Origin of the sequence: Enterococcus sp. AZ140 (genome assembly GCF_051714405.1) — a bacterium.
Taxonomy (GTDB): Bacteria; Bacillota; Bacilli; order Lactobacillales; family Enterococcaceae; genus Enterococcus_B; species Enterococcus_B pernyi.
Window position 1 is genome coordinate 2,887,985 of sequence record NZ_JBIORU010000001.1, and the last position, 115,343, is coordinate 3,003,327.

96 protein-coding genes and 1 other annotated feature (2 of these 97 running past the window's edge) are annotated in these 115,343 nt (G+C 38.8%); of the genes, 18 read left to right on the forward strand and 78 right to left on the reverse strand.

Annotated features, from left to right (window positions below):
• The 6 genes from cysS to IGJ39_RS13210 all read right to left on the reverse strand — a co-directional run.
• Nucleotides 1-1,340: the 5' portion of a cysteine--tRNA ligase gene (gene cysS, locus IGJ39_RS13185; protein WP_195339457.1), read on the reverse strand. The gene continues 73 nt to the left of window position 1, outside the view; only the first 1,340 of its 1,413 coding nucleotides appear in the window; the start codon lies at nucleotides 1,338-1,340; the stop codon falls past the left edge of the window.
• Nucleotides 1,324-1,872 carry a serine O-acetyltransferase EpsC gene (epsC, locus tag IGJ39_RS13190; RefSeq protein WP_010734062.1) on the reverse strand — a complete coding sequence of 183 codons (549 nt, stop codon included), beginning with the start codon at nucleotides 1,870-1,872 and terminating at the stop codon, nucleotides 1,324-1,326. Before epsC ends, cysS begins: the two co-directional genes overlap by 17 nt.
• An 83-nt stretch (nucleotides 1,873-1,955) precedes the next feature.
• Nucleotides 1,956-2,188: a binding site (T-box leader), on the reverse strand.
• The gene (gene gltX / locus IGJ39_RS13195) at nucleotides 2,185-3,645 is read right to left on the reverse strand and encodes a glutamate--tRNA ligase (RefSeq protein WP_019723036.1); all 1,461 of its coding nucleotides are present in this window, start codon (nucleotides 3,643-3,645) and stop codon (nucleotides 2,185-2,187) included. It overlaps the preceding feature by 4 nt.
• A 325-nt stretch (nucleotides 3,646-3,970) precedes the next feature.
• Complete coding sequence (locus IGJ39_RS13200; protein WP_019723035.1) at nucleotides 3,971-5,119, reverse strand: PIN/TRAM domain-containing protein; 1,149 nt, start codon at nucleotides 5,117-5,119, stop codon at nucleotides 3,971-3,973.
• Between the two features lie 26 nt (nucleotides 5,120-5,145).
• A complete protein-coding gene (gene radA / locus IGJ39_RS13205; RefSeq protein WP_019723034.1) occupies nucleotides 5,146-6,516 on the reverse strand; it encodes a DNA repair protein RadA in 1,371 nt (456 codons plus the stop codon).
• Nucleotides 6,517-6,581: 65 nt separating this feature from the next.
• The gene (locus IGJ39_RS13210) at nucleotides 6,582-7,109 is read right to left on the reverse strand and encodes a dUTP diphosphatase (RefSeq protein WP_010734058.1); all 528 of its coding nucleotides are present in this window, start codon (nucleotides 7,107-7,109) and stop codon (nucleotides 6,582-6,584) included.
• 214 nt (nucleotides 7,110-7,323) lie between these two features.
• On the opposite strand from IGJ39_RS13210, the gene proB reads away from it, so the two are divergent.
• Together proB and IGJ39_RS13220 are read left to right on the forward strand one after the other, a co-directional pair.
• On the forward strand, nucleotides 7,324-8,127 hold the full coding sequence (proB, locus tag IGJ39_RS13215) for a glutamate 5-kinase (RefSeq protein WP_019723033.1): 804 nt from the start codon (nucleotides 7,324-7,326) through the stop codon (nucleotides 8,125-8,127).
• The gene (locus tag IGJ39_RS13220; RefSeq protein WP_019723032.1) at nucleotides 8,127-9,374 is read left to right on the forward strand and encodes a glutamate-5-semialdehyde dehydrogenase; all 1,248 of its coding nucleotides are present in this window, start codon (nucleotides 8,127-8,129) and stop codon (nucleotides 9,372-9,374) included. The genes proB and IGJ39_RS13220 overlap by 1 nt, the downstream gene beginning before the upstream one ends.
• A gap of 181 nt (nucleotides 9,375-9,555) precedes the next feature.
• On the opposite strand, the gene IGJ39_RS13225 is transcribed toward IGJ39_RS13220, so the two are convergent.
• From IGJ39_RS13225 to IGJ39_RS13240, 4 genes are all read right to left on the reverse strand, one after another.
• Nucleotides 9,556-9,864 carry a hypothetical protein gene (locus IGJ39_RS13225; RefSeq protein ID WP_029594010.1) on the reverse strand — a complete coding sequence of 103 codons (309 nt, stop codon included), beginning with the start codon at nucleotides 9,862-9,864 and terminating at the stop codon, nucleotides 9,556-9,558.
• Between the two features lie 84 nt (nucleotides 9,865-9,948).
• Nucleotides 9,949-10,389, reverse strand: coding sequence for a DUF2798 domain-containing protein (locus tag IGJ39_RS13230; RefSeq protein WP_019723030.1), 441 nt, complete (start codon nucleotides 10,387-10,389; stop codon nucleotides 9,949-9,951).
• A gap of 195 nt (nucleotides 10,390-10,584) precedes the next feature.
• On the reverse strand, nucleotides 10,585-11,769 hold the full coding sequence (locus IGJ39_RS13235) for a glycoside hydrolase family 73 protein (protein WP_019723029.1): 1,185 nt from the start codon (nucleotides 11,767-11,769) through the stop codon (nucleotides 10,585-10,587).
• Nucleotides 11,770-12,217: 448 nt separating this feature from the next.
• Nucleotides 12,218-13,063 (reverse strand): SDR family oxidoreductase, encoded by an 846-nt coding sequence (locus IGJ39_RS13240; protein ID WP_019723028.1) that lies wholly within the window; start codon nucleotides 13,061-13,063, stop codon nucleotides 12,218-12,220.
• A 121-nt stretch (nucleotides 13,064-13,184) separates the two neighbouring features.
• Between IGJ39_RS13240 and IGJ39_RS13245 the strand changes: the two genes are divergently transcribed.
• Entirely contained in the window at nucleotides 13,185-13,652 is a 468-nt protein-coding gene (locus IGJ39_RS13245; protein WP_019723027.1) for an Rrf2 family transcriptional regulator, read from the forward strand.
• 171 nt (nucleotides 13,653-13,823) lie between these two features.
• On the forward strand, nucleotides 13,824-15,431 hold the full coding sequence (locus IGJ39_RS13250) for an SWIM zinc finger family protein (protein ID WP_438764963.1): 1,608 nt from the start codon (nucleotides 13,824-13,826) through the stop codon (nucleotides 15,429-15,431).
• Nucleotides 15,432-15,602: 171 nt separating this feature from the next.
• Here the strand turns inward: IGJ39_RS13250 and IGJ39_RS13255 are convergent, their stop codons facing one another.
• From IGJ39_RS13255 to xylA, 27 genes are all read right to left on the reverse strand, one after another.
• Nucleotides 15,603-15,935 (reverse strand): DUF4176 domain-containing protein, encoded by a 333-nt coding sequence (locus IGJ39_RS13255; RefSeq protein WP_019723025.1) that lies wholly within the window; start codon nucleotides 15,933-15,935, stop codon nucleotides 15,603-15,605.
• The gene (locus IGJ39_RS13260; RefSeq protein WP_039730073.1) at nucleotides 15,928-16,812 is read right to left on the reverse strand and encodes a hypothetical protein; all 885 of its coding nucleotides are present in this window, start codon (nucleotides 16,810-16,812) and stop codon (nucleotides 15,928-15,930) included. The genes IGJ39_RS13255 and IGJ39_RS13260 overlap by 8 nt, the downstream gene beginning before the upstream one ends.
• A 35-nt stretch (nucleotides 16,813-16,847) precedes the next feature.
• Nucleotides 16,848-17,759, reverse strand: a complete 912-nt coding sequence (locus IGJ39_RS13265) for a hypothetical protein (RefSeq protein ID WP_195339455.1) — start codon at nucleotides 17,757-17,759, stop codon at nucleotides 16,848-16,850.
• A gap of 5 nt (nucleotides 17,760-17,764) precedes the next feature.
• Entirely contained in the window at nucleotides 17,765-19,357 is a 1,593-nt protein-coding gene (locus IGJ39_RS13270) for a hypothetical protein (protein WP_019723820.1), read from the reverse strand.
• Nucleotides 19,348-19,698, reverse strand: a complete 351-nt coding sequence (locus tag IGJ39_RS13275; protein ID WP_019723819.1) for a hypothetical protein — start codon at nucleotides 19,696-19,698, stop codon at nucleotides 19,348-19,350. Before IGJ39_RS13275 ends, IGJ39_RS13270 begins: the two co-directional genes overlap by 10 nt.
• Before the next feature lie 9 nt (nucleotides 19,699-19,707).
• On the reverse strand, nucleotides 19,708-19,962 hold the full coding sequence (locus tag IGJ39_RS13280; RefSeq protein WP_010734044.1) for a hypothetical protein: 255 nt from the start codon (nucleotides 19,960-19,962) through the stop codon (nucleotides 19,708-19,710).
• Between the two features lie 11 nt (nucleotides 19,963-19,973).
• Nucleotides 19,974-20,375: a DUF4176 domain-containing protein gene (locus tag IGJ39_RS13285; RefSeq protein ID WP_019723818.1), complete on the reverse strand. Its 402-nt coding sequence runs from the start codon at nucleotides 20,373-20,375 to the stop codon at nucleotides 19,974-19,976.
• Nucleotides 20,372-24,784 (reverse strand): type VII secretion protein EssC, encoded by a 4,413-nt coding sequence (gene essC, locus IGJ39_RS13290; protein WP_195339454.1) that lies wholly within the window; start codon nucleotides 24,782-24,784, stop codon nucleotides 20,372-20,374. Before essC ends, IGJ39_RS13285 begins: the two co-directional genes overlap by 4 nt.
• Entirely contained in the window at nucleotides 24,771-25,943 is a 1,173-nt protein-coding gene (essB, locus tag IGJ39_RS13295) for a type VII secretion protein EssB (RefSeq protein ID WP_195339453.1), read from the reverse strand. The genes essC and essB overlap by 14 nt, the downstream gene beginning before the upstream one ends.
• Nucleotides 25,940-26,215 (reverse strand): hypothetical protein, encoded by a 276-nt coding sequence (locus IGJ39_RS13300; protein ID WP_010734040.1) that lies wholly within the window; start codon nucleotides 26,213-26,215, stop codon nucleotides 25,940-25,942. The genes essB and IGJ39_RS13300 overlap by 4 nt, the downstream gene beginning before the upstream one ends.
• Before the next feature lie 13 nt (nucleotides 26,216-26,228).
• Nucleotides 26,229-26,681 carry a hypothetical protein gene (locus IGJ39_RS13305; RefSeq protein WP_229048970.1) on the reverse strand — a complete coding sequence of 151 codons (453 nt, stop codon included), beginning with the start codon at nucleotides 26,679-26,681 and terminating at the stop codon, nucleotides 26,229-26,231.
• A 46-nt stretch (nucleotides 26,682-26,727) separates the two neighbouring features.
• Nucleotides 26,728-30,114 (reverse strand): type VII secretion protein EsaA, encoded by a 3,387-nt coding sequence (esaA, locus tag IGJ39_RS13310; RefSeq protein WP_438764968.1) that lies wholly within the window; start codon nucleotides 30,112-30,114, stop codon nucleotides 26,728-26,730.
• Between the two features lie 252 nt (nucleotides 30,115-30,366).
• Nucleotides 30,367-30,660 (reverse strand): WXG100 family type VII secretion target, encoded by a 294-nt coding sequence (locus tag IGJ39_RS13315; protein ID WP_019722716.1) that lies wholly within the window; start codon nucleotides 30,658-30,660, stop codon nucleotides 30,367-30,369.
• A 141-nt stretch (nucleotides 30,661-30,801) separates the two neighbouring features.
• A complete protein-coding gene (locus IGJ39_RS13320) occupies nucleotides 30,802-31,692 on the reverse strand; it encodes an Rgg/GadR/MutR family transcriptional regulator (protein WP_019722717.1) in 891 nt (296 codons plus the stop codon).
• A 364-nt stretch (nucleotides 31,693-32,056) separates the two neighbouring features.
• A complete protein-coding gene (locus tag IGJ39_RS13325) occupies nucleotides 32,057-32,953 on the reverse strand; it encodes a phytoene/squalene synthase family protein (RefSeq protein WP_195339450.1) in 897 nt (298 codons plus the stop codon).
• The gene (locus IGJ39_RS13330) at nucleotides 32,940-34,430 is read right to left on the reverse strand and encodes a phytoene desaturase family protein (RefSeq protein WP_019722718.1); all 1,491 of its coding nucleotides are present in this window, start codon (nucleotides 34,428-34,430) and stop codon (nucleotides 32,940-32,942) included. The genes IGJ39_RS13325 and IGJ39_RS13330 overlap by 14 nt, the downstream gene beginning before the upstream one ends.
• Before the next feature lie 341 nt (nucleotides 34,431-34,771).
• Nucleotides 34,772-35,737: a tRNA dihydrouridine synthase gene (locus IGJ39_RS13335; RefSeq protein WP_019722719.1), complete on the reverse strand. Its 966-nt coding sequence runs from the start codon at nucleotides 35,735-35,737 to the stop codon at nucleotides 34,772-34,774.
• Nucleotides 35,738-36,172: 435 nt separating this feature from the next.
• The gene (locus IGJ39_RS13340) at nucleotides 36,173-36,943 is read right to left on the reverse strand and encodes an ABC transporter permease (protein ID WP_010734031.1); all 771 of its coding nucleotides are present in this window, start codon (nucleotides 36,941-36,943) and stop codon (nucleotides 36,173-36,175) included.
• Nucleotides 36,936-37,877 (reverse strand): ABC transporter ATP-binding protein, encoded by a 942-nt coding sequence (locus IGJ39_RS13345; protein WP_010734030.1) that lies wholly within the window; start codon nucleotides 37,875-37,877, stop codon nucleotides 36,936-36,938. Before IGJ39_RS13345 ends, IGJ39_RS13340 begins: the two co-directional genes overlap by 8 nt.
• 434 nt (nucleotides 37,878-38,311) lie before the next feature.
• Complete coding sequence (locus tag IGJ39_RS13350; RefSeq protein WP_019722720.1) at nucleotides 38,312-39,961, reverse strand: MutS-related protein; 1,650 nt, start codon at nucleotides 39,959-39,961, stop codon at nucleotides 38,312-38,314.
• A 93-nt stretch (nucleotides 39,962-40,054) separates the two neighbouring features.
• Entirely contained in the window at nucleotides 40,055-40,669 is a 615-nt protein-coding gene (locus IGJ39_RS13355) for a ThuA domain-containing protein (protein WP_229048972.1), read from the reverse strand.
• A 44-nt stretch (nucleotides 40,670-40,713) separates the two neighbouring features.
• Entirely contained in the window at nucleotides 40,714-42,198 is a 1,485-nt protein-coding gene (gene xylB / locus IGJ39_RS13360) for a xylulokinase (protein ID WP_019722722.1), read from the reverse strand.
• 92 nt (nucleotides 42,199-42,290) lie between these two features.
• Nucleotides 42,291-43,340, reverse strand: a complete 1,050-nt coding sequence (locus IGJ39_RS13365) for a sugar ABC transporter substrate-binding protein (RefSeq protein WP_010734026.1) — start codon at nucleotides 43,338-43,340, stop codon at nucleotides 42,291-42,293.
• Between the two features lie 25 nt (nucleotides 43,341-43,365).
• Nucleotides 43,366-44,331, reverse strand: coding sequence for an ABC transporter permease (locus tag IGJ39_RS13370; protein ID WP_019722723.1), 966 nt, complete (start codon nucleotides 44,329-44,331; stop codon nucleotides 43,366-43,368).
• A 41-nt stretch (nucleotides 44,332-44,372) separates the two neighbouring features.
• Nucleotides 44,373-45,884: a sugar ABC transporter ATP-binding protein gene (locus tag IGJ39_RS13375; protein WP_019722724.1), complete on the reverse strand. Its 1,512-nt coding sequence runs from the start codon at nucleotides 45,882-45,884 to the stop codon at nucleotides 44,373-44,375.
• 40 nt (nucleotides 45,885-45,924) lie between these two features.
• Entirely contained in the window at nucleotides 45,925-47,541 is a 1,617-nt protein-coding gene (locus IGJ39_RS13380; protein WP_019722725.1) for a glycoside hydrolase family 43 protein, read from the reverse strand.
• A 103-nt stretch (nucleotides 47,542-47,644) separates the two neighbouring features.
• Entirely contained in the window at nucleotides 47,645-48,952 is a 1,308-nt protein-coding gene (gene xylA, locus IGJ39_RS13385; RefSeq protein ID WP_019722726.1) for a xylose isomerase, read from the reverse strand.
• Between the two features lie 257 nt (nucleotides 48,953-49,209).
• Here xylA and IGJ39_RS13390 point away from each other — a divergent pair, with 257 nt between their 5' ends.
• Nucleotides 49,210-50,361: an ROK family transcriptional regulator gene (locus IGJ39_RS13390; protein WP_019722727.1), complete on the forward strand. Its 1,152-nt coding sequence runs from the start codon at nucleotides 49,210-49,212 to the stop codon at nucleotides 50,359-50,361.
• Nucleotides 50,362-50,487: 126 nt separating this feature from the next.
• Here the strand turns inward: IGJ39_RS13390 and tkt are convergent, their stop codons facing one another.
• The 10 genes from tkt to IGJ39_RS13440 form a co-directional block, all read right to left on the reverse strand.
• Nucleotides 50,488-52,482 carry a transketolase gene (gene tkt, locus IGJ39_RS13395; protein ID WP_430608080.1) on the reverse strand — a complete coding sequence of 665 codons (1,995 nt, stop codon included), beginning with the start codon at nucleotides 52,480-52,482 and terminating at the stop codon, nucleotides 50,488-50,490.
• Between the two features lie 508 nt (nucleotides 52,483-52,990).
• Nucleotides 52,991-53,680, reverse strand: a complete 690-nt coding sequence (alsE, locus tag IGJ39_RS13400; protein ID WP_019722931.1) for a D-allulose 6-phosphate 3-epimerase — start codon at nucleotides 53,678-53,680, stop codon at nucleotides 52,991-52,993.
• Entirely contained in the window at nucleotides 53,681-54,334 is a 654-nt protein-coding gene (gene fsa, locus IGJ39_RS13405) for a fructose-6-phosphate aldolase (protein WP_019722932.1), read from the reverse strand.
• A 31-nt stretch (nucleotides 54,335-54,365) separates the two neighbouring features.
• Nucleotides 54,366-55,466 carry a PTS fructose transporter subunit IIC gene (locus IGJ39_RS13410; RefSeq protein WP_010734015.1) on the reverse strand — a complete coding sequence of 367 codons (1,101 nt, stop codon included), beginning with the start codon at nucleotides 55,464-55,466 and terminating at the stop codon, nucleotides 54,366-54,368.
• 25 nt (nucleotides 55,467-55,491) lie between these two features.
• Nucleotides 55,492-55,806: a PTS fructose transporter subunit IIB gene (locus tag IGJ39_RS13415; protein ID WP_010734014.1), complete on the reverse strand. Its 315-nt coding sequence runs from the start codon at nucleotides 55,804-55,806 to the stop codon at nucleotides 55,492-55,494.
• A gap of 20 nt (nucleotides 55,807-55,826) precedes the next feature.
• A complete protein-coding gene (locus IGJ39_RS13420; protein WP_010734013.1) occupies nucleotides 55,827-56,276 on the reverse strand; it encodes a fructose PTS transporter subunit IIA in 450 nt (149 codons plus the stop codon).
• Nucleotides 56,277-56,291: 15 nt separating this feature from the next.
• The gene (locus tag IGJ39_RS13425) at nucleotides 56,292-56,603 is read right to left on the reverse strand and encodes a PTS fructose transporter subunit IIB (protein WP_019722933.1); all 312 of its coding nucleotides are present in this window, start codon (nucleotides 56,601-56,603) and stop codon (nucleotides 56,292-56,294) included.
• Nucleotides 56,604-56,633: 30 nt separating this feature from the next.
• Nucleotides 56,634-57,044, reverse strand: a complete 411-nt coding sequence (locus IGJ39_RS13430) for a PTS sugar transporter subunit IIA (protein ID WP_019722934.1) — start codon at nucleotides 57,042-57,044, stop codon at nucleotides 56,634-56,636.
• Nucleotides 57,034-58,518 (reverse strand): BglG family transcription antiterminator, encoded by a 1,485-nt coding sequence (locus tag IGJ39_RS13435; RefSeq protein WP_195339569.1) that lies wholly within the window; start codon nucleotides 58,516-58,518, stop codon nucleotides 57,034-57,036. Before IGJ39_RS13435 ends, IGJ39_RS13430 begins: the two co-directional genes overlap by 11 nt.
• Nucleotides 58,519-59,681: 1,163 nt before the next feature.
• Complete coding sequence (locus tag IGJ39_RS13440; RefSeq protein WP_019722936.1) at nucleotides 59,682-62,003, reverse strand: WxL domain-containing protein; 2,322 nt, start codon at nucleotides 62,001-62,003, stop codon at nucleotides 59,682-59,684.
• Nucleotides 62,004-62,357: 354 nt separating this feature from the next.
• Between IGJ39_RS13440 and IGJ39_RS13445 the strand changes: the two genes are divergently transcribed.
• A complete protein-coding gene (locus tag IGJ39_RS13445; RefSeq protein WP_019722937.1) occupies nucleotides 62,358-63,854 on the forward strand; it encodes a helix-turn-helix domain-containing protein in 1,497 nt (498 codons plus the stop codon).
• A 179-nt stretch (nucleotides 63,855-64,033) separates the two neighbouring features.
• Here the strand turns inward: IGJ39_RS13445 and IGJ39_RS13450 are convergent, their stop codons facing one another.
• The 9 genes from IGJ39_RS13450 to IGJ39_RS13490 form a co-directional block, all read right to left on the reverse strand.
• On the reverse strand, nucleotides 64,034-64,771 hold the full coding sequence (locus tag IGJ39_RS13450) for a class A sortase (RefSeq protein ID WP_019722938.1): 738 nt from the start codon (nucleotides 64,769-64,771) through the stop codon (nucleotides 64,034-64,036).
• Between the two features lie 40 nt (nucleotides 64,772-64,811).
• Nucleotides 64,812-64,973, reverse strand: a complete 162-nt coding sequence (locus IGJ39_RS13455; RefSeq protein WP_019722939.1) for a hypothetical protein — start codon at nucleotides 64,971-64,973, stop codon at nucleotides 64,812-64,814.
• Between the two features lie 35 nt (nucleotides 64,974-65,008).
• Nucleotides 65,009-65,494, reverse strand: coding sequence for a hypothetical protein (locus tag IGJ39_RS13460; RefSeq protein ID WP_019722940.1), 486 nt, complete (start codon nucleotides 65,492-65,494; stop codon nucleotides 65,009-65,011).
• The gene (locus tag IGJ39_RS13465) at nucleotides 65,463-66,827 is read right to left on the reverse strand and encodes a helix-turn-helix domain-containing protein (protein ID WP_157999839.1); all 1,365 of its coding nucleotides are present in this window, start codon (nucleotides 66,825-66,827) and stop codon (nucleotides 65,463-65,465) included. The genes IGJ39_RS13460 and IGJ39_RS13465 overlap by 32 nt, the downstream gene beginning before the upstream one ends.
• 148 nt (nucleotides 66,828-66,975) lie before the next feature.
• Nucleotides 66,976-68,097 carry a DUF916 and DUF3324 domain-containing protein gene (locus tag IGJ39_RS13470; RefSeq protein WP_438764977.1) on the reverse strand — a complete coding sequence of 374 codons (1,122 nt, stop codon included), beginning with the start codon at nucleotides 68,095-68,097 and terminating at the stop codon, nucleotides 66,976-66,978.
• Nucleotides 68,098-68,351: 254 nt separating this feature from the next.
• The gene (locus tag IGJ39_RS13475; RefSeq protein WP_019722943.1) at nucleotides 68,352-69,104 is read right to left on the reverse strand and encodes a WxL domain-containing protein; all 753 of its coding nucleotides are present in this window, start codon (nucleotides 69,102-69,104) and stop codon (nucleotides 68,352-68,354) included.
• A 31-nt stretch (nucleotides 69,105-69,135) separates the two neighbouring features.
• Nucleotides 69,136-69,912, reverse strand: a complete 777-nt coding sequence (locus IGJ39_RS13480) for a WxL domain-containing protein (protein ID WP_019722944.1) — start codon at nucleotides 69,910-69,912, stop codon at nucleotides 69,136-69,138.
• 35 nt (nucleotides 69,913-69,947) lie between these two features.
• On the reverse strand, nucleotides 69,948-70,769 hold the full coding sequence (locus IGJ39_RS13485; protein ID WP_019722945.1) for a WxL domain-containing protein: 822 nt from the start codon (nucleotides 70,767-70,769) through the stop codon (nucleotides 69,948-69,950).
• Nucleotides 70,770-70,799: 30 nt separating this feature from the next.
• On the reverse strand, nucleotides 70,800-71,126 hold the full coding sequence (locus IGJ39_RS13490; RefSeq protein WP_019723637.1) for a hypothetical protein: 327 nt from the start codon (nucleotides 71,124-71,126) through the stop codon (nucleotides 70,800-70,802).
• Between the two features lie 740 nt (nucleotides 71,127-71,866).
• Between IGJ39_RS13490 and IGJ39_RS13495 the strand changes: the two genes are divergently transcribed.
• Nucleotides 71,867-72,334: a hypothetical protein gene (locus IGJ39_RS13495; RefSeq protein ID WP_019723638.1), complete on the forward strand. Its 468-nt coding sequence runs from the start codon at nucleotides 71,867-71,869 to the stop codon at nucleotides 72,332-72,334.
• Nucleotides 72,335-72,451: 117 nt separating this feature from the next.
• On the opposite strand, the gene IGJ39_RS13500 is transcribed toward IGJ39_RS13495, so the two are convergent.
• The 3 genes from IGJ39_RS13500 to rplM form a co-directional block, all read right to left on the reverse strand.
• Complete coding sequence (locus IGJ39_RS13500) at nucleotides 72,452-73,516, reverse strand: Fic family protein (protein ID WP_019723639.1); 1,065 nt, start codon at nucleotides 73,514-73,516, stop codon at nucleotides 72,452-72,454.
• 253 nt (nucleotides 73,517-73,769) lie between these two features.
• Complete coding sequence (gene rpsI, locus IGJ39_RS13505) at nucleotides 73,770-74,162, reverse strand: 30S ribosomal protein S9 (RefSeq protein ID WP_010733940.1); 393 nt, start codon at nucleotides 74,160-74,162, stop codon at nucleotides 73,770-73,772.
• Between the two features lie 15 nt (nucleotides 74,163-74,177).
• Entirely contained in the window at nucleotides 74,178-74,606 is a 429-nt protein-coding gene (gene rplM, locus IGJ39_RS13510) for a 50S ribosomal protein L13 (RefSeq protein WP_153830627.1), read from the reverse strand.
• A gap of 377 nt (nucleotides 74,607-74,983) precedes the next feature.
• Between rplM and IGJ39_RS13515 the strand changes: the two genes are divergently transcribed.
• The 3 genes from IGJ39_RS13515 to IGJ39_RS13525 all read left to right on the forward strand — a co-directional run bounded on the left by IGJ39_RS13515 (nucleotide 74,984) and on the right by IGJ39_RS13525 (nucleotide 78,822).
• Complete coding sequence (locus IGJ39_RS13515) at nucleotides 74,984-76,195, forward strand: argininosuccinate synthase (RefSeq protein WP_019722514.1); 1,212 nt, start codon at nucleotides 74,984-74,986, stop codon at nucleotides 76,193-76,195.
• A 101-nt stretch (nucleotides 76,196-76,296) separates the two neighbouring features.
• Nucleotides 76,297-77,682, forward strand: a complete 1,386-nt coding sequence (gene argH, locus IGJ39_RS13520; protein ID WP_019722515.1) for an argininosuccinate lyase — start codon at nucleotides 76,297-76,299, stop codon at nucleotides 77,680-77,682.
• 156 nt (nucleotides 77,683-77,838) lie between these two features.
• A complete protein-coding gene (locus tag IGJ39_RS13525; protein ID WP_019722516.1) occupies nucleotides 77,839-78,822 on the forward strand; it encodes a hypothetical protein in 984 nt (327 codons plus the stop codon).
• Nucleotides 78,823-78,851: 29 nt separating this feature from the next.
• Here IGJ39_RS13525 and IGJ39_RS13530 read toward each other — a convergent pair whose 3' ends face one another.
• The 3 genes from IGJ39_RS13530 to IGJ39_RS13540 all read right to left on the reverse strand — a co-directional run bounded on the left by IGJ39_RS13530 (nucleotide 78,852) and on the right by IGJ39_RS13540 (nucleotide 81,492).
• Nucleotides 78,852-79,094, reverse strand: a complete 243-nt coding sequence (locus tag IGJ39_RS13530; RefSeq protein ID WP_019722517.1) for a hypothetical protein — start codon at nucleotides 79,092-79,094, stop codon at nucleotides 78,852-78,854.
• A gap of 210 nt (nucleotides 79,095-79,304) precedes the next feature.
• Entirely contained in the window at nucleotides 79,305-79,772 is a 468-nt protein-coding gene (locus IGJ39_RS13535) for a Dps family protein (protein ID WP_019722518.1), read from the reverse strand.
• A gap of 166 nt (nucleotides 79,773-79,938) precedes the next feature.
• The gene (locus IGJ39_RS13540; RefSeq protein ID WP_029593945.1) at nucleotides 79,939-81,492 is read right to left on the reverse strand and encodes a gluconokinase; all 1,554 of its coding nucleotides are present in this window, start codon (nucleotides 81,490-81,492) and stop codon (nucleotides 79,939-79,941) included.
• Between the two features lie 56 nt (nucleotides 81,493-81,548).
• Here IGJ39_RS13540 and IGJ39_RS13545 point away from each other — a divergent pair, with 56 nt between their 5' ends.
• Nucleotides 81,549-82,223 (forward strand): prepilin peptidase, encoded by a 675-nt coding sequence (locus tag IGJ39_RS13545; RefSeq protein ID WP_438764983.1) that lies wholly within the window; start codon nucleotides 81,549-81,551, stop codon nucleotides 82,221-82,223.
• 89 nt (nucleotides 82,224-82,312) lie between these two features.
• Here the strand turns inward: IGJ39_RS13545 and msrA are convergent, their stop codons facing one another.
• The 3 genes from msrA to rpoB all read right to left on the reverse strand — a co-directional run bounded on the left by msrA (nucleotide 82,313) and on the right by rpoB (nucleotide 90,475).
• The gene (msrA, locus tag IGJ39_RS13550) at nucleotides 82,313-82,837 is read right to left on the reverse strand and encodes a peptide-methionine (S)-S-oxide reductase MsrA (protein ID WP_010733927.1); all 525 of its coding nucleotides are present in this window, start codon (nucleotides 82,835-82,837) and stop codon (nucleotides 82,313-82,315) included.
• Nucleotides 82,838-83,123: 286 nt separating this feature from the next.
• On the reverse strand, nucleotides 83,124-86,777 hold the full coding sequence (rpoC, locus tag IGJ39_RS13555; RefSeq protein WP_019722521.1) for a DNA-directed RNA polymerase subunit beta': 3,654 nt from the start codon (nucleotides 86,775-86,777) through the stop codon (nucleotides 83,124-83,126).
• Nucleotides 86,778-86,857: 80 nt separating this feature from the next.
• The gene (rpoB, locus tag IGJ39_RS13560; protein WP_019722522.1) at nucleotides 86,858-90,475 is read right to left on the reverse strand and encodes a DNA-directed RNA polymerase subunit beta; all 3,618 of its coding nucleotides are present in this window, start codon (nucleotides 90,473-90,475) and stop codon (nucleotides 86,858-86,860) included.
• Between the two features lie 478 nt (nucleotides 90,476-90,953).
• On the opposite strand from rpoB, the gene IGJ39_RS13565 reads away from it, so the two are divergent.
• Entirely contained in the window at nucleotides 90,954-91,937 is a 984-nt protein-coding gene (locus IGJ39_RS13565; protein WP_019722523.1) for a biotin--[acetyl-CoA-carboxylase] ligase, read from the forward strand.
• Nucleotides 91,938-92,694: 757 nt separating this feature from the next.
• On the opposite strand, the gene IGJ39_RS13570 is transcribed toward IGJ39_RS13565, so the two are convergent.
• On the reverse strand, nucleotides 92,695-92,928 hold the full coding sequence (locus IGJ39_RS13570) for a hypothetical protein (protein ID WP_019722524.1): 234 nt from the start codon (nucleotides 92,926-92,928) through the stop codon (nucleotides 92,695-92,697).
• Between the two features lie 302 nt (nucleotides 92,929-93,230).
• On the opposite strand from IGJ39_RS13570, the gene IGJ39_RS13575 reads away from it, so the two are divergent.
• The 3 genes from IGJ39_RS13575 to IGJ39_RS13585 all read left to right on the forward strand — a co-directional run bounded on the left by IGJ39_RS13575 (nucleotide 93,231) and on the right by IGJ39_RS13585 (nucleotide 96,760).
• Nucleotides 93,231-94,604, forward strand: coding sequence for a hypothetical protein (locus tag IGJ39_RS13575; RefSeq protein ID WP_019722525.1), 1,374 nt, complete (start codon nucleotides 93,231-93,233; stop codon nucleotides 94,602-94,604).
• A 286-nt stretch (nucleotides 94,605-94,890) separates the two neighbouring features.
• Nucleotides 94,891-95,757: a hypothetical protein gene (locus tag IGJ39_RS13580; protein WP_019722526.1), complete on the forward strand. Its 867-nt coding sequence runs from the start codon at nucleotides 94,891-94,893 to the stop codon at nucleotides 95,755-95,757.
• Nucleotides 95,758-95,992: 235 nt separating this feature from the next.
• Nucleotides 95,993-96,760, forward strand: coding sequence for a hypothetical protein (locus IGJ39_RS13585; protein ID WP_019722527.1), 768 nt, complete (start codon nucleotides 95,993-95,995; stop codon nucleotides 96,758-96,760).
• A 627-nt stretch (nucleotides 96,761-97,387) separates the two neighbouring features.
• Here the strand turns inward: IGJ39_RS13585 and IGJ39_RS13590 are convergent.
• The 4 genes from IGJ39_RS13590 to IGJ39_RS13605 all read right to left on the reverse strand — a co-directional run bounded on the left by IGJ39_RS13590 (nucleotide 97,388) and on the right by IGJ39_RS13605 (nucleotide 101,563).
• Complete coding sequence (locus tag IGJ39_RS13590; RefSeq protein WP_019722799.1) at nucleotides 97,388-98,377, reverse strand: polyprenyl synthetase family protein; 990 nt, start codon at nucleotides 98,375-98,377, stop codon at nucleotides 97,388-97,390.
• A gap of 22 nt (nucleotides 98,378-98,399) precedes the next feature.
• Nucleotides 98,400-98,966: a Gx transporter family protein gene (locus IGJ39_RS13595; RefSeq protein ID WP_010733918.1), complete on the reverse strand. Its 567-nt coding sequence runs from the start codon at nucleotides 98,964-98,966 to the stop codon at nucleotides 98,400-98,402.
• Between the two features lie 12 nt (nucleotides 98,967-98,978).
• Nucleotides 98,979-99,389 carry a NusG domain II-containing protein gene (locus IGJ39_RS13600; protein ID WP_010733917.1) on the reverse strand — a complete coding sequence of 137 codons (411 nt, stop codon included), beginning with the start codon at nucleotides 99,387-99,389 and terminating at the stop codon, nucleotides 98,979-98,981.
• A gap of 242 nt (nucleotides 99,390-99,631) precedes the next feature.
• On the reverse strand, nucleotides 99,632-101,563 hold the full coding sequence (locus IGJ39_RS13605; protein WP_019722800.1) for an NAD(P)/FAD-dependent oxidoreductase: 1,932 nt from the start codon (nucleotides 101,561-101,563) through the stop codon (nucleotides 99,632-99,634).
• A 305-nt stretch (nucleotides 101,564-101,868) separates the two neighbouring features.
• Between IGJ39_RS13605 and pplA the strand changes: the two genes are divergently transcribed.
• The 3 genes from pplA (at nucleotide 101,869) to menA (ending at nucleotide 105,100) form a co-directional block, all read left to right on the forward strand.
• Nucleotides 101,869-102,807 (forward strand): extracellular electron transfer flavoprotein PplA, encoded by a 939-nt coding sequence (gene pplA, locus IGJ39_RS13610; RefSeq protein WP_010733915.1) that lies wholly within the window; start codon nucleotides 101,869-101,871, stop codon nucleotides 102,805-102,807.
• Between the two features lie 229 nt (nucleotides 102,808-103,036).
• Nucleotides 103,037-104,134: an FAD:protein FMN transferase gene (locus IGJ39_RS13615; protein ID WP_019722801.1), complete on the forward strand. Its 1,098-nt coding sequence runs from the start codon at nucleotides 103,037-103,039 to the stop codon at nucleotides 104,132-104,134.
• Between the two features lie 12 nt (nucleotides 104,135-104,146).
• A complete protein-coding gene (menA, locus tag IGJ39_RS13620) occupies nucleotides 104,147-105,100 on the forward strand; it encodes a 1,4-dihydroxy-2-naphthoate polyprenyltransferase (protein WP_019722802.1) in 954 nt (317 codons plus the stop codon).
• A gap of 186 nt (nucleotides 105,101-105,286) precedes the next feature.
• Here menA and IGJ39_RS13625 read toward each other — a convergent pair whose 3' ends face one another.
• From IGJ39_RS13625 to IGJ39_RS13660, 8 genes are all read right to left on the reverse strand, one after another.
• Nucleotides 105,287-105,895, reverse strand: a complete 609-nt coding sequence (locus IGJ39_RS13625; RefSeq protein WP_019722803.1) for a hypothetical protein — start codon at nucleotides 105,893-105,895, stop codon at nucleotides 105,287-105,289.
• Nucleotides 105,896-106,831, reverse strand: a complete 936-nt coding sequence (locus tag IGJ39_RS13630; RefSeq protein ID WP_019722804.1) for a hypothetical protein — start codon at nucleotides 106,829-106,831, stop codon at nucleotides 105,896-105,898. It abuts the gene before it with no gap.
• A 59-nt stretch (nucleotides 106,832-106,890) separates the two neighbouring features.
• Nucleotides 106,891-109,833 (reverse strand): lysozyme family protein, encoded by a 2,943-nt coding sequence (locus tag IGJ39_RS13635; protein WP_229049033.1) that lies wholly within the window; start codon nucleotides 109,831-109,833, stop codon nucleotides 106,891-106,893.
• Between the two features lie 174 nt (nucleotides 109,834-110,007).
• On the reverse strand, nucleotides 110,008-112,350 hold the full coding sequence (locus tag IGJ39_RS13640) for a VirB4-like conjugal transfer ATPase, CD1110 family (protein ID WP_019722806.1): 2,343 nt from the start codon (nucleotides 112,348-112,350) through the stop codon (nucleotides 110,008-110,010).
• Nucleotides 112,347-112,697: a PrgI family protein gene (locus tag IGJ39_RS13645; RefSeq protein ID WP_019722807.1), complete on the reverse strand. Its 351-nt coding sequence runs from the start codon at nucleotides 112,695-112,697 to the stop codon at nucleotides 112,347-112,349. The genes IGJ39_RS13640 and IGJ39_RS13645 overlap by 4 nt, the downstream gene beginning before the upstream one ends.
• A gap of 9 nt (nucleotides 112,698-112,706) precedes the next feature.
• Nucleotides 112,707-113,531: a hypothetical protein gene (locus IGJ39_RS13650; RefSeq protein ID WP_438764990.1), complete on the reverse strand. Its 825-nt coding sequence runs from the start codon at nucleotides 113,529-113,531 to the stop codon at nucleotides 112,707-112,709.
• A 34-nt stretch (nucleotides 113,532-113,565) separates the two neighbouring features.
• Nucleotides 113,566-113,793 (reverse strand): hypothetical protein, encoded by a 228-nt coding sequence (locus IGJ39_RS13655; protein ID WP_019722809.1) that lies wholly within the window; start codon nucleotides 113,791-113,793, stop codon nucleotides 113,566-113,568.
• A 414-nt stretch (nucleotides 113,794-114,207) separates the two neighbouring features.
• Nucleotides 114,208-115,343, reverse strand: partial view of a VirD4-like conjugal transfer protein, CD1115 family gene (locus tag IGJ39_RS13660; RefSeq protein WP_019722810.1) — the 3' portion only. 562 nt of this gene lie beyond the right edge of the window; 1,136 of the gene's 1,698 nt are visible here — the last part of the coding sequence; its start codon lies off the right edge, out of view — the gene reads right to left on this strand; the stop codon is at nucleotides 114,208-114,210.

Consider the following 115,343-nt stretch of genomic DNA (forward strand, 5'->3'; position numbering starts at 1 on the left):
CGAATTTCATCACTACGAGCGAAATCTCGGTTTTTTCTGGCTTGTGTTCGTTCTTCGATCAGTTGCTCGATTTCTTCATCCAACATTTCTGCTGTCGTAAATAAGATACCAAAGATCGACAACCATTGGGTAAATAGTGCCTCACTTTTGGATAGGATCGTTTTGGAGACAGTCGGTTGTTCCAAATACGTATTGATCCATTTTGCTAATTCATAGACAACTGTGATGCCGTTAGCCGCATTGAAATCATCGTCCATCTCTTTGATGAATCGTGTTTCTAATTGTTCCAGTTCTGTTACCTGTCTCTCATCTTCCGACTGGGCTTCTACCGCATTTTCAAAACGGAAGTGTAGATTATCAAACGTATTTTTCAATCGTTGTAAGTTTGTCGCTGCTTCTTTCATCGTTGCTTCACTATAGCGGATCGGTCGACGATATTGTGTGGTTGCCATAAAGAAGCGTAACACTTGTGGGTCTACCTCTTGGATCATTTCGTGGACAGTGATAAAGTTCCCTAAAGACTTACTCATTTTTTGATCGTCTTCACCAATCGTCACATAGCCATTGTGCATCCAATAGTTCGCAAATTTTTTACCTGTTTTCGCTTCACTTTGGGCAATTTCGTTCTCATGATGAGGGAACTCCAAGTCTTGTCCACCACCATGGATATCGATTGTCTCACCTAAATGTTTCGTTGCCATCACGGAACATTCGATATGCCACCCTGGACGTCCTTCGCCCCATGGCGATTCCCATGAAATTTCGCCTGGTTTTGCTTTTTTCCACAAGGCAAAGTCTAAAGGATCTTCTTTTTGTTGCTGTTCTGCGCCAGTACGTTGACTTGCACCAATCTCTAACTCGTCTATCGATTGATCACTCAATTGACCATAATCAGTAAATTTACGTGTACGATAATAAACATCGCCATTCGATTCATAAGCAAAACCTTTGGCGATCAATGTTTGGATGAACACACGAATATCTTCCATGTGATCCATTACTCTTGGATGGCTCGTTGCTGGCTGCACATTCAATGCTTTCGTATCTTCTTCAAAAGCTTTGATAAAACGATCAGCAACTTCAGGTGCCGTAATCCCAAGCTCATTGGCAGCCTTGATGATTTTATCATCCACATCTGTAAAATTCGATACGTAGTTCACTTGATATCCACGGTATTCCAAATAACGTCGAATCGTGTCAAACGCAATCGTACTTCGGGCATTTCCAATGTGGATATAATTATAAACAGTTGGTCCGCAAACATACATTGAAACTTGTCCTTCTTTTAAAGGAACAAAAGTCTCTTTTTCTCTTGATAGTGTATTATAGATTTTTATCATTCTCATCCCCTACTTTCTCTCCATTGATTCGGACAACTTTTGCTGGTATCCCTACTGCTGTTGCCCCATCAGGTATATCTTTTAAGACGACTGCGCCTGCACCGATTTTCGCATCTTTTCCTATGGTGATCGGACCTAAGATTTGGGCATTGGCTGACAACATTGCGCCTTTTTTGACGGTTGGATGTCTTTTCCCCGTTTCTTTTCCAGTCCCCCCTAAAGTGACACCATGAAACAAGACGACATCATCTTCGATTTCTGCTGTTTCTCCAATAACGATTCCCATACCGTGATCGATAAATACACCCGTTCCGATCGTCGCTCCTGGATGTATCTCTATTCCCGTAATGAATCGCCAAAATTGGGCATTCATTTTGGCAATCAAATAGAGACGATGGCGATATAAATAATGGGAGAAACGATGCCAAAATAATGCATGTAGCCCAGGATAGGTCAAAATGACCTCTGCTGTGGTACGCGCTGCTGGATCATTTTTCTTTACGGCAATGACAGCTCGTTTGAACCATTCCATCGACTTCCTCTCCTTTCCTTTTTTGACTGTATGTAAGAACAACGAAAGACAACTAAAAAAACGTCTTTTAATAAGTTTCCTTATTAAAAGACGCTATGAGGCGTGGTTCCACTTTTTTTCATAATCAAATGATTATCTCTAACAGGTAACGTCTGCTATTCGTTCTTCGCTACTTTCAAGGATTGAGATTGATCAACCCCTCTTCGCAAAGACCACTCCCAGAGGCATTTCAAAAAAGAACAATTGACAACTTACACCACCCGTTGACTCTCTTGAAACCATTCTTTTTTTACTTCTTTCTGTTCATCGTGTTTAGTTCAATACTTGGTTTAAATGTGCTAAAGATTTTTCTTTTCCTAACAATTCGATTGTTTCTGGTAATTCAGGTCCATGCATTTGTCCTGAAACAGCGACACGAATCGGCATAAACAGGTTCTTTCCTTTTACCCCTGTTTCTTTTTGTACTGCTTTGATTGCTGCTTTGACTGTTGGTGCATCTACCGCTTCCATTTGAGTAAGTTGTTCTTTGAAAGCTTTCAACACAGTCGGAACCGTTTCACCCGCTAATACTTCTTTGGCTGCTTCATCTAATACAGGATGTTCGTTAAAGAATAATGTTGATACTTCAACGATTTCGGCTGCATAACTCATTTGTGGTTGGTACAGACGAACAATTTTTTTCACCCATTCGATTGTTTGTGCATCTGGATTTTCTTGCACACGACCATCAGCGATCAAATAAGGTAAACACATTTCTGTCAATGCATCTAGATCCATTTCTTTGATGTAATGGTTGTTCACCCATTGTAATTTTTTCGCGTCAAATGCTGCTGGTGATTTGCTCAAGCGCTGTGGATCAAACATTTTGATCAATTCTTCTTGACTGAACAATTCATCTTCACCGACAGGAGACCAGCCTAGTAAAGCAATAAAATTGAACATCGCTTCTGGTAAGTAGCCTAATTCACGGTATTGTTCGATAAATTGTAAAATCGATTCATCACGTTTACTTAATTTTTTGCCCGTTTCAGAATTGATGATCAAGGTCATATGCCCAAATGTTGGCGCAGTCCAACCAAATGCTTCATAGATCATTAATTGTTTTGGTGTATTCGCAATATGATCATCCCCACGTAATACGTGAGTGATCTTCATTAAGTGATCGTCAACAGCTACCGCAAAGTTATAGGTTGGCATACCATCGCGTTTTTGGATGACATAATCCCCACCGATATTGTCTGATTCAAAGGTGATATCTCCTTTGACCATGTCGGTAAACGCATATTCTGTATTGCGTGGCACACGGAAACGAATCACTGGTACAATGCCTTCTGCTTCTTTTTTCGCTTGTTCTTCAGGTGACAAGTTCGCACAAGTCCCAGCGTAGTGAGGCATTTCGCCACGCGCACGTTGCGCTTCACGTTCTGCTTCTAATTCTTCTTCTGAACAATAGCATTTGTAAGCACGATTGCTTGCTAATAACTGATCGATCCATGGTTGGTAGATTTCTTTTCTTTCAGATTGACGGTAAGGACCGTATTCACCTGGATTTTCAGGTGATTCATCCCATTCCATCCCTAACCATGCAAGATTCTCTAATTGGCTTTTTTCGCCATCTTCAATATTTCGTTTTTGGTCAGTGTCCTCAATGCGGATAATGAAATCTCCATCATTGTGACGGGCAAATAAATAATTGAATAATGCAGTTCGTGCATTCCCAATATGCAAATGCCCTGTTGGACTTGGTGCATAACGTACGCGTACTTTCGTCATTTTCTTCCTCTTCTTTCAAACTAGACTTTGAGACGCCAAAAACAACTGACAATACAATATCTTATCAGATTGTTTTGGGTTGGATCTCCTTTAGCGATAAATGTTGAAATTTAAAGCTACTCAGCACAAATTTTACCTTTTATACGTTAAATAGTAAAGAGATTATGAAAAAGTCATTCAAATCTACGTAAGAAGGCGGGAATCGAAAAAATAGTTTGGCCTACTTTTCAATCCTCGCCTACTCCACCTAAACTGAGGAAGCAAAAACCATCTCTCTAAAAAATCTGACGATGTCTAACTGCCTCATATTTACCATATTGCGTTTTTATTTCGCTTTTTTCTCATTTTCACGCTTATTGTCGATTCCTCGACCCGCATGAGCAGGTTTTGCAAAGATCATGCGTCCGGCAGCTGTTTGTAGTGCACTCGTTACCACGACTTCGATCCGTTCATTCATGTAGTGTTGTCCGTCTTCTACAACCACCATTGTACCGTCATCTAGATAAGCCACTCCTTGTTGACGTTCTGTACCTGCTTTGACCACTAGTACATTCATATTCTCACCAGGGATAACGACTGGCTTCACTGCGTTAGCAAGTGCATTGATGTTGAGAACAGGTACATTTTGAAATTCAGAGACTTTGTTAAGATTATAATCATTGGTCACGATGACACCATCTAATAGTTTTGCCAATTTGATCAGCTTACTATCTACTTCACTGATGTCTTCAAAATCACCATCATACATCTCAACTGAAATACCTTCTTCTTTTTGTAACGCGTTCAAAATATCTAGTCCGCGACGTCCACGTACCCGCTTCAGGCTATCGCCAGAATCAGCGATATATTGTAATTCATACAGGACGAAATTTGGGATCATCAAGGTTCCTTCTAGAAATCCTGTTTTTGTAATATCGTAAATACGTCCATCAATAATGACGCTTGTGTCTAAAATTTTATATTTATGAAAATGATCATCTAATTTGCGTTCTAATAACTGACTTTCCACCTGACTAGGTGTTTCTTGCTCCACCTTTTTGCTTCTAGGTCCAAATATTTTCTTCCATTCTTCGATGCGGGTCGTTCCCATTCGCAAGCCCAAATAGCCAAGGATCACCATCAATAAGATGGGTAAAACACTGTTCACAAAAGGTATTTCAATATTGTAAAGCGGCGTTGAGATCACAACCCCCAACGTTAGGCCAATAATTGCACCGATTGCGCCAAATAAGAGATACGTCAAGCTGACCTCACTTAATTTTTCTTCAATTTGCTTGATGACTGCTGTTATATGTTTTGCCAATAGCAAAGATAATAGAAAGAAAATAAGTGCACCTAACAAGCTATTGGTAAAGGTGTTATTCAGCCATCCATTCGTCTGTTGACCGATCGCCTGCCAAGCTGTAGGTAAAAAAGAAATCCCTAAGCTGGCACCAACGATGATCATCAGTAAGGTGATGACACGTTTTTGCATCCTGTTTCCTCCATTTCATTTTAATTTTAGCGAAATACTCGTCTAAGAGTTTCATCAAGTGTAGCAACACCTACGACTTCGATACCCTCTGGAATATTCCAACCACCTAAATTATTTTTAGGTAAATATACTTTTGTAAAACCTAATTTTTGTACTTCTTTGACTCGTTGTTCAATTTGGTTGACTCTTCTGATTTCACCAGTCAGACCGATTTCTCCAATAAAACACTCCGTTGGTTGCGTTCCTTTTTCTTTGTAACTAGACGCAATACTGACTGCAATCGCTAAGTCGATTGCAGGTTCATTTAATTTTACCCCACCAGCTGCTTTTAAGTAAGCATCTTGATTTTGCAACAATAATCCTGCCCGTTTTTCTAAGACTGCCATGATCAATGACACCCGATTAAAGTCTAAACCAGTCGTTGTTCGTTTAGCATTTCCGAACATCGTGGGTGTGACTAAAGCTTGGATCTCAACCAAGATCGGGCGTGTACCTTCCATGGCGACAACGATTGCTGAACCTGTTGCCCCGTCCAATCGTTCTTCTAAGAAAATCTGTGAAGGGTTGGCTACTTCTTCTAACCCATGAGCGTGCATCTCAAAAATGCCGATCTCATTGGTGGAACCAAAACGATTTTTGACGGCACGCAAAATACGAAAACTATGATGTTGCTCACCTTCAAAATACAAGACCGTATCAACCATGTGCTCTAACATACGTGGACCTGCAATCGAGCCTTCTTTCGTGACATGACCTACTATAAAGATAGCAATACCGTTTGTTTTTGCGATTTTCAATAGTTCAGCTGTGGTTTCTCGCACTTGACTAACACTACCAGCGACACTCGTAATATCAGGTTGAGTCATTGTTTGGATCGAATCGATGATGACATAATCAGGTGAAATTTGTTCGATGGCTCGACTGATTTCATTCATATCTGTCTCTGCATACAAGTAAAACTCTGTGTCGATCGAACCTAATCGTTCTGCACGCAACTTGATTTGGTCCGCACTCTCTTCTCCCGATACGTAAAGGACTTTTCCACCAATAGCAGCCAGTTGCTGTGATACTTGCAAGAGTAAGGTGGATTTTCCGATACCAGGGTCGCCACCGATCAAAACCATCGAGCCAGGGACCACACCACCGCCTAAAACACGGTTCAATTCTTCTAGCTTCGTCTTTACTCGTGGTTCTTTCTTAGGAACCACCTCAGCAATTTTTGTTGGCTTGGCTTTTTCTCCGGTCAAACTCGTTCGTACTCTGCGGTCCGTTGTATCTTGTTCGATTTCTTCAACCATGGTATTCCATTTGCCACAATTTGGGCAACGTCCTAAAAATTTAGGCGACACATAGCCACAATTTTGACAAACAAATTGAACTTTTGCTTTTTTGGCCATTTCGGTGTACCACCTGTCTTTCATTTTACTTTTCTTGAGTTAAAGATAACTTAAATCTACTTTGCTTATTGGTTGGATGAACCAAATCCACCTTGACGAGCATTAGCGGTTTGATCTTGGTCCGCTTTTAAGAACGGTAGGAAGATTCCTTGCCCAATTCTTTCCCCTTTTTTGATCACTACATCTTTGAAACCAAAATTCGTGAATTGGAACATGATATGCCCTTCATTTGCTTCGTTATTATAATAGTCACTGTCGATCACGCCGACACCATTCGTCAAAATCAAAAAACGTTTTAATGGATTGCTCGAACGATTGGCTAATTGTAAGAATTCATCCTCACCCATATACGCTTTGATTCCTGTAGGCACTAAAACGGGTTTGATTTTCTTTTCCTCTGCTGACATTTCAGAGATCAGCGCATCTGATACAGCTGTTAGTCCTTGTTTGAACCCGGCTTTCCAAACACTTGGAATCACCACATCTTCTGCTGCTTCAAAATCATAACCGGCAGCGTGATGAGTCGCTCTTTGCGGCAATTGGATCTGTTGATCCTGATAACGTGTAATTACTTCAAAACCTCTTTTATTCACCGAATCCCTCCCAGAGTAAACTAGTTCTATTTTAACATACCAAGCGACTGAATACCCAAAGTTAACGAATTCTTCATGAAATTCCTTTCTCTATTTAAGAAACAAATTTATTGATTTTTTGAAAAAAAGTTTATTAAAACATGACTTTATGATTGAAAACAAGTAGAATAGAGCAAAATCATTTCTGTGTAAAAAAGATTAGTTGAGGTGCACCATGCGAAAAGAAATAATAGAAGCAAAACGAATCATTATCAAAGTAGGAACAAGTACGTTGATCTATCCAAATGGCAACATCAATTTGGGTGCGATCGATCAACTCGCTTTTGTTCTCTCTGACCTTCGTAATCAAGGCAAAGAAATCGTCTTAGTCTCTTCCGGTGCAGTAGGTGTTGGGATGCACAAGATGAATCTAGCAAAGCGTCCTAATACGATTCCCGCACAACAAGCGATTGCAGCAATTGGACAAGCTGAATTGATGAATATCTATAATCAACGGTTCAGTGCGTATGGTCAACAAACGGCCCAAATCTTAGTGACGCGAGATGTTATCGATTACCCTGAAAGCCGAAAAAATGTTGTCAATACGTTAGAACAGCTACTAGCAATGGGAACCATTCCAATCGTTAATGAAAATGACACCGTCGCAGTGGATGAATTAGATCACTCCACAAAATTTGGCGACAATGATCAGTTATCTGCGATCGTTACCAAACTGATTGCCGCTGATCTACTCATCATTCTTTCAGATATCGACGGTTTTTATTCGGATAATCCAACCATCAATCCTGACGCTGAAATGTATCAAACAGTTACCGCGATCGACGATGAACTGATGGCCCAAGCAGGTGGTGCTGGTAGTGCCTACGGAACTGGTGGGATGGCAAGCAAACTAAAAGCAGCTTTAAGGATCTTTGAAGCAAATCGTCCGATGATCTTAGCAAACGGAAAAAATCCAGCAATCATTTTTGATATTTTAGCTGGAGAAGAAATCGGCACATTATTTAAGGAGGTTTTATAATGACTGATCTTAACCAACTTGGGATACAAGCAAAAAAAGGCGCGCGAGAACTTGCTTTGATGCCGACTAAACAAAAAAATGACTTATTGTTGCAAATGGCACAAACAATCAAGAGAAATCAACTAGCCATTCTTGAAGCCAATCAAAAAGACTTAGATCAAGCGACAGAAAATAATATTAGCGAAACAATGCAAGATCGTTTACGGCTAACACCAGAACGCATCCATACAATGGCGGAAGAAATCATTAAAGTGGCGCAACTAGACGACCCAATCGGAAAAGTCGATCACATGTGGCAAAACGAAGATGGTTTATTGATTGGCAAGAAACGTGTCCCTCTAGGTGTCATCGGCATGATCTACGAATCACGTCCGAATGTGACAACTGATGCGGCAAGTCTCGCATTTAAATCAGGAAATGCAGTGATTTTACGTGGTGGAAAAGAAGCCTTCCATTCCAATCAACTGTTGGTTGAATTACTTCAAGAAACATTGGAAAATGCTGAAGTTTCGCCTTACGCGATCCAATTCGTGGATGATACCTCTCATGAGACGGCTGCGGAATTGATGCGATTAACGGATTATTTAGACGTATTGATTCCTCGAGGTGGTGCTTCGTTGATCAAACGTGTGAAAGAGCAAGCCACTGTACCAATCATTGAAACGGGTACCGGCAACAACCATATCTATATCGATAAAGAAGCACAATTAGCCATGGCAGTGGATATCATTGTGAACGCCAAAACATCTCGCCCTTCTGTCTGTAACGCTGCCGAGACTTTGCTGATTCATTCAGAGATCGCGCCTTTCTTCTTGCCATCTATTGAGCAAGCACTGGTTGAACATGGTGTCTCTCTACATGCAGATGCTCGCGCGTTAGATTATTTAGAGACCGCAACCTTAGCAGACGAAACCGATTGGGATACAGAATATTTGGATTATATTTTAGCGGTTAAGATCGTTGATTCTTTGGACGAAGCAATCGAACATATCAACCGTCACAATACACAACATTCCGAAGCTATCGTGACGGACAGTTACACAGCAAGCCAACGCTTTTTAAATGAAGTTGATGCAGCTGCTGTTTACGTCAATGCGTCCACTCGCTTTACCGATGGTTCGGTTTTTGGCTTTGGTGCAGAAATCGGTATTTCTACACAAAAACTTCATGCTAGAGGTCCAATGGGGCTAAATGAGTTAACAACGACGAAATACATCATCTATGGAGATGGACAAATTCGTAAATAATGTTTCACGGGAAACATTTTATGTGCGAGTTGTCTTTCATAATAAAGTTACGTAAAAATCAGATTATTCTTTATTAAAAGAAAAAAAATAAGACGACATCCACAAAATTTTAAAATAAATTTCGTGGATGTCGTCTTGTTTCTAAAGAGTGAACACTATTAGTACATTCTCCCTTGATAGACTATTCTTCCGTTAATTGATCAAATAAAGAAAAGCCATCAAATGTTTCTCCATCGTAATAGCGCAATAATTGTTCACTCGTCAGATTTGTGGTAGTTTCTTTTTCCTCTTCTGATTCAAGAAGAAGTTGTTCACGATAGATTCGGTAGGTCTCTGCTAATTGTTGTTGCATTTTTGCCCTTGAATTAGCCTCCGCATTGATCGTCGGAAGCTCCTTGATCAACCCCCGATAAATCAACTGTTCATCTACCCATTCAACAGGTAGTTCGACCATCGTCAAACCTACCTCTTTAAAATATTCTTCGATCATCATCTAAGCCTCACATTTATGTCTTGCTTGCATTTTAGCCTATCTAACTGAAAGTTGCTAGCGACAACATAGAGACTTCTTTATTTATTTTTGGATCGTCGCCAAAACTGCACGTGAAACTGGACCGACAAATAATAACTGTAACGGCAACGCCATGATCACATTCATTTTCCAAGCTGTAAGATAGGCAGAAAGAAATTGTTCTGGAATCCCTTGTTCAATAACAATACCGAATAATGACATACATGTCACCATACCTAAAACCATGAGACATGAAATCGTAAGGATCATTTGCATTTTATTTTGTTTATTTATAGGTAATTTGAAAGCAATCTTTTTCGCGACTACTCCTACGATAAAAACATCTAAGATAAATGCCACGATAAATCCTGGTATAAGGCCTACGAATAAGTTTGATACATGCAACGCATTATGTAACCATAGATTATAGATACTCATCCCTAAAACCATCAGAAAACACATCATCGTTGTAAAAATAATTCCTTCTTTTTTATTTGTTGGCACTTCAATCACTCCTTTTCATGAAAAACAGCATAGCATAAATGAAAATTTTTCGTAAGTTTTTTTCATAACTTGCGTTAAGTTTTTTTATTCAAAAAAAATATCGCTCCCGGTTTAAGAACAAACCTAGGAGCAATATTTATCATCTCAATCAATTTTTCTTAATTGGAATCAACTATAAAACTGTAGCATCTTGTTTTAATACGCATAGAACCCGATACCTTCATATCTCCAACCCAATGGTGTCAATGAGTCTCGTTCCGCTGAACTTAACGTATAATGGTGCGTTCCTATTGTTTCATTTGGATTAAACAAACGATAAATTGGTTTGGATCCACCTGAAAAGAAACTTAACCCTTCATATCTCCAACCAAGAGGTGTCAAAAAGTTGATTTCTGACTGAGCCATCGTGTAATGATGATCCCCGTTATTTGGATTGTATAGACGATACACCGGTTGCCCACTATTTGGTGCTTGCCACGCAATTCCTTCATAGATCCAACCAACTGTAGATAGGTGGTTTCTCTCACCTACATTTAGTGTATACAAATGCTGTCCAGTACTACGATTATACAAACGATACATTGGTGAAGTATCGACATTAGGTGTGTCATACTGAGTAAGATTGTATGTTTCAATCACGTTGTTTAGAATAGAACCATAATTAGGAGCTGTAGCATAGCGGCCCGTCAACCATGCTGTGGCATCTCGATAAGAAGAAGTATTACTTCTCCATGCACCTGAATAGAAGAAGACTCCTGGTTGGAAAGAAGTAGTCTTCAATACCGTCACATTATCTTGTAATGACTCTGCATAAGATGGATATTTACGAAAAGCTGCATTTACAGTAATCCATTGCCCATTGATAAACTCTGAAGTTGGCATCGTAACAGATTGTCCATTATAGCTACCTTTGATACCAAACAAATTATAATTTGGAGCAGCAGATAGCGTACTTCTGCCCCAACCACTTTCAACAATCGCTTGTGCAATCATAACTGAAGCATATAGATCATTTGCGTTAGCCAATGTTTGCGCACTTGCTGCAATACTATCTATAAATGCTTGTTGTGCATTAACAGAAGAACGTGCAGAAAAAGCTGATACCTCTGGGCTTTCAAACTGTGATAAGTCTGCTTGATGCGTATGCGTTAATTCATCCCCATTAGTTAGAGGATTCGTAATTACTTCTGTTTTTTCTACAGGTTCGCTAGTCTGTTCTGATACGTCTGATTCAGTCGTTGCCGTTACTCCCTCGATTTGGGTTGAAACTGTTGTTTCAGTAGAACTCGATGACATTGATTCTTCTGCAAGTACTACAAGGTTCGTAGAGACTAAACTGCTTAGAACGATTGCACTAAATAAAATATTTTTTACTTTCATTTCATTCTCCTTTTTCTCAATGATTTTATAACAGCATGTGCAATTATGAGAGATCAGATATATGTATCATCAAATCTTTAAAAAATTAATTTTATTACTCCATAAAAACCACACATTTTTAATTATACACAACTATATACCTCTTTTCAGCCACAAAATTATTAAGATTTACAAGTGATAGAAATATTTAAATCAGGAAAACGTTTATGTTAAACCTTATAAAACAAATTAAAACAAAACAATAAATAGCTGAGATAAGGCAAGAATGAAATTCCTTTAAACTAGAAACCTAACTAAACAACACCATCAAAAATAAGTCGAGAAACTAAAAATCAACAACTGACTCTTAGCTACTCGACTTACGTTTAATTTGAATTTCAAAAGAAAAACAACACAAGTAATGAGTAAGAAGTTGTTTTCTACAAACTCTACTTCTTACGTAAATTAGCTAGATACCTAACTCCCTTAACCCATCTTCTATCGAAGTCAATTCGCGTCCTAATACTTTTTCAAAATCATCAGAAGTTACATCTAACTGATTATTGCGAATATCATTTTGGATTGCGGTCGTCATTTCTGCACCACCTTGAGAAAATCCCGACGCTGTTAGTTTGTTTGTAAATTCATCCGGAGCCAATGAAAGGATGTCTAAAGATTTCCCACTTACTTTAGCCACTTGTTCTGCCAAGGCTTGATAGGTGATTGGTTTTCCAGATAATTCTAAGACCTCAGGATAATCCATTCCTGCTAATACTTTTGCAGCTACTTCTGCATACTCTCTCTTTAACGCCCAACCGGTTTTCCCTTCGCCAGCTGCATAAACAAACTGACCAGTTTTCAATGCTACTCCAATCAATGGCATCTCATTTTCTAAGTACCAGTTATTTCGTAAAAAGGTATGTTTAATACCCGATTCTTTGATGATTTTTTCTGTAAATTGATGGTCTGGAGCCAGGATACTAGTCGAATGATCTGCATCCGCAAAACTAGTATAGGCAATAAAAGAAACCCCTGTTTCTTTTGCTGCTTCTACAACATGTTGATGTTCAGCTTGTCGGTTTCCCGGTACACCTGATACAAATAATAGACGATCGATGCCTTGTAGCGCCTGTACCATCGTCTCACGATCAGCATAATCGCCGATGCGAACTTGAAGACCTGCTTCAATTAATTTCTGTGCCTTTTCTTCATTACGAGCAAGGACATAGATTTCCTCCAAAGGAACCAGTTTCTTTAATTCTTCTAAAGCATAGTGTCCAAATCCTCCAGTTGCTCCTGTTACTAAATAAGTCATATTCCCACTCCCTATTGATTGATTATTTTTGTTCATACAGCTGTACATTTTTAAAATACACCATTATCATAAAGAGTATGCTAAGATAAGTCAAGAAATCAAGTTGAAAGGATGGATTTTAATGAAATATTCTCTACAATTAAGCGATGCGATCCACATCTTAGCTTATATCCACATATTTCAAGGAACTGATTTACTTTCAAGCGACATGATTGCAAGTAGCATTGAAACGAATCCAACAAATGTTCGAAAAATCATGAGTCAATTAAAAAAAGCAGATCTTATCCATACAACAAGCGGGAAACCAACACCCGTACTTGCGAAAGCTCCCGAAAATATCAATTTATTGGAAATTTATCGAAGTATTGAAGGCAACACAAATTTGATCCAAGTAGATCCAAAAACAAATCCGAATTGCGTGGTAGGCGCTAATATCCAAGAAGTCTTGGCTGCAACTTATTCTCGATTACAAAAAAAAGTGGAAGAAGAAATGGCAGTAATCACTTTAGATGGACTCATTAAACAGATTGCATTATCAGAAAAAGAGAAACGTCCAGAAAACCAGCCGCTCGTGGAAAAATTTCTTTAGTTTGATGTAAATCAGAGTCACTTTTAGTTATCTAAAAATTAAAATAACGGTTTTATATTATTATTACTTTTATAATAGATTAAATAATCTTCGTACTGGAAAAAAATTGCTGTTTTCTTTTGATTTATTCGGTAAAATTAAACTATGAAGATAACTAAAGGAGGAAATTTTATGAAAGATTGGAAAAACGATTTTTGGGAATCTGATTTAGATCATGGCTATGAAATGTTTATTGAAAAACGCGTTCATGGATGTTTGTTTACACAAGAAAAAATCATCGCAAAAGTCACAGAAGAAAACAAGAAGGAGTATGACATACTTATCCAATTAACAGATGACAACCAATTCTATGGTCTGTCTTGCAGTTGCTCCCACGAAGACACAGGCCATTGTCCTCATGTCGTGGCTATCTTGTTCAAATATGAACAAGAAAAAGAGCAGAGAAAAGCAAATGAACTGGTCAAGTTGATTTCATATGCAAATGAGCAAGATATTCAAGACTTTCTATTAATTATTTTAAAAGAGAACCAAGAACTAGCTCAACGATTCCAAGAACATACTGCAATCAAAAATATGGACGATTACGATAAAATGATTGTTATTTTAGAAAAACATACCCATTATTCTGGAAGCAATATTCATGATCGTACACTTCAAAACATCAATAAAGAACTGTCTGAATTTTTAAACAGTCTTATTGATACATCCATCGCAAAAAAACAGATCCTTCATGCATTTGAATTAATGAACAGAATAGTTGAACACTTTGATTTAGCAAAGGTACATAATGTAGAAAATGATATCAGCCTTATCATGCATCAATGTTACTCTCTATGGAAAAAATTACTTAGACATGCGTCTGAGCAAGAAAAACAACGTATATATTCTAAACTTTCGGCTAAAATAAATAACGCAAGCCAATCTAGTTTTTATATCCAACAAATTTTACATGAAGAATTCCCTGAACAGTACTCTGATCAGGATCAGCAAAAACTTGATCAAACATCTGAAAATAACGGACACTTAAACTATAAAAACAAACGACTGCTATCCATTCGCCAAATGGAAAATTTGAATTATACAGACAATCAAATTCATCAACGTGCACGCGAAAGCTGGCAATCTCCAACTATTCGTTCACAATATATTGACTATCTGATGCAAAAGAAAGCATATGAAGAAGCAATCACTGTTTTGAATGAAAGTATTGTATTAGATCAACACTCTTCTGATATGGTCACCTTGCATCGCTATGCATTAAAAAATCTTTATCATAAACTAGGGGAAAAAGAGCTATATGCGGAACAAGTCTTGCATCTTCTATTAGAGGGAGAGACCGTCGATATGAATTTGATCCATCAATTGAAAAAAACATATTCGATTGATCAGTGGGAAGAGGTACGTGAAAACTTATTTGAAAAATTAAAATATCGTACAGACGTTGGATTGTTTTATTCAAAAGAAAGACGTTATGATTTATTGTTGGATTATGTCCTCAAGTCACCAGGACTGGAAGAAGCAAGTCGCTATTTTTCTTTCTTGAGAAAGCAATTTCCAGAAGCACTTCTTCAAAAATATGAATACGAATTACGGCGGATGGCTGCTGAGACGACTACACGTTTACGGTATCATAAAATGGCTTTGTTGATCGCCGAAATGGCCACCCTTCCAAGTAGCACCATCTCTGTTCAATTACTGATCAAAGAACTAAAAGAAAAATACCCACGCAGAAAAGCGATGCTAGAAGAATTGAGAAAATTAGAAAAAACGTATAAATAATGTAGCAATAGCGACCCTATTCACAGTCCGTACTTCAAAAAGCCGAATCAACAAGCAACGCCGTTGATTCGGCTTTTTTGAATAGACGATTACAAATTTGTCTGTTTCCTATATTTTCCTAAAATAGAAAAAGCATTTCAAACACTTTAAAATAACATGGTATCTCATCTGTCAATCAAATCCAATCGGAATTGATTGGGGTGGTTTACTGGTTGCTTGCTTCACGTCAGTCTCCCACTTGCTATAGATCTCTAAAAATCTCACTTCTTCTTCATCACTATATCCTTCAAAAACAACTTTATCGATATTTTTATGATCAAAAAAAATCGTGGTCTCAGGATTTAATCCTGAGGGATAAAGTACTGCCATATAGTCTGCAAACGTATCTTTTTTCGACTGTTGATCTGTATATACAGCACCTCTTCCAACGATGACTAATTTTTGTAACCCTTCCTCAAGCAACACGACACTTCCTAATGGTAATAACTTTTTCCCCTCATTCATTATATATTTCCTCCTTGTCAGTTCCTTTGATATGTTTGTTAAAATATTTCTCTCCATACCATTCTAATTGTGTTTTCCCTTCCAAACGACGATACTCTTCTGAGAATTTATTTTTATAATAACCATGTAATAGGTATGGAAAGAACATGTATGCTTCTGCAGCTATGATTACAATATTCATCACCTGCCACATGAATACGATGCTAGTAAATCCAATAATATCGTTACGAACTTCTCCAGTATCTGGAAATATAAATTTCCAAATACCCACGACAACAATCAAACCCCCACCACATTTTAAAATCAAATACATTAATTTTTCTATTTTCGAGTCAAAGCTGTTCATTTCTGAAGTCTGGTTAAATAAAAGACGTTTTAGTTTATTGAATTTACTGATCACCAATACATATCCAACTGAAATAACACATAGATACAGAAATAGAGTGCCAAAAAATGTTAGTGGCTTGAAAAAAATTGTTAAAAAATAGAGGTTCATTAGTATAACCAGCAGTATGATGTAGTTATTCAAATTATTTAACTTAATAAATAATTTGTTACTAAATCTACTTTTCGTTTGAAAAAAAATAAAAAAGCATAAATAGATAATATTCAATATCCAAAATAAGGTTAGAGGCAAGAAATTAATGCTCGGAACTGGAAGAAAACTACTAGGATTTGGATATAAAATGGAGTTTCTTGAGAGAATAGCTATACCGTAAGAAAAAAGAACTAGCATTAGAAATAGAATCAATGGTAAAATTTTTCTTTCTCCGTTATATAGCGAACGTTTAGATGTATCTTTTATCATATAATCAACTAATGGATCATCTAATAAATTTAAACTTTGTTCAAACGTCGCATTGAATAATTTTTTCATATTCTTCACCAATTAGAGTTAATCTCTTCTAATTTTTAAATATCTACTCCTTGTGTTTTTGTTGTTTCTTCTCTATCAGTTCCTTTGATATGCTTATTAAAATGCTTCTCTCCGTACCATTCTAGCTGACTCTTCCTTTCCCAATTGCGGTATTGTTCTGTGTATTTTTTCTTATAATACCCCTGTAATAGATAGGGAAAATATAGATAGGCTTCTGCAAAAATTATTGCAATATCCATAGCTATCCACATACCTAACATACCTATGAATCCAACAAAATCTGTTCGTACTTCATCACTATTTGGAAATACGAATTTCCATATCATGACGATAATCACAACCATCCAGCCATATTTTATTGCTAATTTCATTACGTTATCTACCAGTATATCTACCCTGTCTTTTTTTCTCTCAACTTCATATAACACATATTCAATCGTACGTTTTTTACTCCTAAACACGACATAGCCTACTAGCCCGATTGAGCCTAGCACGAACAACATACCTAAAATGGTAAGAGGTTTAAAAAATACAGTTATGAATAAAAGATTCATCTCTATCACTAACCAAATGATATATAAGTTTAAGTTGAATTGACCTCTTATTCTTGTAAGGTAATACTCCCCTTTATCCCTAAAAATGAAAACTAAAATTAGCCAGATACAAAATAATAAATAAAACAACCACATTGGTAAAAAATTGATATCTGGTGTAGGAAGTGGACTAGGTCCTAGTTCTCCTGCACTAATTTTTGTGGATATAACGGCGATCAAATAATTGATTCCTATTAAAAAGGCTAGTAATAGTACTCCGACAACTCTAGCAACTACCTTTTTACCACCTGTCGGATCGGGTAATTGATTAACGTCTTTATTCATAAAAGTAACAAATGTATCATTACTTAAGTTTAAACTTTCTCCGAATGTTGCATTGAATAGCTGTTTCATGATTTTTATCCACTAACGCTAACCCCTAATATTTTTACTGAAGATAGCACCTTTCCTATTGATTTACCTACTACCTGAATGTTGCTGTAAGCACGTTTTACGGTCCGTATATTTTGTGTCACTGATTTCCCTATCTTTTTTGTGACATCATTTATAGCTTCAGACGCCTTATCATGTAAACTATAAGCCCCATCTTTTGCACGATCATAGATATCCGGTTTAACAAGTTGCACTAGCTTATTTATACCTCCTATAGCTCCACCAATTAGTGAACCTCCTACAGCTCCCGATACTGTTCCCAACAACGGAATAGGGATTGCGGTACCAATAGCTCCTCCGATAGCACTCCCAATCGTCATTCCCTCTAAAGGACCAATACTCTTCACCATCTCTATTCCACCACCTATTATTCCTTTGCCAATACTTCCTGTTTTTCCATATTCATTCACAGCATTGGCGGCGAAAGTGATGCCTAATTGCGCATAGGTAGCTACTTGGCCTGCCGTTCCTAATCCTTTGGCAACACCCCAATTTTTAGCTCCTTGCACAAATTGAGATTTCTTCAAGGCTTCTCTGACATAGGTTTTTACGGGAGAGGTAAATTTAGTGAAATTTTGATAGGCTTTGCCTATCGTATCGATTTTAGGAATCCATTTCCCTTGGGCAACGGCTTTACCGAACATTTCGTATTTTGCAAGACCGCTAAATAATTTATTTTTCATACCTGATGGTAGATGATTAGCAAGCATCAAAAATTCATCGTTGGATGCCAACTTATTTACCAATGCATCAGGATAATTGCTGAGCAACATTTCAAGTCGTCTGATTGTGTCGGTTTTCCCATCTTTCAGGGGTTGGACCAATTTTTCGATCTCCGCATACATTTCTAAGTAGGCATTGTTTGAAGATTCTTCCAACAAAGCTTGTCCGTTTGGTTTGTACTTCTCAAACCAACTACCATCCACTCCTTTCGGCAATACATAACTACCGTCTGCCTTGACGATTGTTTGGTTCAAGACTAATACGCTTTGCATGGCGAGTTTCAATTCCAGCAGACTGTTATTGAACAGTCCACTGGTTTGGGAGTTAAAGGCATGAAGTTTTTGTTGTTTGCGTTGCAAGTTGTAGATATCTTCTTGCAGGCTGTCCGCCATTCGCATCAAGTTTCGATGAAAATCACTGAGCATTTCTGTAATGCCGGGTAATATGCTTGTATTGGCGATCTGCCTAATCGTCTGCGCGTGGTTATCGATCGATTGTTTAGCGAATGTTTTGGCACGAATCTGTCCGCTTAAATTATCTTCGTCCAAGTATCCTTCACTGGCAATCATTTGGTGTGCGGAAGAGTAAAGATTCAAGACTGACTGAATCCCTTGCACCGCAGTGTTTACCCGATTGATTGTAGGAATGATCAAATCAGAAAACAGCCCTTTCCCAGCTTGATAAGCAGCTCCTGAGAGTTTTTTGCCATCAACCGCTTGAACAACTTGTTGACTACCTGTTCGTAGTTGGGTGATCGTTGTACGAGCAAGCGATAAATTAGTGGTCAGATTGCTCATTAAATTAGAAGACTCTGTGGCTGAATAAATTAGTCCCATCGTTTATTCCTTTCTTTCTGAAGTTCCGTACGTTCTTCTTCAAGTTTGATCACACCTTTTAAGTATTCTTGATCTAGTTGGTGCTGTTGGTTTTCTACCAACTGTGTGAAGTAAGTTGTTTTTCCTTCATTCTCATTCTTCTCCCAACGAGCAACTTGATTTCCTTGAGATACTAATTCTTCTGTGAATTGTTGGATTTCTCGAAAGCTTTTTCGCATATCCATCTCTAAATGATGCATACATTGTTTTAACTGCTGTTTTTCTTTGCTCAGATGCTCCAATCGTTGTTCATTGTTGCTGATTTTACGCTCATATTCAGCGAGCAACTCTTCCTTTTCCATACTGACTCCTTACTTGAATCTTGTTTGACTGTCTCTGACTGCGATTGCTTGAGCAAGCTGAGGGAATTTGTTTGCCTGTTCATTGACACAAGTAACTAGATTTGAAATATCGGTGAGTAGGTTGTTACTGACCTCTACTCCTGTTTTCATACTGCTGATCGTGCTCTTGCTTAAAGAACTTGTTTTACTACTACTAACAGATACATTTTTTATTCCTGATACGGCTGCTGTTGCAGTGGATTCCTGAGAAGCGATTTTCGGCATCTTTTTTCTCCTTATCTGAATTGATAGAATGGGTCTTCTTTTAATCTCTCTTCTTCATTGATTTTTATGGTTTCTACAATCGGTACAGGTTGCTCCTCTTGCACGAGTTGTGGTCTAGTGGGCGCATCCCTAAGTTGCTTCAGCAAATCATCTAAAAATTCTTCATCGTCTTGGTTTTGAAAGCCTTCAAACAGCACTTCTGTGATTTGATCGGCATGGATAGAAAAAACTTCTTGGCTTGGCACATCGCCAAACGGATGGGGGGCTACTCGATATCTCGATATCACTTTTTCTTCTTCATTTTTAGCGATGGCACGAGCAACGACAAAATAGAGCAGTTGGTCATCCTCTGTCCCAACTAGTCTTAAGATACTACCTAGTGGCAAAAACGGTGTGATCATTTCTTCTCTCATGCTTCTTCCTCCGTAGGAAACACCAAAGCTTCCAAGTGTTCATCCTTCAAACTGTGTAGGACGTTTTTAGCAACTATTGCGTTTTTTTCTTGATAAGAAAGATTTTCAATAAATAATTGATTTTGTAAGCTTCCACCAAATAAAATATGATCGATGTTTTCTTTTACGAACATAGTGATTCCGCCAAAGGTATTACCCACTTTCGTCATATGATCGAGAAAAACAAACTGTAAATGCTCGTTTCCTCCACTTAGCAGAGCGGTAACTTCCTCAGGGTTCAATGTTAATTTATCGACCAAGTCTGCGATACCATTGATAATGATGATTCTCTTGCCAGTTTCATTTGTTAAGAGAGCTTCTAAAGCCCCTTTTAGGGCTGTTGCTTTTTCACTAAGACATGAACGGTCCAAATATAGTGAAACTTTCGGCTTTGCTGGTTCGAGTGTTCCATTTGCATCGATCAACACCACTTCTTCTTGTCTTTCTTGACAAATTTGTTGAAGCAGCCAAGGCATCATCGCACGAAGTTGCTTATTGGATTTGAAAAAGATCCCTAATCTCATGCGCTGGAACAAGTCGAACGATTCTACTAATGAAGTACCTTTGTTCAATCCTAAATACAGTTTGTTTTCGTCATCTTGTACAAAATAAGAAGCGAAACTTTTCTGTGTTAGATTTTCTGGCACCATTGGAATTTTCTCAGGACGTTCGCCTGTCCAAGCTTGATTGATTTCTATTATTTCTTCTTCCAGATTTTGAAGTAACTCAGCATCATTTTTCCCATTCGTTGGAAGATAAAACTGAATGGTAGTTGGCGCAGCCAGTAAGACTTGTCCGCGACCATTGATTGCTTCAGGTGACAAAGCATTTCTGCCCATGATCATATTTATTTCATTTTCATCATTTAAATATAGCGTTATCTTAGTGGCAATATTGCTCATCATGTTAGTCCGAATACTTCCTACACGATTCGCGGTCATCACAAGAAAGATACCCAAACTGGCACCATCTCTTAGTAGTTGAAGAAGCACTTCGTCGATTCTATCTTTGCGCTTATCTTCCAAGCTCAGGCCATCATAACTATCAAGAATGATTCCTAAGATCGGTAATTTTTCTCTTGTTCTTGTTTCGTATTGCGTTAGATTCGCGACACCAGCTTGCTTGAACAAATTTTTGCGTGCTGCCAATAATTTTTCGATGCGATCAAGCATTTTTTGCAGTTTTTCATCTTCTTCCAAAGTCGCTATATCCGCAATATGGGGTAATTCCTTGAGTACTAATAAACCATTATTCCCAAAATCAATTAAATGAAACTGGATCGTTGCAGGGGTGTTTTGACGGGCAAGGTTCATTACAAGAGTTTGTAACACTGTCGACTTCCCATAGCCTGGACTAGCTACGATCAATGTGTGACTCGCTTCTTCGAGATTGAAGGTATAATTCATTTGTTTTTGTTCAGAAGGAATATCTAAACAACCAAATGGGATAGCTAGATTACGAACTTCTGACTGTTTTATTTTTGGCGCCATAATCTGCTTATCTAAGTTCGGTAGCCATGGCTTATCCGGCAATTTGTAGGTAGAATCGGCAAAGATTGTCTTGATCTTATCAATCACAGCTTCTAATTGTGTCGGCAAATCTCGTGTATCTTTTCCTTGAATGATTTCGATATCTGGATCATAGAGCAATTCCAATTGGCCCAATTCATTGATTTTAAAGACCCGCTCATCGATCACTTCTTCGATCAATTGTTCCGGATCATAAGGAACACCAGCATAGCCACTTTGAAATAATTCATACACTTCATTTTCGCCAACTTTCAAGTAACCTCTTCCGGGATTCGTGATTTGTGCGGCATCTGGTGTTTTGAGTAGCTCATTCGAGTCTTGGACACTCGCCATTTTCAAGGCAATTTTACTCGTACTATTGGCTTCGATCTGATCATTGACTACGCCAGAAGGTTTTTGGGTAGCTAAAATCAAATGGACACCCAATGAACGGCCGATTCGGGCAACAGAAGTGAGCTCATCTAAGAATTCTGGAACATTGGCTTTAAGCTCCGCAAATTCATCCGAAACTAAAATCAAATGGGGCAAAGGTTTTTGTGGATAAATAACCTCTGGTTTTGGGGTCTTTCTTTGTTTATACAAAGTCATGTACCCGTTGATATTGTTTACGCCATATTTGGCAAACTCTCTTTGGCGTTTCGCTAGCTCCGCTTTGATACTTGCTAAGGCTCGCGTAGTTCCAGCGCCATCCAAATTAGTGATTGCGCCCATAAAGTGGGGCAAATGATCTAAGGTGTTGGCTATTCCGCCACCTTTCCAGTCAATAATCAACATACCAATATCTTCTGGTGAAAAATTGATTGCTAAGCCGATCAAATAAGTCGTTAAAAATTCAGATTTCCCTGAACCAGTTGTACCGCCGACTAAGGCGTGTGGTCCATGGACTCGTTCATGTAGATCCCAGTAAACTAAATCTTTTTTTCCACGCCAACCAATTAATGAACGAATCGATTTATTAGGTTCCGCAGTAGCCCAGCGATTTGAAATCGCTAGTTCTTCAACTGTCTTGACCTCATATTGATCCAATAGACTCAAGCTGTCAGGTACGGCATTTTTCTCTACTTCCACATGATGAAGATTCGCCAAACGCCGAATGGCTTTTTCGATTGGATAGGTTGTCGGCAAATGATTGGGAATAAAACGCTGGTTCACATATTCATTGTCCTGATTAATCAACGTTGCTGCTTCATTGCTTTGATATTCAATTAAAGTAGTCGTTGTTTCTGGCAACATATTCAACGTTTCTTTTCCCCAAATGACCGTGATTCCATAGTCTCCTAAGTTTTCGGCTAAAAACTCGTTCAATCCATGACCTGCCAACCAACTTTCATCCAAAATCGAAAAAACATACTGTGGCTGAAAATGTACCTTTTCATTTCCCGCTTCACGGACTTGTTGTTTTCTTTTTGCCACTATTTGATAAAAAGAATTCAAAATCATGTCTCGACTTTGGGGGGTATGCACCATTCCTCTTAGATTTAAAGAACGGATTTTATTATGAGGTAACCAACGCCATTCTCGCCAATGTTGTTCGTACTCTTCCGACGGGATCAGTGTAATGAATTCGACGTCTCGATAAGAATGCAACACACATAACTGAAATAATAGGAGTTGTAATGCTGTTCGTAAAATACTTGGTGTTCCTGCTAAGCCAACCGTCTGTTCCAAAAGTGAAACGATGATCGGGGCATCTCCAAGTTGTTTATAGGGACTATTAAGATGCTCAAACGCTTCATTACTCAGTTCATCCTCTTCTACCGGCTGAAAGTTTGTTTGAAAACTAGCATTGATTTCGCCGATTCCTAGGCGGACAGTCAAAAAATCTTCGTTCACTGTCATACGTTCATAAATCCTCGCATGATAATCTTTAGCCATCAATGCTAATTCATCCAGTGAAGGATTCATATATTCTAATGCTGTTTTTTGTGTTTGCTGTAAGACATTAAGCTCTGACTTTTTTTTGATCATATACTGACGGAAATGCTCTTCTCTCATATGATTTTTTCTGTTGATTTCTTTTTTGTTTGTAAAATAACTCGACACAGAAAAACCTGTTGTAAGTAAACTAGCACCTCCCATACTGATCAACATAACTGGATTGCCCCCGCTCAAAAAGCTTGTCGCACCGCTTAAAACAACCATACCTAACGGTGGAACGATAGTTTTCAACCACTCATTCTTTCCTTCATTAGATTTCTGCTTAGGCGCTTGGATCTCTATTTTTTCTTTTGGCTCTTTTAAATGGATTCTTGGACTACGCCTAAATGCTGGAAAATTTTCTGGATACTCGGGAATGTAGGGTTCTTCGAGCAACTGCCAAGGGTCCAACTGTAGCTGATTTTTTAAATCTGAGATCTTTAATTGTTTCTCACGCATCTCAATCATGAGATAATCAATGATCAATTGATCGCCTACAGAAAATGGAAATACACCTTTTTCTACACGTTGGTGATTGTAATAAATCTTGGCCTTACTAGGATAGATTTTTATTTGATAGTCATCAGTACTATTACGATGAATAAAAATCAACGCATTCGAATCAATACGGATCGCCGAGTCTTGTGTATTTGATAGATAGACGCTTTCCCTTGGCTTATTGACGATTACCGTTTTCAAATTTTCATGATGAACGAGGAGAAACTTTTCATCCTTGACTAATTCTTCTCCACAAAAAAGCTGTCCGTCTTCACAGGAGAGTGTTCGATCGTCCAGTATTACTTGATTGTTTTTTTCTGTTATTTGTTTATGAATAAACGTCGAACCAAAGTAAAAAAGATCATAAAGAACTGAAACGGAATGTTGGATTTGATCAGTTATTGAAATTGGCTTAGTTTGCTTCATTACTATCCGTCTCGCTTTCTAAGATTTCTAAGTACTTATTGATTTCTTCCTCATAACTTGTTAATAACTCTTGCTTCTTCTGTCCACTCATCTTGTTGTTTGCTCGCGTCGCGTCGTATAGTTTGGTGTAGGCATGTAAAATGTATTGATGATCGCCGAGGTTTTGTGCGATATCTAATGATCGTTCAAAATCCCCCCGTCCAATATAGATCCAGTAAAGCAAAGTATTCTCATTTGATTTTTGGGAAATGTTATTTAAGATAGCTGTCTTTTGCTCATTCGACAAATTATCCAGCTGTACCGCGCTGACTGCAGCGACATATTGGGCACCAGAAGGGAGATCTTCGGGTTTATCATCTTTTAATGTGGTCAAAACACCAGCATAATTATTAGCAATATATTGCGTTTCAGCAGAACTGATCCGTTCTTGTGCGGGAAGTTTATCAAACGCATAGATACCTGTTGTAAGCGCTAAACCTATTGTTGAAATACTTAATAAAAGCGTGCCCCACTTAAACATAAAGTAGCTTCTTTTGTTCACCATTTGAATTTCTGATGCACGTTTCGTTTTCTGCTGTACGACTTGTTCGCCAATCATGCGGTCGATTTCTGCGACACTGTTTGCTCTTTGGATTCGTTTAGAAAACTCGTCCTTCAATGTGCCATTTCCTTCAATCAGTTGCTCATAATCGAACTTAGGATGTAAAATTGTCAGGATCAAGGCACGATATTGCTTCAAAAATTCTTCTTCGGTTATTTCATAAGGAATAATTGAATGCGCAAAACCTCTATGTGCTACGATGATTTCTTCTCCAAATAGAAATAGATTGGCTGGATGGATGAACGGCTGGATCGGGCTACTCAAAAATTCGGATAAGAAATTGATTTTTTGTGCAAGTAATAATCGTTGAAAAAGTTCTGTTCGTTTAAGGTACTCTTGCAAAGAATAGATTTGTTTACTTTTCTGGTATTGAATGACGAGTTTTTCCTCTGAAGATTCTACGATCTGTCCAGAGAGCAAGTGTTTTTTCTGTGTTAAGAATAGTTGATACTGTTCTAAACGATCGAGTTGGTATTGCTTAGCATTCAGTGTCACTTTGACAGCATCAGTTGTTGTCTCAATCATGATCGTTTCAGAAATATCTTTTATGTGGGTCACGTTCGTTCCTCCGATTTTTGTTGAGATTCATGGATCAGTAAATGATCGCCTTCACTTAATGGATAGTCTGCCACATATGCCTCTTCCTTTAAGCGGATCGGTTTATTCAATACCACTAAGTCGAACACCTCTGGCAAGGACGAACCATTTTGTATGAAAGATTCCTTTAGTAATTCTTTTAATCGTGTAATCGTTACTTGGGTCGGGATCTGTAAGTCAATGATTTCTTCTTTGACTTGTAAACTTATCCCAATTGCTTGATTTCTATCCAACTACAACAGTCCTTTAATCATTTTTGTATTTCTGCTGTGAAAACTTTTTACCAAGATAATTGCCTCCAATAGTCAGTAAAATACTTCCTAGTAGAAGTAAGATCCACAAAACAATTCTTCCCTGGATAGCTGTGTGATTTGGGTTAGCTGACGCCTGATGTCCTACAGACATTTGCCCTTCTTTGAATAATTGGGGTGTAATTGTTTGCTCAAAGACCTGTGGCTGTGGAGTTGCTTCCGACACAAAGACGAGGTTGTGAGCAGTAGAAATCTGTTGTCTTTGTTGTTGGACACGTTCTTGGTCTAATTTTGTTTTATCTTCTAAAAATAAATCATGCACTATAAATGTTGTTTTATGATCTTCGATGCCTTCCCTTTCTTGGTAGATCACATGGTTATTGATAGTGAGTGTGCTTGCAGAGACTGCGACATTCGGGTGACTTAAAAATAGTAAAACTACCAACAAACAGAAAAGTCCCCCTATTTTTTTCTGAACCATTTTATACCTCCGTTTATTCATTTGACCGTTCTTTTTTCTCTTCTGGTCGGACAATAAAATTCAGTATCACTCCAAATATCAGGAATAGAACGAGCATGAGATAACTTCCCCAACCGATGGCACCCTCATTCATCAGCACATTAAACCCGTTTTGAATATTCTGTAAAGGTGACAGACGATAGAGCCATTCTGTCAACGAGCCATTTTTGATTGCTACGCCCAACAAAGGAGTCAACATGAAGAACAAGCCAAAAATCCCACCACATAAATACAACGTGATTTTTTTGAATTGGCGCATGAACCCTAAAAGAATCAATTGACCACTAGCAAAGACTAAAAATGCATAAACGAACCAAACAAAAGAATGCGCGACTCCTGATACTGTGGTCGTTAAAACGCTGTAAATAAGTGACAGAACTAACGTTACACTGAGTACCGCCACCATATTAGGCACGTTTTTCCATATACGGTTCGGTGTGACTAACAAATCGACAGAAGTCACTACACGTTTTTTCATCACGCTAGACAATTGAAAGGATACTAACAGAATCATAAAGCCACCGATCAATGTCACATAGTAAGGAGTCAATGAGCTTTGTCTTGTTTGGCCAAAGCTTCCTTGTCCTAAAATTGGACTTGCTAAAAAATTAAAGACATGTGGATTGTCTGCTCCTCCATTCTTTGTATTCGAAAGGACTTCACTAAATGATTCGGCATATGTTTGATTTTCAGAGACAGTCTGTGCTGATTCATCAAGAGAGGTACTTAGATTACTTAAAATAGTGGTGGCATTCTCTTGTACTTCGATGGTCGATTCTTTTAGCTGATCGATCGTAGGTGTGATATCAGCTACTTCTGCCGCAGATTGACCGGTAACTTCAGCTGCTGCTTTTGAACTTGCCATCAAGCCTTGCATCGTTTCGATCAGACTGGCTGTTTGAGCTTCAATCAGAGCGTATTCATTTTCTTTAGGATGTGGATTTTCTTCCGAGATGACAGATTCCGCTTCTGTTTGTGCCGTTTGCTGCCAACTGTCGTATACTGCATGGATTTGTTGATTCGCAGAGGCGAACCAGTGGTTTAATTTGTCCGCTTCTTCCATAAATGTTTGTGGTAATGTCATTAGTTGCAAGGTACCGTACAAGGTTGGTTTTAGTTCTTCAGGTTCTTTAGTCCCAGGAGAACCAATGACTGCTTGTAATGCAATGATTTGATTCTCGGTATCGCTATACAACTGATCCCCTGTTTTTTTGTATTCCTGATATAGTTGTTCACTGATCATCGAAGGTTTATCGCTTTCCTGAAGATTGTTATATAGCCAGTAGATCGAACGAGAATCAGCTAATTCAATAAGGGAGCTCCCCGTATTTTCTGGTTGATCGATCATCTGTCGATATGCGGGAATCGTTATAGAATGGTGCGGTGCACCAAATAGCGTGACGATTTGTTGCGCAGTCGTACTTAATAGTTGAAACTGTTCCAAGATGTGTGGCACATCATCAATCAATGGCTGATCCATTGGAAGATATACCGAGAATTCACTCATTGGTTGTTCGCGTTCATTGATCATCCATGTGTAAAACACCTGATTGTATGAAGTAGTTTGTTGTTCTGGAGTCAACTGCCACTTTAAAGGAATGCTTACTTCAAAGTTCAATTTATCTGGTAGCGAATGATATTCTATACGCTGGTATGTCTCTTCCGTTTCCTCCTTCGGTTCAATCGTCCAAGGTTGTACGATTGTGAATGAATGATTTGTATCTACTCGGATTGCTGTTTCATAGTTGTAGGGGGCTAGTAACTGATTCAATTGAGTTTCCATTTCTGTAAAATCATATGTTGGATCAAAAAAGAGGATTCCTTGCTGCTCTTCTTCTGCTTGTATCGAGAGGAACGTATCTTGATTTAACTCAATTGACATCTGTTGATTGGTGGTGGGTAAAGAAATCATTGCATCATGTTGTGCTTTCGGTTCAAGATAAGCAAAAGAGGCTTCACTTCCGATTGGTCGGTCAAAATCATGGGCATAGCGTGTAACAATCGCTAGCTCATCATTGAAAATGGCGGCCTGATCCTGACTGATCACTGCTTGATTTTGTAATTCAGCTAATAATAGAGCTAAACTATCCACCGAGATCCGGGGCAATGTCTCCTCGATAACTGATTGGTACGCCCCATCTAATTTGGGTTCATTGCTTTGATTTGTCATCAATTTGATAATCGCATTTTTCACTTGAACTTCTGTCGCAGTTGCGGGTGTACTTGTCGGATCATTATAATACGCATTGGCAATTTGACCTTTTAAGCGTTCTAGCTGTTCTACTTGACTCTCCAACTCAGTAATTTGTTGTTGGATCTCTTCGATGCGGGTTTGTTGATTGGTTTGAAACGCCGTTGCCTGAGCCAAGAAATCCCAATAAATACCGAAACTATTTTGTTCATTTGGTGTATAAAAGTTACTAAATTGAGCTAAAATCGCATCATTGAACAAGTCGTATTGATTTCTATAATCAGTTGTTGCGTTCTCCCACTGAGTGGTTAATTGATTTTTTTGTAAGATGACTTGTTGATTGAATTGATCGATCGCTCCAGTGATTTTTTCATTCGCTTCTTTTGTATAATCAACAATTGTCTCCTGAACATTTTCTGTCTCTTTGTGAGTCTCTTCTAAACTTGTATTATTGCGCTCCAAAAGAGATTGTACCGAATCAACAAAGGCCTGTTGTTGTGCCTTGAATGCACTATTTGTTGTATCTAACATACTAGTTGAGTCTAATACACTCGCATAGTTGTCTGGAATATTTTGGAATGGCTGATAGATACTATTTTCTAGATTTTGCTGATAATTGCTATGTGTATTCGTCATTTTATTCACGTTTTGCTGCGCTTCAGAGAGATTTCCTACAATACTAGAGAAATACATCTGCACAACACGCTGATTGAAGTTTGTTAAAATCTGATTCACTTGTTCTTCGATCATTTGGTTAGTTATCTCATTTTGACCATCTCGAACTTGGTATTCGATGATCGCTTTTTCTGGATTGATACTTTGTAAAGATAATAGTTTTTCCGAAAAATCTTGGGGAATAATGATTTTTGCATCGAATTGGCCGTTCTCTAGTCCTGCTGTTGCAATATTACGCGTAGTCGTTTCCCAACGATTGGCAGTATCTTTATTGATCAGTGTCACAAAATCGGTTCCTAACAAGTACTGCTGACCTTCAAAATCTGCTCCTCGATCCTCATTTACCAAAACATATTGCATTTTTGTCGTCGGGCTGGCGGTGCTCGTGATGATACTCTTTTCTTTAAAGCCAATATAAGCAAAGAAAAGAAGCAAAGATAAACTTGCGATGATCGCAAGGATAAATGGCTGCTTTTGCTTCAGATGGTTTTTCAAGTTGTTCTCCTCCTTCTAAAAGAGCATGGGGTCAGAAGTGACTTGTCTGTATTTCTACCTTTCAAAATAAGCGTCAAAATCCAAAAATAGCTAGCTGATTTCGGATTTTGACGCTTATATCATGGCGATGTGCACTTCTGTCATATCCTCTTTTTAGGCTATAGCTGAGATGCTCTGCTGCACATTGTGTATTGTTGCACATGTGATTCGTTTAAGAAAAACTAGCAAAGTGACTTCTGTTTGAACATCAAGTTAAAATCCAAACGAACCTGCATCTTGACGATCGCGTTCTGCAACCGTATCAGCATACTTGTTCAACTGCTGATTGATGCTCTCAAGAAGTTCTTCCATTTGACGAACATTACCTTCTAACTGGTTGTATTGTTCCAAATAAGCTTGAAATGCTTGTCCTTTCCACTGTTGACTGATTTGTTGGTTCATTGAATTTACTTTACGGATCGCCTCTTGGATCTGAGAGGCTGCCTGTGAATAAACCTGTGCTTGTGACTTCAGTTGTTCGGGTGTGACTGCAATTACTCCTGCCATTTTTGTACCTCCTAAAATTTTTTTGACTAGTTCATCATACTTGATTTTCAACTGGTCAAAATAAAATACGCCGAATAAGGTTGATCTTCGTCGTATACGCACAATTCTTTTCGTATAAGATTAGTTATTTTAAGATAGCATTCAATTACTAGCGGGGGGAAACTCATTCTTGAGTTCAAAATCAACATGGTACGCCTGCTCCACGAAGCGTAACAGTTCGTATTTTTTTTGATATTGTTGCTTTGAATCCAAGTAGCAACTGACTGCTAAAGCGTTTTTTACGTGATACTTCCCTTTCTTATTACCTTTGATCACATACCAGACGCCTTGTAAAAATAGTTGCAAGTTACGCTCATAGTATAGTTCTTCTTCAAGGAAATACTCTTCTAACTTCGCCCCATATTTCCAAACCAGGCGGAGATCCTGATTTTTAATAAATAGAATGAGGCCATTTGCCAACATGCGAAATGTCTCACTTTGCCCGCTGCGGTTTTCTTCGTAGACCGCCAAACTAAGAAACGACTTTTCTAAAATCAAATCGATAAATTTAGGATGGAACGCATACATACAATTAGTAAACAAAAAAATTTCGTAGCGAGTCCATGTTTGTGCCTTCATTAAATACTGATAAACCTCTGAAGATAGCACATCGATTTTTTCCTCTTTTAATTGAGCGATCATCAAGCGACAAAGACTGATTAGATGACGTTCTCTTTGAGAATCAGGTTCTTCTGTTTCATACAACATGATAATACTATGTAATTCTAAACTATCTTTCTTTTCAAAAGCGACTACCGCTTCTTGCATCAATCGATTGACCTCAGATAAATCATTGGGAAAATTAAATAACTGCAATTCATCATAGTCCAAATTTAATTTTTTCAAAAAATAAGTCAACTTACTGACTGTCGTATCTGCTTTATTTTGAATAAAACGTTTATAAACAGAACGACTAGCTTCCTCTCCACAAAGTTCTGCAATCGTTATTCCTTTTTGCTTTCTGACAAATTCAACGATCTCCCATACTTCCATTTTTTCACTCCTGACCTCTTTCACTGAATCTTGAACTCAAAGATTTTATAGAAAGAGCTTCTATGATTGAAATTTGATAAAGCTAAAAATCCCCGTTTATTATAATCTTACCATCATTCTCGTTTGAATATTACATTTATTTATAATAACCATCGTTTTTAAATATAAAGACTTTACTTATAAATACAAAAAAACAGAACAGAAAAACATTGATGTTATTTATAAGAGCGATAATAATGGAATAAACAATGTATTTTTTGTTCAAAATGTCATGATAAACAAAGAATGAGCACTCGCAACGGTACTTTCCGCGAGTGCTCATTCCGTTTTCTGATACATCAGATTATCAATGCTATCATACCAATTATAATGTTGATTGTTGTGGACTATTTATTAGGGTTTCTACATATTTTTTTGCTTTTCTCAGCAGTTGGATTTTTCTTATCTGACTGACATAGTTTTTACGATCTAACATGAAATAGTTATTTTCTCTGATTACGCTTAATTGCTCTCTATAGATCATTGCAGCAGCAGTTAATGCGAGTTGACAATTACGGTCAATAAACGGCAGCATCGTAAAAGAAGTTTCATATTTTTTCTCTGCTTCATTAGCTACCGCTTCCCATAGATCAATCAATGGCTTCGCAGGTTTATCTGCTTGTAACATGGTTTCAGTCACACCATGGGCACGCATCATTTCCTTTGGTAAATAAATTCGTCCCATTTTATTATCTTCACCGATATCTCGTAAAATGTTTGTGAGTTGCATTGCTTCACCCAGTCTTTTTGCCTGTGACTGGATTTTTTCTGCTTGGTCAGATAATAAAGGTAACAACATCAAGCCGACACTACCTGCGACATAGTAACAATAGTCTTCTAAGTCAGCCAATGTTTCTGGCTGTGTAAAGACTAAATCTTGCTTTTGACCTGCGATCATGTCGTAGAACGGAGACAAGGTCATGGGATAAACGGAAAAAACAACCGACAAGGCACGCCAAATTGGTTCATCAGGAATTTTACCCATGGAGAAAGCATCTAGTTGGTGTTTTAGTGCCAACAATTCTTCCTCACTATGCGCTAAGTCAACTGTATCATCTGCCAAGCGACAAAAAGCATAAATGGCATAGACACTTTTTGCTTTTTCTTCAGGAAGTTGAGAAAACGCAGCGTAAAACGATTTTGAATATTTTTTTATCACAATTTCACAATAGGCAAAATCGTCTGCGTGTTTTTCAAACAGTTCCTGATTAGTTTTTGTCATCTTTAACCAACTCCTCTACCGCAAGCTTAGCACTTTGCATCACGATTGGTACACCAGCTCCGGGATGTGTACTGCTACCACAGAAATAAAGATTCTCAGCAGAAGCAAATTTATTATGAGGTCGATAATAGTTACTTTGTTTTAAGGTTGGTTTCAACCCAAATGTTGCACCATTATAGGCATTGAAATGTTGTTCAAAGTCTTTTGGTGTATAAAAACTTTCTGAAACGATATGCTCTTCAATATCAGTAAAGTCCGTCTTTTCTTTTAATAATGTCAATACTTTTTGACGATATTCTTGGACTTTCGCTTCTGACCAATCTTCGTATTTTGAAAGTTCTGGAACTGGTACTAATACATATAATCCTTCATGGTTTTCAGGGGCTAATGATTCATCCATGATCGTAGGACGGTATAGATAAAAGGATGGATCTTCCGGTAAACGACCATCTTCAAATAAATCATCCACATTTCGTTTGAAGTCATCTGCGAAATAGATGCTGTGGAGATAGTCCCCGGGATATTTTTTATCTAGACCTAAGTATAGTAAGAAACAAGAACAAGAGTATTCCATCTTATCGATTTTCTTATCCGTATATTTCCCACGATTCTTTTCATCAGGAATCAACTCTTTCATTGCATAAGGGAAATCGGCACCACAAACGACCGCATCTGCTTCTATTCGTTCTTGTCCGATTCGAACACCTTTTGCCACTTTATCTTCAATGATCAATTCATCAACGGGTGTATTATAATGGATCGTTCCACCTAATTCTTCTAATAAGTTAGCTAGTGAGGTTGCTAAAGTATACATACCTCCTTTGATAAAATGAACGCCATATAAAAGTTCGATCATCGGGATAATCGTATATAACGATGGACCTTGGTATGGGGAAACACCGATGTATAAGGTTTGGAACGCCAATGATTTTCGCAAACGTTCATCTTTAACAAATTTAGCAATCGATGAATACGCATCACTAAATGTTCTTAGACGAATCCCTGCCCATAGTGATTTAGGATTATAGAAATCCCAAAAACCACGAAAGGATTTAGTAATAAATGCTTCTTTGGCTATGTGATAACGCTTGTAGATATCCGCTAGAAACGCATAATAGCCTTGCGCATCTTCTTGGGAAATCGCTTCGAGCGTTTTGGTCAATTCAATGAGATCATTTGAAAATTCGATTGGTTCTTCTTTATTGAAATAGAGTTTCAACATAGGATCGACTTTTTCCATCGGAATGTAGTCATCCGGATCTTTCCCACAAAATTCAAATACTTCGCGATAGATTTCAGGCATCATCACGATCGTTGGCCCCACATCAAACGTGAACCCATCTTTTTTGATTTGATTCATCTTGCCGCCAGGGCCACTTTCTTTTTCGTACAATGTTACTTCATAGCCTAATTTTTGCAAGCGTACAGCTGCACTTAATCCCGCAACTCCTGCACCTGTTACAATGACTTTTTTCATGACATCCACCTACTCAATTCTTGTTCTATAAATTTTTATCATCTGATAAATTTTAGGATATCATTAAATTTGTTATGTCATAAAATAAAACGCTCAAATAACATACGTTACATTAAATTTTCTTCATTTTTCTTTGTTTTTAATTCATTTTTTATCATTTTTCACTCAGTATTATTTACGCGTGAAATATACAATCTAGATAGCCATTGTTAGCTAAAACTGAATAAACAGCCTTCAAAAGCCAATTCAGTCAAAAAAAGCCATGACATCCGAAAATATTTTCATATTTTTTAGATGTCACAGCTTTTTTGGTTGATGACTTTTGTCACAACCTCAACTGTTTATTCAGTTTTATGTTGAAATTCATCTAATCGTGCCCGAACTTCATCAGTAGATTTCGTGTTCATCAATTGCACACGCAAATCGTTGGCTCCTGGAAATCCTTTGACGTAGATTTTGAAGAAACGATGTAAGCCTGTGATCGAACGTGGGATCTCTTTTGCATAGTGGTCTTGTAAATCTAGTTGCAAGCGCAGTAAATCAATAAGTTCTTCTGCTGAATGCTCTCTCGGTTCTTTTTCAAAGGCAAATGGATTTTTAAAAATACCTCGGCCGATCATGATGCCATCTACACCATATTTTTCCGCTAATTCAAGCCCTGTTTGACGGTCAGGGATGTCACCATTGATCGTCAACTTCGTTTGTGGGGCAATTTGGTCACGCAAGGCAACGACTTCAGGAATTAGTTCCCAATGTGCCGCCACTTTACTCATTTCTTTGCGTGTACGTAAATGAACAGAAAGATTCGCGATATCTTGCTTTAGTAAATGACTGATCCAATCAACCATTTCAGCTTGCTCTGTGTAGCCAATACGTGTTTTTACACTTACCGGTAACCCTCCAGCTTTTGCAGCTTCGATCAATTCTGCCGCAACCTCAGGACGTAGGATCAAGCCACTACCTTTTCCACGTTCTGCCACATTCGGTACCGGACAACCCATATTGAGGTCTATTCCTTTAAAACCCATCTCGGCAAGTTGAATACTCATCTCTCTGAAAAATTCCGGTTTATCTCCCCAGATATGTGCCACCATCGGTTGTTCATCTTCAGTAAATGTCAAACGTCCTTTGACACTTTCTTTGCCATCGGGATGACAAAAACTATCTGAATTAGTAAATTCGGTGAAATACACATCCGGCGCACCGGCCTTTTGGACAACATGGCGAAAAACCACATCTGTTACATCTTCCATCGGTGCTAATACAAAAAAGGGCGTAGGTAGTTCAGCCCAAAAATTATTCTTCATCAAGTACACTCCATTTCGCTATATAAAAAGTTCCATCAAAAACATTGTTGCCATTATACAAGGAAAAAGAAAAAGAAGCAAAGAGGTTGTGAAAGGAGCGATCAGCACTAAGGCATAAGACAGGAAAATCGAAAATGGCTGTTTCATTTTTGATTTTTCTGGCTTATGTCCGAAGTGTTGCTCCTTGAACACCGTTTATCATAGGTTGTGAGAAAAGCGTTTTGACCTGAGCAGTACGATAGAAAATTGTAAAATAGCTTTTCATATTTTGCAATTTTTTAGCTTAATGTTGAAGGTCAGCTTTTTGAACACCGTTTATCTAGGTTGTGAGAAAGCCGGTCAGCTCCGAATATTAAGGCGGAAATTGGGAAAATAGCTTCTCATATTTTTTCAATTTTCGACTCACTATTGAAGGAGTTAGCTCGCCTCGTTCGTTTAACTTCTTAACCCTCTACCTTTATTGATCAAGTACCAACACGTTGAATAAAGCACTACAATGAACAGTACAAGGATCGCAATCGAAATGAAGATTGGCACATCTGTGGTGCCTAAGAAACCATAACGGAAACTTGAGATCATATAAACAATTGGATTTACTTTTGAGATGGCTTGCCAAATCGGTGGCAACATCGAAATCGAATAAAACACCCCGCCAAGATAAGTCAAAGGTTGTAACACAAACGTTGGTACAATGGACACATCATCATAAGATTGGGCGAAAATCCCATTGATCAACCCAGCAAGCGAGAATAAGATAGCGGTCATCAATAGTGTTAATACAACGATCGTCCATGAATAGACATGTAATGGCACAAAAAATAGAGAAATCATTGTGACTAATGCACCGACCAAGACACTCCGTCCCAACCCACCGATCACAAATCCCCAGATGATGACATGTGTTGGTACAGGGGCAACTAAAATCTCTTCGATATTCTTTTGGAATTTTTGTGAAAAGAACGAAGAAGAAACATTTGAATAAGAGCTTGTGATGGCGGACATCATGATCAATCCGGGAACAATAAATTCCATGTAGGAGAAACCACCCATATCACCGATTCGTCCCCCGATCATTTTCCCAAAAATGATAAAATACAAAGACGTAGTAATCACTGGTGGTACTAGCGTTTGTACCCAGATACGCATATAGCGATTGGTTTCTTTGATTGCTAAACTTTTTAATGCAGTAAAATAAAGATTAAACATTTTTCTTCGTTGCCTCCATATGATAAGTTTCTTCCGTAATTTTCAAGAAAAGTTCTTCTAAGCGATTGGATTTATTGCGCATAGACAAGACTTTGATCCCTTGCGCACTTAACTGTTCAAAGATCCCATTCACTCCTTGATCACGCTCCACTTCAACCGCAAGTGTGCGTTCATCTTCTAAGATACTTGTATAGCCAATGATCTCTGGCTTTTTATCATAAGGTGCTAAGTCAAAGATAAACGTTTCAAATTGTAATTTGGAAAGCAAGGCTTTCATAGAGGTATTCTCAATCAGTTCACCCGATTGGATGATTCCAATATTTCGACAAAGCATTTCTGCTTCTTCCAAATAATGAGTCGTCAAAATGATCGTTGTTCCTGCGTGATTCAATTCACGTAGAAATTCCCACATTTCTCGTCTTAATTCAATATCGACACCCGCGGTGGGTTCATCTAGAATCAATAATTTGGGTTCATGCATCAATGCACGGGCAATCATCAATCGTCGTTTCATCCCACCTGAAAGCATCCGCGCACGAACATTGCGTTTCTCCCACAAATTAGATTGTTTAAGGTATTTTTCACTACGTTTCAATGCTTCATTACGAGAAACACCATAATAACCCGCTTGATTGACAACGATTTGTTGCACTGTTTCAAACGGATTGAAGTTGAATTCTTGGGGCACTAAACCGATTTGTTGTTTTGCTCGTACTAAATCTGTATCCAAGTCATAGCCAAAGACTTTCACTTTTCCCGATGTCTTATTCACTAATGAAGTGATGATCCCGATCGTTGTTGATTTACCTGCACCATTTGGTCCCAATAATGCATAAAAATCTCCTTCTTCAACCGTCAGATCAATGCCTCGGAGTGCTTCCACACCTGTCCCATATATTTTTCTTAACTCATTTATCTCAAGAGCATATGTCATTTTTTACTAACTCTCCTTATTTTGTCTGATTTACTATTTTAGCATGTAAAGAGGTTGTGAGAAAGCCGTTAAGCTCCGAATAGTAAGGCGGAAATTGAGAAAATAGTTTCTCATATTTTTTCAATTTTCGACTTACTATTGAAGGAGTTGGCTTTCGAACACCGTTTATCTAGGTTGTAAAAGGAGCGTTCAGCACTAAGGCATAAAACAGGAAAATTGAAAATGGCTTTTTCATTTTTGATTTTTTTGGCTTATGACCGAAGTGTTGCTCCTTGAACACCGTTTATCTAGATTGTGAGAAAGCCGTTAAGCTCCATGTAATAAGATGAAAATGAAAAAACCACAAGTCCTTCCAGAAAATAATTCTGTCGTCTCTGTGGTTTTCATTATCAATGATGGTTATTGACTAAATACTTTCAGCTTGGGCTTATTTCTTACTCCACTACCCGCCATTGGCGATGTTGATCAAAATAGGCGGCTTCTGCTTGTGCCTCTTTCACGATTGCTGTAGGATACTTCAGCACATCTAATAACGCGATAGCATTTCTTGTCTTAGCAGGTCCTTGTTTTAATTTAAAGTCAAAGCTGATCCCTTTCTCAGGCGTCACTTGCTCTTCAAAATGGACATTGGCACAATCTTTTTTCAAGATCTCTGTCAGTTCGATATCATGTGTTGCGACAAAGGCTAAAGAAGGGAAGTCGCTTAACCAATTCACGATAGCTGCTGAAGACGCGATCCGTTCAATCGTATTTGTCCCTTTCAAGATCTCATCGACAAAGCAATAGCAACGTTCTTTTGTTTCCACTTGCTGTAATAAACGCTTGATCGATTTGATTTCTGAAACAAAGTAACTATCGCCTTCAAACAAATTATCTTCGATCGCCATCGAGGTCAAGACATGACCGGGTTGGATCGTGAAAGATTCGGCTAAGGCAGTTTGGATCGTTTGCGCTAAGATACAGTTGATGGCAATGCTTTTGACGTACGTCGATTTTCCTGAAGCATTCGAGCCTGTGACCAATGTATTCTGTTGCCAATCGATGGGATTGACGACTGCCTCTGCAATCAGAGGGTGATACGTATCCTCTGCCATGATCCCGCCTTCTGCAAAGACAGGTTGACAAGAATAGGGCATGTAGGTGCGATAATTCAACACTGCCGCAGCTACTTCTAACTCTCCGAGTAATTGCCATAATTCGATCGCTTGTTCCGTTTTCTTTTCCAATCGGCTGATGACAAAATGATACGAAATAAATGGCAACATGAACATCATATTCAAGTAGTCAAAAAACAACTCCGCTTCTGAGCCATTTTTCACTCGAAATGAAAAACCAAACTTAGGGATTTCTTTTAAAGGCTGAACATTTTTTTGTAACTCTGCTTGTAACGGTGTGGCAAACGTAGCTATTTTTTTCGCCGCAGAAATCGTAGAAACAAGATAGCTCATACTATTAAGTTCAGTTTCGAGTGTTTGCTTTTTTATCAAGTAATAAACCGTATTGAATAACACACTAATGATCGCGAGATAAATGCCGATCACTTGTCCAAGTAAAAACAAGCCTAAACCAATGAGTGGTAACATGCCTAAAAAGGCAAATAGCCCAATATGACCAATTCTTTTGCTTTTGCCATCTGCTAAGTATTGTTTGGCAAAATTCCGGTCTTTTTTTCCAATTCGTGCAAATTGATATTGGATTTCTTCTCTCAACTTAGGATTTTCTTGGTAGAAAGTAATCAACTTTTCTAGACGCTGATCTTGTCCAAAATCAAAATTACGCAGTCGCTGATAAAGCGCTTCTGAACCCACACTTGAATACGTATGATTGAGCGTTTCGAATACTTCAAACATATCTAGGTCATACCAAGTCAAGTCATCGACTTCACTGTCCCACGTGCGAAACTTTTTTTCTGTCTGCCAAGCTTCTTTTAAGCTCTCCTCCTTATCAAATCGTACTTGATATGGAAGCTTCCCCCATTTGTAACGGACATCTGCTCTTAATTTTTTTCGCGAATTGATTTCTAAGACAATTAAGATTCCAATGATGCCGACGATCAGGAGCATGATAAATTCTGTTTGACTCATAAATTTTCTCCAATCTATTGAATACTTTAAGTATAGCACTGATTGGAAACATAAATGGAGTTATAAAAAAACTATCCTTCTTTTTCACCATATTCATGTTGATTCTAGACACCAACTAATTCCATCGAAAAGTACCTTTTGATTTTCTTCATGTTGCAATCCTTCTGAAAAATGTGCAGGAGTCATACAAAAAACTTTTCCTTTGCCATACAGATGTCGCCAAGCGGCAATCGATTCACCATAGTGAGAATAGCTGTGCATCAGAACTTCCGTTTCTCCTATAGCTACCTCAGTGAAATAGTGTTCGTCCCATATTTTGTAAGACTTACCATTTGGTTCTCGATAGGTTACTTCTGTAGGTTTGGGATGTTGAAGGAAGCGCCCCCGCAACATCTCACTAAACGCAGAGTGGATCGGGTAGCTAGAAAGTCCTGAATGATACGCAATCAGGCTGCCGCCACCCGCCACATAGTCTGTAATCAACTGATCGTATGTTTCATTTAACCAAAAAGCGTCATTTGTTTCGGGTGCTAACCGATTTTCCTTTGAAAGGAGGAATAAATCAGGTTGCTCATGTAATGCTTTGGTTAGTTGCTCGATCGTCAGATCAGTCATCTTTAGTTCTTGTGGGAAGTGCTTAGCGATCCCCTGAAAATAGTTGACTAACGGATCATGTGGATGGTAAAAATCGCCTAACAACGTGATCATTTTTTTCACTAGGAACACACTCCTTTCACTTAGGTACTCGGTTATTATTTTTCGTACATGTGACAAATTTCCTTTGTACATTCGTATACTTTACGATAACGCGCATACACTTTTTGGTAAACTTCCACTTGTTGCGGGTTCGGTTGCACAGGGGATTGGTAGGAAACAAAAACACTTGCACATTCGTTCAAATCGGTAAACCAGTCACAGCCTACTGCTGCTAACATAGCTGCGCCAAGCCCAGGTCCTTGTTCGGTGGTTAAAGTAACGATCGGTCGATTGAAAATGTCCGCTTGCATTTGTAGCCACGTCTGATTTTTTGCGCCGCCACCGACTGATACGATTGTTTCGATTTTTTGTTGGGTCATCTCTTCCATGATCGCTTGGGAGTCCTTTAGAGAGAAGGTAATCCCTTCTAGCACGCTGCGGGTAAAATGTTTCAATTCGTGTTGCGTATCTATCCCAATAAAGCTTCCTCTGATTTGACTATCACTGTAAGGCGTTCGTTCCCCTACGATATAAGGCGTGAACAATAAGCCATTACTGCCTGCATCAACACTTCCGATTTCTGATAGCAACTCGCTGAAGGAACGATCAGGAGCAAAGCGCTGTTTGAACCAACTCAAGCTGTCGCCAGCTGCTAAGGTCACACCCATGGAATACGCGGCACCTGAGGCATGTTGGAAGAGATGGAGCTTTCCTTGATAGTCTCTATCCACATTTTTTTCGTAACGAAGGAATACTCCACTTGTGCCGATGGAACATAATCCCAGACCTTCTTCTAAAATACCAGCGCCAACAGCGCCACAGGCATTGTCGGCACCGCCTGCAATCACTTTGACTGGCTTGGTAAAGCCGTATCTTTCTTTTAATTCCTCTTTCAATGTCCCCACCACTTCAGTAGAAGCCACTAAAGGAGGTAAGATGGCTGGATCGATCCCAAATTCTTCTAAGATTTCTTCATCCCACTGCTTCGTTTCTTGATTCAGCAGTAGTGTGCCAGCCGCATCTGACTCGTCCATATGATACGAACCAGTCAACCAGAATCGTAAATAATCTTTCGGTAATTGAATGTGTTTGACCTTTTCCCAACTCGCTGGTTCGTGTTCTTGGACCCATAAGATTTTCGGTAGTGTAAATCCTTCTAACGCTTTGTTTTTCGTGTGCTGTAACAACTTATCGCCCATTATTTCAGTGATTTGTTGACATTGTGGTGTCGTACGAACATCATTCCATAAAATAGCTGGTCTTACAACTTGATCGGCTTCATCCAAAAGAACTAAGCTGTGCATCTGTCCAGAAAAACTAATGCCTGCCAATTCATCTTTAAGATCAGTCACTTTCCCTAATAATTCTTTCAATATTTGATCTGCTGCTTTGAGCCAATCCGCCGGTTGTTGCTCGCTATACCCCATCTGTGGATTGCTCATAGGGTAAGAAGCAACTGCTTCTGCCACTAACTTTCCTTTTCGATCAAACACTAGGCCCTTCAAGGCACTTGTTCCTAGATCTAAACCTAATACATACATGAATCGTTCCCCTTTCCGAGAAAAACAAGCGAAAGAAACAGTCCGTTCCATCAAGACACCGCCTGTTCCTTTCCACTGATTACATACGCTTTTTATTCTGTTTCTTCTGTACTTTCTACTGAAGAATCTTCTACTGAGTCTGTTTTCACTTTACTTTTTTCTTTTCCGTACTCTTCTAACTCTTCCGCTAACACATAGTTGACATCGATCGGAATTGTTGCGTCAATTGTTTCACCGTCGATTGCTTTCACTAAATTCTCGATCACTTGATAGCCGATTTGGTACGCATCTTGGTCAACGATCGCTGTGATTCGTTCGTCCGCTACTCCGCTTAACCAAGTGTCCGTATAATCAAATCCATAATGAAGCACCTGTCCTGCTTTTCCTTGAGATTCTAATGCACTCATCACACCGACATTCGGCCCTTCTGAACCTAATGAAAAGACAGTGACTAAGTCTCTGTTCGCCGCAATGTAGCCTTCTAATTGTTTTTTAGATTCTGATGGTTGATCATTGTCTTGAATTGTCGCTAAAAACTTAAAGTTCTCAGCATCTTTTCCATAGATTTCTGCAAAACCTTCTTTCAGTCCTTTTTCACGATCGATCATAGTTGGTTGTGCGACGTCCACACAAACAATGGCGATCGAACCACCGGTAATGCCTTTTGCCTTCATTTCTTCAGCCGCACGTAACCCTAATTCTTTTCCAGCTGAGACATTGTCTGTACCGACGTAAGCTGTCCGATCTTCAGGATTTTCTAAATCGGCATCAAAGGTGATGACTGGAATATTTTTATCCATGGCTGCTTTGATTGGATCAACGAACGCTTTTTTCTCAATCGGTGCAATGGCGATTCCTGCTACGTTTTTGGCAACTGCTTCTCTGATAAAGCCGATATGTTTCTCTTTCTTACTTGGTTCAGCAGAAGGAGATGTTTTCGTGACCAATGTATAGCCCAATTCTTGTGCCGCATCCTCTGCTCCTTTTTTCATGGGGTTCCAATAAGCTCCGGTGTCTACGATTGGAATGAAATACAAGGTCTTTTCGCTATCTGCATCTGCAGAATCACTCGTACTACATCCTGTACCAACTAATAATAACGCAACGAACATACTGATGACCCAAAATGATTTTTTTAACATGGTCTTTTCACTCCTTAGATTATAATTATGACTGACGACTTGCTCGACGTTTCAAATAATCAATGATGATTGCTAAAATAATGACTAGACCGGTCACTGTATCTTGTAAAAATGAATTTACCCCCATCAATGTCAAGCCATTTTTAAATACTTGTAAGGTTAAGATACCTGCTACCGCTCCGCCAATCGTGCCGATTCCACCGCTAAATGATGTACCACCCATGATAGCTGCCGCCATTGCGAACAAGTCTAAGCCATTCGCATCTTTGGAAGCGCCACCATTTAAATTCGAAACAATCAACAAACCAGCGATGGCTGCTAACATTCCTTCAATCATAAACATCTTGATGATATGTTTATCCGTATCGATACCGGATAGTCTGGCTGCTTCTTGATTTGACCCTACCACATAGGTATATATTCCTAGACGAGTATTTTTCATTATAAAAGCAAATACAATGATGATAATTAAAAAAATCAAGGCATTGCTTTTGAACATATCCGTACCGATCGGCGTTTTCGCTAAGCGATTGAACCATTCGTTTTCGGAACCGATAAATTGTTCGTCCGTGAAAAAGCCGAGCATCCCTTTGATGACATAACTTGTTCCTAACGTTAAAATAAACGAAGGCAAATCAAATTTCTTGATCAACAAAGCGTTCACCGCGCCTAACATTGCCCCTGTCAATAATGCCAGAAGCACAACGACTGGCGCAGGCATTCCTTGATTTGCCGCATATAAACCGAGCATTCCTGATGCCATTCCGACATAACCAATTGATAGATCCACATAGCCGCAAATCAAAATCATCGCATAAGCAACAGTTAAAATACCTACCGGTGGAATTTGTTGGAAGAAATTTTCAATATTGAATGTACTCAAAAAATTCGCATTTGCAATTGAAAAATATAGGACTAAAGCAATTAACACTAAATAAACAGAGTAGTTCATAAAAAGTGACTTGATCGTTAACTTGTTTCGTTTTTCCATCGTTCTCTCCTTTGTTTACATATCCTCTAACTGAAGAATCGTTAATGCTCATTAAGCGTAGCATAGGTCATAATCAATTCTTGCGCCTCATCTTTTCTGTCCTGATACTCAGCGACGACGACTTCTCCTGTAATCTCACCTTCCCGAAAAACATGGATTCGATCGCAGATCCCTAATAATTCAGGGATTTCCGAAGAGACGATCAAAATCGTTTTCCCTTGGCGTGCCAACTCATTGATGATCGTATAGATTTCTGATTTTGCCCCCACATCAATACCTTTTGTCGGTTCATCAAAAATATATACTTGATTTGTGGTATTCAACCATTTTGCTAAAACGACTTTTTGCTGATTCCCACCAGAGAGACTGGCAACTGGACGCGCAATATCGCTGATCTTGATCTTCACGTCTTGTACAAACTGATGAGCCGTTTGATTAAGTGATTCATGTTTTAATACAAATCCACCTAGATTCGTTATCGTGATATTGTCCTGGATCGAGAGACCAAGAAACAAGCCTTGATGTTTACGGTCTTCCGTTAGTAGTCCAATTCCTTGACGAATCGCATCCACCGGTGACTTGATCACTACCGGCTGGTTCGCCAATTTGATTTCACCAGATTTTGCTCGATCTGCACCGAAAATCAATCGCATCGTTTCGGTTCGACCACTTCCTACTAACCCCGCAAAGCCCAATACTTCCCCTCGTCTTGCCTGGAAGCTAATATTTTTCACCCGCCCAAAAGAATCAGAAAGATTCAAAACTTGTAAGTAAGTTTCTCCTAATTGGGTAGGTTGTTTCGGATACAGATCGTTGATTTCTCGCCCAACTAAGCGAGCGATGATCGCTTCTTCAGACAAGTTTTTCACTTCATCTGTCAAGATATATTCCCCGTCGCGCATGATCGTGATTCGTTCACCTAATTCAAAGATCTCTTTCATCCGATGGGAGATGTAAATACTGGATACACCTTTTTCCTTCAATCTGCGAATGATAATAAACAAAACTTCGACATCTTTTTCAGACAAAGAAGTCGTTGGCTCATCAAAAATGATCACTTTGGCGTTCAAACTAAGCGCTCTGGCAATTTCAACTAATTGTTTATTGGCAGTAGACAACGAAGCAACCAGTGTAGTAGGAGAAATCGCAGATCCTACTAGATTCAGCCATTGTTGCGTGTCTTCATATAATTTTTTGAAGTCAACAATTCCTAACGCCTTATTTTTATAGGGCAAACGACCAATAAAAATATTTTCTGCCACAGACAAATCTTCTGCTAGATTCAACTCTTGATGAACAAAGGCAATCCCTAATTCTTGTGCGAAGTCAGGAGTCATTTTAGGGATTTCTTTCCCTTCAAATATGATTTCTCCTTCGTCCTTATCGATCAATCCAGCAAGAATGTTCATTAAAGTAGACTTACCGGCTCCGTTTTCTCCCATAAAAGCATGGATCTCGCCTTTATTTATCTCAAGTCTTGCTTTTTTCAAGACGTGGACAGGGCCAAAACTTTTTTCAATATTAGACATTGAAAATAAACGTTCTTTTTCCATGAAAGATCTCCCCTCTTACTCCTGAAGCGACCACACTGTCCTATTCACTTTGCTTTTCCCGATAATCAAAATAATCAAAAACAGCTGGCAAATCATATCCTGAGTAATCGATGTTGACCATTCCCACAAACGCACCCGTAAAAAATCCACCATGGGTTTGGTTGACATATTCATCGGATAGTACTTTTGCGTCTAACTGGATCGCTAATTCGATCCATGTTTTTCCGTCAAACGAATAAGCATATGTGTAAGTTTCTCTTCTGACGATCGTTTTGAAATAAACAACTGTTACATCCTCTGGAATTGGAATGACCTGTTCCTGCAAATAACTTTTGAATACGCCTTGATTATTCTCAGTGAGTTCAATGACCCGCCCTTTTTCTTCCTGCCAAGTCACTTGGATCATCGACCAATGTTGCGAATTGTAATAATTCGTCAGCCCTGCCATTTGCTGGAAGGTCGTTGGCGAATAGCTCAATGCAGTTTCTGCTTCAAACTCAAATGCTTGCCAACGTCTAGCAACTAGGGAGTTTCCATGTGTATTGGCTAAACTTCCGGCACCTCGTAATGTCAGCTTTCCCTCTTTCAAGATGCCGATGTCCTTCGTAAAAGGGACACGTACTGTTTGAAATTGTGGTGGCAGTTCGCTTTGTTCGAAGTTAGTCCTTTCTGGCAGTTTTTCATAAGGGTGAGGTGTCACTCCTTTAGGTGCTTCCACCTCCATGCTCCCTTGCTTTCCACCAACGATTTCTGGCCACAATTCTTTAGACCATGTCACCTTTTGGATCGCTGTTTCTCTGCCTAATGTACACCAGCCACGAGGATCATGGATGGATTCATTTTTGTGATGCCACGGTCGACCAGTCAAATGGGCAAAATACCATTCGCCTTCTGGTGTATCGACTAATGCACCATGCCCGCATTTTTGCAACGGATTTTCTGGAGAGTCATAGGCAGTTAAAAAGGTCTCTGCTTGGCTTTCAAAAGCTCCTTCTAAAGTTTTAGCCCGTGCCACCACTTCTTGGTGCGTATAGACGGTACCACCTTCTGCACAAAACAAATAATAATAACCAAATAACTTATAAAGATGTGGGCCTTCCACTAATTTCACGTCAGTTCCTTTCCAAATGATCTTACCTGTTTCCGGAAGTAGACGTTGCTCTTCTACTGAATATTCGGTGCATTTGATCCCGTTAAATGGATGATGGTATTCGCGATGATCCCATTCCATTTGAACCAGGTATTTGCGGCCATCGTCATCATGGAAAAGAGAAGCATCGAAGCCGACACCGTTCAACCGGATCGGTTGACACCATGGACCAGTGATCTCTTCTGCAGTAGTCAAATAATTTGTACAATCTTTGAACGCACCATTGACCACTTTGACATCGGTATAAACTAACCAAAATTTCCCATCCGCATAAGAGAGATCGGGCGCCCAAATCCCTCCTGAATCTTCATTGCCCTTCATATCCAACATCTCGACAGAAGCCAATGGACGTGCCACTAAACGCCAATTCATCAAGTCCTGCGACTCATAGATCTGAACGCCTGGAAACCATTCAAACGTTGAGTTGGCAATGTAATAGGTTTCTCCCACACGCACAATAGACGGATCAGCATGAAAACCTGTTAATACTGGATTTTTAATTTTCATCGTACACCTCACTCTATTTTTTTAGGAGAATCCCTTTCAACCATCCAAAGGAGTCAGTGACATCTATCCTTAGCTAACTGAATGAAACTCTCCATAAGTTGGATTAAACTAAATAATCATTCAAACAAGATTTGACATATTCGATATGGCTTGATTCCAGTTCGATGTCTTTCAACTTCAATGCATAGTCAGTCAAACTTTCCAAATCTTCCTTGTCGTTGACAATGGATTCCCCAATGCCTTCTTGGAACGTAGCATAGCGTTTCTCTTTTAAGGTATCGAAGAAGCGATCCTCTTTTAATTTCGCAGCTGCCTTCAGCCCTCTAGCAAAGGTATCCATCCCTGCGATATGTGCTAAGAATAGATCTTCCATGGCAAAACTGGAACGACGGACTTTCGAATCAAAATTGATTCCTCCTGGTGCGATACCGCCATTTTCTAAGACACCATACATGGCCAATGTGACATCATAGACGTTCGTTGGGAACTCATCAGTATCCCAACCAAGCAACACATCCCCTTGATTCGCATCTAGGGAACCTAACGCGTTATTGATCCGTGCTACTTCGATCTCATGTTCAAACGTATGCCCAGCTAACGTAGCATGATTAGCCTCTAGATTCAGCTTGAATTTCTCTTGTAAACTATATTTTTGAATAAATTGTAAAGCCGTTGCAGCATCAAAATCATATTGATGTTTACTTGGCTCCATTGGTTTTGGTTCAATCAAGAATTGTGGCGTATGATCGATTTTTTCACTATACGCGATCGCCATTTTGAACAAACGTGCAATATTATCTTGTTCAAACGCCATATCCGTATTCAACAACGTTTCATACCCTTCACGACCACCCCAGAAGACATAATTTTGACCGTTGAGTTTTTTTGAGATGTCTAAGCCTTTTTTGACTTGAGCAGCAGCATAGGCAAAGACATCCGCATGATTCGTTGAAGCTGCACCATTCACGTAGCGTGGGTGGCTGAACATATTTGCAGTATTCCAAAGTAGTTTGATTCCCGTACGCTCCATCTGTTCCTTGATCAAATCGGTGATTTCATCTAAATTTGCATAGAATTCTTCTAAACTATCCCCTTCAGGCGCGATATCGACATCATGGAAACAAAAATATTCGACACCTAATTTTTCTAAAATCTCAAAAAAGGCCGCTACTCGATTTTTTGCGGTTTCCATTTCAGTCGCACCTAGCCACGTTCTTTGATTGACTGGTGAGCCGAATGGATCACTGCCATCTTGTGTCATGGTATGCCAGTAAGCAACAGCAAATCGTAAATGCTCCTTCATCGTTTGACCGGCAACTACCTCTTCTGGATTAAAATGGCGAAAAGCAAAGGGATTGGTTGTCGTTGTACCTTCATATTGGATTTTTTCTATTTGTGGAAAATAGCTCATAACATATTCCTCCTAATTTATTCATTCTATATTAGTTAGTTTATCTAACAAACTAACTTAACAAGCATATAGTATACGCTTTCATAATTATAGTCAAGTTATTTTTTATTATTATCAAAGCATTTATATTCGAATGAAGTTAATTTATTTACTTTACAAAACGAAATAGCTATAGATAAATAACTAGAAAAATAATGAGATTACCAGTATACTTTAGAACGTATCCTCATTACATAATGAATAGGAAGTGATTTACTTTGAAAAATCCAACGTATACTCGACGGAGCCCAAATGAGTCTCTCTGTTTAGAATTGATTATGAATCAACCCGCTCTTTCTCGTGCAGAGCTTTCAGCCATAACTGGACTAACCAAAGCAACTGTGTCCTCCATTGTGAAAAAATTGATCGATGATCAACTGGTCATCGAGACTGGCATTGGAGAATCTAGTAATGTCGGTGGACGTAAACCAATCATTCTTCAATATAATGGAAAAGCTGGCCTCTCTATTTCTATTGACATCGGCTATAATTACATCCATGCTCTCCTTACTTATCTAGATGGGGAAGAGATCCAACATATCCAAAAAAAGCCAATCACATTAGATGAGGAAGCCATCCATCTGTATCTTTCAGAAATCTTCACGTTATTTGAACAACATCTTCCGACGACAGAGTATGGCATTATTGGTGTAGCAATAGCCGTTCATGGCCCTGTCTACCATGGTGAGCCGATTTTTGGCCCACATTACAATTTCGATCACATTCCTTTTCGCAAAATAGCTGAAAAACTGAGAGACTATCCTGTCTATTTGGAAAATGAAGCAAATCTGGCAGCTTTAGGTGAGTATAGCTTTACCTCAGATTCGGAAAATCTTGTCAGTATCAATATGCACAGCGGCATTGGTGCAGGAATCGTCAAAAATGGGAATTTAGAGGTTGGTGCCCATGGTTTTGCTGGTGAAATCGGTCATCAGATCATCGTGATGGACGGCAAGGAATGTCGCTGTGGCAACCGAGGTTGTTTGGAGATGTATGCTGCCAACAAAGTTTGCTACGATCGGTTTGCTCAGAAAAAAAACCTAGACTATGTCAATGCCATCATCCTTAGAGAATACTACCAAAACCAAGATCGTGATGCGCGACAAGTCGTAGAAGAAAATATCAACTACTTGACGATCGGTATCAACAACTTGATCGCCCATTATGACCCATCGATCATTATTTTGAATAGCTCACTTTATCGCGAAATACCTGATATGATCGAACAATTAAAAGGGAATCTGCACAATCATTTTTCGAATCAATTAGTCGTCCGCAACAGCTCCTTGAACGAAAAAGCGACACTTCTAGGAGGATTGGTCTTAAATCTCCAAAACTTTTTAGAAATCAAACACCTGAAATTAAAATAATCATGAATCAATAAAAAAATCTGCCAAACCGGAAAACATTGAATTCCAGTTTGGCAGATTTTATCTAAATAAAGTACGTGTATCTTTAACTTGAAATTTTAAATAGTAAAAGAACAAAAATACCTTCTACAATTGATCAAACACTTCAACAACATGTTCCACTGTAAACTGATAATTTTGGATGATCGTTTCCCCAGGTGCGCTCGCGCCGAAACGATCAATCGCAATGATTGCCCCTGCTGTTCCCGTATAGCGCTCCCAGCCAAATGAAGCAGCCATTTCGATAGAAACACGTTTCGTCACTGCTTTTGGCAAGACACTTTCTTGATATTCCGCGGATTGTTGTTCAAACAAATCAAAACTTGGCATAGAAACCACTGAGACATCTTTCCCTTGTTCCGCCAATACTTTTTGCGCTTTGACCGCTAGATCCACTTCTGAACCTGTCGCGATCAAGATTCCTTCTGGTTGTTCCCCTTTAGCTGGAGACAAGACATAGGCACCTTTTTTAACCATATCATCTGCCACTTCTTTTGTTGTTGGAAGAACTGGTAGATTTTGACGACTCAAGACTAAGATCGTTGGTGTATCTGTCGATTCCATCGCAACTTTCCACGCCGCACGAGTTTCGTTCCCGTCCGCCGGACGTAAGACATGGACACCTGGCATACTTCTAACCGAAGCCAATTGTTCCACTGGCTCATGTGTCGGACCATCTTCACCAACTGCTACAGAGTCATGGGTCAAGACGAAAATAACTGGCGTGTTTTGGATCGCTGCTAAACGCACAGCTGGTCGCAAGTAATCGACAAAGACAAAGAATGTTCCCCCATAGATCCGGGTACCGCCATGCAATTGGATCCCGTTCATCGCTGATGCCATCGCAAACTCACGAACACCAAACCAAATATTGCGGCCTTCATAGTGTTCAGGCGTGAAATCTTTGTCTGCTGTCACCATCGTATTGTTTGATCCAGATAGATCGGCAGAACCACCCCAGAAGCTTGGGATCGCTTTTGATAATGCTTGGATAACTTCTTTACTTGAGACACGACTCGCTTGGCTTTCACCTTCGTCGTACGTTGGAAGTTCGGCATCCCAATTCTCTGTTAATTTCCCAGCAAAGGCATCTTCGAATTGTTGGGCTAATTCTGGATATGCTGCTTTGTATGCTGCGAACAGCTCACGCCAAGCATTTTCAGCTTTTTCGCCTTCTTCAACCATCGTTTGACGGAAACGTTCCGCCACTTCTTCTGGTACGGTAAAGTCAGGGTATTCCCAACCATAGATCTCTTTGGCTTTTTGAATGCCTTCTAAGCCAAGTGGTGCGCCGTGGACCGCAGAAGTTCCTTGGTTTGGTGCACCAAATCCGATGACCGTTTTCACTTCGATCAATGTCGGTTTGTCGGTTTCGGCTTTCGCTTCTTCAATTGCTTTTGAGATAGCTTCCAAATCATTGCCGTCTTTGACCAAGATATGTTGCCAACCGTAAGCTTCATAGCGTGCGCCAACATTTTCAGTGAAGGCTTTTGAGGTTGGTCCATCTAAAGAAATATCGTTTGAATCGTATAAAACGATTAATTTCCCTAATTTCATATGACCAGCCATCGAACTTGCTTCTTGAGACACACCTTCCATCAGGTCGCCATCGCCACATAACGCATAGGTATAATGATCAACGACGTTGAATTGGTCTTTGTTGTAGGTCGCTGCTAGATGCGCTTCTGCCATTGCCATCCCCACAGCCATCGCGATCCCTTGACCTAAAGGACCAGTCGTTGCTTCGACGCCGTCGGTATGGTTGACCTCAGGGTGTCCTGGTGTTTTTGACTCCCATTGACGGAATTGTTTCAAGTCATCGATCGTCACTTGGTACCCTGCTAAGTGTAACAAGCTGTACAACATCGCTGAACCATGTCCCGCAGATAAGACAAAACGGTCACGGTCTGCCCAGTTTTTAGAAGTTTTCGGATTCACTTTCAAGTGTTTCGTCCAAAGGGCATAAGCCATTGGCGCGGCACCCATTGGTAACCCCGGATGTCCTGAATTTGCTTTTTGTACTGCATCGACACTCAATGTACGGATCGTATTCACACCAAGCTGATCTACTTTATCAAACAATATAATTCCTCCTTATTCGTTCCTATAAAATAATGCCCATTCTTTAATTTTCACTTTGAAAATAAGACAGAAGAATCAAAAATGAATGAGGCATTCTCGATTTTCCTGTCTTATTACTCGATGGTGACCGACTTTCTCACGACCTAGATAAACGGTGTTCGAAAGCCAACTCCTTCAATAGTAAGTCGAAACGTGAAAAAATATGGAAAGCTATTTTACAATTTTCTATCTTACTGCTCAGGTCAAAACGCTTTTCTCACAACCTATGATAAACGGTGTTCAAGGAGCAACACTTCGGTCATAAGTCAGAAACATCAAAAATGAAAAAGCCATTTTCGATGTTCCTGACTTATGCCTTAGTGCTGAACGCTCCTTTCACAACCTAGACAAACGGCGTTCGAAAGCCAACTCCTTCAATAGTAAGTCGAAACGTGAAAAAATATGTGAAGCTATTTTCCCACGTTCCGCCTTACTATTCGGAGCTGACCGGCTTTCTCACGGCCTTCTCTTACCCGATCGTTTTCCCAGTCATTTCTTCATAATCGGTTTTCATGATTTCCCATGACTTTTCGATTTTTTCATCTAAACCAAACAAGCCACTGCGACCGACAATGTAAATATCTGGTCCTGCTGCATCGATTCGTTTGAAGGATTTACGGTTAGAAGAGCCGTCCATTTCAATCAAATAGTGATACCCTTTTTCTTCGCGTAGTTCGCGTAAAGCAACGATCTTATCCAGTGTACTTTCAATAAACCGTTGTCCAGCAAATCCTGGATCGATCGTCATGATCGTGATTTTATCGACCAATTCGATGTATGGGAAGATGGCTTCGATCGGTGTTTCTGGGTTTAAAACGACGCCAGCTTTTAACCCTGTATCATGGATTTGATCGATCAAGCGAAAAGCTAAACCATCTAATAATTCGGCGTGCATACAGATCCATTCACACTTTTGCTCGATTAATTGATTCACCCAAAAACTTTGGTCTTTAACCATTAAGTGCGCAGACATCGGTAGATTACTGATTTTACGTACCTCATCAATGAACCATGGAGATAATGTGATATTTGGTACATAATGACCATCCATGATATCGATGTGGTAAGAATCGACATGATCATTTAAAAATTCGATTTGTTCTTTGAACTTATCTAAGTCCATCGTCATCAATGAAGGTGAAAATTCCACTTTTCCCATTTATTTGTTCCCTCCTTGAAAGCTTTCCCAGTCCGCCATGAATTGAGCAATCCCTTTATCGGTCAATGGATGGCTCCACAACGTTTGGTACAATGATGGCGGTACAGTGGCAATGTGTGCGCCAACTAAACTCGCTTTTTCCACATGTTCCGAATTACGGACACTTGCTGCAATGATTTCTGTAGAAAACCCGTAAGTATCTAGTACTTCACGTAGTTTTGCGACAAGCTCGATCCCGCTCGTTCCGGTATCATCTAATCGACCTAAAAATGGTGAAATAAATGTCGCACCTGCTTTTGCTGCTAGTAACCCTTGCGCCACAGAGAAAATCAATGTGACATTGGTCTTGATCCCCAATTTAGATAATTCGTTCGTCGCTTTCAATCCTTCTTCTGTCATAGGGATCTTGATCACGATGTTTTCCGCCCATTGGACGATCTCTTTCGCTTCTGCGACCATGCCGTCTGCTTCCAAACTAGTCACTTCTGCTGAGACAGGTCCGTCAACGATCGAACAGATTTCTTTGATGACTTCTTCAAACACGCGTCCTTCTTTGGCAATGATCGTCGGATTGGTTGTCACCCCATCGACTAAACCTAGCGCATTGATTGTTTTGATTGCTATTACATCTGCTGTATCTAGAAAAAATTTCATCGATTTTGCCCCTCTTTTTTACGCACTTATTTTAAAAAATCTGAATATCATCTAAACTGATATCTTCTTCCTCTTTTTCTACTACTAAGTCCATTTCTTCTTCCGGCACGTTCTTTTTGATCACAGCTAAAACGACGGCTGTAACTAAAACGTTCACTAAGATTGCGATCACACCTGCCCATGGTCGAGACATCGTTGGAATCATCAAGACACCACCGAAAGGAACCGTTGCATCCGCACCTAAGATCATCGTTGTTGCACCACCAGCAAATCCTCCGATTGCTGTTGCGACTACACCACGTACGATATCATTCATAACTAAAGGAATCACACCTTCAACAATATTGATGACACCCATTGGTACGGCTGATTTCAATGTCTCTACTTCCACTTTTGTATAGATATTCTTGCGGAACATTTTGGCGATAAAATAAGCTAAACCAAAGCCGATCGGTGTGGCTGTATTGACTAATTGCAGTGCGGTAATCGGGCCATTCAACCCTTCCGCTTGCATCGTCAACACAAAGGCAAATACGGTTTTGTTGATTGGACCACCGTAGTCGATCCCACTTAATAAGCCGATCACACCACCAAAAATCAATAAGGAAGAATTGCCTAATCCATCTAAGAAATTCGTTAATAATAGCGTTAATGCTGCGATTGGCGCGCCAATGATATACACCATGACTAAGCCACCAACAATTGAAGCAATAAATGGAATAATCAATGTTGGCATCAATCCTTTTGCCCATTTTGGTACTTTGACATGTTTTAAAATACCTAAAACCAGATACCCTGCTAAGTAACCACCTAAAATCCCCCCGATAAAACCAGCACCAATTGCATTTGCTGTTAACCCAATAATGAAACCTGGTGCGATCCCTGGTTTAGCTGCAATGGAATAAGAAATCCCAGTAGCGATCACAACTGGTAATAATCCTAAACCAGCGCCACCCATCGTTGCTAACGCATCCCAAATCGAAAACTCACCTTGTACAAGTGTTCCTTGACTTGTTCCGCCAAAGGCCATGCCGATTGCAATCAGAAATCCGGCACCACATACGATTGGAATCAAATATGAAATCGCTGTCAATAAATGTCCTTTTAAATTTAACTTTTTAATTGCCTCCATTTTTTTGTCTCCCCCATTCTGGTAATTATTGTTGCACGACTACTTCTTCTACTTTTTCAATCAACTTACTCGGTGATTTTACAGCAACTTCTGTCGGTACTTGGACGATTCGTTTTCCTTCAAAACGTTCACGACCACTGATTTTGACATCTACAGCTAAAATCACGACATCTGCTTGACTGATTTGCTCTGCCGTCAATTCATTTTCGATCCCGATCGTTCCTTGTGTTTCCACATGGATCTCATGCCCGGCCTTTTTTGCGGCATTCTCCAACTTTTCTTGCGCAATGTACGTATGAGCGATCCCCACCGTACATGCTGCTACTCCAACGATTTTCATTTTTTCTTCCTCCTCACTCTTTAGCCAAATGCAGCGACTACTTCATCGATTTCTCTTGCAGCAATCAAACGTTCCACCACTTCATCATTTCCTAACTTACGGGCAAATAAGGACAACAATTTCAAATGTTTTTGCGCACCTTCCGTATCGTCTCCGACTGCAAACAAGATGATACCTTTCACACCCTTACCGTCTAATGTCTCCCAAGGAATTTCATTTTCAGTCACCCCGATCGCCACACCGACCTTCTTCACATACGCACTTTTTCCATGTGGAATAGCGATATAATTACCGATCCCTGTTTGACCTTGCGCTTCTCGCAAATAAATATCTTTCACAAATGCTTCGACATCCGTAATGTATTCTTGTTCATATAAGCGATTGGCTAATTCATATAAGACCGCATCTTTCGTTTTTCCGTTTAAGTTCGTTTTGATGATTGTTGGATCAATGATTTCTTTGATCTCCATTTTCCTCACTCCTCATTAGTTACTGACAACTTCCATTGCTTTTTCGATTAATTTGTTTGGTGATTTTACCGCGATCTCTGTTGGTACTTGGATGATTTTCTTTCCTTCGAAACGTTCCCGTCCACTGATCTTGACATCCACTGCTAGAATCACGATATCCGCTTGATCGATTGCCTCTTGTGGCAATTCATTTTCAATCCCGATCGTTCCTTGAGTTTCGACATGGATCTCATGACCCGCTTTTTTCGCTGCATTCTCTAATTTTTCTTGTGCAATATACGTATGGGCGATTCCCACTGTACATGCTGCTACTCCAACGATTTTCATTATTGGTTCCTCCAATTTTTGATAGTATTTTTATCGTTCTGTGAAATTACCAGTTTTCAATTCATCTAGATAGTCCGAATCAGCCAGTTGTCGCATAAAATCAGCAAGCTGTCGTTTGACTGCCAGTGTTTCATTTTCTGCTAGTAAGACAACGATGAGCAATTCCACTTTTGCCATTCGTTCCGACCATTCAGTAATTGGCTGTTGGGGACGAATCACCCAGACCTGTGTTTTGGCTAGTGCTGGATGTTCAAGATGAGGCAAAATCACGCCTTCCTCAATTTGGATATCTCCTGCCTCTTCTCGCTCAAACAATGCCTGTTGGATCGCTTGTGCCTTTTCTTTCGAGGTAGGGAAGACTTGTTGACTGATCCATTCATAAGTTTCTGCCTTTGACGTTAATGCAATCTGATCAACTATTTCCACAAAATTATCTATCATGATAAATATCCTCGATTTTCTGTTGGATTCTTGACTGGTCATCAGCGGTCAACATCGCGCTAACGATCAAAGATTGAACAGGAAATGCTTCTTTCAGGCCAACTGTTGTTAAAATCAACTCGATTCCTGGTGTCTTCTCTAACACTGATTGATAATTTTTAGTACTGATCATATCTACGATTTCTAATTCTGGGAATTTTTTGGCTAACTTCACCTTCAATAATTCAGAAGTTCCCACGCCAGTTGTACACATGATCAGTGTTTGGATCGGAAATTGGTGCGTCTCAATGATTCGTGCAAAATACAAGGTGATAAACCCAATCTCATCAGGCGTGATCGTTGGAAGCTGAAACGTTTGACTCACCTGTTTTGATACTTCAGCAACCGTATTAAAAATCGTTTCATACGTTAATTGGATTTGATCCAACAAACTATTTTTCACTCTGATTTGATGGCGCAACCGATTGACCAAAGGTTTGATATGATTAGCAAGATCTGTAAAAATCATCTCGCTTGCTACATTGAGATTTAGCTTCTCACCAACTTGATGCAAGTAATAAGAAGTAATCTCAATCACTTCTTCTGTGAACGTTTGGGTCTTCATTTGACTATTATCCGTTCTAGAAGAAAGTAAATATTGATAAAGATAGTAGATCTCACTTACTGGTAATTTCGTTTTCAAATATACTTCCACTTGGCGGATCACTTCGATGGCAATATCACGAATCAAGGATTCATTATCTAAAACTTGTAATTGTTCCATCGTTAATTTTTCTCCAGTGGCTTGATAATTCGTTTTTCTTGCGCGACGTACCGCAATGTATAGATGGGAGAAAATATTGATATTGTATGGGTAAGGAATCGTGCCATTGAGTTTTTTTTCAATCAGCTTGATCTGTTCGATGACAAAATTCGCATCGTAACGATTAAACGAAAATTCGTCCGATAAAGCGATTTCATCAATATCGAAAATATTCAATCGTTGAATCAACTCAGTGATCGCTCGACGGATATTCTCTTCCTTGCCTTTGATGGCTAATGTCCGATTTTTGCGGACCAATTGCAGATCATACGCTGAAATCCGTTCCGCAATGATTTTTTCATCATTCGCGATCGCTGAATCACCAACATAATAGGTTTGATACAAATCAATGACTTTTAGTGCTTTAGGCGAGGATAATAATAATTCTTCCATCACATTATTTTGCCGCTCTGACGGTAGGACTTCCACAGAAGACACAATTGTTTGATTCGTCTGTGCAATATATTTTTCATAATCCAGTTTGTACCCCCGACCCTTTTCAGACAAAATCAGTGGCCCATTTGGAAACTCGTCATTCATTTTTTTAACCAAGCGGTAGACCGTCTTGGTAGAGGTACTCATTAACTCTGCCAACACTTCAGCAGTAACATAATCTCTTTGCTTTGATAAAAGAAGCGTTAATTTATTCCCTCGATCCATTTGACTAGTCATAGCTCTATCCCCCCTGTATCTTTATCATAAGCGATTTTTTTTATTCTGCTTCACTACATAATGTCCCTTGCAGCGGACAAAATGTATTCGGTTACACAAGGTTGTGAAAGAAGCGGTCAGCACTAAGGCATAAGTCAGGAACATCGAAAATGGCTCTTTCATTTTTGATGTTTCTGACTTATGACCGAAGTGTTGCTCCTTGAACACCGTTTATCTAGGTTGTGAAAGAAGCGTTCAGCACTGAGTAATAAGACAGAAAAATCGAAAATAGCTTTCCATATTTTTTGATTTTTCAGCTTAATGTTGAAGGTCAGTTTTTCGAACACCGTTTATCATAGGTTGTGAGAAAGCTGGGCAACTCCAAGTATTAAGACAGAAATTGAGAAAATAGCTTCTCATATTTTTTCAATTTTTGGCTTAATATCGTAGGAGTTAGCTTTCGAACACCGTTTATCTAGGTTGTGAAAGAAGCGGTCAGCACTGAGTAATAAGACAGAAAAATCGAAAATGGCTTTTTCATTTTTGATTTTTTTGGCTTATTATTGAAGTGTTGATTCTTGAACACCGTTTATCTAGGTTGTGAGAAAAGCGTTTTGACCTGAGCAGTAAGGTGGAAAATTAGAAAATAGCTTTACATATTTTTTGATTTTTCAGCTTACTGTTGAAGGTCAGCTTTTTTAACAACCAAATAGTTACATTTTTTGAAACTAAAGATAACTATATGAAAACATAACATTTTGGACATCAATTTTAAAGCGAACATCATAAATATCCTTTTGAAATATTTTTGATAAGAGATTTTATTTCCTCAGTTGGCTTGTTTTACTCATGTTTCCAACTTAAATCACTTGAACCACCGCGCAACCTTAAAATAACTATCTATATGAAATAAGATAACTTTCTTACCAAGCTCATGATTTACAAATAAGTTAATCAAGTGGACACACAAATCACGTAATGTTTTTACTAACGGGTAAACAAACTGTTGTGGAGACAGCTTCCATGCAAATAAGGCGACATCCATAAAAATTCCAATGATTTTTATGGATATCACCTTATTTATTGAGATTAACAACTGCCGTCCCACCTCAATTTTTCGATTGTTAAATATTGATTTTTGGAGAATCACCGCTTTTAACAGTAATGAATAACAGTATTTATCATCAATTTGCTGGTACATCACTTAATGACCAATTGATGGTCGCTTGGTAAGGTTTTCCTACCGCTATTTTATTGCCATCGACCTGCAACTGGACATCTTCATAACTTAACTCCCAAGCACCTTGACCAGTTCCAGTGGCGGCATTCATGACAGAAACCGCAGCACCATCTTCTTGTAATGTAAAGTCAAGCGCTTGAGGTGCTTTTGCAGTATTTCCTGTCGTTGTGTTTAGCGTGCCTGCATGAAAACTGATACTTGCACCTTTTAAGAATGTACCGAACGGTGCAGTCTCCAAATCAGCCATTGTATCACTCGTAAATTGTTGCGACATCGATGCTGTAACGTGCCAACCTTTATTTGTATATGATTCATCAGTGACTTTTAAACCCGTCTGTGTCTCACTACCGTATGAGTGAGTTCCCGATTTCAGTGTCTGTGTGCCAAACTCAACAGTTGGTACTTCATCAAGTGTTGGCATAGCTGGCGGCGCTGTGACATTTAGAGTAAAAGCTATCGTGCCTGCTTGGTAGTACTTATTTGCGTCAACGGCTAAAGCCTCACTCAGACTTCCATACGTGTTTCCATCAGGTGCTGTCACATCTTTGATTGTGACACCTGCAGGAAGTTCAGGTAACTGCTCGCTAGGATCTTTGATGACTCCACCGGTTACACCTGTTTCAGCCGGAATCACAGGTAGATCAGGAACATTCGGTCTCGTACCATCTACATATTTATAGGAAAAACTAGCTGAAGCGGCATCGCTAGCTAAATAGATAGTAAAATAATTTGCCCAAGGATTGTTGGCTATATCATCAAATGTTGAATTTGCGGCAACCGCTGAAGCAATATCTGGATATGTTTTTCCGCCTTGACCGTCAGGAGCCACAACGTGATCCAATTTATACCCTGCTGGTACGCTCAATTTAGGTACCGTTGGGAATGTCGCACCATACTTATCGGTAAACGTTGGCGGACTAGCTAAAGGTAACTCTACCGCAGAGCCTGCTGTAAACGAAAGGGTGGAGGCAGGATGACCACCAAGTAATCCTGTGATCGGGTCCGTTACGATCCCAGTTCCTGGTGTATCTTTTAGATAATAGGTTCTGAAATCAACTTTCTCGTCAATAGGCGTATAATAAACATTGATGCCATTCGGGTTGGCTTTGACATATTCGTCATAATTAGCAACCGTGATTGAACCCCCACTCAAAAAACTATATCCAGTAAGGGTTGGCGCCTGATAAGTGAAATGGTCCGAGGCATTTGCTGAACCATTTGTTACACCGATCTTGTCACCCACATTCGCAGTGATGGTAGCTGCCTCTACCTTTTTGATCGGTGCATTCGTCGTCGCATCAATAAAATTCACTGGGAATGTGACTGTCCCGCGAGTTGCCATAAATGAAGCGTTTTTGGAAGCATTCCCGCCTTGGATCACTCCAGTATTGTTTCCTGTAATCGCCAGGCTACCAAATGAAATGTTTTTTCTAATGGTGATTGTTCTTGAAATAGTTTTTGCTCCATATGCACCATTATTGTTATAGCCAATATCCGGCGTAGAAGTAAGCGACAGCTTGCCAGTGTAAGTGCCATTTTTATTATCTACAATATCCGACCAAGTCAATGTTTGCGTTTCAGAACTCCAACGAGTCGTTCCAGACCCTTGGAATTGTAACGGTGCAGACGCTTCTACCCATGGGATCGTAGTGGAACTTGATTGTTCGATGACGCCATTTGCATCTGTTTTTCGAATCTCGATTTTATCCTGACCTTTATTGGTAGCAGTTGGCCCATCAAATGCACTGTTGTACCAAATATCACGACCAACAAAAAAACTATCTTTTAAACCGGCAATTCCTAGCTTCTGTCCTGTTGCATTGGGTGCATTTTGTTTGATCATGTCGTTATTTGCCGGAGTCAAAAAGAAGCCCGATGCATCCCCCATTTTCCAGACATCGGCTTTATCATACCAATAGGGCGTTTTGATTGTTAATGGTTTAGAAAAATCAAGTGTTGCTCTGGTTGATTGATATACCCATGAATTTTTAACTGAGTTCGCTAACCATAAATAATTATTTCCCGAAGGATCCCATTTCCACCACTTACTATCTCCTGCTAACATCATCCAGTTATTCGGATTTTGTTGAAAGGTGCTATCCAAAGTATGATTTCCAGTATCTGAATTTTTACCAGGTACTAATGTACTGGAAATAGCTGTAGCCGCTTCAACTCGATCTCCAAAATAGTTACTCAAAAAGGGCGATAGAGCAATGATGCTGAACCCGATAATAATTTTTGACAGGATTGTTTTCTTTTTATTCATTCATTTTCTCTTCTTTCTTTTGAGGTGGTTGCGTACTTATAAGAAAAAAGTACATAGTATCTTGCCGAAGACAGCTCTTCTATTTTTAGGGTCTATACGTAATAAGTATTTTTTCTCGACTTATAGTAACAAAAAAAGCAACAACTATTGTTATTATTGTTTTGCAAAAAAAACAAAAAATTCATGGTTATTCTCATAAGTATTTTACAATTAATTAAAATCATACGAACGTTTTACAGCTGTCTACGTTTTTTGTCATTTAATTTATTTAGTAGGTTTTCTCGTAATATATAGATATAATATTGAATAAGAAACATTTCATTAATTTGATCCAAACACAGTGGAGGTGAAGTCATGAGAGAGTATTTTTTTAATTATAAAGAAAATGAAATTATCCAGTTCTTCCAATACTGTTATATAAATAAAAAAGACTATTATCCAAAAAAAAGTATCCAAGAAGCACTAAATATTTCAGAATATCGTTACAAAGCCATCGGTCACAGAGTGGAAGAAATAAAAACACAATATCCAACTTTTGACTTCAACTATGATAAACATGGCTTATCTATCCGTTTTTCAAAAGAATTTTTATTACTTAAAGTCTATATTCTGCTGTTTAAAGAAACTGTTGGATTTAAATTCGTCCTTTCTATTTATAAAGAAGAATTTCAAAACTTATCCTCTTTTTCTGAGTCTGTCCATATGCACCAACAAAGTGTGTTACCTAAGCTGAAACCTGTACGAGTGCTGCTTGGGGAACACTCCCTTGAGTATTTGTTATTCAAGAAAAAAATCAGTGGTGAGGAATACCGTATCCGTCATTTTTTCTTTGAACTCTTCTGGCATTTACATGATGAGAGGGAACCAATCATCCCTGAATATCCTGAGAGTTTCCAAGCACTTGCGACGATGATCCACGAATATCTGCCGATGCATTCGCGCGAAGATATCCGTAAACTCTACTTATTTATGAAAATCACACAACACCGAATGAATCATGGACATACGATCACTAGCTTACCTATCACGATAACAGAAGTTAGAAGTCCTTTAATCACTTATGACGTTTTCAAACAACAAATACAATCGAAAGAAATAACCGGTCGTTTTTTTAAAAAAACCTTGAATGAAACAGAGCTCAATTACCTTTACTATGTGTTTACTGTCGTGCCGACCTATACTTATCATGAAAAAAACGAGTTGCCATCTTTTCGCGACTTTTATACAGAAGAGTATCAAGAGCTTGAACGATCGATTTTTGATCAGCTGTTTCAACAAACGAAACGACGATTGACAGGCCCACAGGAAAGTTTTCTCTCTCTCAACATGATTTATCGAGTGACCTATTTTCTCAGTTACGGAAGTGACAACTACGTGCCGCCATACTCTGACTTGGAATACTTTTATTATAGCGATCCAACGAAGGATCATTATTTTAAAATCGTAGACAAAATCATTTCTCAAATTCCATTAAAAGAAGAAAAATGGCAACGGATCTTCAATAGTCAGTCCTTTCGTTTTTCGTTGTTTCAACTAGTATCGTGGGTCCTTGAAGAACAGCTAGACTCAGTGAAAGTAGCTATATTGACTAAATACGGAAAACTCCATAAAACCGAACTTGTCCGCTACTTAACAAAGCTGAATCCTAGACCGATTGAAGTGGTGGAATACGATGAATATCCCGAAATCATCTTTTGTGATTTCCCGCTAAAAGAAGGACAGGAAATCAATCCAAAAGCAGAAATTTATTTTATCGGTGTCAAACCAACTCCGCTCCAGTGGCTTGAAATAGTGAATTTCGTTGATTCTTTCCGTACGAAAAAGCAATTTGGCCATTTAATGAAGGAATAAGCAGTAAAAAGCAAAAAATATGAGAAGCTATTTTCGGCTTTTGCTACTTATTCCTCAGAGCTGGGCACTTCTGTCACAACCTCCTACTCTAGCTAAAATCTTGATTTTCAATGACGCTTAGTAAACCGCTTATCAAACGAAAGGGCAGTAACGTTGATCATTTTTTGGAGAGTACTCAGTTACGTACGCCAGACGAAAATCAAGAATAACATAGCGACAAGAATTATAAGCAAAAGCGGCAGGATAAATTCAACAAGATATTGTTTATCTTTTGCTTGTTTGACGATTTCTGCCTCTTGTTTAAATGGTTCGATCAGTGCTTTTTCCTCATGCACTTTTTTAGCTTCCACGAATGTACGGTAAGGGGTTTTATCTTCTTGTCTACAAGTAACTAGAAAAAGAAACTCTGCGCCTTTATCAGCCAATTGATCCACTTCTGTTTCTTTGATCACCAATGTTTTTTCCACCTCATATTGAGAGTAATCATTTAGATACTGAATATAAATCGAATCCCCTTTTTTCAATTCTTCGATTCGAGCAAAAAGTAGTTGGTACGAGCCTGCGTGATGACCAATCAGTGTTAGTGATCCCAAATCTGTTTCACGTTGAGGGAACAAACTAACCACTCCATCAATCAGATGGTCTGTTGTCAAACCAAGAAAGATCGGTTGCGAAATCTCTACTTTAGGAATAACGACTTGACCGATAGCATCATCGTTTGTTTTTTGTGTCACCCCAATGACATCTTGGATATTCAATGCTTTCACATCTTCTGTTGGTGGAATATTTTTTGGCACTTGGTAGCGGATCGCTGTACGCGCCAATTGTGAATGAGTCGCTATCAGAAAATACTTGGAGAAAGGAACAGCCATCAGACTCACGGCAAGTAGAACCAAGATACTGATCAGTATTTTCAATCTTCGTTGACTATTTGAACGACCTCTCCTCTTCTTCCAGTTAGCCATTATAGCTACTTTGATCCATCGAATATTTGACCCATTCAAAACGTTCCTGTGTCCCGTGTACACTTTGTAATTGATCGTCTAAATCAGCGTTTATCAGCCAGTGTAGGGCGCCCACTTCTTTAAATCCACCTGCTTTAAAACAAACTTTTATCATCAAACATCATCCCTATTTTTATGATTCATTTTTTACTAGTAGTGTCTGATCTCTTTAGTGACGTAGCTTTCCCCGTCTAACCGTCCCATACCAAAGAGCATTTTTCCAGACAAGGCTGCTAGCATTATCCCTGTATTCGTTTTTCCCACTCTTGCGTCTTCACCCATCCCAGCAGTCGCTTTGCTTCTCTTATTTAGTACCAAATGTTCCGTCGGATGAAAGAAATCCTCTTTTTTCACTGCTTTTGTCTTACTCTCACGTTTCTTTGGAGATTCTCCTTGAGATCGTGGCGCTTTTTTCTCTGGTTTTTCTTCTTTAGAAGAAGGAGTTGTTTCTTCTTGAAACGACACACGTTCCGGATTTTTAGGAGAGACAGATTCTGCAGGATTGATTGGATTGAGTATCTCTTCCTCCGTTGCAGCAATCGTACGATCTCCATGAATAATAAGAGCAAAAAATAAACTGGCATAAAGATAGCTTTTACTAAATCTACGAAGAGATATTTTCTGAATTTTTCTCATGATTCTTCCCACACTTCTGTATTTTTACACTTACGATCAAATCGCCTAATTTTTCCCAATCAGAAGCTGTAGGAGGAGATAACCAAATCACTTGATGTCGTTTACTTTGCAACTTCAACATGTCTGAAATACAAATATCCGCTGTTTCCTCTGCTTCTCCTACGAAAGATTCAATATTCAACTTACCAAAAGCAGCCACTTGTTCTTGAATGTAGCGGCTGTAACTTTCGCCAAAAGAAAAATCAATGGCGATCCTCACTTTTGGTGAAAGAAGTTCAATCGGTAAAGTTGCCAAAAAAAGAAAAATATATTCTTTTGCTAACTCATGGTAATTTGCTCGAACTGTCTCTGCACACCATTCCAACTCCAATAATTCTTGCACAATTCGATAAGCGAGCGCTTCAGCTAACTGATAGTTTTCTTTGATAAACGAAAAATGTTGAATCGTTGAATTTTCAAAGTTTGTACGCTTCTGAAAAATCAGCTTGTTATGGATCAGCGAAAGCTCATCGATTACCTCACGCGTTTCACCCCATGAAACAACGTCTTGAAATTCTGCAATGACACTGCTGATCACTTTTTCATTGAGAGAGGTAATCACTTCTGTTTCTATCAGTCTACAAGACGACGACAAATTCTCACTGCCGATAAAATACAAAAGTTCGTAAATCTCTGCTTTTTGCAAATGTTGAAAATACGGACTTAAAACCGTCATGATCTTTTGTACCAGTCCTTCATTCTGCACAGTAGATACAGTTGTTTCTCCTTGATGGCCAAAATAGTTGCGCACCTTCAAAACAAATAAGCGATATAATAGCTTTACCTGTTGTGAATTTGAAAGATCCTCTTCAAGAAAGTGCGTGATTTGGCGAAGCTGGTTGATGATTTCATTTAATTCTTCTTTCATGCTTTCAGTAAAAGGATAGGCATTTACTCCGTATAGCGTGTAATAATAGCCATATAAAAACGATTGAATATCTCTTTCTTTACCGATAAACTGACAACCGCTAGAAATCTCTATTGCAAAAATCTTCAACAGCTCATTTACTTTTGACATGATTTTATAAACCGTTGCTCTGGAAGCATATAATACGTCTTCTAAATCAAAGGTATTTTCCACTTGTTCCATAAGTACAGCCTTTATCAAGGGAGTCAAGGTACTTCGACTCGCATAACAACTGATCAAACAAGAGATATTCGCAAATGTTTTTCGCGTATATTTCACAGTCTTCGGTTTTACTCCGGTTTCTATGAGGAACTGCTCCGTCAAATCAAACTCTTTCAAATCCTCTTGGACATCTTTTATACAACTTTCAAGCTCATATCTATTCATCTTCAGTTCCTCCATCACAGTCGCTTGTAACAGAGGAATAGAAGCATTGGCATCTAAATAAAAGAGTAATTTCAGTCTGCCTATTGATTTTTTATCTAGAAATTCCAACATCATTTTGTATCACCATTTTCTAATTGACAGCATTGATTTACGGCAATGAGATTTTATCTTCTTCGTCTTCTTCCTTCTTTTTGCGTCGTTTCCATAAAATAAAGAATAAGATGAAGGCAAGCAATGCTAGAAGGATGCCCCCAATCAAGAAGTAAATCCAAGTATTATCTTTTTCGATCGTCACATCTTTTGCATTTAATTCTTTCGCTTTTTCAGCAGTAATCGTAAAATCTTTTTCAAAATGCCATTTGTAGAGATAATGAACGTCCGTTTCTTTGCCCTCTTGATTTTTTTCTGTTTGGACATACTCTCCACTAGGATCTTTTTGCCCATACACATCCATGGCTAAATGGTACGTTCCCGCCTTCATCGGTTTGGATGGATTACCACTATCCAACATCCCTTGATTACTGATTGCAATAGGATAATCAAAATTTGTATTTGGTGCCATTTGCATCATTTCTTTGACTGAAGTGAACGTCATACTTGGATCATCGATGTTGGTTACTGTTGCGTCCACTTTCATTTGATTCAAATAACCCATTTCTGAATTTTGAAGATTCGTATTGATAACATTCCGAGCATTGACTTGAGAAGGAGTCACATGATTCAAAGTTAATGAGGGCGCAACTTTTGTTTTTGTTTGTTGCAGTAATAGTGCTTCTACGTAACTAAATTCGTTTTTTAGAGAAACCCCTTTTTTATCTTTTGAAGAAGAGTCCGTTTCAGAAGATTTTTGCTTGAACGTCAAGCCACCCGCGATTACACCATCAAATGTTTCAGATGGCATCGTTACCTCGATGGCTACGTCTGTTTGAGATTTCGGCTGTAAGACTACTTCCTTCGGCATCTTCACATGATCCGCTAAATCAAACTTTAACGTTTTATCTATTTTGTTTTCACTTGGACTGTATTCCACTACACCATTGATATTGGTCGTTGCACTTGCTACATTTGCTTCGACCGTCACTACTTTATCTGTTGAATTGTCCAGTAATACATGGATTGTCTGTTTCTGTCCAGGTGTCATCAATAAATCAAAATAAGAGACCTCTTCTGCTTGGTTTTCCGGTAAGACGGGTGTCATTGAGAATTGAAACTCATTTGCCTTGACGACTTTACTACCTATCACCATCGTCATTACCATTACGAACGTCATTAAATAAAATTTTGCCCTTTTCACTATTGCTGTTCTCTCCTTAATTTCTATAAATAGAAAAGCTGTGTCAAAAGCTTGCCCAACATTCGGATAAGCCTTTGACACATTCTCTTCTTTTTGAAGCTGAATTTTCCCAATAATATCTTATTCAAAAATGATAGAGGCTAACGAAAAAAGGTGGGGGGATTTTCGAATTCCTCATTCATGTTCCAAATCTGAGCATTTCTGGGTTTACATGTGTTTTTTAAAATATCTTAGTTAGCTGGTGTATCACTTAATGACCAAGTCATTGTTGCTTTATAGTCACTTGCTAACTTTGTTGACGCACCTGGTACTTCTAATTTTACAGATGAATCTTTTGTTGTATCTGAACCAAAGTCTACTAAGCTTGTTCCAGCACCATTTCCATCAGTTGCTCCCATGACTACGTCTGATTGTACATTTGGATCTAACGTTGTAATTGCTTTTACTTTATCAGCAGGTGTTTTAGATGCTGAAACAATCGATGCATTAGTCAAATAAACTTTCGCGCCCTCTAAAATCTCACCTGCTTTACCAGCAGTAGCCGCATCTGTTGAAGCAAAATCACTTACTTTGACTGTTAAACCCCATCCAGCTAATGAACCACGATTATCGGTTACTTGAACGTAGTTTGGTCCAGTTTTGGCATTTCCAGCTGCATCTTTGTATTTTTGAGCGGCTGCATTGTACACTTTGTCTACAGATGTGATCTCTTGTGTACCAAAATCAAATGATGAAGCAAAGTCAATCGATAATGGTCCTGGCGTACCTGGAACAACTGGGATAGTTGGATCAGGATTTTCAGGAATAACTGGCTGAGTTGGGTTCAATGGATCAATTGGGTCAGTTACACTAGCTGATGGAGTATATTTGATTGAACCATATGCACCATATGATGCTACTTCGTCTGCTGATACTGTTGTAGCCACGCCAGTTGCGATCATTGTTGCTAGTAAAGCTGTAGTATATAATGTGATTTTTTTCATGTGAATTTTCTCCTTTAAGTTGACGATATTGTTATTTGTTTGTTGGCAGATCTGAAAGAATCCAGACCAAATTTGTTTGATAGCTCACTGGATCTTTAGGTGTCGCTCCAGGAACAAACAATTGAATGGCAGAAGTAAAGGTTGTATTTACTTCCTCTCCTTCAATTATTTCCTTTTTTTCGAATAAATCTGTCATATCTCCCCAGCGTGTAACCCATGTTCCAGCGCCTTGATCAATCTCAGCGCTAGTGATCATACTTTCTTGATTCGGAACCATTCCTAGTACTTCATAAGCAGTAGGTTGCGGGGAGTTGCTGTTACTTACCAGCTTGGGTTTCAGGAAAAACAAGGTTGCCCCTGTTAGTTCTTTGTATTGTGTAGCCTCTTCTGCACGGAACTGGTGGGTTTCTTTTACCTTTAGCGTCCAGCCAGCCAATGTTCCACGATTATCTGTCACTTGAACAAAGTTCGGCGTGATCAAGCTAGGATCATTGAAGTACCTTTGCGCTTGCGCAGCATAATACTCGTCTTTATTGGAAATCTTATTTATCCCAAAATCCAAACTACTAGCAAAATCAATCGATAACGCGCCTCCGGTCCCAGGCTCAGGTCTAGAGCCATCAGGATTCATCGGATCAACTGGAATCTCTGGATTGGTAGGATCTACAGGAAGTGTCGGTTCTTTTGATGATCGGAATTTTACCGCATCATACCCTCCTATATCATCTTGCTGCTCTGCATAAACCATTTGACAGGAGAGAGCAATAAACAATGTCGAAAGTACGCTTGCTAATAAAAACTTCTTCATCTAATCCTCCTTCCTTAGGAAATATCTGAATGTATTTAGTTTGCTGGAGTGTCGGATAATGTCCAATTAAGATTGGTCGTATAAGTCCCCGCTTTTTTCACTGTTGCACCTGGTACACATAACGTAATTGGTGATTTTGTTGCTATAGCATCTCCAGTTGTCGCTGTTGAATCATAATCAGTTGGTTTACCTAGACCATAGATCCAAGTACCCATCCCTTGATTTTTATCCGCAGATACAATCACTGTAGCCGCAGTAGAAACATTGTACATACCTGTATTTACTTCTTCAGGATAAATCGATGAATCCGTTCCTTTTTCTGTGTTCACATGACCACCACTAAAGGCTAGTTGTGCTCCTGTCAAGTAATCCCCCACTTCAGCGCTACCTTCATCGGTCACCGTTGGATCGACAGTATCTAAATGGAACTGTGAATCTGTCGCAACTGACAATGTCCATCCCGCAAAATTCCCACGTGTATCAGTCACCTGTACATAGTTCTCAGCAGTCTTTCCACTAGCAAATGCTTGAGGATGTGCATAATAAGTCTCTTCTTTTGATGAAATGGATTGTTTACCAAAAGCTAAAGACGAAGCAAAGTCAATTGATAATGGGCCACCTGTACCAGGTCCCGGAGGATTTGTCGGATCAGTTGGATCAATCGGTACTACCGGAATGCTTGTATCTGGATCTTCCGGATCAACCGGAGGTGTAACGGTCGTTCCTTGTTTGAATTCGACTGAAGATTTTGAATCATACTGTCCAGCAGTAGCTGCACCGACCAGCGTTGTGCCATATGTAGAAATGATCCCAACGCCAACAATAATTGCTAAAGAATATTTTTTAATATTTTTCATTTTTGATTTTTATATTCCTTTCTTTTTTGGTTAATTAATATTTTTATTTAGTCTCAATTTCAGGTATAAAATGATGCTTGCTACTATCGTGATCAAAGATAAAAGATACATCCCCTCGTTAGAAGCATCACCAGCAGCCGGTATTTTCGTTTGTTCATCAGGAGATGTCGAAAGAATTTGTTTCTCATCTTCTGTTAAATCATTCGAATCAGGGAAAGTCTTCTTTTCATACTTACCATAAAAACCTGTCTCTCCATAACTTCCATAATGTTGACTATCTGCTCGACCAATGGTTACGTTACTAGTCAGTAATAGCAGAATCAAAACCAAAGAAGCGACTCTTTTTCGTCTCCCCATAAACAGCTTCTTCTACCTCCTTTTTTAGAACTGCGTTTATCATACCTTCCTCTATTTTTCACTTCATCTTATTTTTATTTCAGTTCCTGAAAAAAAATTAAACAACAAAACGCACACGTAAAAATCCTTGGAAAAATATACAACATTTTATCGATCCATTCTTATATAAAATTTGAAAAAAAATATAAAATAACCATTTTAGTTGTATAATCAAGTTAATAACTATAGTTTTTTTATAAATTAAATAATTTTAAAACACTTATAAACAAAGCTTAATTGGTATTGTCCAATTTCACATTATTAAAAAAGCAGTGAGTATAGATTAGAAAAAATAATTAAAGTAATGAAAAAAAGAATGGAAAAATTAATTTTTATCAACTGTATAGATAACTGTTGATAGAAAAAAATTCTTCCATTAAATGATGTTTTTTGTGGGGAATGGCGGGGATTTGTGAATGAGTGATTTTTGTTTATGAGTCGTGAAAAATAGAAACATAGGTACGGTATTTGTTGATTGTCATTCTCTAACAAGAGCAAATATTTCCTCTTCAATCGTCCTCAAACTTTATTTTCATTATAATGTATCCCACTATTTAACCCATTAATAATATCGTTAGTTATATTAACTATAAAAATAGTATTAGCACATCAGTATTTCATTTTATTTCTGTAATCTATAAATGGAATCGCTTTCCGATAAACGGAGAAGTGCAAATATGATGTTTAGGAGGAACAAAATATTGTTAGATTCAGATTTTCTTTTTGAAAAATATCAAGAAAAAATACATTGCGTGCAAACGAGACACAAACCTTTAACCACATTGAAAGAACTAGTGGATGTAAAAGAGGCCCCTATTTCCACTATTTATAAAGAACATCTTGAAATGTTAAAAATCAATGTTCTTCACTCGATCTATGATCGAAAAGAAAAAACGATCGACTTTCAGCTATTTTATGTAGAAGAAAATTCAAAAAGCAATATCTATTATCAGTCTTATGCAAAAAATCCAATCACACTCCCTGGATTAAAGAAAGAAACAATTTATATTATCTTCGAAGAGTCACTCGGGATTATGGAAACAAATTGCAATTTATTAGCTATCGACTTTAGAATACAACAAGGAATCGAACAAGAGCACTTAGATAATAGAAATATTTATTTTTTAGACTATGTTTCAAACTTTGAGAATCGCTCGCTCTTTGAATGATTTAAAGAATAAAAAACCAGATCATACCTAGCAAGCTGAGTATGCTCTGGGGAGTGATGGAAGAAGTACGGTGGATTTTTGTTCTTCTTCCAGTAATAGGTAGTAATTCATATTTTACTATTTAACATCATTTGATAGTTGATACTTAGTCGAACGACCTCTTCCGATTTTTTGAATCTTATTCTCTGTTTGTAGCTCAGCCAGAGCCCGTTCAATCGTCCGCTGGCTAATATCCGGCAATAAGTTCTCTAGGTCAGTTCTTCTCAAAGGTTCAAAAGACTTTTCCAGTTCTTCTATTACCCGCTCTACTGGTGTTAGCTCACGATTGATAATGATCTCAAAGCGTTCCGAGAAATTTTCATATGCTCGCAAAATGATGCCAACAAGATAGCGAACAAACGGCGTATAATCTTGTTCATTTTCCGACCAACCAACAGAACTTGCCTGTAACGATTCATAGTAAGTTTGTTTTGATTCCTCAATCAGCATCTCAATACTGATGTACTTGCCAACTAAATACCCTGACTTATACAGCAACAATAATGTCAATAAGCGCGACATCCGCCCATTTCCATCACTAAATGGATGAATCGAGAGAAAGTCTAAAACAAAGCAAGGGATCAATAGTAACGGGTCTATCTCAGCCTTCTGAATAGCTTGATTGTATTGGTAACATAGCTCTTCAATTAAATCTGGTGTCAAATAAGCTGGTGCCGGTACGAATCGAACACGTTCGTTACCATCCTGATCTTTTTCCGTAATAACATTATCTCCACTTTTGAACTTTCCTTTATAACTTTTAGCTGAGTAATTATAAAGATTCTTGTGTAACGTCAAAATATCATTCGGCACTACTCGGATATGCTCATAACTATCATGAATTAGTTTCAAAACATCTCGATAACCGGCAATTTCTTCTTCATCTCGATTACGAGGCTTAATTTTTTCCGCCACAATTTGCTTTAAGCGACCGTCAGTTGTCGCGATCCCCTCAATTCTATTGGAAGCCTCTGTACTTTGAATCAATGCTAAGTCCGTCAGCTTACTTAAAATCTCTGGTTTTGTTGCAATATAGAGTTCTTGTTTTCCTTTATATTCATGAATCTTGGTCAGCATATTCAACAAGTCATGACTGAGAGTAAGCTTATGCAACTCACGATAATCAAATTCTTTCACCGCCATCCACCTCTTTTCTCCGCCATTTTATATCATTTGGCGGAGAAAAACAACTGATGGCGGAGTAAACGACTAAATATATCTTAGTTTCTTTAAATTGACTAGATCTTTTTTTGCAGTCGCTTCTTTCTGCTTCGATTGATTCTCGATGAAATTCTCTCAATTTGAACTCACCAACTTTACCTATTTAAAAACCAAAAAAAGACGCTTCGCAAACTGAATTGCGAAACGCCTGAAATGTCGATATATATAAAATATATTAACGTTTTGAGAATTGAGAAGCTTTACGAGCTTTCTTAAGACCTGGTTTTTTACGTTCAACCATACGTGCGTCACGTGTAAGTAACCCAGCGCGTTTAAGAGCTAAACGGAAGTCAGGATCAACTTCTAGCAATGCACGAGCGATCCCGTGACGGATAGCTCCTGATTGTCCAGCGTATCCTCCACCGTTTACGTTAACAAATACGTCATATGCGCCTTTTGTTTCAGTAACGCCGAAAGGTTGATTGATAACTTCACGCAAGTCAGCATGTGGAATATATTCTTCAACATCTTTTTTGTTGATAGTAATTTTACCAGTTCCTGGTACTAAGCGTACGCGAGCAACTGCATTTTTACGACGGCCTGTGCCGATATATTGAACTTGTGCCAATGAAATTCCCTCCTATTAGATTAAGTTTGTGATGTCTAAAACTTCTGGTTGTTGTGCTGCATGTGGATGTTCTGCTCCACCGTATACATTCAATTTTGTAAATTGTTTGCGGCCTAAAGTATTTTTAGGTAGCATGCCTTTTACAGAAGTTTCGATCAAACGACGAGAATTTTTAGCACGCAATTCACCAGCTGAGATTGATTTCAATCCTCCTGGGTAGTTGCTGTGACGGTAATAAATTTTATCAGTCGCTTTTTTACCTGTTAATTTCACTTTATCTGCATTGATAACAATGACGAAATCGCCAGTATCCAAATGAGGGGTGAAAGTTGGTTTATTTTTTCCACGTAGTACAGATGCAACAACTGTTGAAAGACGTCCCAATGGAACATCAGTTGCGTCTACTACATACCATTTACGTTCTACTTCGCCTGGTTTGGCCATATATGTTGTACGCACGTTAGTTTCCTCCAATTTAAGTTCTGATGTTTGACATACACTTCGAGTTTCCGGGGCTCTTTGTGGGGCAAACAATACCATTTAACATATTACCTGCAAATACCGATAATGTCAACGTTTTTCTATACTTTTGAAAAATTAAATTTCCTTTTCATTTTTATCTTTTCATCGTTTTAGTTTCTTTTAGACTAAGAAATCCGTTTTGTATAAAAAGTTGTGTATTTACATTATTTTTGAATATTATTTTCATTTTATTTATTTTTGTGTATAATTATTTAATTTATTGATTGCTTTTTTATTTTTATGATGTTATCATTTGAAACAACTATTTTGAAAACACTTAAAAATAAAGGGGCGATTTTATGAAAGAAAAAATTATATTGGCTTACTCAGGTGGTTTAGATACCTCTGTGGCAATCAAATGGTTGGCAAAAGATTATGAGGTGATTGCTTGTTGCCTAGATATCGGTGAAGGCAAAGATACCGCTTTTATTAAAGAAAAAGCACTTCAAGTTGGCGCAATTGCGTCTTATGCCATCGATGCCAAAGAGGAATTTGCTCAAGAATTTGCATTGATCGCGCTACAAGGTCATACGTTTTACGAGCAGTCTTACCCACTGGTTTCTGCGCTTTCTCGCCCCTTGATCGCAAAAAAATTAGTGGAATTAGCTCGAAAAACTGGTGCAACGACGATTGCTCACGGCTGTACAGGAAAAGGCAATGACCAAGTTCGTTTTGAAGTAGCAATCAATGCCTTGGCACCTGAAATGAAAATCATTGCACCGGTTCGTCAATGGCAATGGTCTCGGGAAGAAGAAATCGCCTATGCAAAAGAAAATGATGTGCCGATCCCAGCAAATTTGGAGAATCCATATTCTATCGACCAAAACTTGTGGGGACGTGCTTGTGAGTGTGGTGTATTAGAGGACCCTTGGGCGACTCCGCCAGCAGGTGCTTATGATATTACGACAGCCTTGGAGTATACACCTGATCAGCCGGATATCATTGAACTCAGTTTTGAACAAGGCGTTCCAGTTGCTTTGAATCAAGAAAGTTTATCTTTGTCTGAATTGATCTTGTCTTTGAATCAATTAGCTGGCAAGCATGGAATCGGACGGATCGATCATGTGGAGAATCGTCTGGTAGGGATCAAATCGCGGGAAGTGTATGAATGCCCTGGAGCGATCACTTTGATGCAGGCACACAAAGAGCTGGAAGATTTGACCTTCGTTCGTGAATTAGCACATTTCAAACCAATGATCGAGCAACAGTTGAGCCAAATGATTTATGATGGTCTCTGGTTCAATCCATTGACCGATGCGTTGATCTCTTTCTTGAAAGCAACACAGACTGCGGTCAATGGGACTGTCCGTGTCAAACTATTCAAAGGAAACGTCATCGTTGAAGGACGTAAATCAGCCAATAGTCTGTATAACGAAGAACTAGCAACGTATACTTCAGCGGATACCTTCGATCAACAAGCTGCTGTCGGTTTTATCAAGCTTTGGGGTCTACCATCGAAAGTCTATGCGGAAGTTCAAACAAAGCAACAAACAGCCATAGGATCAGAGTAGCGAGTAAAGCAATCAAAAGAAAAGTAAGGTAAAAGCTGAGTGCGAACTCAAACAGGACCTTTTACCTTCTTTTCTTTCATTAAAAACATAGGAGGAATCACATGGATAAACTTTGGGGTGGACGGTTTCAAGGAAAAAGTGAACAATGGATCGATGCATTCGGCGCTTCGATCTCCTTTGATCAAAAATTAGCTGCACAAGATATTTTAGGTAGTCTCGCCCATGTGAAAATGTTGGCCCATACTGGGATTTTGTCCGAGGAAGAAGCGCAACAGATCATCGCTGGTTTGGAAAAACTGCAAACACGCTTAACGAATGGCACTTTGCATTTTTCGGTGGAAAATGAAGACATCCACTTGAATATTGAAAAATGCCTGCATGAGGAAATCGGACCTGTTGCTGGGAAACTACATACTGCTCGTAGCCGCAATGACCAAGTCGCAACAGACATGCACTTGTACCTAAAAGAAACGGTACTTGAACTGATTGAAAAGCTTCATTCGTTGCGCCAAACGTTCGTGGAAAAAGCAGCAGAGCATACGGCTACGATCATGCCAGGATATACTCATCTGCAACACGCCCAACCGATTTCCTTTGGCCATCATCTCTTAGCGTACTATCAGATGTTTACTCGTGACCATGAACGCTTCACAGAAAGCCTGAAACGAATCGATATTTCCCCATTAGGCAGTGCGGCATTAGCAGGCACGACATTCCCTATCGATCGTTTATTCACCGCGACTGAATTAGGCTTTTCTGATGTTTATGCAAACAGTTTAGACGCCGTTAGTGACCGTGATTTTATTCTGGAATTTTTAAGCAATGCTTCATTATTGATGATGCACTTGTCTCGTTTTTGCGAAGAAATCATTTTTTGGTGTAGTTATGAATGCCAATATATTGAACTTTCGGATACTTTTTCAACAGGCAGTTCGATCATGCCCCAAAAGAAAAACCCAGATATGGCAGAATTGATTCGTGGAAAAACTGGTCGAGTATATGGGAATTTATTTGGTTTGCTCACGTTGATGAAAGGTTTGCCTTTAGCTTATAACAAAGATTTTCAAGAGGATAAAGAAGGCATGTTCGATACGAGTGAAACGATTTTAGCTAGTCTCTCGATCATGGAAGGCATGGTCAAAACCATGGAAGTGAACAAAGCCCGAATGTATGCGGCCACGCAAAAAGATTTCTCCAATGCGACTGAGTTAGCCGATTACTTAGCTGCGAAGGACTTCCCTTTCCGTCAAGCACATGAGATCGTCGGTAAACTCGTCTTACAATGTACACAACAAGGTTGTTCATTACAAGACATCCCACTAACAGAATTCCAAGCAATCAGCCCGCTGATCAAAGCCGATATTTACGACACCTTACTTCCGGAAACTGCCGTAAAACGTCGCAATTCATTAGGTGGTACAGGTTTTGACCAAGTAGAAAGGCAAATTGAACAAGCACTACATCAGTTGAAAATAGACAAGAACTAAAAGAACATCTTGAGACAATGTTTCCACACGTTGTCTCAAGATGTTCTTTTTTAGTTTACATTTTTCAAAAATATGTAAAAAAAGTTCAATCTTTCAAGAATAAACATGTCATACTTTAGTTTAAAAAACTTTTTCATACAGAAAGGAAAAACTATTATGCATTTCTTCCCCTTTGTCGATCCCAACCGTCGACCACAAGCCAAGATTCGAAAAATGACAGAAGAACTCACACAAAAATTTCATGCAATCGATCCAGATTTGACTTTGATACATAATGATAACTTTATTGATTATGGTCCAGAGGTCTTTCCACAACTTTCGTCGATTTACTGGGATCCTCGTGTGCCAAATCATCCGATGGAACATTTTGTGTATTCGGAGTATCGATTGAAATATCAATTTTATACGCTCTATTGTTTTACACCTTATGGCGAACAAATTGATGAACATTACGGAAAAGTAAATCATTCGGATCGAAAAACGCTACAAGCAATTGACGATTTGATATTAACTGTTATTCACACTTATCAAGCAAAAAAATTATCTTACTGGAAGGATTTATTTCCAGAAGAACAATTCCAACAAACAATCGCATCTCATTATCAAAGAACTTCACAGATGATCGGTGAAGGTAGAAAAAGTAGTCGACTAATCACCTTCACTGACCCTAAGCATCGACCTTTGGCCGCTGTAGAAAAGAATACGGAATTTCTAGAAACTCAGTTAAATCAATTAGATTCTCGACTAACTGTGACCCATGATGATTCATTTATTGATTTTGGTCCAAGTGATGGACATTTTCTTGCTGAGTGTCCTTATGATCCAGAGGAAGACGACCTAGACGACGATAGACGTGGTCTATCGGAGGAAGAATATGAGATTTGCTATGAAGATATTCCTCTATTTGGTTGTTCTCCCTATAACATAAGCTTTGGTATACATGGCGATTTTTACAGTAAATGGATGTTGAATATTGATTATCTTGATTTAAGAGAGCGATTGAATAACCCTACTTTAGCTATTATTCATCAATATCAGTTAGATAATCTATATTATTGGCGTGATCATTATTCCACTGAAAAATTCCAATCTGAAGCCCTTGATTCCAAAGAACGCGGGCTACGACAAATCCACTCCTGAATATTCAAAAGGGTGTACTCAATGCTCAGTCAATTACAAAAAAATGACAGAAAGACTCTTGTAAGGGTATCCGTAAATCCTCGGAGTGTTGCCCATTCGTTCCATGTTTTTTCATCTTTCGCTTGCGAAGTGCCGCTTAAATCAATCTCAACAGCCGGACGCGAGATCGCTTCTTTGAAGGATCGATCACTCGCAAAGGCTAAGAGTGTCGGTTGGAAAACTGACGACAACAACATTACAACCATCAACAACGAGAACCATTTCTTTTTCATTTTTCCACTCCTTTTCTTTTTTATTTACACCGAGAGTATATCGCAAGAAAAGTAAGCGCTTAATAAAAAGTAGTGATTTTTAAAGAACGTCTTTTTCCATTAGCAGAAAATAAATTTCTGCTTAATTAATAGAAAAAATAACACCCTGTCGACACACGTCTCAATGGATGTATGTCAACAGGGTGTCTTTTATAGTTGTGATTCGCTTGTTTATGCGTCAATTCCTGGTGCTTTACCTAGATGTGCTTGTATCATCCAGATGCGTTTTTCTGTTGCTGCTTTAAAATCAATGAAGATATCTTGTGTTGGATCGTCGCCTTCTTCACCAGCAGCTTCGATTCCTTTTTGGAAAAGATCTGCTAAATAGCGATAACCTGCGACTAATGTTTCTAAACGTTCTTCCATCGTGCGATCCCAACGACCAATCTCATCAGGGATTTTTGTGTTGTCTGCAAATTCACGTAATGTTGAATAAGGTGAACCATCTAATGTGATCAAACGCTCTGAGATTTCATCTAATTGTTCATTCAAGTCGTCCATGAAGCTGTCCATCATTGGATGCAATGTCAAGAATCCAGGACCTCTCATATACCAATGTGTTTGGTGGACGATCACCGACATTTGGCTTAAATCTGCTACTAATTGATTCAATACTTCTTTGGTTTGTTGAAATTTCATGTAATTCTGCCTCCTCGCATTTGCCTATATTAAAATCATAGTAAACTTTGAGGGAAAAGTACACTAAAATCCTTTAGATGAGAACGATTTTCATCCCCAGAGTAATGCTTTTTTTAAATAGCAAAAAATCTGCCAACTAAATAGAAAATATAACTAATGTCATCATTTACGATTCGCCTTCTTCATCTATCCTCTCTATTGAGAGATCCTCTCGTAGTTCCGCAAATAACTGAGAATAGCGGCTTAATTCTTGTTGTGTTGAAACAAACAAAGGATATATTTTGTTGTACATGCGGCTGGCCTTTTTCTGAACAGCCACTTGTTGTGCTAATTCAATATATGCGGAAGCTTCACCTAATGTTTCGATTCTGCCTTGGCTCTGCCAACCTAATATGACTGCCCCTAACGCTGAGGCTTCTTTAACTTTTGGAAAACGGATAGGTTGTCCCAATACATCTGCCATGATCTGCCGAAATAACACTGATTGAGCAAAGCCACCAGTTGCACGTAACTCAATCACTTGATCGGGTGGACAGATACCTCGCAAAATTCGTTTGAGATTAAAACAAACCCCTTCCAGGACCGCTCGCATCATGTCTTTTTCCGTATGCCATCGTTGTAGACCAATAAAACTTCCAAATGCCTCCGCATCCCACAAAGGTGCTCGTTCACCCAATAAATACGGTTGAAAAATCAGCCCATTGGCGCCAGGCGGGACAAAAGCGATTTCCGAAAGGACTGCTTGATACGGATCTTCTCCTTGTTCCTTAGCTCGTTGAACGACATCTTGCATCAATGTATGGACCGCCCAATCAAAGATCCCTGCGCCATTACTAGTTGCTCCTCCGATGACCCAGTGTGTTTGATCCAAAACATAACAGAAGGTTTCCATTGTTGGATGGAGCTTTGGGCGATTCGAAATAAATCGTAATGCGCCACTGGTACCGACAGTCAGCGCTGCCGTCGTCTCACCAAATGCACCTAAGCCTAAATTGGATAATGGCCCATCGGCTCCACCTAAAATAAATGGAATCTCTTGATCAAAATGAAACCTCGTACGGGCTTGTTCTGTTAATTTCGTGAACTGGGTAGTCGCAGGTGCTACTCTCGGTAATTGCTCTTCTTGTATCCCTAACTCTTCAAGAATAGGCTCTGACCATTGGAAACGGTGGATATCGAAGTACCCTGTGCCAGAAGCAGTACTATAATCACTGACTAATTCAGCAAACAGCTCATAAAAAAGATAGTCTTTGATCCCTACAAAATAAGCCGCTTGCTCAAATAAATCAGGAAACTCGTTTTTCAACCAATTGATTTTGATCAATGGTGTCATTGGATGGATCGGCGTACCCGTCCGTTCATAGATCACTCGACCTTTTTCAGTTGCTTTTAATTTTTCTGCTTCATTGACGGCACGAGTGTCTGCCCAAGTAAACATACGAGTTAAAGGTTTTTTATTTTTATCTAATAAAATCAAGCTGTGCATGGCTGTTGAAAATGAAATGAATTGGATTGTCTGTGCTGGCAATTGTTGGATCACTTCATTGATGACCGTATACACTGCATGGACAATCAATTCCTGATCTTGTTCAGCCATGCCTTGAATTTCTTGGATCAGCGGGTAATGAAAGTAGGCTGTAGCTACTTCTCCTGCTTGTTCATTGAATGCAACTGCTTTCGTTTGCGTAGTACCGATATCGACCCCGACTGCAATCATTATTTTTTCCACCTCTCTTCTCCTTTTTTGCGTATCTTAATCAAAAGGAGGTTGGTCTGATGTTTCTTTATTTTATCATTGGTTGTTGCTTTGGTTCTTTTTTGTGCTTAGTCGCACAACGCGTTCCTCAAGACCTTTCTATTATTTCCCCTCGTTCACATTGTGTCAACTGTCACCAAACATTGCATTGGTATGAGTTGATTCCATTACTTTCGATTGTCATGCAACGATTTCGTTGCCGCTCTTGTCAGACCAAACTTTCACCCATGTATCCACTGGCAGAGTTGATCAGCGGTACGCTATTTATGTATGCAGGATGCTATTCGCCAGATACAGTTCATTTGATTTGGCTATTCACTGCTTTTTTATTTTCGTTGATGGATATTTTTTACCTTGCGATCGACACTCGCATCCTCTATTTCTCATGGACTTTCTTATGGGCCTACTGGGTGCTGACTGAGCAGTTTCACTTAGAAACCAGCTTAGCGTTCGGCTTGATCAGTTACGGTTTGCTGCGTTATGGGCAAGCTTATTTAGGCGCAGGCGATACGTTACTCTTACTTAGTTGGAGTAGTGGGTTAGCCTCCACACATTTTCTCATGCTTATGTTTATCGCAAGTTGTCTTGGTTTAAGTTATTTTTGTATCACTGCTTTATTCCATAAGAAAAGAAAGCATCTCCCTTTCGTTCCTTTTCTGAGTATTGCCTTATGGTTGGTCCTCTATTTCCGATAGCACAAAAAAGAAGAAGCATCTAGAACAAAATGTCCGACCTTCCTCTTTTCTTATTACTTAAAATTCATATTTTCTAGTAACTTATACTGCTAGTCTTTCCAGTTTTTTCTAAGGAATCCCGCCCGACCAGAGCCTTCACGATACAACTGATAATGGATCTTGTTTTTCTTGTAGTAATCTTGATGATACTCCTCTGCGGGATAAAAGGTCGTACGAGGTTCGATCTTTGTGACGATCGGTTGATCGAAACGGCCACTTGCTTGTAACTGTTGTTTTGAGTTCTCTGCGGCTTCACGTTCTGCTTCATCACTATAATAAATGACCGGACGATAAGAGTCCCCACGATCAGCAAACTGCCCTAAAGCATCTGTCGGATCGGTCTGTTGCCAATAAATCTCGACCAATTGTGCATAGGTGATGATTTCAGGATCATATTCGATTTCTACCGCTTCCGTATGACCTGTTGTTCCAGTCGTCACTTGTTCGTAGGTTGGATTTGGTACATGTCCTCCAGTATAACCGGAAGTAACGGAGAGGATACCTGGTTGTGTTTCAAACGGTTTGACCATACACCAAAAACAGCCACCTGCAAATACAGCTTTTTTCACTGCCATTTCTTATCAGCTCCTTTGGTTTTATCATACTCGTTTTCATTGAAATAAATAGTAATATGCTTATTTTACCCCCTACCGGTATTTTTAGCCTATTTTTATTGTTTTTCTTTTATTATTTGAAAACTTGTGGATAAATTTTGGTACACATAATAATTATCCCCTGTGGATATCTATTGCCATTTCTTTTATCCACAGTTACCTTTTACTTCCTTGATTCTAGTTTATCCACAAAAAAAAGGTCAAGTCCCTCAAACAGGAACTTGACCTTCTTTCTATGAATCATGGTTTATCGTGTTTGTTCATTCATTGCATCTTCGGCAGCCATTTGTGCTTCGATGTCAGAAATGCTATACACGTTTTCACTTGCAACGCCAACTTCTTTTGGTTCCATGTTGCGGTAACGTGGCATACCAGTACCAGCTGGAATGATCTTACCGATGATAACATTTTCTTTCAAACCAAGAAGTGGATCTTTTTTGCCTCGGATCGCAGCATCAGTCAAGACACGAGTTGTTTCTTGGAAGGATGCAGCTGATAAGAAGCTGTTTGTTTCTAATGATGCTTTTGTGATACCTAGCAAGACTGGACGAGATGTCGCAGGAACGCCACCAGCAACTAACGTATTGTAGTTTTGGTCTTTGAAGTCTGCGATATCTAACAGTGTCCCTGGCAAGATTTCTGTATCGCCTGGGTCCATGACGCGCACTTTACGAAGCATTTGGCGAACCATTACTTCGATATGTTTGTCGCCGATTTCTACCCCTTGCATACGGTAAACACGTTGTACTTCACGTAATAGATAGTTTTCAACAGATAGAACGTCACGTACTTGCAACAATTGTTTTGGATCGATTGATCCTTCTGTCAATGGTGCACCACGATGGATCATATCGCCTTCAGCGACTTTCATACGTGCAGTGTAAGGCACTGTATACGTACGTGTATCTGTTTTCCCTTTGATCGTTACTTCTTTAGTACGTGTTGCAGGATCTTCAGAGATATCGATAACATCCCCTGTTACTTCAGTGATCACTGCTTGCCCTTTCGGATTACGTGCTTCAAAGATTTCTTGGACACGAGGAAGACCTTGAGTGATATCATCTCCGGCAACCCCACCCGTATGGAACGTACGCATTGTTAACTGAGTACCTGGTTCACCGATTGATTGAGCGGCGATGGTACCAACTGCTTCTCCGACTTCAACGTCAGAACCAGTTGCCAAGTTACGTCCGTAACAATGTTTGCAGACACCATGTTTTGTATTACATGTGAAGACAGAACGGATCGTTACAGTTTCAACACCTGCATCAACGATTTGTTTTGCAACATCTTCAGAGATCAATTGATTTCCGGCAATGATCATTTCGTTGGTTTCAGGATGACGAACTTCTTTACGTGTGTAACGTCCAATCAAACGATCTTCAAGAGATTCGATGATTTCATTTCCTTCACGGATTGCTTGGATCTCAAGACCGCGGTCAGTGCCACAATCTTCTTCACGAATGATGACATCTTGGGCAACGTCAACTAAACGACGTGTCAAGTAACCAGAATCGGCTGTCTTCAAGGCTGTATCGGTCATTCCTTTACGAGCCCCGTGAGTTGAGATAAACATTTCCAAGACAGAAAGTCCTTCGCGGAAGTTCGAAATGATCGGCAATTCCATGATACGTCCATTCGGTGCGGCCATCAATCCACGCATACCAGCAAGCTGAGTAAAGTTGGAGATGTTACCACGGGCACCAGAATCTGACATCATGAAGATTGGGTTTTTCGCTTCCAAACCTTCCATCAGTTTTTGTTGGATGCTGTCTTTCGCAGAGTTCCAAACAGCGATTACTCGTTCATAACGCTCGTCGTCAGTGATCAATCCACGACGGAATTGCTTCGTGATCGACTCTACTTGTTTATGTGCTTCGTCAATGATCACTTGTTTTTCATTCAAGACACTGATGTCGGCGATCCCTACAGTGATACCTGCATGTGTTGAATGTTTGTATCCTAAGTCTTTCATACGGTCAAGCATCTTAGATGTTTCAGTTACTTTGAAACGTTTGAAGACTTCGGCGATGATGTTTCCTAAGTTTTTCTTCTTGAATGGTAAAACTAGTTCTTGTTCTTTGATGTGAGCAGGAATATCTGTTCCAGCTTCAACAAAGTATTTGTCCGGTGTTTGGACAGTCAAGTTGAAGTCAGTTGGCTCATTCAAGTAAGGGAATTCTGGTGGCATGATCTCGTTAAAGATGATCTTACCAACAGTCGTGATCATTGTGCGTTCTTTTTGCCATTCTGTAAATGGTTTGTCCCCTAATGTCGTTGGGTTCACACCAATACGTGAATGTAAATGAACGTAGCCATTACGCCATGCGATGACTGCTTCGTTTTGGTCTCTAAAGACCATTCCTTCGCCTTCACGACCTTCTTCTTCCATTGTTAGGTAGTAGTTTCCTAAAACCATATCCTGAGAAGGTGTAACAACTGGTTTACCATCTTTTGGATTCAAGATGTTTTGAGCAGCTAACATCAGCATACGTGCTTCTGCTTGTGCTTCTTCGTTCAACGGTACGTGAACGGCCATTTGGTCTCCATCAAAATCGGCATTGTAAGCTTCACATACCAATGGATGCAAACGGATCGCACGACCTTGGACAAGAACTGGTTCAAATGCTTGGATACCTAATCTGTGAAGCGTAGGTGCCCGGTTCAATAGAACTGGATGTTCTTTGATGACGTCTTCTAAGACATCCCAAACTTCATCTTCTTGACGTTCGATTTTGCGTTTCGCATTTTTGATGTTTGAAGCAAGTTCACGTTGAACTAATTCGCGCATCACGAATGGTTTGAACAATTCGATCGCCATTTCTTTTGGTAATCCACATTGGTACATTTTCAAGAAAGGACCTACGACGATAACTGAACGACCAGAGTAGTCGACACGTTTACCAAGTAAGTTTTGACGGAAACGACCTTGTTTCCCTTTCAACATATGAGAAAGAGATTTCAATGGGCGGTTACCTGGTCCTGTAACAGGACGGCCACGACGACCGTTATCGATCAACGCATCTACCGCTTCTTGTAACATCCGTTTTTCATTTTGAACGATGATTCCTGGTGCATTCAAGTCTAACAAACGTTTCAAACGATTGTTACGGTTGATCACACGACGATATAGATCGTTCAAATCACTTGTTGCAAAACGTCCACCTTCTAATTGGACCATTGGTCGTAGATCTGGTGGGATGACAGGGATAACGTCCATGACCATCCAGCTTGGTTCATTGCCAGAAGCACGGAATGCTTCTAAAATGTCCAAACGACGGATCGCGCGTGTACGTTTTTGTCCTTGTGCAGATTTCAACTCTTCTTTCAATTCAGCCGCTTCGCCATCCAAATCAACGTTATCAAGTAATTGTTTGATTGCTTCCGCGCCCATTGCTGCTTGGAATTCTTGGCCATATTGTTCACGTTTTTCGCGGTATTCGCGTTCAGTCAACAATTGTTTTTTCTCTAAGCTTGTGTTTCCTGGTTCAATAACAACATATGAGGCAAAGTAAATGATTTCTTCTAATGCGCGTGGGCTCATGTCTAATACAAGACCCATACGAGAAGGAATACCTTTGAAATACCAGATATGTGAAACAGGTGCTGCTAATTCGATATGACCCATACGTTCACGACGAACTTTTGAACGAGTCACTTCCACACCACAGCGATCACAAACGATTCCTTTATAACGGATACGTTTGTATTTTCCGCAGGCACATTCCCAGTCTTTTGTAGGACCAAAAATCCGCTCACAGAACAACCCTTCGCGCTCAGGTTTTAAGGTACGATAGTTAATCGTCTCAGGTTTTTTTACTTCACCGTAAGACCAGCTTCTGATTTTTTCGGGAGAAGCCAAACCTATTTGCATACTTTCGAATTTATTTACATCGATCAAAAGGGGTTCCCTCCATTTCGTTTAATGGCAAAACCGTAAGGCGGCTGATCTTCGACCGCCTCACAGTATCTCAGACCGGATTAGTCTAAATTATCTTCTGCGGTTTCAAAGTTTTGGATGATATCTTGTCTTTCATCTTCGACTTGTTCAGCAGCTTGTTTTTCTAGTTCTTTTGCTGTTTGTTGTTCAGCGAATTTTGTCAAAGCATCCACTGTGATCAAATCATCGTCTTCGTCATCCATGTCGCGAAGTTCGATCTCGCTGTCTTGGATGTCTAGGACACGCATGTCTAATCCTAGTGATTGTAATTCTTTGACTAATACGCGGAAGGATTCAGGTACACCTGGTTTTGGAATTGGTTCACCTTTGACGATTGCTTCGTATGTTTTCACACGTCCGACTACGTCATCTGATTTGTATGTCAAGATTTCTTGTAAGGTATAAGCCGCACCGTATGCTTCCAGTGCCCAAACTTCCATTTCCCCAAAACGTTGTCCACCAAATTGCGCTTTACCACCTAATGGTTGTTGCGTAACTAGTGAGTAAGGTCCAATTGAACGTGCATGTAACTTGTCGTCAACCATGTGAGCAAGTTTGATCATGTACATCACACCGACAGACACGCGTCCGTCAAATGGTTCACCTGTACGTCCGTCATAAAGAACAGTTTTCGCATCGCTAGCCATACCAGCTTCACGAACTGTTTCCCATACGTCTTCATCACTTGCACCATCAAATACTGGTGTTGCTACGTGGATGCCTAATTGACGGGCAGCCATCCCTAAATGCAATTCCAATACTTGTCCGATGTTCATACGTGATGGTACCCCTAGTGGGTTCAACATGATGTCGATCGGTGTTCCATCAGGTAAGAATGGCATATCTTCTTCCGGCATAATACGGGAAACAACCCCTTTATTACCGTGACGTCCGGCCATTTTATCCCCTTCATGGATTTTACGTTTTTGAACGATATACACACGAACTAACATGTTGACACCTGGTGATAATTCATCGCCAGCTTCACGAGTAAAGATCTTCACATCGTGAACGATCCCGCCTCCACCATGCGGTACACGTAGAGAAGTATCACGTACTTCACGTGCTTTTTCACCGAAGATCGCATGCAATAAGCGTTCTTCTGCTGAAAGTTCAGTTACCCCTTTTGGTGTTACTTTACCGACTAATAGGTCACCGTCTTGGACTTCCGCCCCAATACGAATGATCCCCATTTCGTCTAAGTCTTTCAATGCGTCTTCACCGACGTTCGGGATTTCGCGAGTGATTTCTTCAGGTCCTAATTTTGTATCACGAGCTTCTGATTCATATTCTTCAATATGAATCGATGTGTACACATCATCTTTGACAAGACGACGACTCATGATGATCGCATCTTCGTAGTTGTATCCTTCCCAAGTCATGAAACCGACTAAGACGTTTTGTCCTAGAGCCATTTCACCTTGTTCCATTGATGGGCCGTCTGCCAAGGTATCCCCTTTTTCGACTTTCTCACCTAAATGAACGATTGGGCGTTGGTTGTAACTTGTTCCAGAGTTTGAACGACGGAATTTTGTTACTGAGTATTTGTCTAATGCGCCATTGTCGCGACGTACGCGGATCTCAGCAGCATCAACAAATTCAACTACACCATCGTGTTTACATAGTAACGCAGCTCCTGAGTCATGAGCTGATTTATATTCCATACCAGTACCAACCCAAGGTGCTTGTGGATTGATCAATGGCACTGCTTGACGCTGCATGTTGGCACCCATCAAGGCACGGTTGGAGTCATCGTTTTCCAAGAAAGGAATACATGCTGTCGCTACCGCAACTACTTGTTTTGGTGAAACGTCCATATAATCGACTTTATCGATCGATACTTCTAAGTTTTCACTTTGGGCACGAGCCATGACGATTTCTTCAGCAAATGTACCGTCATCATTCAACTTACTGTTTGCTTGGGCAACGATATAATGGTCCTCGATGTCTGCTGTCAAGTAATCGATTTGTTCTGTCACACGGCCAGTTTCACGATCAACACGACGATACGGCGTTTCGATAAAACCAAATTTGTTTACTTTCGCGTAACTAGATAAACTATTGATCAACCCGATATTTGGTCCCTCAGGCGTTTCGATCGGACACATACGGCCATAGTGGGAGTAGTGAACGTCACGTACTTCATAGCCGGCACGGTCACGAGTCAAACCACCAGGTCCTAAGGCAGAAAGACGACGTTTGTGTGTCAATTCGCCCAATGGATTGGTTTGGTCCATGAACTGAGACAATTGTGAAGAACCAAAGAATTCTTTGATACTTGCGACAACTGGACGGATGTTGATCAATTGTTGTGGTGTCAATGTTTCTGTATCTTGGATTGACATTCTTTCACGTACGACACGTTCCATACGTGCTAAACCAATACGGAATTGATTTTGTAAAAGTTCTCCGACAGAACGGATACGACGATTTCCTAAGTGGTCGATATCGTCCACGTTGCCGATGCCTTCCATCAAGTTCAAGAAATAGCTCATTGAAGCAACGATATCCGCTGGACGAACAGTTTTCACTGTTGTGTCTGGGTAGCCGTTACCGATCACGTTAACTTCACGTTCTGGGTCTTTTGGTGAAAAGACTTTGATCACTTGGACAGTCATTGGATCAGTGACTACGCCATCTTCTGTTGGGTAGTAAGTCACTGAGTTCAAACCATTGTCGATGAACGGTGCTAATGTTTCCATCACTTGATGGGTCAAAGCTGTTCCTTTTTCAACAATGATCTCGCCTGTTTCAGGATCAACCAACGTTTCAGCTAACGTTAAGTTCAATAGACGTGTTTTCAAGTCTAATTTTTTGTTTACTTTGTAACGACCAACATTTGCTAAGTCGTAACGTTTTGGATCAAAGAAGCGGGCATTCAGCAAGTTACGTGAACTATCTGCTGTTTTTGGTTCGCCTGGGCGAAGACGCTCGTAGATGTCTTTTAATCCTTCTTCTGTTCTAGAATCACTTGCATTTTTGTGTAAATCTTTTTCGATCGTGTTACGTAATGTTTCACTATCCCCAAAGATTTCAAAAATCGTGTCATCTGAACCGAAACCTAATGCACGAACTAACACAGTCAATGGAATCTTACGTGTGCGGTCGATACGTACATAAGAGATGTCTTTTGCATCAGTTTCCATTTCTAACCATGCACCACGGTTAGGGATCACAGTGGAACCGAATCCTTCTTTACCGTTTTTGTCTACTTTCCCATGGAAGTAAACACCTGGTGAACGGACTAATTGGGAAACGATAACACGTTCCGCACCGTTGATGATGAATGTACCTTGCTCTGTCATCAATGGGAAATCACCGAAGAATACTTCTTGGGCTTTGATTTCGCCTGTTTCACGGTTTGTTAAACGTAAAGTCACATGTAATGGTGCAGAGTAATTTGCGTCATGTGCGCGTGCTTCTGCTACTGTGTACTTTGGTTCTTTCAATTCATAATCTACAAATTCCAAAGAAAGATTGCCATTGAAGTCATCGATTGGCAAAATATCTTCAAACATTTCTCTTAGTCCTTCATCTAAGAACCATTGGTACGAGTCTGTTTGAATTTCGATCAAATTTGGTAATTCCAACACTTCACTGATTCGTGCGAAACTTCTACGTTCGCGATGTTTTCCGTATTTTACTACGTGTCCAGCCAAGCTCTTCACCCCTCTAAAATGTCATTCAAAAAGACTACCCGATCAATTGTTACAATAATATTAAAAATATTATATTTAGGTAACAACAGACATTTTTTGCGGCTTTTAGGCAAAAAAAAACCAAAAATAGAACGTTCTCTTGAGTACTTGCCTACGTGAGCTTCTACTTTTGTTTCCTTATATTAAAGCCGAAACGGACAATATTTCGTTTCTGCCTTCGCTTCATCAGATAGTTTTTGCAACTTCATATAATACACTGTTTAAACGTAAAAGTCAACACTTCCTGGCGTTTCCTGTAAATTTTCGTAATTGTTTCTTAATCTTTCTTTTTTGTTCCAATTTCGTCCATTCCTAATTGAGTGACTCTTCCTCACAAAATCTTTTCGTCTTTATAGCGACTCAAACAAAAAGTATGACGCGCTGTCCTCATTCGATCGTAAATCTGCTAATATATAAATAGTAGAAAGGAGCTTGATCGATGACGACAAAAGCCAAGGTACTACACCTTTTAAAAAATACTCCGACATTTCTATCCGGTGAAAAAATCGCCCAACAACTGAATGTCTCCCGAACGAGTATTTGGAAAGCCATCAAAGAATTAGAAAAAGAAGGTTTTCGCTTTGACCATCAAGCGAAAGGGTATCGTTATCTCCCCTCCGATGTATTAGATCCTGTAGAGATTTCCCAAGCATTATCCTCTTTTGATGTTCAAGTGAAGGTATTATCACAATCTGAATCCACCATGAAAGATGCTAAATCGGCATCTAATATGGATACTACGAAACCTAGTTTATTTATCGCGGATACACAAGAACAAGCCCATGGACGTTTTGGACGTTCCTTTTTCGCTCAACCAGGTCAAGGAATCTACATGAGCCTATTATTGCATCCACAAAAGCATTTTGAGGAATTGCCACAATATACGTTGATTGCTGCCAGTGCATGTGTCAAAGCGATTCAAGAAACGTCAGGAAAACATGCCATGATCAAATGGGTCAATGATATCTACCTTGAAGGGAAAAAGGTTTGTGGAATTTTATCTGAAGCGGTAAGCGATATGGAAAGTGGTGAAATTCGTTCAGTGATTATTGGTGTGGGCTTGAATTTTTCGATCCCTCACACGCAATTTCCTGATGAGATCCAGCAAAAAGCGACTTCCTTGTTTCCTGATGGTGAAGCATCGATGACTAGAAATCAATTGATCTGCGCGATTTGGAAACATTTCTTTAGGTATTTAGCCGACCCTTCGCACACCTATTTTGATCTTTACACAGAACGGTCATTTGTCCTAGGTAAGTCTGTCAGCTTTACCCGACAAGGAAAATCTTATCAAGGAATTGCCCAGGCAATCGGTCCAAAAGGAGAACTGATCGTAGATACGCCAAACCAGCGCTTCCAACTACTCTCTGGTGAAGTCAGCTTAACAGAAATCGATGGGCTACCATCAGCAAAAAGAGGCTAGTTCGTTTCCTAGCCTCTTTTTTATCAATGGTGGGTTTGTCATGCTCGCTTTATTTTCATAAGCTTGATGTCACGAGAAAACATGCAAGCTTCTTTACGATGTACTATATTTTTCTACTATGTGCTTGATTCTATGTTTGAGGTACTACATTATGTGTTTTATTTTACTTTTGAGTCTACATCTAATTTCTATGTTTGTTCTATGTTTGTTCTATGTTTTAACTCTATGTTTTAGTTCTATGTTTTAGTTCTATGTTTTAGTTCTATGTTTTAGTTCTATGTTCGATATCCTTTTTAAATCGGATAGTACTATGTGCTATTGTCAGTAGCAGTAGAACAATCAAACTACTGCCTGTCAATACTAATGGACACCTGATAACATTTGCCTACGATTTTATCTAGATGCGCTGTCGCAATCTGTGATGCACGTCGTCAAGCAAGTGAGACCGAGCAACTATTTTTCCCCGAAATAGTTTTCGGCAATCAAGTGGTGTTCTATGTGTGTTGTTTCCTCTATTTACTACTTCTAAGTCATTTATAAGCTTATCTATTGAAGACCAACGATTGCTTTCTCCACTTCTTCCTATACAGAACCCTCTTCCATTTAACGCCCCCTTTTTTGTTTTGCTGTCGTTCTGTTTGTATCATAACGCATAAAAAAATGAATGAATTCTTTTGTATTGAATTACAACATTTTTTATTTCCACATTAGATTCAGCGATCTCTTACTGGGTCATCCCAGCCTCAATGGACTATTCTCAAATTTTGCAAAATTGTAATTGATTCGCTTTAGAAGAAGAAAAATATTCGATCTTCAAGTTGAATTTTTTTACAATCAAACAGCGGATCAAAAATTTATCTGCCGCAGACAAAGGTTGCTGATACTCTTCTTCAATATCACGAAATGAAAAATTTCTTTTCTTCTCACTTAGTTTTGTTACGATCTCAATCACCGTTAATTGCGTTAATTCTGATGTATATTGTTTTCTCACAGCTGCTCTCCTTTATTCATAGCGTTCTTTAATCCAGAATATAGCATGGAATTTTTCTTGCTGGGAACAATTTTTTTCCAAAAACAAAAAAAGATTGTTTTAAATAAACAAAACAATCCATTTGAGTGATTTAATCCATAACATGAACGAAAGTCACCTCTGCTCTGCCAATCAATCCAAATAACACCTTTTAGAAAAAATCAATACTAAAAATTTACATATTATAGAAATAATCGGTACATACCACGAGTTGAAAAATGATATTTTTTTTATATATTAATAAAGATAATTAAGGAGAAACAATGGATAAAACTAAAAAAAATATAGAGGTGACAAGATTTTTAAATACAGCCATCAGAGATGGTGTTTTAAATCCACAAGCAATCGGTCAAGAAAGTTTGTCTCGCTTGAGATTACACATATTGATCAAAGAACAATCGTTAACTATAAATTTAAAAGCGCCGAATCTTTCTGACAACGTCTTTCAGAGAATCAGTAGACAATTAGACGTTGTAAAAAAATTCTCACAACAAACAGCATCGATCACAGCTGAAAATATCCAGTTGTCTGCTAAACAAATTGACCAGAAAATTGAGCGTTTAACCGAAAAAGACAGAGAGTTAAATGAACAAATCAGGGAAATTAAAAGTGAAGTAAAAAAACTTTCTAGCAGAACAGCCAATCCGGATGAATATAACAAGGCAACAACCAAACTCAATAACGCAAATAAAGAACTAAGTAATAATCGAAATAACATCTACAGTCATCGCGCAATGAAGCTTGTCCTAAAAGAACAAGAACGCCAGCAAACGAAAAGTGTTCGCCGAGAATCTGTCGGTCAGTCGCCGAGACGACAATCCGTTTCTCAAGTAACATCTGAACCTCGTCAGTCTGTCGCACAAAAGCTTTCTACGCCTCGGCAATCAGTCGCACAGCAACAGGAAAAACGAACAGAAAAAATCGATAACCTAACAGAAAAGATCATAAATACAGAGAAAACAATACAGGCGCTTGCAAAAGAAAGAGATGGTCTCGTTAGCAACCCTAACGTAAAAGAAGAATTCGCTATATATACTGAAGGCATCCAACTTCATCGAAAACAAGCAGACAATCTTTACCGTCAACTGGAGACGATTGATTCAAAGACTGCAACGAAGTTAGAAACAAAATTTGCTGATTCCCCTTATGGCAAAGTCGCGTGTCCATTAACACCTAAAGAAATCTCTACAATCAAAGTAGAAAAGGCTAATGAAAAGTTCAATCAAGCTTACCGCAATTCATCTCCTGAACCTAAAATGAACAAAAAGCTAAGAATAGACACGGGAAAAACCCTCTCAGAGAAAGAGAAAGCCGCCGAACAGAAGAAGTTTATCCAAGAAACTAAACGTAATTTGCAGAAAATTGAGAGCAAATTGCAAAAGTATCAAAAACGGAAAAAAAGTATCATCGGTCTGATTGCGAATGCCTTTCAAAGAAAAAAAATCCAAGGTTTAAAGGAAAAGAAAACTGATTTGATAAACAAACTCGAGCAACCGCAAAAAAAACCACAAAAAGGTATCCTAAAACCAACATTTAAAGAACAAGTAACTGACGCTCATAATAAACAAGAACAACAAATGAAAAATCAAAAACCACGTGGAGATCGAACACAATCACCTAGCTTTAGCAGATCATGAGCATCGCCCACACCGATAAAGATTTTCTAGCTAAAGTTGTTCAAGTAATCCATATATTTATAAATAGTTATTTTATATGATTTATTCCATTACAAAAAGATACACGGTATTCCAATGAACACATTCTATTATTCAATTAATACGCCTTTTCAATGTTAATTTTACAACGTTTTATTATCACAAGATTCATATCGAAAATTTTCTTTAATAGAAATTATCGGTCCTGTTTACCAATAAAAAAATGTTATGTTTGTTTATGTATAACGAATAAGAGAAGGAGATAGATATGGCTAAGAATGAGCAAGATAAGCAACCAATCACACAGGGAGAGAAAACAGCAATCACTCAACTATCGAATCAAATTATCAACTCTGAGAATAAGATTGAAGAGTTAAAAGGAAAGCTAGCGGAGCTTGGGGATACATCTAAATCTTCAGAAAAACATCAGGAATTAACAGACGCTATCAGAACTCATAGAAAAAGAGTTCATGTGTTATATGAAAAAATCGAAAAAATTTCACCCGCACATGCGGATAGATTGGAAAAATACATAGATAACCATTTCACTCAAGACAAAAGCGTCACGAAGAGCAATGAGAAAATCATGAATGAACCTATCTATGAAACCATTCCTGGAGATAGAAAAAAAAGGAAGGAAGAGATCGATGTCCCAATCACATTAAAAAGGGCTCGATCAAAAGAAGAAATTCAGTCGGCTGTTAAATCTGCTAATGATAAATTCAATGAAATCCATAAAGATATAGATTCAAAGTCTATTGATAAAAGAGAGAAAACGATCGAAATCAAAAAAAAACCAATCAAGGATAATATGAGTCAAAATCTTTCGTTAGATAAAGCCAATAAAAAGTTAGAGCAAACGGAAAAAAAACTAGCTACTATTAAACAAAGAAATAAGACGTTAACTGGCAAAATCATGAATTTATTTGGTAGAAAAAATAAAGAAGAATTAATGAACCAAAAAAAATTATTGATTGATCAGATTAAAACTTTAAAAGGAGAGCCTATAAAAGGTATTCTGAAACCGCCATTGACTGAGAAGTTAGCTAACGCACAGGAAAAGGTCAAAGCGAACGCCCAAGAAAAGGCAAATCCTACACTGAACAATCGACCAAAAACTAGCCATACAATTTAAAAATAAAACAGCTTCATACTAAACAAAATAATTCAGGAGATTGATCAAAAATAATGGTCGATCTCCTGTTTTCTGCTATCAAGCATACTTTCCTCCTCTTTGTTTTCTCGCTTATGTTTCAAGAGCAAGAAATGCTTACACTAATTTTCTCTACTTAGAAATTATCGGTATAAATCACGAAGATTAAAATGCTATTTTTGTTTATGTAACTAAGACAAGAGATGAGGAACTAATTATGGATAATCGTAAAGAAAATATTATGTCAGTAGAAAAGATGAGACAGCGTTCAAGGGAATTGAGTAAGCATCTACCAAAAAGTCCTGCTACAGAAATCAAGCAACTGACAAAAAGCCTGATGAATACAGTAGCTAGAATCCAAGAGCTAAAGGAAAAAAGAGAACAGCTTAGTGATCGTTCCACATCTTCAAAAAAATATAGGGAACTAACAGCTGGCATCAAAAATAATGAACAAAGAGCGCAAGAATTACTTGATAAAATCGACAAGTTGTCGCCAAAACAAGTAGATAAACTTGTCGAACGATACACAGACTCTGCTGAACCGATCTACGAAACAATTCCTAGTGATACTAAAAGGAATGAAAAAGATGCGCCACTCCCTGAAATACGTGACCGAACAAAAAAAGAAGTGGTAAATGCTGTTGCAGAAGCGAATCGTAAGTTCAACGAAACACATAAAAGTATCTCTAAAGAACCTTATGCAAATCGACAGCCAAAAATAAAGTTTGATGCAAAAACATTGGTAAATGGAATGGATAAAGAGGAGCCTTCCCAAAAACGCGATCACACTGACAAAGAAGTTGGGAAGGCTAATCATAAGGTGCAGACCCAATCATTACAAAAAAAGATTTCACCTGCGACTCAGAAATTTACATTGAAAGATAGGATCAATCATGCACATCGCCAAACAGAAAACAATCATCTAACACAAGATAGCCACTCGCGAAACAATCGACCACAAACTAGCCCGAGCCTTGGAAGATAAAAAATAAAAAAACCAGTGATTTCCTTATCAGTCAGGACTGCATAAGGCTTTCACTGGTTTTTATTGACTCATCTATTCTTGTCATTCAGCGACATTTCCCCCAAAATGTTAACGATACTGATTGTCAGAATAAACAAAAAAATGAATGTTTTAACTACTTGTTTTGTCCATGGTTCACTCAATATTATGTATTATTTCTTATGTGCTTTGATTTCCCTCCTTTATTCTTCCTCCGTCACTTTATGTACTTACGTCCATAAATAAAACGATGTAAGCCCCTGTTCGATAAACGACCCATGTCCATTCTATTGATGGTTCATGTTTTTAAGAGCAACAAACTACTGATACGTATGGAACTACTAAATGGAAATCAGTCACCATGCGATACCTATTATTTAGCATACCTCTTTCTTTCAGAAGGTGCAAAACCACTTTTTCTGTGCAAAGAAAAAAATGAGCCTGGGACATGATTCACCTTGCATCTCCTAGAACCGAATAAACGGTGTTCCAGAAGCAACTCCTTCAGACATAAGCGTGAAACCCCAAAAATTTGAAGAACAATTTTCAGGGTTTCACGCTTATTTCTCGGAGCTGAACACTTCTGTCACAACCACATTTTTATATAACTTAGTCTGCCCGTCTTAGGATCAATGACGTCAAAGTCTCTAATGTTTCTTTTGTTTGTACTGAGGTATTTGGTAATTTTTTGATTTCTTTTAGTGCTTGTTTCGTATAGGATTCTGCCAACTTCTGGGCGCTTTCGACCCCTTGTGCCTCAATAACTAATTGTTGAATCTTCTCAGCTTCTGCTTGTGTCATTTGTTTTTCTTTGGACAAATATTCAAGTAATTCTGCTTTTTTGTCTGTTTGTAACGCATAGATCAAAGGTAACGAATACACCCCTTGACGAATGTCTTCCAATACAGGCTTGCCGATGTCTTCGCTCTGTTTTGTATAATCTAAAATGTCATCAATGATTTGAAACGCCATGCCGATCGCTAACCCGATATCCCCGGCTTTTTTTGCAAAACGTTCGCTTGTGCCACTTTCGTATGCACCTACAAAACAACTAAGTTGAAAAAGTTCAGCGGTTTTACCAGAAATATTCTGTAAGTATTCTTCAACCGTCAACTGGGTATTGTATCTATCATCCATTTGCCCGAGCTCGCCATTCAATACTTTTTCCATACTTCGTGCATTTAATTGCATACTCTTTAAGGAGGAGGTATATTCGGACAAGAGTTTGAAACAACAAACAAATAAATAATCTCCGGCATAAACAGCGACACTATTGCCAAAACGGCTACGTAAGTTTGGCTGTCCTCTGCGTAAGTCAGCTTCATCAACGATATCATCATGGATCAACGTCGCAATGTGTAGCATCTCAATAGATGCTGCCAACGAAATGGCTTTATCGCGATCTTGCTCCGGGCCAAATTGAGCAAATAATAGTTGATACGCCGGACGCAGTAACTTTCCACCTGCATGAATCGTTTCTTTTATCGCTTCTTCTACTGGTTTGTTTTTCAGCCGAACAACACTTTCCATTTTTTTTAGTGTTTGGTTCAATTCCACTTGGATCGTTGGATAGTCCACCCACATTTGATGTAACTTCATAAAAAAACTCCTTGTATAACGCTTATTTTTTCAGAAATACCGATTGCCATTGACTATTGGTCTGTCGATCATAGTCTGCTTGGAAACGCTGAAGTGTTCTCACATGTTTCAGCAGATAATTAGCAGCTATCCCTATGGCCAATCCTGATAGAATACCTAGGAATGACAAAATCGGTAAGTAGAGCATGACTGTCCATGATTGTGCGATAAATGACGCGGTCAATAACTGACCGACATTATGCATAAATCCACCTGTCGCGCTGATGCCAATAATGCTAACTCTTTTAGGACCCAGTTGTTTGACTATCAACATCCCTACATAACTCAACAACGCACCACTCATACTATAAAGAAACGTCGAAATCGTGCCGCCTAATAACGTGGTCAAAAATAAACGCAACCAAAGTAATAAGAAGCTATCTCGTTTTTTCATTGTAAAAATTGCCACAATCGTAATCAAATTAGCCAATCCTAGTTTTGCACCTGGCGCAAAAGCGAAAGGATAAGGAATCATATTTTCCAATAAACCGATGATCACACCTTGGGCAACTAATAAAGATATATAGATCATTTTTTGTAATTTACTCATGACGTGAACCGTCTAATAAATCAGACTGTCTTCCCCACTCCCGTCTGTTGATCGCACTTCGATCACTAATTTGTGAGGCAAACAAACGATTGTTTCACCATTATTCGTTGCCCATCCTCGGCGAACACAAATCTGGTCGTCGCAGTCTGCTTCTTTGATCCGAATTCGTTCCCCATCGATCTCGATCACGTTTTTGTCGCCATGATCATCTTCGTATAAATAGGTATAAGCTTTGGTTTCAGTTACCAACGGAAACGTTTTGATTTCTGTTCCATCGACTCGTAGCACCGCTTCTTTATTTGGTGTTGCATCCACTTGTTGATAACTAAAGATGACAACCGGCAAGAATGAGAGCATGACTAACAAAAGAATAATGATGATATCCCAAGGTTTTAATAAACTTTTTTGAATAAATTCTTTCAAGTACTCACTCCCTTTTTCTCCTCGTTTGATTGCTCCAATTTTACCATGAATAACGAAGGTTGTGAATGAGAGGCACAACACAGCTAATTCAAGGATTTGAGCGATTCATCATCTTTATACGAACCTATTTAAGAAAAAGACGAGCTTGGAATGTTTGCACACCCCAAGCTCCTCCTTATTTCTTCTCATATCATGATTTTAGTTGCTAAAATCATTTGGATTATTTGAATTGTTAACTTTCTCTATTCGCCGTAACGTGCCTTTGGTTTCCCGTACCACCAATTACCGAGTGTTTTCTGTAACCAAGGAATCACCCAACGATCCAAACCGATCGCACGACCTGAACCATTCATCAAGGCAAACGCCACAAAGATGAACCAGATGTTTACCCAGTAGAACATACCAGAAATACAGAATGTAATAACTAAAACAATCGTTGTTGCACTACATAACCAAGTGAATAAACCGGCAATCAATGCTAACGCTAACGCAATTTCAAAGAAGACCATGAATTTTTGGAAGAACATCGCTACATCGTTATTTGGCATGATGACTTGCATGATGCTGTTGAACCAGTCTGGTGATTTATCGATCACTGCCATTGGTTCTTCACCATATGCGTAGCTCAAGCCAAAATGTGCCGCTTGTGTTGCTGCTTCTCCAGTTGTTGCACCTGCACCGCTCGCAGCTGTTGTTGCATCACCTGCTGCTGAAGCACCACTTGCTACATCTGCTACATTGTATTCCCAAGTCCAAGGGAACACACTGTTACCAGTAAACCATGAACCTTCACCAAACCAAGTACTTGGTTTTAATACTTCACCGTTACCAATCATTTTCTTAGAAGCTTCAACTAACCAAACGAGACCGTAGAAGATTCGTAATGGGACGCTCCATAAAACATTGCCGTAACGAGAAGAATGTCCACGAGTCACATTGCGATCATCTTTGATATGGAAGAATTCGTGCATCATATATTGGAACATATAATAACCTGAACGGATATCAAAGAAATATTTCAAGTTGACGATATGCTTCATGATAATTGCTAAAAAGCCACTTAAATGGATCTTGTCAAATAAGTTCGCTACACCCCATTTGGCGCCGACAGAAACCATAAATCCTTGGTAGTTCCCTTTAAATTTATGTTTCTCGCCACCTTTGATCGAAGCCACGATATTCGCTGCAGCTGTATGACCGGTTTGTTCTGCGGCTTGAACGATCTGTGGTGTTGGTGTATTAGGGAATTCTTCGTAATACACTAAATCACCAATGATGTAGATATTTTGTTCTTCATAGCCTTTTGCTTGCATATATTCGTTTGCTACTAAACGTTGGCCACGTGCAGTCTCTAATCCGAAATCAGCCGCATCGGTTGTTCCTTTAACACCTGCTGTCCAAATCAAGGTATGCGTAGGCACTTCACGACCGTCTTTTAATTTGATATGGTCAGGAGCGACTTCAACGATTGGCGCATTCAACAATAGCTCAACATTCTTTTTATTTAAATAACGTTCTGCTTTGGCTGCATCATTACGATCCAACATATTCAAAATCGTTGGCATTGCTTCAACAACCATTAGTGTAATCTCATTTGCATCTAGTTTGTAGTCTTTGGCTAAACGATCTTTCCAATCCACTAACTCACCGATCATTTCAATCCCAGTAAACCCAGAACCACATACAACAAACGTTAACATTGCCTTACGCAATTTTTCGTCTGGTTCTAATGCTGCTTTTTCGACTGTTTTCTCAATGTGCTTACGGATCTTAACGGAATCTTCAAATGACCAAAGAGTAAAGCCATTTTCTTTAACACCTGGTGTACCAAAATCATTTGGTTCACCACCCATACCTAAAATCAATTGATCGAATGGATAAGCGCCTAATTTGGTTTTGACGATTTTTTTCTCTTTGTCGATGCCAATTACTGTATCAGTCACTAAATCTACATTTTTTTGTCTTGCAAATAATCGTTGTAAATCGTACTGGATCGCCTCTGGTTCCACACGTCCGCCTGCAACTTCGTGAAGTTCTGTCATCATCGTGTGGTACGAATGACGATCAATCAATGTGATTGTTACGTCTTCTTTTTTCAGTTTCTTCGCTAAGTGTTTTGTAGCTGAAACACCCGCATAACCAGCACCCACAACGACAATATTTTGCTTTGTCATTGAATATCCGCTCCTTATTTTTCATCTATATAAATTATTAATAGTTGATCGTTTTTTCAATTTGATAATGATTACACAATCTTTATACATTATATAGATGTTTTGTATATTTGTCTAACACCTTTTTATGTTTTTTTTATTACAATAAAAACGCCTGTTTTTCACGAAATTTCCAGAAAGAAAACGCTCAATTAAATCACTGTCGTTATTTTTGTAAAACGGTTGACTTATTGATGATATCCATTAGAATGTATAATGAATCACAAGGAATTTGTGGACAAAAAATGAAATGGCGGGGTTAAAAAATGAAGAAAAATCGGTTTGTTACGGGGTTTGCGGTATTAGCATTCTCAACATTGATGCTAGGAGCTTGTGGATCAGATAACAATGATAGTTCAAGTAGTACATCTTCTTCTACTTCTACTGCACAATCTTCTACGACAGAAACTAGTACAACAGAATCAACTAAAGAAATCGTTGCTGGTGGAGAATTACAAGACGGTACATACAAGTTAGAAGAAAAAAACTACTCTAATGGTTACCGTTCAGTCTTTGAAATGGTCGTAAAAGACGGCAAGATCACTGAGTCTAATTATGACAATGTGAACGAAGATGGCAAATCTAAAATGGATGATGCTGAATACAACGAAAACATGAAAGCAAAAGCTGGTACAAATCCAGAAACATTCATTCCTGAATTAAATGAACAGTTGCTAAGCGCACAAAGCGCAAGTGGTGTAGAAGTTGTGACTGGTGCGACACATTCATCAGAAAGTTTCCAAAACTACGCACAACAATTGATCCAAGCGGCTCAAGCGGGTAACACTGAAACGATTGAAATCGATAATGGTGCAGAACTTAAAGACGGCACATACAAGTTAGAAGAGAAAAACTATTCAAATGGCTATCGTGTGCAATTTGAATTGACAGTTGCAGATGGCAAAGTCACTGAATCAAACTTTGATTACATCGATGCAGATGGCAAATCAAAACAAGATGATACAGAGTACAACGAAAAGATGAAAGAAAAATCTGGTACTGACCCTCAAACTTACATCCCAGAATTAAACGATGAACTTGTTTCAGCAATGGGCGAAGAAGATGGTTCTCCAGCAGATGTAGAAGTAGTAACTGGCGCAACTCACAGTGCACATTCATTCATCATGTATGCACAACAATTAGTCAATGCTGCTGAAAAAGGCGATACACAAACAATTGAAGTCGATAACATTGTGACAAAATAAACTTTGTCTAACAGAAGGCTCATCTGCCTTTACGATAATCCTTTTGGAGATGTGGCAACTGTCACATCTCTTTTTCTGTGCTATCCCTACAAACGCCACATCCCCCGAAAAAAAGATGTTCATTCCTGCCAGATTATATTAGAATACAAAGCATGAACTTACTTTTGATTTCGCTTAGAGATTTCTCTTTATGCGGAACATGAAATAGATAAAAAGAAATGAGGAATAGATGTTGAAGAAACGATTACTTCCTTTTGTCTTGCTCTTGTGCCTACTGACCATTGCGGGTTGCAGCACAGATCAAACAACTGAAGGAAAACAAGAGAACAACACTTCACTGCTTTCTGACCCTTACACAGACGAACAATTTTTGCTTGGTACTTACGTTCGTATCCGTATCTACGATGAAGGGAAAGAAGACGTATTAAAACCTGCTTTTGACCGAGTCAAAGAGTTAGGCGATAAAATCACGATCAATCAAAGCGGCTCCGAAGTTGATGAAATCAATCAACAAGCAGGAATCCAACCAGTCAAAGTATCTGACGATGTGTACCGTTTATTAAAACGTGCGTATGAGTACAGCGAGGACTCTCATGGAGGCTTTGATATGGCAATCGGTCCAATCACACAACTATGGCGTATCGGCTTTGACGATGCACGTAAACCATCACAAGCAGAAATCGATGAAGCATTGAAGTTAGTGGATTATCATAAAGTCCAATTCAATGATGAAGAAAAGACGGTTTACTTGCAAGAAAAAGGCATGATCCTTGACCTAGGTGCCATTGCGAAAGGATTCATCACTGATGAAGTCGTCAAAGTCTTGAAAGAACATGATGTAACGACGGCGATCGTCGATCTAGGTGGGAATGTCTATGTTCTTGGACACAGTCCTAGAGGAGAAGATCAAGATTGGACAGTTGGTATCCAAGATCCGAATCTTGCCCGTGGAACGATCCTCGGCTCGATCAAAGAACGAAATAAAACATTGGTCACATCTGGAATCTATGAGCGCTACTTGGAAGTTGATGGCATGAAATATCATCACTTGTTCGACCCTAAAACTGGCTATCCTTTTGACAACGACATCGCTGGTGTCACGATCATCACCGATCAATCCATTGATGGAGACGGACTATCTACTGCGGTCTTCGCCATGGGTGTCAAAGATGGCTTGGCTTATATCGAGGATAAACTGAATGATGGAACTGAGGCGATTTTTGTGACAAAAGATGATAAGGTCTATGTGACAGATCCAATCAAAGACACTTTCAAACTCGCTGAAGATTCAAAATATACTATGGGCGATCGTTCTGAATTAAACTAAGGAGTAACTGATATGACACTAAAAATCTTTTTAGAAGTAGTTGAACTACGTACGAAGGTCGCTAGTGTATTTCCTTTTGCGATAGGGGTTTTATTCTCTATCGCTTTTTTTCACGAAATACAGTGGCTGAACACTTTACTGTTTTTTATTGGTATGCTTGTCTTTGACTTAGCCACTACCGCAATCAATAACTATATGGATTATGAAAAAGCACATTCGGAAATTTATAAATATGAAGAGAACGTCATTGGACGGACTGGTATTTCACCAAAACTCGTACGAAACATGATTTTAGGGATGATTGCTTTTGTCTTAGTCATTGGTATATTACTGACATTGCGGACCGGTTGGTTATTGTTGCTGATGGGTATGATTTGTTGTTTTATTGGGATTTTTTATACTTTTGGTCCTATCCCTTTATCACGTATGCCATTAGGAGAGATTTTCAGCGGTTTTACCATGGGTTTAGGGATCTTTACGATGGTCATCTATATCAACACTCATCGTAGCGATCTATTTGATTTAACCCTGTCTTTAGCAACTGGCACCTTCAATTTATCTGGCAATATCTGGGCAGTAGCCGCCATCTTTCTTGCAGCACTCCCACTTGTTTTTACGATAGCCAATATTATGTTAGCGAATAATTTACGCGATTTGGAGCGAGATATTGAAAATCATCGGTACACGTTAGTTTTCTACATTGGTCGTCCAATCGGTATCATGCTATTTCAACTTTTGATGTATGCGTGCTATCTGATTCTTTTAATAGGTCTGATCAGTGGTATTTATCAATGGCCGATCCTTCTGGCTTTCTTGACTTTACCAAAAATATATCTTAATCTTCAGCTATTCAAAGAGAGTCTGCCGCAGCCTATCAGTTTTAGCTATTCAATCAAAAATATGATTTTGTTCAACAGTAGTTATGCACTTGGTTTATTCGCAACGATTCTTCTCAATCAACTATAGACATAAAAGTGTCTGGGACATTAGTCCTCTTGTACCACCTAAAACCGAATAAACGGCGGGAACAGAAGTAACCTCATCGGAAATAAGGCGCCATCCACAAAAATTTGAAAAACAATTTTCGTGGATGGCGCCTTATTTCTCGATGCTGAACACTTCTTTCCCGACCTCTTTCTCTAGATCTACAGACTATCTCGTTGGTAATGGTGTACCTTTTGCTAGTGGATTTCTTGTCAATCCCTGAGTTCTTAATGCATCATTGTGTAGTTTTGCTTGTCTATTCGCTCTATTCGTCATTGCGGATAGTCTTGGCTTTCCATCTGGAGTGCCGCCTTTTTCAGCTGAATTACTTCTAGACAGTAAGGGCTTTTCAGCTGAACTTCGTCCATGGGACATTGAGGCAGTCCCCTGTTCTCTGGTCAGATGGTCTCTACTAATAACAAGTTTCCGCTTAATAGAGTTCCAGGCTTTAGACAAAGTTCCCTTGTCTTTTGACTCTTTGTCTATTAACTTTTCTCTTCCATCTGCACGATTTTGCTGATACGTTCTGTATTTTTGCCTTAAGAAATGCCAAGCTCTGCCTAGAATGCCTTTTTCTTTTGGCTCTTTACTTTTTGGATTTTCTCGTGCTTCTTTACGTTTTTGTCGAAATACTTGGACTTTTCGATATACTTTCATTCCTAATCGGAAAGCTGTTTTTACGAATCTATAGAGCCAAATTGGCCCTTTTTGAAACATTCTTTTAAAAATATTCTCGAGCTTATCGATTTCTGGATCTTTGTCTGTATTATTATGCATTTAGGTCACATCTCTTTCTGTTATAGTGACTGTATTGCCCTCTTCATCTGTGGTTTCTTGTGTTCTTGAGGAGTCTGAACGACTCGTCCCATCTTGTGTCATTTGTACAGACTCATACGGCTTTTCAAATAGTGTGTTCCATTGGAAGCTTCCTTCATTTCCAAGCAGCCTGTATTGATTCGCTTCTTCAGTGATTCTAAAAGTGATTGTTTTTTGTAGATTCCCACTGTCTGTTCGATTGACGACAAAGTTGGCACCCTCATGATCGGTATCAAATGAAACAATTCGATACTCAAACGTTACTTCTTCATCTGATCTCCCTTCTTCAATTTTTTTCTGAGTAAATGTGTCTTCTCCAAACTCTAATGTAAAGGAACGACTATTGTTCGTATTTTCCCATGTTCCTTGCATCAAGATATCCATCCACATTTGTGAAACTGCTCGTTGCGCGGCTTCAATCTGCTCAGAAATTTCTGCTTCTAACTGCGCTTTTACTTCTTCTGTAGGATAAAGATACACATCTTCCCCATCATCTTCTCGATATAAGATCGTATTTCCCATCTTAGTTTGTAGGGCAAATTCTTTGGTTTGCTTATTATCGTTTTCTAAAACTACCTGACCACTTGTATTTAAATAATAGGTCCCTGATTCAAACCAATCACTGGAGACTTTATAGGTTCCATCAGTTGCTAATACGATTTCTGTATCATCTGGTAGATTAGAGTACCAGGTGCCACTGTAGATCGTTGCGTTAAAACGATCTCTTGACTCTGTTGTTGCTTGTTCTTCTGTCGTTGAGTCTGTTGATTTACCTGTATTTTCTTGTGCAGTATTCATTAATGAATACCCTACGAGTCCAGCAACCACAGCAACAAACAATCCAAGTCCGATAATTATTTTTTTACCTGACTCTGTTTCTAAAAAATTTTTTAACATATTTCCTCCTTTCAAGATATCCTCTAAACCATCTGTCAATTAGTTTCAGTGTTATCTTCTTATGGCAGGCCATATCCTGAAATAACATTACTTCCAATGGCGTAAGTTCTTCTTCTTACTAGATTGTCAGAGTTACCCTCGATGACCTGAATAATATTTCCGCCAGAATATTCAACGATTCCTACATGATCTTTTCCTGTTCTTCCACCAGTCCAGTCAAAAAATACAAGATCACCAGATTGAGGAACATAGTTTTCATCATGTGTTTTGAACTTATCATTCGCCTCAAACCATTCTTTCATATCAAGAACATTTGCTGTATTCAATACTCGTCCTTGTTCCAAGTATCCCGCTTCATTCGCTATCCACGAAACAAATACAGCTGACCACTCCATTCGATTGTTGAATCCAGCCCATCGCCAATACTTCTCACCATTCGGATTACCAAGTTCTCTTCTAGCAAGCTCAGCTAATCTGCCTGTATCTGCCATGATATTTCTTGTAACCATGGCGGTATAAAACATATTGCCAAAGATGTATCGCCAGTTATAGCCCAATCCTTGCGCGACGATATGATTGAACGGAATGGTTTGATTATTACTTTTCATTTGCGCATACAAGCGCGCATCTTCAAAGGAATAAGGCGCATTTCGTTTGATCAGATCATCAAGATACGCTTCGCCATAATTATAGGCTTGAACCGCTGCCAGACCATTCAGATTATTGCTTTGTGCTTTTTTGAGCAGATAAGCAAAATATTCGACGCCTTTTTCAATCGATTCCTCTGGCGTAGTGATTCGGTCTGGAGATGATAGTGCCAGTTGCGCATTCATGATATCTGGCTGAATGGCTTCATTTCCACCAGATTCTACCCATATCATGGATAAAATGGCATTAGTAAATGCTTCAATGCCATGTTTGCTCGTTTGTTCCGCAACTCTGTTTTGCCATTTAGTAACTGCTAATGGGGGATTGATCAGATTCCCATGTAACCCACCACCATTACGCATATAGGCTAAGTTGGTATCCGTACTAAAGACTAAATTATTGATGTAGATCGCTGGATAAACATCAGGATCTTTATGCCAAAAGCGATATTCTTTCATCGCAACTAATAAATTCCCATCAAACTGATTTCTTGTATAGCCAATCAAATCACCTGCTTCTAAGGTTCTTCCTGGCCTCACTACTGGATCAATATTGACATAATACGCATAATATAGACCTGTATCCGTTTCTATTGCTGTTGTTACAGGCGCTGAACCATCTGTATGACCAGCCTGATAACTATAGTTGATACTTTCCACTGTCTCAAAGGTGGTGGCATAAACAGGTGTTCCAGGTTCTGCTTCCAAAGCGATTTGGTAATGTTGCGTATTGGGATCACGTCGACGATAGCCAAAATTATCCACCACGTTTGCGTAGTTCATCTTACCAAATGGATTAGCCATGAAAATTTTATCTTCAAAGCGATCTTTCTCCATGATTGGGTAATATTTATCTACTTCATCTTCATCAAAAGCAATGACTCGTCCATAGTAATCGTCATCTCTTGAATAACGCCTAGCCACATAGACTTCTACTTCAGGATCCGAGTCAAACATTTCACCAATTGTTTGGACATTGATTTTGACGGTCGCAACATCTTTTTTCTCACGTTTTACTTCAGTATGCTCTTCACCTGTTTCTTTATCCACCGTGATCACAACGGTTTCAACTTCTTTGTCTTTTTCAATGACGGTCGTGTAGTTGTAGACCATGTCATGTAATGCATGGATTTCATCTTTTACAGTGAATACTTTGATAGGTTCAGGTGATAATGGGTGTGGTGCGTCCTGAAAAACAGCATATGTGTTATCCCTCCATGACCATGGAATCCAGACACCTGTTTTTTCAGCCACTCTTTTTCGATAGGTAGCAATGGCAATATTATCGATATCATAATCTTCAAATTTTGCATTTAAGTAGTAGATATAGTTATCTCCATTGGATACATACATAAATTGCTCTGGATCAGATTCAATCCCGTTTACTTCAAAATAAACCTCATCATGCTCCGGATCATCAACTAGTCGATTGTACGTATCATATACCTCTTTGTTTTTATAAGTATCTAACCACGTGACATAGTTGTATGCTTCGGTAATCATCATCGACTCTGTTTTTACGACAAATAAACTTAAAATCGTTGTCCAAAAAGAAACGAAGATTGCAATGATCGCAATGATCACTGCAACAATCAAGATGACTACGATCAATTTCAATAAGATAGGTAACTTTAGAATAATAAGTATGGTGATAAGCATACCAACCAAATTCAAATTACCCTCTTCATCTCGCCCAACCTTATCAATAATCAAGTCTTTGATTTTATTTTTAAAAGGATTTTTAGGCGAAATTTGATCTTTCAACATATTATCTAATTTGGCCCGCATATTCCTTTTAGCTGCAACCTTCTTTTTTCCTTCTTTTCGCTTATTGTTTCTTTTCTTTTTTTCAAGCTGTTCATTTTTAGAAAGATGTAAGGCTCTTTTTTGATTTTTATGACGTATATTTGTTGTGTTAGAACTAATTTTTTCTTGTTGTCCTTGTTGCTTTTCTAATTTTGCTTTACTGGTGTATCCTTTGTAGGTAGTATTTTTCTTTTGTTGTTCACGAATCTGTTGATGGCGGTTCTTTTGATTAAAAATTGCTTGAGTGTTCGCTTTTTCTTTTTTTTGATCTGTGTTGTTATTAGCAACAGGAGCAGGAGCGATGGGTGTATCGACTTTATTAGGGCGCATCATTGAATCATGTTGCTGTTGCTTTAGCTCATCCCTTCGACTATCACGAATTCTTTGTCGTCGATGGATGCTCTGGGTGTTGACTCGTTTGCCTTTAGCAGTTCTATCTAAAGGTTTCTGATTCACATTGTTTTTATCATTTTTACTTTTGTTCTTCTGAAAAATCGTTTGCTGTGATTTTCTTTTGATATGAGGATTGTTCCCCTTCAATAACTTCATCAGCTTTTTTCTTCGAGAAGTACTAATAGAATTATCTTTTTTAAAAGATAGTTTGCTACCTCTTACTACCATTTTTTTATTATTTTTACTGGTAGTTGTAGCATTCTTACCTGCCCTGTTCTTGTCTAAAATTTTTGAATCAGCCACTTTCCTGTTTCCTTTCCCGTATGCCTATCAAGTTTCTCCAGGTTTCGTTGACATCATCTTATAGAGCTGTGTATCTTTAGGGAAATGATCATAAAAGGGTAACGTTGTATCCCCAAACACCATAAGACCATACCCTTCTGGAGAGTTCACTACGTATTTTTCTTGTTCTTCTGAAATATCAAACAGTCTAACTAGCTGTGTGCGGTCTGATTTTGCTTGATTCAACATCATGATAAAATCGCTATTTGACAACATCCGTCGAGCTAAATCGGACAATAGTAAAGTTTCGACGTTCTGGGTAATACCAGTCGGGATCGCTCCCCACTTTCGTGCACGACTCCATAGTTCAAAGAAGTAGTTCTCAGAATATTCATTCGTAAACAAAAGCTGCATTTCATCAATATATAACCACGTACGAACACCACGTTCACGGTTGGTCGTGATTCGATTCCATACTTGGTCTAATACAATCAGCATCCCCATCGTTTTCAATTGCTTTCCTAGATCCTTGATATCATAAATCACTAAACGCTTGGTAATGTCGACATTTGTCTCTGCAGAAAAGACTGACAAACTTCCTTCAATATAGATTTCTAGATCCATGACTAATTGCTTGGCTTCTTCTTCTTCTTGTTCTTTTAAAATATTATAAAAGTCAATGAATGTTGGTGTACGATCATTCAACACTTCATACGTTCGACGACAAACACGGTCAATCAACGTTTTTTGTGCCGAACTTAGCCCCAAGGCACCACCAATGATCAGGTCAAATAACGAAATCAAAAACTCTGATTTTAGCACGACTGGATCAGTATCATCTCCATAGTTCTCATTGATATCCATGGGATTGATCGTTGTCGGTGAATCACTCGAGATTTTGATGATCTCACCGTTGAAATTTTGACCAATGACAGAATATTCTCGCTCAGGATCAATAATGATGACTTCATCATCTGCATCGCGTAGTAGTACATTGACGATTTCACGCTTGACTGAGAAACTTTTACCAGAACCTGGTGTTCCTAGAACAAATCCATTCGGTGCTTTTAATAATTTTCGATCGAGTGAAAGAATATTTTTTGAAATTGCATTGACACCATAATACTTCCCATTTTCTTGAATCAAATCCGAAATCGTGAATGGGATAAAAATGGCGGTACTGGCTGTTGAAAGTGTTCGATCTAATGGGATTGCATTGATTCCCAACGGTAATGTCGCATTCAAGCCATTTTCTTGCATGAATTCCAATTCAATAAGTTTAAATCCAAAGCGACGAGACACTGAGTTTATTTCATCATGGACTTCAGCCAATTTTTCTTTCGTTGGTGAATGGAAATAGACAGATCCTGTTATCGCATATAATTTTTGTCCCCTGTTTTGGAGATCATCCACCAGACCTTTGGCTTCTGTTAGTGAGTAAGAAAGTTCATAAGAGAGCATCTCAAAGTCATACCCACTTTGTAACGCCTTCTTCTGCTCATCCACTTTTTGTTGTTCCATAAAAGCCAATTTCGTCTTCACTAAATCAAAGGCTTCATCTTGATCCATTGGTTCAATATGTAAAGATACAACAATTTCACGAGGGATTTCTAACATTTCAAAAAGAAACGTATCTGATAATTCAGAAGGGTATTCTTGTAAATATAATGTTTTTGCATAGTGATCATCTATTTTTACGTGGTTTTTGTTTTCCTTAAATTCCATGACTTCAGGTAGTACCTCATCGACTTCTGTCTTAACCGTCTTGTCATTCGTTAATAAAATTTCGGAAATCATATGTAATAATTTTGTTTTTTCTACCTTTTTTGCTTGACTGCCTAAGCGACTAGCAAACATTTCAAAACGATCTGCTACCATCTCTAATTCTTTTTGCGCGATCTCCAACGTAGGATGTTTCTGCACAAAAGTAAATAAGATCGTTTTTTTGAAACCATTTTTTTCTTCATCTAATTTCCTTGAAATGACTTGATTCATTTCCTCACGATATGAATCGAGGAAATCATTTTTTGCCTTGTAATAAAGAACCGATTGCAAATCAGCAAGCGGTCGTTTCTTTTTATAAACAGTGAGTTGCAACTTTGTCTTACTACTCAATGAATTTAAAAAGTCGCAGTATTGAGAGAAAATTTCAATTTGATGATCGTCAGAAGATAATTGATAATTGATATCTTGTAACTCAAGCGTCAATGAATAGGTAAATTCATCGATTTTACAAATACCACTTTCATAAATCTCTTCAAACCTAAACGTATCTCTAAAAGGATCAATATCCTCTTTCTTCTTCGATTTAGGTTTACTAATAAATTCTTTTTCCTCATCTTTTGGTTTTTTAGTTGGTTTTAACGCTTTGAGCGCTTTTAACTTCATCATGTTTCTTGCCCGCCTACATCTTCAATTTCTTTATTCATTTCTTCCTTAGGCTTCTTTTTTCGTGTCCCTGGTGCCACGTGGTATTTGAAAAATTGTTTAAGATAGATATCAAATGTCAAGCCATTTCTTTTAAACCAGCCAAATGAAACGATTGGAATGGATGAAAGAATCATAAACCAACTTGTGATTTCCATAGGAATCTTTAATCCTGCAATGAAAATCAAACTGATTAAGACATTTACTCCAGCTGCAATAGCTAAACAAAGCAGCTGCTTTAAATTCATTCCTGCAATTACCTTTTCTTTATATTCTTTAATATCCTTTGGTATCTTTACCTCAACTGCCATAGTTCCTCCTTACGATGCTGACATCAATGTTTTTGCCCATCCCTTAGTTTTATTTACAGAAAGCAATAAAGCAATCATGTAAACTGTCAAACCTAAAATAATCCCAAAAATTCCTGAACCAACTTCTTCCATGATACGATGGAAAATCGTCAGATAAATGACCAATACTAACGCGATGAATGTTCCCTGTAGACCGAGTGCAGCGAAATTTTTGAAGAATCCCTTGCTCATCACTGAAAACTCTTGGCTTGGTAAAGCACTCATCGGAATTGGTGCCATTGCACAAAATATATACATCTCCAAAAAACGAAGATAAATGGTGACTTGAACCAGTACGCGCACAACAAGTGATGCTAAAAACAGGATACACATCACGAGTAATACGACTAATTGTGACCACCAACTTAGTTGAGAGACCGCTTGTCTCACTGCATCTGCTGTATCTCTTACAGCTGAAGCATTTCCAATTGTTAAAATCCTAGTGGTTAGATTGCCGGCAATGATAACCATACCATCTAAAATATCTTGAATTCTTAAAATAACTATGTAACAAATGACGAATTTGATCAATGCTTTGATAATCATCTCAAATCCTAACATGGGAGCTCCACCTGCACCTTCAACTTTCGTTGAGATTTTTTGAAACTCTAATAGGATAAAAATTGCTAGAATGGATAAAGCAAGTGGCCCAACTACGTGTTGCTGTAGTCGTTCCACTAAACTGTAGGCATCATATATGTAACTTCGTAAATCCATTCCTAAAACATTTTTTAAATCGTCCCCATTAAGAAATGTCATGATTTGATCAAAGATAGTCATAATTGCAGATTCCATATGCTATACTCCTACTCTTCTTTTTGCGTAACGATTATGGTAAAAACGATCCAATGTTGAATGAAGTAGCAAACCAACCTGCAGCGACTAGAATCAATCCACCACCAACAATCTGCCAAATCCCTTGTTGTAATTGAGGGCCATTTTTATCTTTTAACGCACCAGCAAGGATAATTGTTCCCCAAATCAACCATAATCCACCACCAATTAATGTAAACTGTGAAACTAATCCAAATACTTGTTCTAATAATTGTGCATTCATAATTTTGCTAATCTCCTTTTTTTGTAAAAATATTTTTTTATTTTATTTCATAAATTTAGTATATGCGAAATTCTCTGTTTACTTGTATCAGTTATTTCTTCCATTAGAAATTTTAGAATGAATACGGCCCGTTCCTTTAGTAGATAAACTGGATAACCGCCTATTAGCAAATGAATTTTGTTTTAAGGACTAGAACCATCCTTTACAATTAACCTTCGATAATAAACCGCCTACATGTTATTCTTACTGGCTATTTCTATATTTCTTCCACCTACGATGAATGAAATGGCCAAATTTCACTGTTTTTTTCAGTGAACCAGCCTTTTGTAGCTAATAAAAAGCACCACATTCTCAGTCTAGCATTCGAATGAAGGTGCTTTCTATTTATTATGAGTGATTCATTGATCAAACTAGCTAAGCAGATAGATTTCGTTCATACATATAGGAATCTGTTACGTCGCCTAACTTCTTATAGTTTTTATGTTTCACAATATCATATTTCTTTGATAAAAACGGATGGACTCCGCGGATTTTCAAAATACATTCTTGTCCTTTGAGACTTGCCACTTCATCAGGGTCCATCAAGTTCCTTCCTAATTTCTGGAAGTTCTCACTAAAGGAACCATTGTTCCCTTTGGTGACGCTTGTATTTCTTTGTTCAATCGTTTGTTTCCCTAACAATTTTGAGATATATTCGTGCGTACTTTGTTCCATTCCGCCTAAATATAAAAAGACATCACTGGTCCCAATAATCGTTTCCCACGTATCTTTATACAAAGTTTTTAGCTGACTGATATTTTGTAAAATGACATTTGTGGAGATTTCACGGCTTCGAATAACCGAAATCACTTTTTCAAAATCAGGAATTTGTCCAATATTGGCAAACTCATCTAGGATACAACGGACATGACAAGGTAATCGTCCCTTATAAACGTTATCGGCTTTATAAACTAACATGTCAAATAATTGCTGATACATCATACTCGCTAAAAAGTTGAAACTGGTATCTGTATCAGGCAATAAGATATAGAGGATCGTTTTGACATCACCAACTGTATCCAGCTCAAGTGTATCTTGTGAAACGAGTTCCTTGATACTTGGGATATCAAATGGTGACAACCGCACGCCTAGACTGACTAGGATACTTTTCGTCGTTTTATCACCAGAAAGTTTAAAAATCTTGTACTGTGATACCGCAAAGTTTGTCGGATCTTTTTGTTCTAACTCATTGAATAAAATATCTAGTGGGCTGACATAGCCAGGCACATCTTCTTCAATATCTGCTAAACGGACTAATTCAATCACGTTTCCTAACGTCCGATCTTCTGCGGTTACTTCTTGGATCAAATAGCTAAAAATAGCCATCAATAGGGCTGTTTCAGCTTTTTCCCAAAAATCGTCTCCGCCTTTTTTATCTGGGTTCGTCGTATTTTTGATAAGATTGTTCACGATTTTCAAGATATCATCCTCTGTTTGGATATATTGAAACGGGTTGTACTGATGCGTATCTCTTCGGTTGATCAAGTCAAAAATCTTGATTTGATAACCCG

What these genes read in the sequence shown, in the direction of transcription:
- epsC (WP_010734062.1), bottom strand. Translation starts at nt 1,872, where the DNA reads ATGGAATGGTTCAAACGAGCTGTCATTGCCGTAAAGAAAAATGATCCA.
- gltX (WP_019723036.1), bottom strand. Translation starts at nt 3,645, where the DNA reads ATGACGAAAGTACGCGTACGTTATGCACCAAGTCCAACAGGGCATTTG.
- IGJ39_RS13200 (WP_019723035.1), bottom strand. Translation starts at nt 5,119, where the DNA reads ATGCAAAAACGTGTCATCACCTTACTGATGATCATCGTTGGTGCCAGC.
- radA (WP_019723034.1), bottom strand. Translation starts at nt 6,516, where the DNA reads ATGGCCAAAAAAGCAAAAGTTCAATTTGTTTGTCAAAATTGTGGCTAT.
- proB (WP_019723033.1), top strand. Translation starts at nt 7,324, where the DNA reads ATGCGAAAAGAAATAATAGAAGCAAAACGAATCATTATCAAAGTAGGA.
- IGJ39_RS13220 (WP_019723032.1), top strand. Translation starts at nt 8,127, where the DNA reads ATGACTGATCTTAACCAACTTGGGATACAAGCAAAAAAAGGCGCGCGA.
- IGJ39_RS13225 (WP_029594010.1), bottom strand. Translation starts at nt 9,864, where the DNA reads ATGATCGAAGAATATTTTAAAGAGGTAGGTTTGACGATGGTCGAACTA.
- IGJ39_RS13235 (WP_019723029.1), bottom strand. Translation starts at nt 11,769, where the DNA reads ATGAAAGTAAAAAATATTTTATTTAGTGCAATCGTTCTAAGCAGTTTA.
- IGJ39_RS13240 (WP_019723028.1), bottom strand. Translation starts at nt 13,063, where the DNA reads ATGACTTATTTAGTAACAGGAGCAACTGGAGGATTTGGACACTATGCT.
- IGJ39_RS13245 (WP_019723027.1), top strand. Translation starts at nt 13,185, where the DNA reads ATGAAATATTCTCTACAATTAAGCGATGCGATCCACATCTTAGCTTAT.
- IGJ39_RS13250 (WP_438764963.1), top strand. Translation starts at nt 13,824, where the DNA reads ATGAAAGATTGGAAAAACGATTTTTGGGAATCTGATTTAGATCATGGC.
- IGJ39_RS13255 (WP_019723025.1), bottom strand. Translation starts at nt 15,935, where the DNA reads ATGAATGAGGGGAAAAAGTTATTACCATTAGGAAGTGTCGTGTTGCTT.
- IGJ39_RS13260 (WP_039730073.1), bottom strand. Translation starts at nt 16,812, where the DNA reads ATGAAAAAATTATTCAATGCGACGTTTGAACAAAGTTTAAATTTATTA.
- IGJ39_RS13265 (WP_195339455.1), bottom strand. Translation starts at nt 17,759, where the DNA reads ATGAAACAGCTATTCAATGCAACATTCGGAGAAAGTTTAAACTTAAGT.
- IGJ39_RS13270 (WP_019723820.1), bottom strand. Translation starts at nt 19,357, where the DNA reads ATGGGACTAATTTATTCAGCCACAGAGTCTTCTAATTTAATGAGCAAT.
- IGJ39_RS13275 (WP_019723819.1), bottom strand. Translation starts at nt 19,698, where the DNA reads ATGGAAAAGGAAGAGTTGCTCGCTGAATATGAGCGTAAAATCAGCAAC.
- IGJ39_RS13280 (WP_010734044.1), bottom strand. Translation starts at nt 19,962, where the DNA reads ATGCCGAAAATCGCTTCTCAGGAATCCACTGCAACAGCAGCCGTATCA.
- IGJ39_RS13285 (WP_019723818.1), bottom strand. Translation starts at nt 20,375, where the DNA reads ATGAGAGAAGAAATGATCACACCGTTTTTGCCACTAGGTAGTATCTTA.
- essC (WP_195339454.1), bottom strand. Translation starts at nt 24,784, where the DNA reads ATGAAGCAAACTAAGCCAATTTCAATAACTGATCAAATCCAACATTCC.
- IGJ39_RS13315 (WP_019722716.1), bottom strand. Translation starts at nt 30,660, where the DNA reads ATGGCAGGAGTAATTGCAGTCACACCCGAACAACTGAAGTCACAAGCA.
- IGJ39_RS13320 (WP_019722717.1), bottom strand. Translation starts at nt 31,692, where the DNA reads ATGGAAGTATGGGAGATCGTTGAATTTGTCAGAAAGCAAAAAGGAATA.
- IGJ39_RS13325 (WP_195339450.1), bottom strand. Translation starts at nt 32,953, where the DNA reads ATGACAAAAACTAATCAGGAACTGTTTGAAAAACACGCAGACGATTTT.
- IGJ39_RS13330 (WP_019722718.1), bottom strand. Translation starts at nt 34,430, where the DNA reads ATGAAAAAAGTCATTGTAACAGGTGCAGGAGTTGCGGGATTAAGTGCA.
- IGJ39_RS13335 (WP_019722719.1), bottom strand. Translation starts at nt 35,737, where the DNA reads ATGAAGAATAATTTTTGGGCTGAACTACCTACGCCCTTTTTTGTATTA.
- IGJ39_RS13340 (WP_010734031.1), bottom strand. Translation starts at nt 36,943, where the DNA reads ATGTTTAATCTTTATTTTACTGCATTAAAAAGTTTAGCAATCAAAGAA.
- IGJ39_RS13345 (WP_010734030.1), bottom strand. Translation starts at nt 37,877, where the DNA reads ATGACATATGCTCTTGAGATAAATGAGTTAAGAAAAATATATGGGACA.
- IGJ39_RS13350 (WP_019722720.1), bottom strand. Translation starts at nt 39,961, where the DNA reads ATGAGTCAAACAGAATTTATCATGCTCCTGATCGTCGGCATCATTGGA.
- IGJ39_RS13355 (WP_229048972.1), bottom strand. Translation starts at nt 40,669, where the DNA reads ATGATCACGTTGTTAGGCGATTTTTACCATCCACATGATCCGTTAGTC.
- xylB (WP_019722722.1), bottom strand. Translation starts at nt 42,198, where the DNA reads ATGTATGTATTAGGTTTAGATCTAGGAACAAGTGCCTTGAAGGGCCTA.
- IGJ39_RS13365 (WP_010734026.1), bottom strand. Translation starts at nt 43,340, where the DNA reads ATGTTAAAAAAATCATTTTGGGTCATCAGTATGTTCGTTGCGTTATTA.
- IGJ39_RS13370 (WP_019722723.1), bottom strand. Translation starts at nt 44,331, where the DNA reads ATGGAAAAACGAAACAAGTTAACGATCAAGTCACTTTTTATGAACTAC.
- IGJ39_RS13375 (WP_019722724.1), bottom strand. Translation starts at nt 45,884, where the DNA reads ATGGAAAAAGAACGTTTATTTTCAATGTCTAATATTGAAAAAAGTTTT.
- IGJ39_RS13380 (WP_019722725.1), bottom strand. Translation starts at nt 47,541, where the DNA reads ATGAAAATTAAAAATCCAGTATTAACAGGTTTTCATGCTGATCCGTCT.
- xylA (WP_019722726.1), bottom strand. Translation starts at nt 48,952, where the DNA reads ATGAGCTATTTTCCACAAATAGAAAAAATCCAATATGAAGGTACAACG.
- alsE (WP_019722931.1), bottom strand. Translation starts at nt 53,680, where the DNA reads ATGGGAAAAGTGGAATTTTCACCTTCATTGATGACGATGGACTTAGAT.
- fsa (WP_019722932.1), bottom strand. Translation starts at nt 54,334, where the DNA reads ATGAAATTTTTTCTAGATACAGCAGATGTAATAGCAATCAAAACAATC.
- IGJ39_RS13410 (WP_010734015.1), bottom strand. Translation starts at nt 55,466, where the DNA reads ATGGAGGCAATTAAAAAGTTAAATTTAAAAGGACATTTATTGACAGCG.
- IGJ39_RS13415 (WP_010734014.1), bottom strand. Translation starts at nt 55,806, where the DNA reads ATGAAAATCGTTGGAGTAGCAGCATGTACGGTGGGGATCGCTCATACG.
- IGJ39_RS13420 (WP_010734013.1), bottom strand. Translation starts at nt 56,276, where the DNA reads ATGGAGATCAAAGAAATCATTGATCCAACAATCATCAAAACGAACTTA.
- IGJ39_RS13425 (WP_019722933.1), bottom strand. Translation starts at nt 56,603, where the DNA reads ATGAAAATCGTTGGAGTAGCAGCATGTACAGTGGGAATCGCCCATACG.
- IGJ39_RS13430 (WP_019722934.1), bottom strand. Translation starts at nt 57,044, where the DNA reads ATGATAGATAATTTTGTGGAAATAGTTGATCAGATTGCATTAACGTCA.
- IGJ39_RS13435 (WP_195339569.1), bottom strand. Translation starts at nt 58,518, where the DNA reads ATGACTAGTCAAATGGATCGAGGGAATAAATTAACGCTTCTTTTATCA.
- IGJ39_RS13440 (WP_019722936.1), bottom strand. Translation starts at nt 62,003, where the DNA reads ATGAATAAAAAGAAAACAATCCTGTCAAAAATTATTATCGGGTTCAGC.
- IGJ39_RS13445 (WP_019722937.1), top strand. Translation starts at nt 62,358, where the DNA reads ATGAGAGAGTATTTTTTTAATTATAAAGAAAATGAAATTATCCAGTTC.
- IGJ39_RS13455 (WP_019722939.1), bottom strand. Translation starts at nt 64,973, where the DNA reads ATGATAAAAGTTTGTTTTAAAGCAGGTGGATTTAAAGAAGTGGGCGCC.
- IGJ39_RS13460 (WP_019722940.1), bottom strand. Translation starts at nt 65,494, where the DNA reads ATGAGAAAAATTCAGAAAATATCTCTTCGTAGATTTAGTAAAAGCTAT.
- IGJ39_RS13465 (WP_157999839.1), bottom strand. Translation starts at nt 66,827, where the DNA reads ATGAATAGATATGAGCTTGAAAGTTGTATAAAAGATGTCCAAGAGGAT.
- IGJ39_RS13470 (WP_438764977.1), bottom strand. Translation starts at nt 68,097, where the DNA reads ATGACGTTCGTAATGGTAATGACGATGGTGATAGGTAGTAAAGTCGTC.
- IGJ39_RS13475 (WP_019722943.1), bottom strand. Translation starts at nt 69,104, where the DNA reads ATGAAAAAAATCACATTATATACTACAGCTTTACTAGCAACAATGATC.
- IGJ39_RS13480 (WP_019722944.1), bottom strand. Translation starts at nt 69,912, where the DNA reads ATGAAGAAGTTTTTATTAGCAAGCGTACTTTCGACATTGTTTATTGCT.
- IGJ39_RS13485 (WP_019722945.1), bottom strand. Translation starts at nt 70,769, where the DNA reads ATGAAAAATATTAAAAAATATTCTTTAGCAATTATTGTTGGCGTTGGG.
- IGJ39_RS13490 (WP_019723637.1), bottom strand. Translation starts at nt 71,126, where the DNA reads ATGGGGAGACGAAAAAGAGTCGCTTCTTTGGTTTTGATTCTGCTATTA.
- IGJ39_RS13500 (WP_019723639.1), bottom strand. Translation starts at nt 73,516, where the DNA reads ATGGCGGTGAAAGAATTTGATTATCGTGAGTTGCATAAGCTTACTCTC.
- rplM (WP_153830627.1), bottom strand. Translation starts at nt 74,606, where the DNA reads ATGGCCAAACCAGGCGAAGTAGAACGTAAATGGTATGTAGTAGACGCA.
- IGJ39_RS13515 (WP_019722514.1), top strand. Translation starts at nt 74,984, where the DNA reads ATGAAAGAAAAAATTATATTGGCTTACTCAGGTGGTTTAGATACCTCT.
- argH (WP_019722515.1), top strand. Translation starts at nt 76,297, where the DNA reads ATGGATAAACTTTGGGGTGGACGGTTTCAAGGAAAAAGTGAACAATGG.
- IGJ39_RS13525 (WP_019722516.1), top strand. Translation starts at nt 77,839, where the DNA reads ATGCATTTCTTCCCCTTTGTCGATCCCAACCGTCGACCACAAGCCAAG.
- IGJ39_RS13530 (WP_019722517.1), bottom strand. Translation starts at nt 79,094, where the DNA reads ATGAAAAAGAAATGGTTCTCGTTGTTGATGGTTGTAATGTTGTTGTCG.
- IGJ39_RS13535 (WP_019722518.1), bottom strand. Translation starts at nt 79,772, where the DNA reads ATGAAATTTCAACAAACCAAAGAAGTATTGAATCAATTAGTAGCAGAT.
- IGJ39_RS13545 (WP_438764983.1), top strand. Translation starts at nt 81,549, where the DNA reads ATGTTTCTTTATTTTATCATTGGTTGTTGCTTTGGTTCTTTTTTGTGC.
- msrA (WP_010733927.1), bottom strand. Translation starts at nt 82,837, where the DNA reads ATGGCAGTGAAAAAAGCTGTATTTGCAGGTGGCTGTTTTTGGTGTATG.
- IGJ39_RS13565 (WP_019722523.1), top strand. Translation starts at nt 90,954, where the DNA reads ATGACGACAAAAGCCAAGGTACTACACCTTTTAAAAAATACTCCGACA.
- IGJ39_RS13575 (WP_019722525.1), top strand. Translation starts at nt 93,231, where the DNA reads ATGGATAAAACTAAAAAAAATATAGAGGTGACAAGATTTTTAAATACA.
- IGJ39_RS13580 (WP_019722526.1), top strand. Translation starts at nt 94,891, where the DNA reads ATGGCTAAGAATGAGCAAGATAAGCAACCAATCACACAGGGAGAGAAA.
- IGJ39_RS13585 (WP_019722527.1), top strand. Translation starts at nt 95,993, where the DNA reads ATGGATAATCGTAAAGAAAATATTATGTCAGTAGAAAAGATGAGACAG.
- IGJ39_RS13590 (WP_019722799.1), bottom strand. Translation starts at nt 98,377, where the DNA reads ATGAAGTTACATCAAATGTGGGTGGACTATCCAACGATCCAAGTGGAA.
- IGJ39_RS13595 (WP_010733918.1), bottom strand. Translation starts at nt 98,966, where the DNA reads ATGAGTAAATTACAAAAAATGATCTATATATCTTTATTAGTTGCCCAA.
- IGJ39_RS13605 (WP_019722800.1), bottom strand. Translation starts at nt 101,563, where the DNA reads ATGACAAAGCAAAATATTGTCGTTGTGGGTGCTGGTTATGCGGGTGTT.
- pplA (WP_010733915.1), top strand. Translation starts at nt 101,869, where the DNA reads ATGAAGAAAAATCGGTTTGTTACGGGGTTTGCGGTATTAGCATTCTCA.
- IGJ39_RS13615 (WP_019722801.1), top strand. Translation starts at nt 103,037, where the DNA reads ATGTTGAAGAAACGATTACTTCCTTTTGTCTTGCTCTTGTGCCTACTG.
- menA (WP_019722802.1), top strand. Translation starts at nt 104,147, where the DNA reads ATGACACTAAAAATCTTTTTAGAAGTAGTTGAACTACGTACGAAGGTC.
- IGJ39_RS13625 (WP_019722803.1), bottom strand. Translation starts at nt 105,895, where the DNA reads ATGCATAATAATACAGACAAAGATCCAGAAATCGATAAGCTCGAGAAT.
- IGJ39_RS13630 (WP_019722804.1), bottom strand. Translation starts at nt 106,831, where the DNA reads ATGTTAAAAAATTTTTTAGAAACAGAGTCAGGTAAAAAAATAATTATC.
- IGJ39_RS13635 (WP_229049033.1), bottom strand. Translation starts at nt 109,833, where the DNA reads ATGAAGTTATTGAAGGGGAACAATCCTCATATCAAAAGAAAATCACAG.
- IGJ39_RS13640 (WP_019722806.1), bottom strand. Translation starts at nt 112,350, where the DNA reads ATGATGAAGTTAAAAGCGCTCAAAGCGTTAAAACCAACTAAAAAACCA.
- IGJ39_RS13645 (WP_019722807.1), bottom strand. Translation starts at nt 112,697, where the DNA reads ATGGCAGTTGAGGTAAAGATACCAAAGGATATTAAAGAATATAAAGAA.
- IGJ39_RS13650 (WP_438764990.1), bottom strand. Translation starts at nt 113,531, where the DNA reads ATGGAATCTGCAATTATGACTATCTTTGATCAAATCATGACATTTCTT.
- IGJ39_RS13655 (WP_019722809.1), bottom strand. Translation starts at nt 113,793, where the DNA reads ATGAATGCACAATTATTAGAACAAGTATTTGGATTAGTTTCACAGTTT.